We start from the raw sequence: 115,343 nt of genomic DNA, 5'->3' as shown, positions 1-115,343 counted from the left end.
AATAATGGATTGTTTGTAGATGGTAATGTTGGTATAGGAACTACGACACCTTCTCAAAAATTAGAAGTAAACGGAACAGTAAAAGCTAATGCGTTAACTGTTATTGCAACAGATTATAATACAAGAATAACTAGTAATCAAATACAGTTTTCTAGAGATGGATTTTCATATATAGATAATAAAAAAGAAAACGGATCAATTGCCATAAGAACTGGAGGTACTGACAATATTGATATGATCGTAAACTCTGCTGGCAATGTAGGTATTGGAACAACTACTCCGAGTCAAAAACTTCATGTAAATGGTGATGCTCAAATAGAAAGTGATGCTGGAGCAGAGTTAAATTTATTAAACACTTCTTCTGGAAATAACTGGCAAGTTGTGTCAGGTTACAACGGTGGCTTTGAAATTGGTTTAAAAAACTTTAATATGGTTGATGCAGCCGCTCCATTTTTTATTCACCCAACAGGTAGAACAGGTATTGGAACAACTAATATTCCGGCTGATTTTAAATTAGCAGTAGCTGGTAAAATGATTACTGAAGAAGTTACTGTTAAATTGCAATCTACTTGGCCAGATTATGTATTTACAAATGACTATAAATTACCGACTTTAAAAGAAGTTGAAAAACAAATTAAAGAAAATGGTCATCTAGCTAATATTCCTTCAGCAGAAGAAGTTTCTCAAAATGGAATTGAGTTAGGTGAAATGAATAAAAAGCTTTTAGAAAAAGTTGAAGAATTAACATTATATACAATTCAACAAGAAAAAGAATTAGAAAAGCAAGGTAAAGAAATAGAAGAGTTAAAGGCTTTAGTAAAAAAGTTAATTGACCCTAAAAAATAAGCACTTTTTTAAGTAGAGACAAAACTTATAAACGTCATTGCGAGGATAAAAATCTGAAGCAATCTCAAAACATAAAACGGAGATTCCTTCGTTGTACTCGGAATGACGTTTTTTTATAAAAAGAATAATTTGTTAAGAGTTATAGCTAATCTTTCTCTATTAGTATAATTTTTCTCAAACCACTTCTAACTTCTAACTTCTAACTTCTAACAAAACTATTTCTCTGCGTTGTAATACACTTTATAAAACTTCATTTTCTTGTCTTCGTCATAACCTCTCTCTAAATATTCAGAAGCTGCATCAGGAGCGTCGATATCAATTTTAATTTGAATATTCGTATCTAGCTTAATTTCAGTCTTTAGCTTTCCTTTTTCTTTCTTTAAAACAATATCAGAAACCTCGAAATTATTTCTAATTAACACGTCGTTTAACTTTTCGAAGTGTTTTTTATAATCCTCAAACATATCCTTGTGCTTATCTTCTTCAAACACCTCGTCTTTAAAAGAGTGGTAATCTACACTTTCATGCTCTTTAAAATAATCTACAGTGTTAGCCAAGAAATTTCCTTGTTCGTGTTTACCATATTCTGGTTTAATAATTTCCTCAGAAAAATCGCGACATAACTCTAAATAATGCTGAGTATGTAAGTTTCTATCGTCAGCATATTTTACATTCAAGAAATTTTTAATCCAATATTGTGCATCGTAATTATTATTATCTACAGATAACACTACCGTTCCTTCCGCATCAGAAGAATTTAAAATCAAACAACCTTTATCCAATCTCTTTGTTGAAATTCCTTTTTGAACCACCACATCAAAACTATCCTCATCTAAATAGGTTTGAAAGAAATCTACTTTACTTTCAATTTTAAAAATTCCAACCGCTTCAGTCAGCACATCTTTATATTCGATTCCTTCAAAAAGCACAACTAAAACATCTCCTGTTTTAATATTTGCTGAATTAGATTGCTCGTATAAATGATTTACAACATTCTTTGAGTTCTCGATAAACGTTTCTTCATCTTCAAAAATTTGAGAACTGTAATTGTTAATTTCATTTAAACGAACATCTGCATGATGATTAAAACGATAACTCTGCGTTACTCCTCCGAATGGTTTAAGCAAAAACGGAACTAATAAATCATAACTTTCTTCATCAAAACGAACCAAGCTTTCAGAAAACGCATTCTGTCCGCTATTGTACTTATTTGCTACTTTGTGAATTATACATTTTGTTATTTCAACACGAGTTCTTTTAATCATCTTTCTAAAAATTAGGCAACAAAAATACGTATTTTAGTATCGTAAAAAATAGTTGATTTATGAAATTATTAGGTATTGGATCTAGAATTAATCATCCTGAATATGGATTTGGAGTAGTTACAAATGTTGACAGCCGTCATTATTGGGTTACATTTCAAGAAAATGGTTTGGAAACTATTTCTCTTGATGATGAATTTGTAACCATTGAGGCTGTGGAAGATGAAGTTGATACGATTAGTTTTTATGAAGTAGAATCATCATTGAGAAAAATTTTAAAACAATGGAGTGATGTTTCTGAAATTGTTCCTATTGCAGATAAATTTAAAGGTGGGAAATTAATTATTGAACCAGCCGATAACAGCTTAGCTTCGAAAGAAATTCCAATTGACACATTCTTTCATAAAATAGTGATGGTGAGAGATCGTATTCGTGTAATGGAACAGAAAATAAATTCGAGTAAAACGTTAGATGATCAAGATAAAATAGACTTACAACAGTATATCACTAGAATTTATGGTAGTTTAACTACTTTCAATGTGTTGTTCAAGTTAAAATCAGATCATTTTGTTGGTGTGAAGTCTAAATAAAAAAATGCGGCAACTAATAACCAGTAAATTATTATGCTTGCCGCACATATTTATAATAGGGATTATTATAAAAGGTTCTCCGTCCGAGCGACAAATGTAATTAATCCGTTAAATATCAAATGTTAAAACATTGATTTTAACACAATTTAACTAAAATCTAGTGTTAATTGATCTGGTAAAAGTTTAAAAGATTTCCTGTGATATTTTGTAGCGCCATGAGTTTTTATTCCTGCTCTATGTTCTTTTGTTGGGTAACCTTTATTCTTTTTCCAATTATACATAGGAAACTCTTCATGGATTTTTGCCATAAATTCATCTCTGTACGTTTTAGCCAAAATTGATGCAGCTGCAATACTCATAAACTTGGCATCACCTTTTACAATTGTTTCATGAGGAATTTCTTTGTATGGTCTAAACTTGTTTCCATCAACAATAATAAATTCTGGAACCGTACTTAGCTCACTTATAGAACGATGCATACCTTCAATGGCTGCTTGTAAAACATTTAACTCATCAACTTCCTCATTATGAATAAATGATACTGAATAAGAAAGTGCATTTTGTTCAATAAAAGTTCGAAGTTCGTTTCTTTTCTTTTCAGACAACTGCTTGGAATCATTTAAAAATGGATGCTCAAAATCCTCAGGTAAAATTACAGCTGCAGCAACAACAGGTCCCGATAAACAGCCTCGACCGGCTTCATCTGTTCCCGCCTCAAAAGTGAATCCACTATAGTTTAATTCCAACATAATACAAATTAACAGTTTTCGTAGATAACATTCACATTTATTTTCGTTTTATTATTTTACATTTGCCCTTATGAAACAAATTTTCATACTTATCTTTTTTATAGGATGTATAACTATCGAAGCACAGTTTAGAACAGTAAACGGAGGCTTTGCTGGTGGTAGAAATAGAGCTACTGATTCTCTCGCTAATGATGAAATAAGCGTTAAATTATTAGGTAAAACTAAATATACGGATTATAAAGTAATCAATATAAAAAGAGACACAGTCTATATAGATACTACACTTACTATCCAAAAAGAATATCAACATAACTTCAGAAGAAAAGATAATTTTGAATTATTAGCTTTCCACAATCAAGGACAAACTTTTAATAGTTTAGGATATAGTTTTAGAGACATTTCTCAATTTCCAGATATTGGTTTTAACGCAAAACAGTTTAATTATTTAAACATTAACGATATTAATTATTACCGAGTTCCTACGCCAACCACACAAATAATGTATAAAACTGGACAGGAACAAGGACAGGTATTAGATGCTATATTTACTTTTAATTTATCTAAAAGATTAAATTTAAGTTTTGCTTATCGAGGATTAAGATCGTTAGGGCAATATCGCCGTTCACTATCTAGTTCAGGTAATTTTCGAGCAACAGCAACTTATAGCACTCCAAAAGACCAGTACAACCTTAAAACACATTTAACAACTCAAGATTTCACAAATGAGGAAAGTGGCGGTTTAACAAGTGAATCTGTTCAAAATTTTATTACTAACGATCCAAACTTTACTGATAGAGGAAGATTAGATGTGAATTTAAATGATGCTGAAAGTTTATTAGACGGAACACGTTTCTATCTTGATCATAATTTTAAGTTGTTTGATAGTAAAGACAGTACTAACACAAAAAACTTCAGCAACTTAAAAGTTGGGCATCAACTTCATTATGAGAGAAAGTTTTTCACCTTTGAACAAGGAGCTATAACGACAAGTATTTTTGGAGAAGCGAGTAAGTCGAATGGAGAATTAAGAGAGTCTAGCGATTATCGATTAATTAATAATCAAGGGTATTTAGAATTTAACTCTAAATATGTTTTAGGAACATTTAGAGTAAAAGCAAATTATACTACCGTGAATTATGGTTACGACACCATATACAATAGTAATATTTTATTAACGAAAAAACGTTTAGTCGGTGATGCGGTAGGTTTAGGAGCAGATTGGAACGGTAAAATTGGAAACTTCAAAGTAAATGCCAGTGCTATGGTTACTCCAGGAAGTGGTCATTTAGCAGGAAATCATTTTAATGGAGAAGCTATATACGAAAAGGATAGTGTATTTAAAGTAAAAACTACTCTATTACTTTCTTCAAAAGCACCAAGCTTCAATCAACAGTTTTTTCAAAGTGTTTATAACAAGTACAACTGGGAAAATGATTTTACCAATATAGATACCAGAAACATTGGATTTTCTTTTAACTCTAAATGGGGAAATGCTAGTGTAGATTTTACAAACATCGAAGATTACGTATACTTTGATACCGATAGTCTCCCTAAGCAATTTAACGGGTCAATCACGTACTTAAAAGTAAAAGCCAATAAAGAGTTCAAATTCTTTAAAAAATTCGCTCTTGATAATACTGTAATGTATCAAAATGTATCTAGCGGGAGTGATGTGTTTCGAGTTCCTGAATTTGTAACTAGAAATACTCTGTATTATTCAGATCATTGGTTTAAAGGAGATCCTTTACAAGTACAAATTGGTGCAACCTTTAAATACTTTACAAAATATAGAGCAAACGCACACAATCCGCTATTAGGAGAATTCATGTTACAAAATGATACAGAAATAGGATTTCCTAGTCTTGATGTTTTCTTCAATGCAAAAGTTAGACGCACAAGAATTTTCTTCAAGATTGATAATATTAGCTCTAATTTCTTAGAGAAAAATTACTTTTCTGCTCCTAATCATCCATACAGAGACATGTCTATACGTTTTGGAGTAGTTTGGAACTGGTTTATTTAATATGAAAAAATCTATAAAAAAATCTTGGCTAGTTTTTTTAATAGCAAGTCTTTCTTTAGGATTAGCTCCTTTTAAAGAACCTCATATTTTAGGTAAGATTCGATGGATTGCTGGAGGTAACGCTTTCAGTGGAGATGAAGCTATGAAAGCTATGGATTGGTTCGATACTTTTTTACACGGAATGCCGTGGATATTATTGCTAACATCAACGGCATTACATATTATTTCTAGATTTTCTAAGAATTAAAATTCTATTCTACTTATTAAATGGACGTTCATTTATCCAATTAAACCCTCTATTCATTAATAGAAAATCCTTTTTCGTAAGTCTATTAAATTTAATATTAATCGTATCTCCTCCTTTTACAGTATTCATGTAGTATAAACTATCCAATTTCTTATAATTAAGAATAAATTTCTGAGTCGAATCTTTACTTTTCACCAACTCTATACTCTTTTTAATTGTATCTGTTTTTGAATTATACCTAGTACTTTTTCCATCCATAGTTTTTATTACCAAACTATTTGGTCTTTCTATTCTAATACTTTTCCATCTTACAGTATCATTTTCCAAAGGTGGTAAAGTGTCTTTATTCATTGTGAAATCTTGAACCTTGTAATACCCATACATTGGTGGTTTTTTAGCTCTAGTTTTCGACCTTTGAATAACATTATAAAAAGCGAATATTGTCCAATATCCCACTAAGATTAACCATGTTACTCTTAAAGTTGGTCTCAACCATTTTTTTGAGAATTTTGCAGGTTCAATTTTTGTTAACTGCACAGATGCTCCTTTAAAGAAAAGTAAGAATAATTTCTTAGCATCTATTAACAACAAAAATAACGTCATCAGAAATAAATGCGTCGAAAGTAGTTTTACCGGAATATCGAAAAAATAATTTACCGCCATTACATTAGCAGTAGTTACTAATGTTAAAACCGCAGCAAATTTATAAGTTTTTCTAAAAATTAATAATATAGCTGCCATTTCAGCTAAACCGATAAACAAATTATAACCAACTGAAAAACCAAGAAAAGTCCATGCTAACCCCATTGGAGAAGACTCTCCATAAGTCTCTGTTAATCTATAAAAACTAGGTTCTGGAAATTGAGATTTAATAACTTTTATTAATCCATACATGTAAAGCATTATACCAACGTAATATCTAATCGCAGTGGTTAGCCAATAATATTGTACGGAATATGTTTTTCTTTTTCTATCTAATAGAGACCAAACTATAGTACCAAAAACGGATACTATAAACATAAAAAGTACTAAGAGATAATGGTAAGTTGTATCTCCACTTCCATTTGGCCCAGTAGTTATCGTATAATCGACACCTAGTAAATCATTTCCAAACCAAGGGATAAGGTTATATAAAATACCACTTTGAATTTTTAAAACATATGTCAAATATGTCAAATATGGATATGCTCCATTATTGTTTAAAGCGATATATAAAATGAAATAAATAAAAGAGAATCGTAATCCAATTTTGTTAAAATTAGACCAAGGCTTTTTTTCTAGAGACATAATTTATTTTCTTATTATTATTTTACAATAACAAGTTACTTTTTATCCTAAAATGTTACTATCTATATTCTAATAATTACTAAAATCTCATTATTTAGAAGCAAGCTGTCTAATTTTTATTCTGAAAGCAGCAAAAATCAACGTCATAAACGGACTTAACCAGTTAAACATAGCGTAAAAAGCATAATCTACAACTGGTACACCTAACACTCCAGAATGATAAGCTCCACAAGTATTCCAAGGAATTAATACAGAGGTAACCGTTCCAGAATCTTCTAAGGTTCTACTTAAGTTTTCTGGCGCTAATCCTTTATCTTTAAATGCTTTTGCATACATTTTACCAGGTACAACCAAAGCCAAATATTGATCAGAAGCAGTAACATTTAACCCGATACATGTACAAACCGTACTCGCAAATAAACCGAAAATACTATCAAAAAGATTCAACATAAAACTACTAATCTTTGCTAAGGCTCCAATAGCATCCATGATACCTCCAAAAACCATTGCGCATAAGATTAACCAAATTGTTCCTAACATTTTCTTCATTCCACCTGAAGTGAATAAATCTTTCAATGCCTCATTTTCAGTGGCTACAGATGTATCAACTGTTATCGCCTGCATTACTGCAATATATGAAGTGGTTAGAAAACCAGTAGACTTAGCATAAAAGTCAAAATTTCCAATTTTCTTACCATCCTTTAAAATTCCAATAGATTTAGCTATCTCAACCGATTCTTTTGAAACTGGTAAATTTACTTTTAATTCTTCAGACAACGAATAACCTTCCTTAGCCACAAGATTATAATCTCCTGGAGATTGATATGTATTATTTGATACAGAATTTCCATTCCACTCAATATATGAACCCAATTCTTCTGGAATCTGGCTAACCGAATATCTTGTTCCATTATCAACAATTACATCAGTTTGAAAAATAAGCGCAAAAATTCCACCTAAAATAGTTCCTGCCAAAAGTGCAATCAATGGTGGAGTTTTCTTAATAATTAAAACAACTACTACAACCGGAACTAAAAACAACCAAGGTGTAATATTAAATGCTTTATCAATATCAGCTAACATTTGTCCTGTATTGGCATCTCCACTAGCCGACTGAGTAAAACCTAAAATTAAAAAGAAGATAAACGTCACTACAAAAGTTGGAACTGTTGTGTACGCCATGTATTTGATATGTGTAAATAAATCCGTACCTGCCATCGCCGGAGCTAAATTTGTAGTATCAGACATTGGTGACATTTTATCTCCAAAATACGCTCCAGAAAGAACTGCTCCAGCCGTCATTCCTAAAGAAATATCTAAAGCACCACCAATTCCTATTAATGCAATACCAACTGTAGCTGCTGTTGTCCAAGAACTACCCGTTGCTACAGAAATAACAGCACAAATAATTAAACAAGCAACTAAGAATATTGTTGGATTTAAAACTTGTAATCCATAATAAATCATAGAAGGAATAATTCCACTGATTAACCATGTCCCTGCTAAAGCTCCAACCATTAATAAAATAAGAATTGCGCTTGCAGTTGACTTAATATTCTCAGCTACCTCATCCATCATCAACTGAAAACTTACTTTATTTTTAAAACCAACGACTGCAGCTACTACTCCACCAATTAATAAAACAAACTGATTACTTCCGCTTAAGGCATCGTCTCCGAAAACATACACATTGTATGCCAACATTCCGATTAACGCAATTACAGGAATTAAAGCTTCCCAAATTGACAAGTTTTTATTTTGCTGAATTTTTTGATCTTGTATTTTTATTTCTGAACCGTTGTTAGTTTCTTGCATTGGTCGATTTTTTTGGTTTGTAATGTTACGATTTTGTTAAGACTTACGCAAGTGAAAACCGTTTGCTACTTTTGTATTTATATGGATTCATTAACTCAAATTGTACTTGGAGCTGCTTGTGGAGAAATTGCTCTTGGAAAAAAGATTGGAAACAAAGCATTATTATTTGGAGCCATTGGCGGAACCATTCCTGATTTAGATGTTTTTCTTGGACGTTTTTTCTATTCAAATTCTATTGATCAGCTTATATTTCATCGAGGTTTCATGCATTCCATTCCTTTTGCTATTATTGGAGCATTTTTCTTTGGATATATTACCTATTGGCTCTACAATAATGGAAAAAGAAAAGATACTACAACACACAAAGATTGGATTTGGCTCTTTTTCCTATCTATTTTTACGCACCCAATTCTAGATTGTTTTACACCATATGGAACACAACTTTTCTTGCCTTTTTCCGACTATCGTGTGGCTTTTAATAACATTGCAGTTGCTGATCCATTATACACACTTCCCTTTTTAATTAGTTTGATTGTTCTTATGTTTTATCGAAGAGGAACATCAAAACGTAATTGGTGGTTAAAAGCAGGAATCTATGTGAGTTCAATATACATGGTACTTACTATTTTCAATAAGTTTTATGTTGACGACGTTTTTGAAAAATCATTTGAAAATGCTGGAATTACCTATAATCGCTTTACTGTTCAGCCATCAATTTTAAATAATATTCTTTGGTATGGAGTTGCTGAAACCGAAATAGATTATAAAGTAGGATATTATTCAATTTTTGATAAAAACTCTCTAGCTACAGATTTTATTTCAGTTCCTAAAAATCAAGAGATATTAGATATGTCTGATCTCGATTTGAAGAAATTAACTTGGTTTAGTAACGATTATTACAACTTAGCTTCATTACCAAATGGAGAATTTAGATATAATGATTTACGATATCCACTAATTAAAAATGATGCTAGTAGTAGTTCTGTTTTTGGTTTTAGACTGTATAAAAACGGGAAACGATGGGAATATAAAAATGACGTAGATCGCTTTAAAGACAGTTCTCCTTCGGACTTAATTAATTTTATTTGGGAAAGACTAAAAGGAAAATAAAAACCTCGTCGTAACGAGGTTTAAATTACGTATTTAGGATATCCAATAGAATAGGTTTCAATCCGCTAAAAAAGAACTCTACTGCAATTACCATAACGATTAATCCCATGAGTCGCATCATAACGTTAATTCCTGTTTCTCCTAAAATCTTAATAATCTTTGAAGAGCTATAAAGAATTATATAAGTAATTATAATGACTAATAAAGTAGCTAAAATCAATACTGTCTTTTTTTGAATAGAATTTGCATCTTCCATCATAACTATTGCATTTGTTAATGCTCCAGGACCACATATCATTGGTATAGCTAACGGAGTTACTGAAATGTCATTCACATAAGATTTAATTTCAGAATCTTTTAGTTTTACTTTACCCAATCTTGCTTGTAACATATCCATTCCCATTAAGAAGAAAATTACACCTCCAACTATTCTAAAACTATTAACTGATATCCCAAAGAAATTAAATAATAATTGCCCCGAAAAAGCAAAAACAATAATTGTAAAAAAACTAACTATTGATGCCTTTTGTGCTGTTTTTGTTCTGTGCGTCTGATCCAAATCAGCCGTCATCGTCATAAAAATAGGCATTGTACCAAGTGGATTTATCAAAGTAAAAAAAGACGTGAAAGATAAAATCCCGAATGTTAGTAATTCATTCATTTAAAGAAAATTTATAGAACCCCAACTTCTTTCATACAAGCTTTCATCATTTCATAAGTTCGTTCGATATCATTATCTAATCCTATTGAAAAACGAATTAAACCATCTGTTAATCCCATGTCCGCTTGTTCATCTTCTGGTATTTCAGAAGAAGTTGATGAACCTGGTGCAGAGAATAATGTCTTGTAAAAGCCTAAACTAACTGCTAAATATCCCAAGTTTTTATTTTGCATTAACTCCATTAACTCATTTGCTTTCTCTAAAGAACCAACATCAACGGTTAACATTCCACCGTATCCGTACTCTTCATTCATCATCGATTTGAACAACTCATGAGAAGGGTGAGAAGCTAAACCAGGATAAACAGTTTTCAATCCATCTTCTTCAAACTTTTCAGCTAAATACATTGCATTCTTGCTATGTTGTTTCATGCGAATATGCAATGTTCTCATGTTTTTCAAAATAGAAGCTGCTCTTAGACTATCCATCGTAGAACCAAGCAACATCGATGCTCCGTCATTTACATTTCTCAAATTATCAATTAATTCTTGAGTACCGCAAACAACACCTCCAACCGTATCTGAAGATCCATTGATAAATTTTGTTAAACTATGCACAACTACATCTGCTCCTATTTGTGCCGGCGCAATCGATAAAGGAGAAAATGTATTATCTACTACTAATTTTAAGTTATACTTTTTTGCTAAAGCCGCTAATCCACGAATATCTGCAACTTCTAACAACGGATTACTTACAGACTCACAATACAAAACTTTTGTATTCTCATTAATTGCGTTTTCAACAACATCCAATTTTGTAATATCAACAAAAGTTGTATTGATATTTAGTTTTGGTGTAAAATTTTTCAGGAATGCATAGGTTCCTCCATAAATAGTTCTACTAGAAACGATATGATCACCAGCTCCACATAATTGTAATAGTACAGGCGTTATTGCTCCCATTCCTGACCCAGCAACATTTGCGGTTTCTGTACCTTCCATCTCTGCTAAAGCTTCTCCTAAATACAAATTAGAAGGAGATGTGTGTCGAGAATATAAATAACACCCATCTGCGTTTCCTTCGAATGTATCGAACATGGTTTTCGCAGAAAGGAATGTATATGTTGATGAATCTGAAATTGAAGGGTTTACACCACCAAATTCCCCAAAGTATTGTAAATCTTGAATTTTATTAGCTGGTTTAAATTTCATTAGAAAATAGTTTTTGTTTACTCAAAACAAAACAAAAACCTAACTAAATTCAATATTATTAAATAAATATAGTTTTTAATTCTACAAATACAATAAAACGTAATTTAAAATTCATTATTTATTAAAATATACCTAGCTTTATAGAAATATTTTCAATATGAAACTTGATAACACTGATAAAAAACTGATAAACCTGCTTCAGGAGGATAGTAAACGTACAAACAAGCAACTATCTTTATTACTAAATTTATCTGTTACTGCTGTATTTGAAAGAATCAAAAAATTAGAAAGAGCGGAAATAATTACCCGATATATCGCTCAAGTTGATCCTAAAAAAGTAGATAAATCCTTCATTGTATTTTGTCAAGTGAAGTTGATTCAACATTCTCGTGAATACTTATCCGTTTTTGAAAGTGAAATTTTGAAGTTAGATGAAGTTTCGGAATGTTTTCATATTAGTGGAGACTATGATTATGTTTTAAAGATATACGTAAAAGACATGGAAGAATATCGAGAATTTATGGTAAATAAGCTTACTACGATTAAACATATTGGTAGTACGCAAAGTTCCTTTATGATTGGAGAAGTTAAGAACACAGCAAAAATTAGTATATAAAAAAAGCCATTGCTTTCACAATGGCTTTCAAATATTATAGGAATCTTATTCGTGTTTTTCAATCTCTTTTTTTACTTCTTCATCTGTTCCTTTTACTTCTTTAACTTCTGTTTTAGTCTCTCCATTCTCAGTAGTTTTAACAGTGATTTTAGCCTTTACTTGATCTCCACCAGCGTCTTTCATTTCAACTCTGATTTCTTTAGCTTTCTTGTGTGTATTTGCAGAATGTCCGCCTAAAATTGGAGCAATTACTAAACCTACTAAACATGTTAACTTGATTAAAATATTCATTGATGGACCAGAAGTATCTTTAAACGGATCACCAACTGTATCTCCAGTTACCGCAGCCTTATGAGCATCAGAACCTTTAAATGTCATTTCTCCATTGATTTCAACTCCTGCTTCGAATGATTTTTTGGCATTATCCCAAGCACCACCAGCGTTATTCTGGAAAATCGCCCACATCACACCACTAACACATACACCAGCCATATAACCTCCTAGTGGTTCAGCTCCAAATAATAACCCAATAATAATTGGAGTAATTATGGTAATTAAACCTGGTAAAATCATTTCTTTTAATGCTGCCTTTGTAGAAATATCAACACACTTTGCGTAATCTGGCGTACCTGTTCCTTCCATAATTCCAGGAATTTCCTTGAACTGACGACGAACTTCCTGTACCATTTCCATAGCAGCTTTTCCTACAGATTCCATGGCTAATGCAGAGAAAATTACTGGAATCATACCTCCGACGAATAACATTGCTAAAACATTTGCTTTAAAAATGTTAATCCCATCAATTCCTGTAAACGTAACATAAGCAGCAAATAAAGCTAATGCTGTTAATGCTGCAGAAGCAATTGCAAACCCTTTTCCAACAGCTGCAGTCGTATTTCCTACAGAATCTAAAATATCTGTTCTTTCACGAACATGATCTTCTAATTCACTCATTTCTGCAACTCCACCTGCGTTATCTGCAATCGGTCCGAAAGCATCAATTGCCAATTGCATTGCTGTAGTAGCCATCATCGCAGAAGCTGCTAATGCTACACCATAAAATCCAGCTAATGCATACGAACCATATATAGCCGCTGCGAATAAAATCACAGACAAGAAAGTAGATTTCATTCCTACAGCTAAACCAGCAATAATGTTTGTTGCCGCTCCTGTAGAACTATTTTTTACTATATCTAATACTGGTTTTTTACCAAGACTTGTATAGTAAGCCGTTACTGTTGAAATTAATGCTCCAACTGCTAAACCTATCATACAAGCGTAAAACACATGACGCGAAGGAACTGCTTTTAAACCTTCACCGAAATAATTCATTTGTAAAGTTTCTGGTAACATCCAACGGATTAAAAACCAACTCGCTACTAAAGTAATTACTATTGATGCCCAGTTACCTAAATCTAATGCTTTTTGAACCTCAGGTTCTTTAGCTGTATTATCTTTAATTTTCACTAAAAATGTTCCAATGATAGAAGCTACAATTCCAACTCCCGCAATTACTAATGGTAATAAAATTGGTCCCATTCCATTAAAAGCATCTGTAAACTGAGTTGTAGCAGACATATCTCTAATTAAATAGTTTCCTAAAACCATTGCAGCTAAAACAGTAGCTACATAACTTCCAAATAAATCCGCTCCCATTCCTGCAACATCACCAACATTATCACCAACATTATCAGCAATTGTAGCTGGGTTTCTTGGATCATCTTCAGGTATTCCTGCTTCAACTTTACCAACTAAATCAGCCCCAACATCAGCCGCTTTTGTATAAATACCTCCACCAACTCTAGCAAATAAAGCAATACTTTCAGCTCCTAATGAAAAACCAGCTAACGCCTCTAAAGCAACTGTCATTTCATTATAAAAACTTCCTTCTCCAGTTACGAACATTGAAACAAAAAGTAAAAAGAAAAGACTCAATCCTAAAACTGCCAAACCAGCTACTCCAAGCCCCATTACAGTTCCTCCACCAAAAGAAACCTGTAAAGCCTTAGGCAAACTTGTTTTAGCCGCTTCTGTAGTACGAGCATTTGCATCTGTTGCTATTCTCATACCAATATTACCAGCTAAAGCAGAAAAAATTGCTCCAATGATAAAAGCAATTACAATGATCCAGTGTGTTGTATCAACAATTTGAGATATAACGAATAGTGCTACCGAAGCTATTATTGAAAATATTAAAAGGAGCCTATATTCTGCATTTAAAAATGCTAAAGCTCCTTCTTTAATACTTTTTGAAATTGATTTCATTTTTTCATCTCCTGCATCTTGCTTTTTTACCCAAGACATTTTGATGAACATAAAAATCAATCCTAAAACAGCCAATATTATTGGCAAAAACACCATGTTTGATTCCATAATTTATAATTATTTGATTAGTTTGTTGCCCTAAATATAACAAAATCATCTTCTAAACAAAAAAAGCTCATTACTTATGTAATGAGCTTGAATATATTATAATTGGAATCTTAGATTTTAAAGCTTCCTTTTTCTTTGTGTTCACTTTCTTCGTAACGAGCGATACACTTATCTAAAATGTCGTAAGCTTCGTCTGCATCACCCCATCCACCAACATCAACTTTTTTCTTTTCTAAATCTTTATATACTTGGAAAAAGTGAGTAATTTCTTCTTTACGGTGTGGGTTTAAATCTGATAAATCGTTGTACTTGTTCCAAATTGGATCAGAAACTGGTACACATACAATTTTTTCATCTGGTCCTTTTTCGTCTGCCATATGGAAAACACCAATTGGTTTTACTTCCATAACACACATTGGAAAAGTAGGTTCTGCTCCTAATACTAATACATCTAAAGGATCTCCGTCTAATGCTAAAGTTTCAGGGATGAAACCATAATCTCCAGGATACATCATTGAAGAAAATAACATTCTATCAAAACGAATCTTCTTTAAATCAAAATCGTATTCGTATTTATTTCTACTTCCTTTAGGTATTTCTATTAATACATCAACAGTTTGCTTCTCTTTTGCTGTCATAATTTTTACTTCGTTTCAAAAATCGGATTGCAAAAATACTGATAAATTAGAGTTTACACACAAACTTTAAGAGTTATTTTTTGGTTAAATTAAGATTAAAGTCCTGGTTTAATACCAATTCGGATGGCAAACTTTGGAGTTGGGACAGCAATACTATTTGCTGGCGCATTGTAATCACTTCTCCAAATAGCATCAACTCTTAAAAAACGTAAGTTTCCATACCCAATATTTTCAAATCCGAAACCGTATTCATAATACACTTTATTTGGAGCGTTATATGGAATGTTTTGAATACCTGAACTATTAACGACACCGTCATTTAAAGCTCTATTTTCGTCAGAAACGGTTCCATAAGCAGCACGGAAAGTTAATAAACTCCTTAAGTTTAATTTTCTAACCAAAGGAATTCTATTTAAAATAAATCCATTAAAATGATGCTCTAAGTGAGTAGATACATAAGCGTCAGTTACAAAATCATAAAAGTTCAATAATGAAAAAGTATTTGGTACGAGCGAGAAAGATTGATTTGCTGGAATGACATTCATTAATGAAACCGGAACTTCTCCAAAGGTTTTCCCTCCTTCAACTGTAGTATCCAACAACCCAAATTTCCCTAGTAAAATAGGTTGGTTGTATTTTATTTGAATTCTATCGTAATCGTGAGTACCATTTAAAACTCCTTTATAACCATGACGATAATTAACAACAATCGTTGGAAACACATTTCTACCATAACGCTGTTCTACTCCCAAACCGTAAACAAACCTTCCAGGAGTGAATGATATATACATATCTGAGGCGACATCAGTAACAGAAGAAACAAAATTTGCATCTCCTGGATTTTGTCGATAACTTACCGAGAAGTTTTCTGGGCTTGCTGAGCTAATTCTGGAATGAGATAAATTAAACCCAATTCTAAAATTATTATTTATAGCGTAGTCAAAATTTGTTGCATACTTTTCTACATTAGATAAGAAGAAGTTGTTTCCTCTTGAGAATAACGCAGTAGAACCAAATGTATTTCCTAATAACTGAGTTGTATTGAAAAGTGAACTTCCTAATTGCTCAACATCCTTTTGATAAGCCGCACTAACAGCTATTCTAGGTTGATAAGACAATAAATACTTTGCCTCCAAACCGTATTTGAATTCTTTATCTTTAAAACCATACGCCAAATGACCCGCCAATCTAAAACGGTCGTCTTTGGTTTTGAAAGTTCTAAAACCTATTCTAGTTCTTAATCCCTCAACTTCGTTATTCGCAAGAGCAGTCCAAAAAGGCCCAAACTGAATATTTAAAGCATCTATATTAATGTAACCACTTGAAATGGTATTGATAAAACCAGTGATTTTTTTAATACGTTTCTTACTCTTAACTGAAGTAATAAGTTTATAAGTATCCTCGTTATCTTCTTTTTGTTCTTTTTCCCAATATTCTGCTGATTTGTAGTATTGATCTGGACGAATTTTTTGAGTTTCAAAATCATAAAATTCCTCAGACTTTGGTTTATCTAACAAATAATCTTCGTAATTGATTGTCTTTTTTATCGTTAAACCTTTATTAGCATCATTTTTATCTAAGAAAGTGAAATCCCCTTCATAGGCATTTCTTGTAGGAATATAAATACTATCATTTCGTACTTCAAACTCTTTTTCGAAAGTTAAACCTCTTACAAAATTTAGATTTGCCCCTTTGACGACTTCCATTCGAAGTTTCTTAATGGTAAAATCTTTATCCGCTACCCAAAAATTTCCTTTAAAAGCTAAATCTTGATCGCGAATTGGGAAGAAATAAATATTGTAGAGTTTCTTATCATTCTTTACAATACTATCATATAATACGTAATCATAGGTTGCAAATCCATCCGTAGATAACGGACTAACAAAAGATTTACGTAAAAGAGTAATATTATTTCTAAACACATCAATGTTTTGAAATGTCATGGACATTCGGTCGAAAACAAAACCTTGTGCACCTAACCCCTCAGCCTTTTCAGCAACGATATCTTCTCGAACTTTACTCGATTTATTATTCCCGTATACTTTAGATATTTGCTCACTTAAATAAATAGGGATGTAATAGTTAATTCCATCACTATCATATTTAATTTCACTTATCGCTTGTTTATATTGATCTTTGAATATACCTTTAATAAATGCGGTATCTAAGTTATTAAGACCAATCTCTATGGTTTTATGCTTTTTAAATTGATAATGATTTACCAAATCGACTCCATTCCTTCTTTTTCGTTTCCAAATTTCTTTTAAAATTCGATAAGCTGGATTTTCTTTTTTCTTAAGTCTTTTCTTTGGTTTAGTTACAACAATTACTTCCTCTAAAACATCGGTACCTTCTTTTAACACAATATTTAGATACTTTGTCTTTCTCGTAACCTTTATACTTTGTGTTTGAAAACCTACAAAAGAAATTTCTAAAACACCTCTGTTCTTTTTTGTTCTAAATGCAAATCTTCCTTCATCATCGGTAGTAGTTCCTTGTGTAGTTCCTTTAATAATAACGTTTACAAAAGGTAAGGGATTGTCATACTCATCAACTACCGTTCCCCTTAGTGTTAATTGCGCATTTAATAGTAAACTCGTAAAAAAGAGTAGCGCTGTTGTTTTTAATTTCATAGGTTTATTACTTCAAAAATCCTTTTAGTTAATGAACTAAAAGGATTTTCTACAATTATCATCTCTCTAATTATCAATATCTTACTTGATATACAACACCTCTTTTACTGCTTTCACTACATCTTTAGCGTTTGGCAACCATTTTTCTAATAAAACTGGTGAGTAAGGTGCTGGTGTATCAGCTGTTGTAATTCTTTTTATTGGTGCATCTAAATAATCAAATGCTTCATCTTGTACTCTAAACGTAATTTCTGAAGCAACACTTCCAAATGGCCATGCTTCTTCTAAAATTACCAATCTATTCGTCTTCTTAACTGACTCTAAAATTGTTTTATGATCCATTGGACGAACAGTTCTTAAATCAATAACCTCAATTGAGATTCCCTCTTTTGCTAATTCGTCTGCTGCTTTGTATGCCTCTTTAATAATCTTCCCAAAAGAAACAACTGTTACATCAGTTCCTTCTCTTTTAATATCTGCAACACCAATAGGTAAAACGTATTCCCCTTCCGGAATCTCCATCTTATCACCATACATTTGCTCAGACTCCATAAAAATAACCGGATCATCATCTCTAATAGCAGCTTTCAATAAACCTTTCGCATCATATGGATTAGATGGAACGATAACTTTTAAACCAGGACAGTTTGCATACCAACTTTCAAATGCTTGAGAGTGTGTAGCTGCTAATTGACCTGCAGACGCCGTTGGCCCTCTGAATACGATTGGACAATTAAACTGTCCCCCACTCATTTGGCGAATCTTAGCAGCGTTGTTTATAATTTGATCAATACCAACTAACGAGAAGTTAAATGTCATATATTCTACAATAGGTCTGTTTCCATTCATTGCAGATCCTACAGCAATTCCACCGAAACCAAGTTCTGCAATTGGTGTATCAATAACACGTTTAGCTCCAAATTCATCTAACATTCCTTTACTAGCTTTGTATGCTCCATTATACTCAGCTACCTCTTCTCCCATTAGATAAATACTTTCATCACGACGCATCTCTTCACTCATTGCTTCGCAAATAGCTTCTCTAAATTGTACTGTTTTCATATGTATTTTATTCTAGTAGTTGTTTATTTAATTTGCAAAAGTAAAAAAATTACTATTAACGAAATTAACAGAATGTTAAAATCATATGTTTTTCGCATATTTTTATTCATAAATTTATTATGCATGCATAATAAATCAAAAAAAATGCTTAAATTCGTGGCTCGAAATTAAGTGTTTTTAAAACAAACCTATATGAAAATATTAGTATGTATCAGTCATGTACCTGATACCACTTCAAAAATCAATTTTACTGAAAACGACACTAAGTTTGATACTAATGGTGTTCAATTTGTAATAAATCCGTACGATGAGTTTAGTTTAACTCGTGCGATGTGGTTTAAAGAAAAGCAAGGTGCCTCTGTAACAGTTGTTAATGTAGGAGGAGCAGAAACTGAGCCAACATTAAGAAAAGCCTTAGCAATTGGAGCTGATGATGCTATTCGTGTAAATGCGGAACCAACCGATGGTTTCTTAGTTGCTAAAGAATTAGCTGAAGTTGTAAAAACTGGCGGTTATGATTTAGTATTAGCAGGAAAAGAGTCTGCTGATTATAATGGCCAAATGGTTCCAGGAATGTTAGCTTCGTTATTAGAGTACAATTTTGTGAATGGTTGTGTTGGAATAGAAGTTGACGGAACAAATGCAACTTTGGAAAGAGAAATTGACGGTGGAGAAGAAAAAGTTTCATCTACTTTACCAATGGTTGTTGCTGGTCAGAAAGGTATTGTTGAAGAAAAAGACCTTAGAATTCCCAACATGAGAGGAATTATGATGGCTCGTAAAAAGCCTTTAAATGTAGTTGAAGCTTCTGGAGCTAATGCATCAACTAACACCAAAACATTTGAGAAACCAGCACCAAAAGGTGATGTAAAATTAGTAGATAATGTTGATGAGTTAATCAACTTATTACACAACGAAGCAAAAGCAATTTAAATTTAAAATCAAAACATTTTAGTGGGTGCGTTTAATCACCATCCACTAAAATTCTAAAAAAATTAAGAGTATGTCTGTATTAGTTTTTGCCGATTCATCGGAAGGAAAATTTAAAAAAACAGCTTTTGAAGTTGTTTCATACGGAAAAAAAGTAGCAGAGTCATTAGGAACTAATGTTGTTGCTTTAACTATAAATGGTGGAGATGCATCTGAATTATATACTTACGGTGCAGAAAAAGTAGTAGAAGTAAAGAATGATTTAAGTTCATTCAACGCAAAAGCTTATGCTGCTATCATCAAGCAAGCTAGTGAAGCTCAAGGAGCTGATACTGTAATCATTGATTCAAGTGTAGATGGATTAACTGTTGCTCCTTTAGTAGCTGTTGGTCTAGAGGCAGGTTATGCTTCAAACGTAGTAGCTTTACCAAGCAGTACTAGTCCGTTTGTTGTAAAACGTAAAGCTTTTTCTAACAAAGGATTTAATAACACTGAAATCTCTACAGCGAAAAGAGTAATCGGGGTAGCTAAAAACTCTTTCGGAGCTCATGAAAATGCTGTTTCAGGAACTGCTGAAAGCTTTGACGCTTCATTACCAGAATTAGGAGTTTCTTCAGTTTCTATCGATAAAGCTTCAGGAACAGTAACTATTGCTGATGCTGACGTAGTGGTTTCTGCTGGTCGTGGATTAAAAGGTCCTGAAAACTGGGGAATGGTAGAAGAGTTAGCTGATGTTTTAGGTGCTGCAACTGCTTGTTCTAAACCAGTATCTGATTTAGGATGGAGACCTCATAGTGAGCACGTTGGACAAACAGGAAAACCAGTTGCGTCTAATTTATATATCGCAATCGGAATTTCTGGAGCAATCCAGCATTTAGCAGGTGTAAATGCCTCTAAAGTAAAAGTGGTTATTAACAATGATCCAGAAGCACCTTTCTTTAAAGCTGCAGATTATGGTATCGTTGGTGACGCCTTTGAAGTTGTACCTCAACTAATCGAAAAATTAAAAGCTTTCAAACAAGCTTAGAAAGTTAAATATATTTAGAAACCTCAAAAGATTTTATTCTTTTGAGGTTTTTTATTCTAAAGACTTTCCATACCCATATTTTTTATTAAATTGTGGCACGCTAAAAGCAGTCCAAAAGAGGCCGCTTTTTTTGTAGGAAGATAGATACATGAGCTTAGTAAGATTAACTATTAAAGGAATTTCATATAGTCAAACACAGAGCGGTGCATATGCACTTGTTCTTAGTGAAATGGATGGAACTCGTACATTACCGATAATTATCGGTGCTTTTGAAGCACAATCTATAGCAATCGCCTTAGAAAAAGAAATTCGACCTCCTAGACCTTTGACACACGATTTATTCAAAACATTTGCTGAACAATTCCAAATTCAACTAAAACAAATAATTATTCATAAATTAGTTGATGGTGTTTTCTTTTCAAGTTTAATTTGTGAAAGAGATGGTATTGAAGAGTCAATAGATGCTAGAACCTCTGATGCAATTGCTTTAGCAGTTCGTTTTCAAACACCAATTTTTACATATGAAAACATCTTAGATAAGGCTGGTATCTACTTAAAAGCTGAAGAAAAATTCAGCGAAGAAGATGAGGAGTTAGAGAAAATTGAATTAATTCCTGACATGGATTCTTCTGAGGATGATGATTTTTCAATCTTTTCTACTAGTGAACTTGAAACAAAACTACACGAAGCTGTTAATAATGAAGACTATGAATTAGCAGCCAAAATTAGAGATGAAATAGACAAACGCTCTTAAATCTGCGTAAAAAACATGAAAAAATTCTTTTCGATACTACTTATAATTTTTTCAATAGTAGTAAATGCTCAATCTATTGAAAAAAACTGGAATTTCTCTTCTATTGAAAACATCAATAAAGAAAGTATATTACAAATAAATAAAGGTGACTATTTTAAACTAGAAAAAGGTAAGTTTTCATACTTTCTTGAAGGCAAGGACAGTTTATATGCCTATGGAAATTACATCTCTCAAAATAATTTACTGATATTTAATTATACGAAACCAAAAGACACAGTGCGTTACTACAATATTGTCAACCTGACTGATGATCAACTATCAATATCCGAAGGAGACACCACGTATAATTTTATTGACAATTCAACTTCAACTGCTTCTAGTAGCGAAGAAATAAAAGAAGAAACTGTTAAACCAAATGAGATTATCGAAAGTCAAGGTTTTACATTTCAAAGTTTCTACCGAGGAGTTCTTGGCATGATTGTGTTATTAATTATAGCATTTTTATTTAGTTCAAACCGAAAAGATATCGATTGGAAAACTGTAGGATTAGGATTATCTTTTCAACTAATAATTGCCATTGGTGTTTTAAAAGTACCATTTGTACAAAAGGTATTTGAATTTGTAGGTGCTATTTTCGTTAAGGTACTTGATTTCACCAGAGCTGGTAGTGAATTCTTATTTTCTGGCTTGGTTTCAGACATGAGTTCTTTTGGGTTTATCTTCGCCTTCCAAGTATTACCTACGATTATTTTCTTCTCAGCATTAACATCATTGCTGTTTTATCTTGGTGTAATTCAGTGGGTAGTGAAAGGATTGGCTTGGTTACTTTCTAAAGTTTTAAAAATATCAGGAGCAGAAAGTTTATCAGTAGCAGGTAATATTTTCTTAGGACAAACCGAAGCTCCATTGTTAATCAAAGCGTATTTAGAAAAAATGAATCGCTCTGAAATACTTCTGGTAATGATAGGTGGAATGGCAACCGTTGCTGGTGCTGTTTTAGCAGCTTATATTGGTTTCCTAGGAGGTGATGATGAAGCTTTACGTTTACTATATGCAAAACATTTATTAGCTGCTTCAGTAATGGCAGCTCCAGGAGCAATTATTATCTCAAAAATATTATACCCTCAAACAGAAGAAGTAAATACAGATGTTAAAGTTTCTTCTGAAAAAATAGGTTCCAATATTTTAGATGCCATTGCAAATGGAACAACAGAAGGATTACAATTGGCAATGAATGTTGCAGCAATGCTACTAGTATTCATTGCTTTCATCGCTATGTTAAATTATGGTTTGTTTCTTGTAGGTGGTATAACAGGATTAAACGAATGGATAGCCGGAAACACATCATACGAAAACTTTTCTCTTGAATTTATTTTAGGATATATCTTTGCTCCGTTAATGTGGTTAATAGGTGTCGCTAGTGAAGACACAGCATTAATGGGACAATTATTAGGAATTAAACTTGCTGCAAGTGAGTTTGTTGGATACATACAATTAGCGGAACTAAAAAATGTTGCTAGTGCTACACACTTAACATATAATAAATCCGTTATTATGGCTACCTACATGTTATGTGGGTTCGCAAATTTTGCCTCAATTGGTATTCAAATCGGAGGAATTGGTTCTTTAGCTCCTGGCCAAAGAAAAACCTTATCGGAATTCGGTATGAAAGCTTTAATTGGCGGTACAATTGCCTCTTTAATGTCAGCTACAATAGCTGGTATGATTATAGGATAGAATATATAGAAACACAAAACCCCCAATATTGTGGAATCACTGATCATTATAACTTTGATTGGATTTACTGTCATCTTCGTATATGACATACTAGGATCCTTATTGTCTAGATTTTTAGGATTTGAATATGTGTGGTGGGCATTCGGTTCTTTTATTATTTACGGCGTTTTTAGTTTATATATTTATAGAGAAAACAGTCTTCTCTCGGCATTGTCTTCTGTATTTTTATTAGGTGTATTCGATGCAACTATTGGACTATTAATTGCGGATAAACTAAAAGCCACCATTAGAGAAGAAGACAAAGAAGTTGTTAAAATAACTTTTTCATTGATCTTTCAAATGGGATTAATTGCCTTAGTTATGGGGTTGATTGCTATTCTTTTGTTCTAATAGAAAACTCCTTTATAAATCCTACTGTTATCTATATGTCTGTGATTAAATTTTAATCAGATACAATTTGTATTGGTTTTTTTGATATATTTATATCACCTCGAAAAACCAATAAAATGAAAAATCATAACCACTATCTGAACACTTTTCTGTGTTTTTGTTACTCTGAAAAAACAAAAAAAGAAAAAACCATTGGACTAAGTATTTCTCATGAATAGAACTGCTTTTTTCTAGGTACTTTCACACATTATACAACCATTGTAATTTATTTTATTAACCTGGATGAGATTGTCTTTTAATTTTCAATCTTATCATATACATCAACCCATTTATGAAAAATCTAAAAAACTTAAACGGATTTAAAATTCTTTCAAAAAAAGAAAAAAGTGAAATTAACGGAGCAATATCGAGACCTTATTGTAAAGGAAATAACCAATGTTGCGTTCGTGTAAGCCCAACTTTCGAATTCTGTGACTATGGATACTGCCAAGGATTCGGTCAGTGCATTTGGGCATAAAAAGAGAATTAATCAACCAAAATAAATCTTTAACATGAAAAATCTAAAAAACTTAAATGGATTTAAAGTTCTTTCTAAAAAAGAACAAAGTGAAATTAACGGATCTCAGGTTTACAGACCTTATTGCAAAGGAAATAATCAATGTTGTGTAAGAGTTAATGGCTTTGAGTTCTGTGACTACGGATATTGTCAAGGATTCGGTCAATGCATTTGGGCATAGTTTTCCGTTAATAACTTGCTGAAAACAATTTTAAAAGCATCAACATATTTTGTTGGTGCTTTTTTATTTTTACCCAAAATTAAGACGAAACATGAAGCAGTATTTAGATTTAGTGAAACACGTTTTAGAAAACGGAAATGAAAAAGGTGATAGAACAGGAACTGGAACAAAAAGTGTTTTTGGATATCAGATGCGTTTTGATTTAAACCAAGGTTTTCCAATGGTAACGACCAAAAAGCTGCACTTAAAATCGATAATTTATGAACTTTTGTGGTTTATAAAAGGAGATACAAACGTGAAATACCTACAAGAAAATGGTGTACGTATTTGGAATGAATGGGCGGATGAGAATGGAGATTTAGGACCTGTTTACGGTCACCAATGGAGAAACTGGAATAGTGACGAGATTGATCAGTTAAAAGATGTGATTGAAACACTAAAAAACAATCCAAATAGCAGAAGAATGTTAGTTTCCGCTTGGAATCCTAGCGTTTTACCAGATACATCACAATCGTTTTCAGATAATGTTGCAAATGGTAAAGCTGCTTTACCTCCATGTCATGCTTTCTTTCAATTTTATGTAGCGGATGGAAAACTTTCTTGCCAATTGTACCAAAGAAGTGCTGATATCTTTTTAGGTGTACCTTTTAACATTGCCAGCTATGCCTTATTTACAATGATGGTGGCTCAGGTTTGTGGATACGAGCCTGGAGAATTCATTCATACATTTGGAGATGCACACATCTACAATAATCATATGGAGCAATTGGAACTGCAACTATCTAGAGATCCTAGGCCATTACCAACCATGAAAATAAATCCAGATATTAAAAATATTGAAGACTTTACTTTTGATGATTTCGAATTATTAAACTACAATCCACATCCTCATATTAAAGGTGTGGTAGCAGTTTAATTTTTTAACGTTCTTTTATTAAATTTAGGTTCTCAAATTTTCAAATTCTAACTAAATTAGTACTCAAACAACTATATTTAAAATGCTAGCAGAGATAGACACAATTAAAGAAGAGATATACGATATCGTAGCTGAAATCGATGATGAAAATGTTTTACTAGCGATTAAAACAATCATTAAAAACATTCATTCAAATTCTATTGAAGACGTTACTGATAAAAGAGATTTAACAGGATACATTAAAGAATGGGTCAAAAACATGTAACCCTCCTCCTATTTATATGATTACAATTATTGCCGCTATCGGTAAAAACAACGAGCTAGGTAAAAACAATGATTTAATTTGGCATTTACCTGCAGATTTAAAACGATTTAAGAAAGTTACTTCTGGTCATCATATATTAATGGGTAGAAATACATTTGAAAGTATTGGAAAACCGTTACCTAACAGAACTACTATAATTATTACTCGCAACGACAACTATTTTAAAGATGGTTGTTTAATTGCAAGTAGTATTGAAGAAGCAATTGAACTTGCTAAAAATGATGATGAGATTTTTATCATCGGAGGTGCTCAAGTTTACAAACAAGCTATCGAAAATAACTCAGTTCAAAAACTGGATATAACTATAGTTCATGAAAACTTTGACGCTGATGTTTTTTTTCCAGAAATAGATAAAACTATCTGGAAAGAAGTAGCTCGTGAAGATTTTACAGCTGACGAAAAAAATAAATACGATTATAGTTTCGTTACTTACGAAAGGAGATAAATAGAGTTTAACTTAAAAAAGATTCCTATTTACTGAAACAAGTTCAGTATCAAAAACAGGAATGACAATACTAAATGTCTATTCAACTTACATCAATTACAAAAACGTACGGTAAGCAAAAGGCTGTAAACAACATTTCCTTCTCTGCTAAAAAAGGAGAAATTGTAGGGTTTTTAGGACCTAACGGCGCAGGTAAATCAACTACCATGAAAATCCTAACAGGTTATATTCAACCTACAGAAGGAGAAGTTTTCGTAAATGATATTGATGTAATTTCAAACAGCATCGAAACACGAAAAAGTATTGGTTATCTACCAGAGCATAACCCGTTGTATTTGGATATGTATGTGAAAGAATATTTGCTATTTCATGCCGATATTCATAAGGTAGATAATAAACAAATTGCAGAAGTAATTAGTAAAGTTGGTTTAGATAAAGAAGCTCATAAAAAAATCAATCAACTTTCAAAAGGATATCGTCAACGTGTTGGTTTAGCAGCTGCAATTCTGCACAATCCAGAGGTGTTAATTTTAGATGAACCCACAACAGGATTAGATCCGAATCAATTAGTTGAAATACGTTCGTTAATTAAAGAATTAGGAAAAGATAAAACCGTATTGCTTTCTACACATATTATGCAGGAAGTTGAAGCTATTTGTGATCGTGTAATCATTATTAACAATGGTGAAATTGTCATCGACAAGAAGCTTTCAGAATTAAAAGATAGCAATCAACAAGTAATTAAGGTTGGGTTTGATTATAAAATTGAAGAGCAATTCTTACAGCGTTTAGCTAACATCTCAACTATTAAAAACAACTACGATAATTCTTGGACTTTAACCTTCGAGACTGAAGAAGATATGCGTCCGAAACTATTCGACTTTGCACAAGAACACGGTTTAAAAATCTTAGAATTAAACTCAGAAAACAAAAATTTAGAGACCTTGTTTAGAGAGTTGACAGCTAATTAAGATTGTTATTAAATATTGCTTACTAAATTCTTATTCTAATAGCAATGAAAACAAACTACACTGAATGTCAGTTCGAGTGAAATTGATTAGAATGTAGTGGAAAACAATTTTGTATCGAGAACAGGTATTGAACTCACAAACACTTCTCGATACAAAGTTTAATCGCTACCGCTTTTAAACTTCACTCGAAGTGACATGTTGCTTGTAATGGAGAGATAGCATCACTTCATTCCATTTCTCCCGAAGTTTCGGGACGCAATGACGTATGCTTCCAGCTTTAGACTTTAGACTTTAGACTTTGTAAAGTAACTTAATTCAACTTATAATTAATATGCTGTTTGTCTAGTTCAGCTAAAAACTCGTTGGTGATTTTTATTTTAGTAGTTCTACTTGGAACGTCTAGTTCTAGTTTTTCTTCTACATCATAAATTACAAAACGTAAACCGTGCGAGCCGGAATTGGTAACAAATAAGTGTTGTAGATTTTTAATTGTATCTTCTTTTACATCACTCAATGGCATTTTAATGGTAATTTTCTTACACATTTTTTCCATGATGTCGTGTAGTAAATTGAATTCTGTAAAACCAACACGTGGATCTCCTTTTACTCCTTCTCTATTTACCCAACCAGGTTTTACAATGGTTTTGATGTATAAAAACGAATTAGGCACTAAGAAATGCTTGAACTTTAAATATTCCTCACCAAAAATTCGGAACTCAAAACTATCGTTATAATCCTCTATTGTAAATGCTGCCCAACCTTTTCCTGCTTTTGAAACTCTGTGTTGTACATCGGTTACAATTCCAGCAAAAGCCAATCCTAAGCCTTCATATTTTTGTAAATCTTTAAAATGACTTACAGATGCATTACAAAACTTTAATTCGTTTTTAAAATCGTCAAGAGGATGCGCAGAAATATACATTCCTACCATTTCCTTTTCTTTCGCTAACAACTCCATCGTTCCCCAAGTATCACATTCAGGAATTGTTGGTTCTGGTAGTTCTACATCACTGGCTTCACCAAATAAAGAAACCTGTGAAGAATTTAAGTTTTCTTGATACTTGTTCCCGAAACGAAGTGCACGCTCTAAAAAGGTTTGTCCTTTTTCATCTTGCACATAGTACTGTGCTCTGTGTGTATCTTTAAACGAATCAAATCCGCCTGCTAATACCAAACCTTCAAATGCTTTTTTATTCGCAACACGCAAATCCACGCGCTTTGCTACATCAAAAATCGACGTATAGTGACCATTTTCTTTACGTTCTTCAATAATTGCTTTTACAGCCGCACCTCCTACTCCTTTAATCGCAGCCATTCCAAAACGAACCGCTCCTTCTTTATTTACTGAAAATTTAGAGTACGATTCATTTACATCTGGACCTAATACTTCTAATCCCATTCGTTTACATTCCTCCATAAAGAATGACACCGATTTAATATCGTTCATGTTATTAGAAAGAACGGCAGCCATATATTCAGCAGGATAATGTGCTTTTAAATAAGCTGTTTGATAAGCAATCCAGGCATAACAAGTAGAGTGTGATTTGTTGAAGGCATAAGATGCGAATGCTTCCCAGTCTTTCCAAATTTTCTCTAAAGCTTTTTCATCATGTCCGTTTGCTTTTGCTTGCTCCACAAACTTCGGTTTCATTTTAGCAAGAACCGCAGCTTGCTTTTTACCCATTGCCTTACGAAGTACATCGGCCTCACCTTTGGTAAAATCTGCCAACTTTTGCGACAGCAACATTACTTGCTCCTGATATACCGTAATTCCGTAAGTTTCTGATAAGTATTCTTCCATCGCTGGAAGATCATATTGAATCTCCTCATCTCCATGTTTTCTTCGAATGAAGGAAGGAATGTATTCCAACGGTCCAGGACGATACAATGCATTCATTGCAATTAAATCGGCAAACACAGTTGGTTTTAGCTCGCGCATGTATTTTTGCATTCCAGGAGATTCGTATTGGAAAATACCCACAGTTTCTCCTCTTTGGAATAACGCATACGTTTCTTCGTCGTCGATTGGAAAATTCTCAGGATCTAAATCTACACCATGACGTGCTTTTACAATCTTCACCGTATCTTTAATAAGGGTTAATGTTTTTAACCCTAAGAAATCCATTTTTAGAAGTCCCGCACTTTCTACAACCGAGTTATCGAACTGAGTAACGTACATGTCGGAATCTTTAGCTACCGAAACAGGAACGAAATTGGTGATATCGTCTGGTGTAATAATAACACCACAAGCATGAATTCCGGTATTACGAACCGAACCTTCTAAAACAACTGCTTGATTAATCGTATTAGCCTCTAATCCTGCTCCTTCAGCAATCGAACGTAATTCGTTTACATTCTCTTTCTCTTCAGAACGTAAACCTGCAACTTTACCTTTACTTTTTTCATCTTCTCCGAAGATATTCTTCAGCTTAATCCCAGGAACCAGCTTTGCAATTCTATCGGCTTCAAATAAAGGTAAATCTAATACTCTGGCAGTATCACGTAATGACGATTTTGCCGCCATGGTACCGTAAGTAATAATTTGTGCTACCTGATTAGCTCCATACTTTTGGATTACATAATCCATCACTCTACCTCTACCCTCATCATCAAAGTCGATATCAATATCGGGCATCGATACACGCTCAGGATTTAAGAAACGCTCAAAAAGTAAATCGTACTTTATTGGATCGATATTGGTAATCCATAAACAATAAGCAACTACGGAACCTGCTGCTGAACCACGACCAGGACCAACCGAAACATCCATATTTCGAGCCTCACGAATAAAGTCTTCTACAATTAGGAAATATCCTGGATATCCAGTTTTTTCAATTACCTCAAGCTCAAAATCTAAACGTTCTCGAATACTATCGGTAATTTCACCATATCGCTTTTTAGCTCCTTCGTACGTTAAATGACGTAAGTAATTATTCTCTCCACGTTTTCCTCCATCTTCATCATCTTTTTTATCCTGGAATTCCTCAGGAATATCAAAAGCTGGTAATAATACGTCACGTGCTAGTGTAAAAGGTTCAACTTTATCAACAATCTCCTGAATATTACTAATCGCTTCTGGCAAATCAGCGAAAATCTTTTTCATCTCCTCAGAAGACTTGAAATAGTATTCATCGTTTGGTAAACCATAACGATATCCTCTACCTCTACCAATTGGTGTTGCTTGTTTTTCTCCGTCTTTTACACACAATAAAATATCGTGGGCATTGGCATCTTCTTTCTCTAGATAAAAAGTATTGTTGGTCGCAACAATTTTTATATCATGTTTCTTAGAAAATTCTAACAAAGTTTTATTCACTGCATCTTCATCTTCCTGACCATGACGCATGATTTCAATATATAAATCATCACCAAACTCTTCTTTCCACCATAGCAAAGCTTCTTCTGCCTGCTTTTCACCAACATTTAAAATCTTATTTGGAACTTCTCCGTATAAGTTTCCTGTTAAAACAATAATATCTTCCTTGTATTGCTTTACAACTTCTTTATCTATTCTTGGCACGTAATAGAATCCATCCACAAATGCTTTAGATGACATCTTAGCCAAGTTATGATAACCACGTTTATTTTTCGCTAATAAAACAACTTGATATCCGTTGTCTTTTTTAGTTTTATCAGTATGATCTTCACATATAAAAAATTCACAACCCACTATTGGTTTTAATGGATTCTCCCCTGATTTGTTATGATTTGCAACTGCTGAAGTAAAGTGAAAAGCAGCCATCATATTTCCAGTATCCGTTAAAGCAACTGCACTCATATTATCTTTTGCTGCGGCTTTAACCAAGGCGTTTATCTGAATGGTAGATTGTAATACCGAAAACTGAGAGTGATTATGAAGATGAGCAAACTGAACATCGGCTAACTTCGCTAAACCTTCAGCTGTAGATTGTGTAGTTGCTTCATCAGATTCGGCCGCTAAACGCTTTCTAATCTTATCACTTTCTGCTTTTAGGTTTAAGTGCTTTAGTCCGATTAACTGAATTGGCATCGGGTTATTCTCCGAATACTTAGCATAATAATCGTCTGCTACATCTAACTTTTCTAAAGGATAATGCTTTAAACGTAATAATTCTAAAAAACAACGAGTTGTTGCCTCCACATCGGCTGTTGCATTATGCGCTTCATTAAATCCTACACCAAATAAATGTTCGTGTAATTCTGTTAGGGTTGGTAACTTAAACTTTCCACCTCTACCACCTGGAATTTGACACATGGCAGCCGTTTCCTCGGTACAGGTATCTAAAACTGGTAAACTTTCTAAGTTATTTTCTACTCCTAATCGATAAAACTCACAGGCCATAATATTGACATCAAAGCCAACATTTTGACCGACTATAAACTTTGTTTTTGACAAAGCTTCATTGAATAATTCTAATCCTTCGCTAAGAGTAATTCCTTGTTCATTTGCTAAATCCGTAGAAATACCATGAATTCGTTCAGCATCAAAAGGAATATTAAAACCATCCGCCTGAATTAAGAAATCATTATGCTCAATTAAATTTCCCATTTCATCGTGTAACTGCCAAGCAATTTGTATTGCTCTTGGCCAGTTATCAGTATCTGTAATGGGTGCATTCCAGCTTTTTGGTAAACCCGTAGTTTCTGTATCAAATATTAAATACATTCAGCAAAAAAGTTGTTGTGATTTTTAAAGGAGTAAAGTTACGATTTATTCGCAACATGATAAATCATTTCATTTTTTACGATTCTTAATATTTTCTCTTATTTTTACTCAACCTAATTTTATATATAATGAAGAATGTAATGTATGTATTCTTAGCTATGTTAGTATTAACATCGTGTAAGAAAAATGATTTTGTAAGTTTCTCGGGGAAAATTGAGAACCCAAATGCTGATTCGATTGTAATTGCTAATGGTCAAAAAGGATATAAAAAAGTTATAAAGCTTGATGAAAATGGAACTTTTAAAGATACGTTGAAAGTTGACAATGGATTTTTCTCTTTGTTTGATGGAAAAAAATACGCTACTGTGTATTTTAGAAATGGAGATGAAATTATTATGAATACGGATGGAAAAGACTTTAATAAGTCTATGATTTTCTCGGGTAAAGGAGCTGCTGAAAGTAACTTTATGGTAAAAACAGCTTTAAATCAAATGGAGTTTAACAAAGGAGTTATGACCATGATTGAATTACCAAAAGCTGAGTTTGATGAAAAATTAAACGCCTATGTTTCTAGTTTTAGTAGTCGTTTAGAAAATAAGCTTTTAGATACTGCTTTTGTTTCTTTACAAAAAAACAATATCAAAGCATTAGAAAATCAAGTTAAAGCAATGCATGATGAGAAAATGTATATTAAAAACGAATTAGCAAAAGGAAAGGTTGCTCCTAAGTTTGTTGACTATGAAAAGCCAGATAGAGAAACTGTTTCTTTAGATGATTTAAAAGGAAAATATGTATACATTGATGTTTGGGCAACTTGGTGTAATCCTTGTTTAGCTGAAATTCCAGCATTACAAAAACTTGAAAAAGATTATCATGACAAAAACATTCAATTCGTAAGTATTTCTATTGATAAAAGAGATGATTATTTCACTTGGACTGATATGGTTGAAGAAAAAGATTTAGGCGGAATTCAATTGTATGCCAATGAAGATAAAAGTTTTTCTCAAGCATACAGAATTAGCTCTATTCCGCGTTTTATTTTAATTGATCCAGACGGAAACATTGTAAGCGCTGATGCTCCTAGACCATCGGATCCTAAACTTGTAGAATTATTTAATTCATTAGAAATATAAGTTTTCGGACTATTTTTAAAATATCACAAAAAACACTTCTTTCAAGAGGTGTTTTTTTTGTTTCAATGCTAAATTTTCAGAACTACTTTCTCTCCTGTTGTTTTCTGTGCTAAGCGATTAACTGCACTCGCGGTTAATTGCAGAACTCTAGGATAACCTCCTGTTACTTGGCAATCTCGCATTAGAATAATTAATTCACCAGAAGGCGTTAATTGTACTGTTCCTGGAAGCACACCTGATGATAATATAGAAGGTAATTCATTTTCGATTTTTTCTGATAACATATATCCCATTCTACTATTTTTAGGAGAAATGGTAAACTCTGAATTTAAAAGTTTTGTTTGCTCCTCATTAGTTAGTAAGTGAAATTCTGGTCCTTGAAAACACTCTATTTCCGAACTTTTGAAATGTTCTAAGTCTATTTTAAATCGTGAGTAATTATTCATTGAAGCTCTTTTATTTGAATTGAACACATCAATTATATCTCCTTTTTTCAGATTAGATTCAGTTGTGATTCCTTTATAAAAACTTCGGCTTCCAAATACCTTTTCAGAATTAATTCCACCTTGAATAGCGAGATATGTTCTTAATCCGTAAACTCTTTTCTCTAAAGAAAAAATTCCTCCTCTTTGAATATGAACTCTTTTATTCAATGAAATAGGTTTTCCGTTTACATGAGGTGAGAAATTAGCTCCTGAAACACAAATTTCACAAGCTTGTAAAAACTCAAACTTCACATTTCCATATGTTATTTCAATAGCAGCTGCATTCAATTCGTTATTTAGAATAGCATTTGCTAGATGTAAAGATTGTACATCCATAGCTCCTGAAGTTGGGATACCAAAATGTGCAAATCCAAATCTGCCTTCATCTTGAATTGAAGAAAAAATTCCTGGAGAAATAACTTTAATCATGAATTACGGTTTTTATTAATTCATATTGATTCAAAGACATTTCAATCTCTATTCTTTTAAACTCCTCAATTGAAATTGGTTTAAAACGTAATTGATCTCCAGATTTAGCGAAACATGGAACCTCCTCATCTCTATTAAAAAAGTTAATTGGAGTTCTTCCTATGATATGCCAACCACCAGCACTTTCTTGTGGATAAACTCCTGTTTGCTTCCCTCCTATTGCAACGGAACCTTTAGGAACATTCAAAAGTGGAGTTGCTTTTCGGTTTACTTCCAAAGAAGCATCTAAACCACCCAAATAAAGGAAACCTGGCAAAAAACCGATAAAATAAACTGTATAATCTACACTTGAATGTTTTTGAATAATCTCATCAACAGACAAGTTCAGTTGATTCGATAAATTCTCAATATCAAAACCTAAATTAATATCATAACAAACTGGTATTTCCCAACGGAATTTTGTGTTTTGTGATTTTACATTTCTCTCCTTGTAAAAACTTTTCAATTCTTCTATTTCTTGAGAGAAGTTAACATCATTATTATATTTTAAAAGTAGAGAGTTGTAACCAATAATGAAATCAACAATTTCTGATTTCTTTATTTCAAGAATATTACTCTTGAAGTTATTGATATCTTCAATAATTTTTGGAGATATTTTATTTTTCCAAGTCAGTAGAATTGCCTTTTCTCCAAAACGATCAAACTTGATTTCCTCAATCATTTTGTGAAAGTTTCATTCGAATAAACTTGAGTAACGTTAAAGCATTTTTATGATCTCCATGTATACAGAATGTATTTGCCTTTATCTTTACTTTTTCACCTTGTATAGAAATTAGCTTTTCATCTTCAATCATTGATTTTAATTGCTTCCAAGCCGATTCATTTTCTTCAATAATTGCATTTGGAAGTGTTCTCGACACCAAAGACAAATCATTGTTGTAATTTCTATCTATAAAAGCTTCATACATTACTTGAATTCCATTCTCTTTGGCTAATTCTGAGATTACAGAATTATAAGGTGCATACAAAAAAACAGGATATTCCAATCGAACTAATTCATCTATAATAATTTCAGCATAACTCTTCTCTTTAGCTGCGATATTATACAAGGCTCCATGTGGTTTTACATGATGAAGTTTTAAATTATTTTTCTCAGTTATGGTTTTTACTAAATCTATTTGATTTCGAATGCTAAGTTTTAAATCTGCCATCGGAATAGCCATCACTTTTCTTCCAAAATTTTCACGATCCGGAAACGATGGATGAGCTCCTATTTTAACTTTGTACTCTTTGGCTAAAACAACTACAGCTTCAATAACCTCCTTACTTCCTGCATGTGCAGCACAAGCAATATTGCAAGAGTCTAGATAAGGCATTAAATATTGTTCATTATTTAACCCTTCTCCAACATCACAATTAATATCTATTTGTTTAATAAACATTTAAAACTTTTAGAATACTTTTTAATCCAAGAAAAATCGTAAACACGAGTAAACACAATCCTATAAAGTTTTGCAATTTGGTATTCTTAAACTTTCCTAAAACAGACTCTTTATTCATTACCCAAAGTAAAATTCCAGCAATTAACGGCAATAATAAACCGTTAGCTACTTGAGCAACTTTAATTATTTGAATAGGTTTTATTCCTAATGAGGAAAATAAAATTCCGAGGATAAGAATGAAAATCCAAACTCTTCTAAACTTTGAAGATTGTAAACCGCCAGTCCAACCCAAACAACCTTTAGCGACGTAAGCAGCAGCTAAAGGAGCTGTAATTGCCGATGTAATTCCCGCTGCAAACAATCCGATTGCTAAAAAATACTTTGCCATGGCTCCGTAAAGTGGTTCTAAACCTTTGGCTAAATCCGCTACATTTGAAACCGCATCAGAATTTATACTAGCTGCTGAAATAATAATTGACATCGAAACAATTCCTCCTAAGGCAATAGAAACGATTGTATCTTTTTTTACACTAGAAATATCTTCCGGTTTACTCCACTTTTCTTTTACCAGAGAAGCGTGTAAAAATAAATTATATGGAACAACTGTAGTTCCGACAAGTGCAATTACAGTAAGAATTCCGTTTTCAGGAAGCGTTGGAATGAATAATCCTTTAAAAATTTCAAGAATGTTGGGTTTTGTAATAATACCTGTAATCAAAAATGACAAGCTCATTATGATAACTAGAGTTACAAGGATTTTCTCTAGAGCTTTATAAGTTCCAATATGTAATAAAAAAAAAGCTACAAGTCCAATAACAATGCTTAAAACATTCACATAAAACGGACCCATCATATAACTCTGATTTCCTATAATCGTCTCCAATCCTAAAACACCACCACTAATATTTCCAGCTTCGTACAATGAGTTTCCGATAACAATTGCAATTAATATGAGTACGATTAAAATATTTCTGAAGACAGGATTTTTAACTTCTTCTCGAATAACCTCAGACAAACCTTTTTGAGAAATAATTCCTAAACGAGCCGCCATTTCTTGTAGGAAGATAGTAGCTAATATGGAAATGAGCATTGCCCAAAGTAAGCCAAATCCAAAATTTACACCCGCCAATGTACAAACGGTAACCGTTCCTGGGCCAATAAATGCAGCAGCTACTAAAGTACCTGGACCAATGTTCTGAAAAAACTTTTTAATCATCTTTAGACGATTTTAATGCATAAATCGCAAAACTGCCTAACCAATGCCCGCCTTCATAACTGTCACCAACTAAATTTGGTAATGAATATTCTATATGTTGATTAGCAATCCTCTTTAAATGATTTAACTTTGGAGAACCTTCAATAATCTTATTCAATGCCCAAGCTCTCGAAAAATTCACACCATCTAAATGAACCAATTTTCCATCAGTTCTATCAGAAACTTCTCCCACTGGAAATTGAAAGTTTACATCTTTCAGTTGAGGAAGAAATTTATCGAACCATTCATTAAATAACTCTTTAGATAAAACGCGTTTCATTATCGCTGCTTCATGTAAACACGGTGAAAGAAAGTCAAATCCACTTGGTTCCCAAGATAATGGACAGTTCTGGTCTTTTAAATAAAAAGCTTTTGCTCTTGTTTCGATTAACAATTTCAATTCTCTATTATTTGTAGTATTTGCATAATCCCAAGCAAAAGTTAATCCGAATGCAGTATTTGTATGTTCTCCTACTCTAATCGGATACTTTAATTTCGGTAAAAACTGAAAATACTTCCCTACAATTAAATCTGTAAGAGGTTGTAAGTTATTCTCAAGGGTTCTGGCTGTTTTATCATCCCAAGTATGTAATTCTTCGGCTAATTTTAGTAACCAAGCCCAACCATACGTTCGTTCGTAACTCTTATTATATTTTCCATAAAAGTACTTGACCTCTTTTTCAATATTCTTTTTAGAAATATTTTGAAGTAACTGTGCTTTAATCGTTTCAGCATTATCAAGATTTGGAAACTGTTTTAATAGCGCTACCAAACTCCAATGTCCATGAACAGAAGAATGCCAATCAAAACAACCATAAAATGCGGGATGTAATTGTTTCGGTGATTTTAAATCATTACTACTCCCGATAGTCTGATTTAGTTTATTTGGATACTCCACATTGATACAGTGAATCGGTAAACTAGATAATTTATTCGCTTGTTCGAGAGTTAGTGACAAACTCTCTACTCCCACTATCTCAACTTTATCAACATTAATTGTTTTTGATTCTTTCGACTCTTTTGACTCTTTTACTTCAGTTTTTTCCGCTTGTCCACAAGAAATAAAGACTATTGAAACTAGGGATATAAAAAAAGATTTCATTTACATATAATTTGGTTGTTATAAATGTAGTGAAGTTAGAATAAATGAAATCATGAGTTTATAGATTTTTATCTTCTACTTAATAACTGATTAAAAGAAAATAATTTATTTCTTTATTTATAATCTATTGTGAAAATTAACATAATTATTCAAATGAAATCCATAGCTTTAAGCTTTTAACCAAAAACTAAAAATTAATGAAAAAGCTAATTTATTTTGTAGCTATAATTATTACTGCCTTATCCTGTAAAAGTGAACCAAATGATTTTGTAACATTATCTGGAAAAATTTCAAATAAAAACTCAGACTCTATTATTATTAGTGGGGCTAAAAATTATAAAAAAACCATTAAACTTAACAAGGATGGAAGTTTTAGTGACACTCTGAATGTAAAAACTGAGCTTTATTTTCTTTCTTCTAATGGAGCATATGTGCAAATATATCTAAGAAACGGAATGGATCTAAATATTACTTTAGATGCTAAAAACATTTATGAAACCATATCTTTTACCAAATCTCTTAATCATGAAAACATACATTTATCTAAAAGCACTTTAAAATTTAGAACCTTCTTAAAAAATGCTGATAAACTCTTAGCACTTCCTCAAGAAGATTATGATTCTAAAATGCGATCATTTACTGATAATATCATAAAAGAGTTAGATACTATTACTACAGACACAATATTTATCTCTTTGCAGAAAAAGAGGTTAGAAGAGGTAAAGAATCAAATTGAAAAGGTACGTCAAAATAGGATAGCTATTAATAAAAAACTAGCTAAAGGTTTGGTATCTCCAGTTTTTGAAAATTATGAAAATTTTAAAGGAGGAACTACTTCTCTTTCGGATTTAAAGGGAAAATATGTTTATATTGATTTGTGGGCTACCTGGTGTATTCCTTGTAAAAAAGAGATTCCTTTTCTAAAAGAAGTAGAGAAAAAATTCCACGATAAAAACATTGAGTTTGTAAGTATTTCTATTGATAAAAGTAAAGATCATGATGCTTGGAAAAAAATGGTTTCCGATGAAAGCTTAACAGGAATGCAGTTATTTGCTGATAATGATTGGAAGTCTAAATTTATAAAAGATTATATGGTAGCTACTATTCCGCGTTTTATATTAATAGATACTAAAGGAAATATAATTGATTCTAATGCTCCAAGACCTTCAGATCCCAAACTAATTGAATTATTTAATTCTTTAAATATTTAAAATTCTAACTTTATATAAACTAAAAAAGCTCGCTAATTGCGAGCTTTTTGGTTTATTTTTTACTTAACATTTCTTCAATCTTCGTAAGCCTATCTTGTAATTCTTGATTCTCCTTTTCCAGTTTTTGAAGTTTTGAGTCTTGCTTTTTTAAGGCTTTAATTTCTTTTTCTTGTTGAATTGTATAAAGCGTTAGTTCCTCTATTTTTTCCAATAATTTTTTGTTCATTTCTCCTAACTCAATTCCATTTTTCTCAACTTCCACAGCAGAAGGAATATTAGCTAAATGACCATTCTTAGTAATTTGCTCTTCAACCTCTTCTAAAGTTGATAATTGATAATCATTAGCAAAAACATAATCTGGCCAAGTTGACTGTAATTTTACCGTAACTTCTTCAGAAATCATTTTCCCTGCGACAGCTAGTTTAAAACCAGAAGGAATATCAGTCGTTCCGATACCAACATTCCCTCCCAATGGGTTTAAGGCTAATCTGTAAGCTGCATTGGGATAAGCACTAAGTGAATGCCTAGTTTGTATCCAACTAGCACCATTCATATCTGCACTTGCTCCCATTGCTAATTCAGTATTTCGACCCACTATTGCGATAGCTCCAGTTTTATTACCTGATAGACCCGCATTTGAACTATGTTTAACCACAAGTTTAGCTTCGGTAGGATCCGTAGTACCAATACCAACTCTACCTCCTGTTTTAATAACCATCCATTCTTTAGACAATCCATCAGTAGGAGTATGACCTCTAAATACAAAACCACCATCGGTATTACCATTAGTTCCATTGCTATCCTCCATTTGAAAAATAATTCCATCGTTATATTGCCCAAAGTAATTTGAATCTCCTAAAAGTTTAAACCCTTCTCCTATCTGAGAATATATACTTCCATTTACGTGTAATCTAGCCTTAGAAGTTGTTGTACCGATACTTAAGTTTCCGCTAGAAAAATAATGAATTCCATTACCTTCCATTTTCAACAACTTTGAAGACTTTACATCACTCATATTATCTAATAAAGTTCTCCAGTTATTATAATCTCCCTTTACACCATTTTCTGCTGTGTGCTGCGCATATCTACTTATCCTAAAGTACATCTTGTTAGTAACTGCACCGAAGTAAATATTATTCTCCCAATGACTTGCACGACCATTAATTGCAAGTAAAGTACCCCATGCATTATTATCCGGCGAAGATCCTCCAGGCCTATATGTATTATAATCATCAAATAATTTTATACTCATTGGAGATATTTGAGTTCTAGGCATTTTAGAGAAATCAAAAAGTTCCATTGGAAATTTATATTCTTTAGCTGTAACTTTTCCAGTAGTTGTATTATCTCCCGTATTTGTCCACTGGGCATGTGTAACCATTGCTAAACCAATAGCGATAGTCGTTAAAATTGACTTTTTCATTTAAAAGTTTTTACAAGTTTTTACAAGTTTAATATCAATTCATAGCTAAATGAAGTTCCCGTTTTTCAAATAGCGAATTTTCTGCAAATATATAAAAATCAATAATCAAAGACTCACTTTTGGTAAGAGTTTATGTTGAATTATTTAATCATTAAAAAACATCTAAAAACCAAAAAGACTACTTCAATTGTTTCACTACTTCGTTAGGACGTTTTCTAATTAGTATCGAAAATGCTATAGTTTGCATGAACTTTCAACAGTAAGTCCAATATCTTTACCTTAATCGTTGCTTAACTCAGCTAATTCAACCAACTTTATTTACTTAATTTGAATTTCTCGATTTTGGAAACATGATGCTAAATTATTACATTCGTGTAAAAATTAATTTGCTATTATGAGAATCGGAAAAGGAATTCCTAGAAGAAAATCTTTTGCTAAGATTTATTTCATTTTATTTTTCTCTTTATTTTTCAATAATACTTTTGCCCAAACACCTTTATTCTCAGGTACTCCTGTTAGTGATTCTGGTTTTTCAAACAATATAGGGAGCGCAAACACTAGTAGAAATGTAGCCATAGATATGAACGGAAATATATTTGTCGTATATGCCACCCCCTCAGAAATCAGGTTAAGTAAAAGCACGAATGGAGGTCAGAGCTTTTCGCCAAGTATACTTGTCAGTTTGGCGGATAATGCAGAGCCTGAACTAGCCGTAAATGATCAAGGTACTGTTTTTGTTGCCTGGATTGAAGATAGTCAAGTAAATCTATTTTCAAGTAATGATGGAGGAAATTCCTTTAATACTTCTCAAGTATTTGGAAATATTTTTAGCTCAAGTGTTCATATGTCTACAAGTCAGAATAATGTGTATATAACTGATCAATCTGGAACAACTCTTTATTATAATAATAACAATGGTATTGGTACATTCAATACTACTTCTACTGGAATCTCAATGGTTTATGCTGATGTATTAACAGACCAAAATGGTAACGTTTACTTACCTATGGACAATCCTAGCTTAGTTTTATTTGAAAGTGTTAATCAGGGGGCTTCATTAACCGGTATTAATTTAAACCCTCCTGGGCAGGTATTTTATTCTAGTTATGCTCTTAGTGATGGCCCATGTGGAACTTTTATTTTTGTAGGTGGCGGAAATATAAGCCCTTCAGAAACCTTAGGTTATAAAATTGATGTAGAAACTGGAAATACAACAGAAATTACTTTAGGTAATAACTCGATAACTTCAGAAGGAAGAACTTTATATGCCGATAATAAAGGAACTTTAATTGATGGTTACAGAAACGATAATGGAGGCTTAATGCTTAATGTTAGTACAGATCAAGGAGCTACTTTTAACACACCTATTTTAGTGGCTCCTGGTGGTAGTCATAACATAGCTAGAAGTCCTACTACAAATAATATTGTCGTTGTTTATGAACAAAGCGGACAGATTTTCTTAACCGTTTATGATGATTTATTAAAAAACATTGAATTAATAGAACCTAATCCGCAACTGGAATTGTGTGCGGGTGACTCTTTTGATGTTTCTTTTACTTTATCTGGAATATTCAATTCCAATACAACTTGGACTGCTGTTTTAAGTGACGAAAACGGAAGTTTTACTAATTCTATTAATCTCGGAACCATTACAACAAATAATGATGGAACTATAAATTGTACACTTCCTAACACACTAATCAACAGTTCGGAATATCGCCTTTTAATTGAATCTTTAGACAATTGTATTCAAAGCAACGCAATCAATATAACCGCAGGAGCTCCCCCAATTATTGGTCCTAGGACAACATGTATGAATCAAAACATTCAATTATCTAGCTCGGGCACTCCAAACGAAACAACTCCTTGGACCTCCTCAAACCCGTCAATTCTTAATATTGATAATACTGGAAATATCACTACAATTGCTCCTGGTACTGCAGAAATAACTTATATGACTAAAAACGGTTGTTCTTCCAATATCACTTTTGAGATTTTTGAAAATCCAGAAACAAATGAAATAGTTACACTGAGAAACTGTGATGCAAACGATAATGGTATTGGTACTTTTAATCTAACAGATGCAAATCAACATATAGTTGATAATTCAAGTATTTTTAATATCAGCTATTTCGAATCTATCGAAGAAGCAACAGAAAACCTTGATGAAATTCCAAATTTCACATCTTATGAAAATGAAATTCCAAATACAGATACAGTCTGGGCAAGAGTCGAAAATGATAATGGATGCGTCGCATATACCGAAATACATCTAATTGTAAGTAGTTCTATTAAATATAATACTGAAATTAAAGATAATTCTGAGAACAACTCTATTAATATTATCATAGAAAATTCTGATGTATACAATTTCGAATTTAGTTTGTTAGATTCAGAAAATAATGTTCTAGTATCTTTTCAAGATAACCCTCTATTTGAAAATCTAAATATTGGAATATATACTATATTAATAAGAGATAAATTTGGATGCAATCTCGAAACTCAAGAAGTTTCTTTATTAAGTATTCCTACTTTTTTCACTCCTAACAATGATGGGGTAAATGACGTATGGTCAATTGAAGGCTTAAGTCCTACATTTTATCCAAGTGGTAACATTTATATATATGATAGGTTTGGTAAAACTATAGCTATGCTCCTACCAGAAAAACCTACTTGGAACGGAATTTATAATGGAGATATTGCTCCCTCAAACGATTATTGGTTTTTAATAAATCTAGTAGATGTTTTTGGAAAAAAAAGAGAAGTTAAAGGCCATTTTAGTTTATTAAGAAAATAAAAAAGACCCGCAAAAAGCGAGTCTTAATTTATACTATAATAAAATATTAATCTTAGTATCTGTAGTGTTCTGGCTTATATGGGCCTTCAACAGTTACACCGATATACTCAGCTTGATCTTGACGTAACTCGGTTAACTCAACTCCAATTTTAGCTAAGTGTAATTTTGCTACTTTCTCATCTAAGTGCTTTGGTAACATGTATACATCATTCTTATACGCATCAGCATTATTCCATAATTCGATTTGTGCTAATGTTTGGTTCGTAAATGAATTAGACATTACAAAACTTGGGTGACCTGTTGCACATCCTAAGTTTACTAAACGTCCTTCCGCTAAAATGATAACGTCATTTCCGTTTACGTTATATTTATCAACCTGAGGTTTGATTTCAACTTTAGTATTTCCATACTTTTCGTTTAACCAAGCCATATCGATTTCATTATCGAAGTGTCCGATGTTACAAACAATCGCTTTATCTTTTAAAGCTTCGAAGTGCTCACCACGAACGATATCTTTATTTCCTGTAGTTGTAATAACGATATCTGCATTTCCAACAACAGTTTCTAATTTCTTCACTTCAAAACCGTCCATTGCAGCTTGTAAAGCACAAATTGGATCAATTTCAGTCACCGTAACAATCGATCCCGCTCCACGGAAAGAAGCAGCTGTTCCTTTTCCAACATCTCCATATCCACAAACAACAACTCTTTTTCCAGCTAACATAACATCAGTAGCACGACGAATTGCATCAACTGCAGATTCTTTACATCCGTATTTGTTATCAAACTTAGATTTCGTTACAGAATCATTTACGTTGATTGCTGGCATTGGTAAAGTACCATTCTTAACTCTTTCGTATAAACGGTGAACACCTGTAGTAGTTTCTTCAGATAAGCCGTTGATTCCTTCAGCTAACTCAGGATACTTATCCAATACCATGTTTGTTAAATCACCACCATCATCTAAAATCATGTTTAATGGCTTTCTATCTTCTCCGAAAAATAACGTTTGCTCGATACACCAGTCAAATTCTTCTTCGTTCATTCCTTTCCAAGCATATACTGGAGTACCAGCAGCAGCAATTGCAGCAGCAGCTTGATCTTGAGTAGAGAAAATATTACAAGAACTCCAAGTAACTTCAGCTCCTAAAGCTTGTAATGTTTCGATTAAAACCGCAGTTTGAATAGTCATGTGTAAACACCCTGCAATTCTTGCTCCTTTTAAAGGTTGTTCATCTTTGTACTCTTCACGTAAACTCATTAAACCTGGCATTTCAGCTTCTGCCAACTCAATTTCTTTTCTTCCCCAATCTGCTAAAGAAATATCTTTAACTTTGTAAGGAACATACGCAGCTGTTTTTGTGCTCATATTTTTGTATATTTATTATATTCTGTTTTGAGTTGCAAAATTACAAAATAACTTTCGAAATCATGCCTCTATATAAAACAATCAATATTAACAAGCATTCTAAAGTTTTGATTTGGAAGATTGAAGAGTCTTTCGACACACTTTCTGAAGGAATTGAGTTGACTCCGCAAAGCGCTGATCGTGTATCTCAAATGAAATCAGAAATACATCAAAGAGGTTTTTTAAGTATTCGTCATTTATTAAAAGAAGTTGGCTACACTGACAGTGATTTATTTTACGATGAGTATGGAAAACCACATTTAAAAGACGGAACTCAAATTTCCATTACACACTCCTTTATATTTTCGGCATTAATTGTTTCTAAGGAGAATAAAGTTGGAATTGATATTGAAAAAAGACGAGATAAAATTGTGAAAATTGCGCATAAATTCACTCCAATTGAAGAATACAAATCGATTGCTAATCATGATGCTCTAGTTAGTAAATTGACTATCGTTTGGGGCGCAAAAGAAAGTTTGTATAAAATCTACGGAAAGAAAAAATTACTTTTCTTAAATCACATGTATATAGAAGATTTCTCTTTTGATACGAGTTCGACTACGGGAAAAATATTATATGAAGGTGTTACTTCTGAATATGATATTCATTTTGAAGAAATAGAAGATTTTACTTGTGTTTATGCTTTTTAATTTCGAAGAAGGAAAAGAGGCTAAAGAAAAGAGAAAGAATTATAACTAAACGGATTTTGGTATAAGTTTTGATTTTGTTCTGCTCATAACTTAAAAACTAAATTACTATGAAATTACAATACCTAATATTTATTAGTCTAACAATTTTATTCTTCAATTGTAAAACAGACAAATTAGAACCATTTGTTTCAAAAAACCATTTAGAGAGTTTTCAAACTGAAAAACCACAGTTTTTCGATTTAGATACTTTAGAGTACAAAACGATTATAGGGAAACATGGTACAAAAATTATGTATTATCGAGAACTTTTTGATACTATTTATAAGGATCCTATTCAATTAGAATTAATTGAATTATATGATTTTAAAGAAATTCTTTATCGAAACATACCTACAATAACAACGAAAGATGAGTTATTAGAAACATCAGGGGTCTTAAAAATTAAATTTACTTCTAACGGAAAAGAACTTGAAATTAGAGAAGGTAAAAAACTATTGGTTTACCCACCTGATGGCAAGCTTAAAAACAATGATATTTTCTTATCGGAAAAAGATTCACTAGAGTCAATAAAATGGGAGATTACAAATCAAAATTTTGCATATTTTGAATTATACATAGGCGGCGGAATTAGTAAACAAATTATAATTCCTTCAGACTCCCTTGAAACTTTTACTAAACGAGAAAAAAAGCGGAGAGAGGAAATAGCGAGAAATGAAAAAATACGATATGAGTTAATTACTAAAAGTAATTCATTTATTCTGAAAAATATAAAAGACAGATGGATTAACATTGATAGATTAGTTAATCCCGAGAAACAAATTTCTTTTAGAATTAAAGAAAATATAAACTTTTCAGGTTTTAATATTTATGTCATTTACAAAAATCTAAATTCATTTATTAGTTATTCTGTATCAAATGATCTTTTATTCTTTCCAGAAGTCCCAATAATTGGAAAAGTTAAACTAATCGCCATTGGTGAAAATTTAGAAGGAACATTCTATGATGAAATAAGTTTAAATATGAAAAAAACTTCAAAACAAAATCTGAAAAAACTATTTGAATAATAGTCTTTATTTTTGCAGGAAATACTATTCAATGAAAATATCAGTAGAGTTAACGCTTACTCCGCTTCAAGATAATTTTGAAGAACCCATTATTAATTTCATCAAGAAACTTAGAGCTTCTGGTTTAACTATTCTTGAGAATCCTTTAAGTACTCAAGTGTATGGAGATTACGATAAAGTAATGCAACTATTAACTTCAGAAGTTAAAAAAGCTTTTGAAAACATCGATAATGGTTTATTGCAAATGAAAATTGTAAAAACTGATAGGAGCGATTATGAACCAAATTTTTGATTTTCTTTTTGGACAATATGCAGAATCTAGCGCATTAGATGTTACGCTAGAAATTATAGCCGTAATTTTTGGTTTTCTTTCTGTTTGGTATTCTAAGCAAAATAAAATTTGGGTTTTCCCAACTGGAATGATAAGCACTGCAATTTTCGTTTATCTTCTTTTGAAATGGGGATTGCTTGGTGACATGATGATTAACGGTTATTATTTCATCATGAGTGTTTATGGCTGGTATATTTGGACTCAGACTAAAAATGGACAAGTAGTACATCCAATTTCAAGAACTACTTCAAAAGAGAAGAAAATAAGCGTCGCCATTTTTATAGCTACCTTAATTTTTGTTTATTTTATTTATGTTTCTTTTGATAAATGGACAAGTTGGACAGCTTATGTAGATACCGTAACTACGGCTATTTTCTTTGTTGGAATGTGGTTAATGGCAAGAAGAAAAATTGAGAATTGGATTTACTGGATTATTGGTGATATTATTTCAGTTCCTTTATACTTTTATAAAGGGTTTACATTTACCAGTTTTCAATATTTAATATTTACCTTTATAGCAATAGCAGGATATTTAGCATGGAAGAAAAGCTTAGACAATCCGAAATTAACTTAGTAAAAGTAGTTTTATTTGGTCCAGAAAGCACTGGAAAAACTACACTTTCTCGACAACTTGCCAGACATTACAACACCGTTTGGGCACCTGAATATGCAAGAGAATATTTGCAAGACAAGTGGAATAACGAACGTAAAACTTGTGAAGAAAGTGATTTAATTCCGATTGCCGTTGGGCAAATACATTTAGAAAACTCTTTAGCAAAAAAGGCCGATAAGCTATTAATTTGCGACACAGACTTGCTAGAAACTAAAGTCTATTCAGAAGAATATTATGGAGGTTTGGTTGATCCGTTATTAGATGAATACGCTATTAAAAACACCTATGACATTTACTTTCTAACTTATATAGATACTCCTTGGGAAGAAGATGATTTAAGAGACAGACCTGAACAACGTGAAGAAATGTTTAATGCTTTTAAAAATACTTTAGAAAAGTATAATCGTCCATATGTACTATTAAAAGGAGATAAAGAAACACGATTAAAAAAAGCCACGGAAATTATTGACGATTTAATCTCAAAAAAAGAGAATTTATATTCTTACTCCGATTCTTTAATTGATTTAGATTTGCATTTTTTACATCAAAATATTGATCCAAATACATTAATGCACTAAGTCTTGGATAAAAGTATCATTCAAACCGAAATACAATTTAAAGCTACAAGAAGTTCTGGTCCGGGTGGTCAAAATGTAAACAAAGTTGCTTCAAAAGTTGAATTGTATTTTAATCTAGAAAATTCAGAGGGATTAAAAAATGAAGAAAAAGAACTCATCAGGAAAAAGCTTGAAAAACGAATTTCCAAAGATGGAATTCTGATACTTACTTCTCAAGAAAGTCGTTCACAACATAAAAACAAAGAAATTGTAACTCAACAGTTTTTTCAGCTATTAACTTCAAGTTTAGCGCGACCAAAAACGAGAAGAGCTACTAAACCTACCAGAAGTTCAATTGTAAAAAAAGCGGAAAATAAAAAAAGACAGGCTCAAAAAAAATCGTTACGTAAAAAACCTCGTTTAGATTAAGATTGCATTTTTTCTAAGTACTCTCCCATCTTTTTATGAACAATGTTTACTGCCTTTAGAGGACGAACCATAACCTTTATTTCTTGAAGCTTTCCGTCTTTATTAAACTTAATCATATCTACTCCATTAACAATAATCCCATCAATTTCGGTTTCAAACTCTAAAAAGGCATTTGTATCATCACTTATTTCTCGAATATATTTAAAATTATCATTCGCAATAATTTGTGAAGCAGCCATCAAATAAATAGAAACCATAAATTGCCCCTCTATTGGTTTAAATACTACAGGTGAATATAATTCGGCATCATCGGCAATAAAATCACTTAAACCATCTGTATTTCTTGTTTTTACGAAATTGCGCCATACATCTAAAGCTTTCATCATTTTGAGTTTGAAGTTTATAATAATAAAGCTACAAAAAAATAACAATGTTGTTTTTTATTCCAAATTTCCAATATAACTTTGCTCCGTTCTCATAAAGGGGTGCCAATTAAGGCTGAGATCATACCCATTGAACCTAGAACAGGTAATGCTGTTTAGGGAAATGAACGTTTGAAATTGAATTGAAATTAATTTTTCAAACGTAAAAGTGATAATATATTTCACAATAATTATTCAAACAACAAAAACGAATAATTACCTCTTTTTATTCACTTATTTTTAAAATGACGTTTTTAAACATTTGTAAAAGAGTGAAGATGCTAGTATCTCTTTTACTATTTTCAATTTCATTAACGGTTCAAGGCCAAACTAGTGTTATTTCAGGTAAAGTAGTTGATAGTAATTCAAATCCTTTAAATGGGGCAAGCGTAATTATTCGCGATATCAAAAAAGGATCTATCACTGACGCTGATGGTAACTTTACATTAAGAGTTCCGGAAGGTAAACATTTGGTAGAAGTATCTTTTGTTGGGTTTAGAACTATTAAAAAAGAAGTTGCTTCAGGAACGAAAGATATTGTAATCAAATTAATTTCGGAAGATGAAGTTTTAGATGAAGTTTTAGTTTCATCTATTCGTGTAAAAGCAGACGCTCCTGTAACTCACTCGAACTTATCTAAAAAAGAAATTGCTAAGCGTAATTTAGGACAAGACATTCCGGTGTTATTAAACTATTTACCTTCTGTGATATCTTCCTCTGACGCTGGAGCAGGTATTGGATATACGTACATGAGAGTTCGTGGTTCAGATGCCACAAGAATTAATGTTACTATTAACGGAATTCCTTATAACGACCCTGAAAGTCAAGGAACATTTTGGGTGAACTTAGGAGATTTTGCTTCATCCACTCAAAGTTTACAATTACAACGTGGGGTTGGAACTTCGACTAACGGATCTGGAGCTTTTGGTGCTAGTTTAAACATTTTAACTGATGCTATTTCTGAGGAAGCTGGTGGAGAAATTTCAAACGCTTTTGGATCTTTCGGAACTCGTAAGCACACTGTTAAATTCACTACAGGAAGAGTAAACGATCATTTCGAATTTTCTGGTCGTTTATCTAATATTTACTCTGATGGATATGTAGATCGTGCTTTTACTGATTTAAAATCATACTTTTTACAAGGAAGTTATTCTGATGACAACACTTTAATTAAAGCAGTTGTTTTTGGAGGATCAGAGCAAACTTACCAAGCTTGGTTTGGTTTAACTGCTCAAGAATTAGCAGAAAATCGTCGTCAAAATCCATACACATACGAGAATGAAACAGATAACTACTGGCAAGATCATTATCAATTACACTGGAATGAAAAGTTCAGTGACAAATTATCTACAAATATTGGTTTAAACTACACGCGTGGAAAAGGATACTTTGAGCAATATAAACCAGGTGAGTCTGCTGCTGACTTTAACAACTTAATTGTTGATGGTAGTGATGTCATTGTTCGTCGTTGGTTAGATAATCATTTCTATGTTTTTAATGCTTCTGCAACATATACTATTGATGGATTAGAAATAATAGCTGGTGGGTCTTATAGTAATTATACAAATGATCATTATGGTGAAGTAATTTGGGGAAGTGACTTAGCTCCGAATGTAAATATTAGAGATCGTTACTATTTTAGTGATGCTAAGAAGCATGATTTAAGTTCCTTCATTAAAACTAATATTAGACTTAATGACAAGTTAAATGCTTATGTTGATTTACAAGGAAGGTTTGTAAACTATAGAACTGGAGGATTAAACTCTGATAGAGTTCCTTTAGATATTGATAAAGATTTTAATTTCTTCAATCCAAAAGCTGGATTAACATATCAATTAAATGAAACTAACAGTTTCTATTTATCGTATGCAAGAGCAAATAGAGAGCCGAACAGAAACGACTTTGAAGGTGGAAATACACAACATGAAACGTTAGATGATTTTGAGTTAGGATGGCGTTTAGCTACTGATAATGTAAAAATAAACACGAACTTGTTTTACATGGATTACACGAACCAGTTAGTATTATCTGGAGCTATTAATAATGTTGGAGAGCCATTAAGAGAAACTAGTGGAAGTAGTTTCCGTTTTGGATTAGAAGTTGATGCCGATATTACTTTAACTGAGCAGGTTTCTATTAAACCAAATTTAGGATTAAGTACAAATCAGAATAGAGATTTTAATGCTCCAATTGATGGAGTTATCGAAAACTTAGGAAATACAAATATTTCCTTTTCTCCAAACGTTATTATTGGAAACTCTTTAGTTTATAAACCTACAAATAACTTTCAAATTGCATTTTTATCGAAATATGTTGGAGAGCAATTCATGGGGAATTTAGGAGGACGTATTTCTAATAATGAAAAACTAGAGGGATATTTTACAAGTGATTTGAATATCGTTTACGAATTAAAAACGAATAAAATATTTGATTCAATTGTATTTACTGGTTTGGTAAACAACATTTTCAATAAAGAATATGTAGACAGAGGATACTATTTCTTCTACGACGATACATGGTCAAATCCTGGCGTAACCACTACTATTGATGGCGCAGGATATTATCCGCAAGCAACGATTAACTTCTTAGCGGGAGTTACATTCAAGTTCTAATTATAGAATGTTTTTAACCAAAAAGGCCGAGTAAAAACTCGGCCTTTTTTATTATTAAAACAATGAAGTTAAAATTGTAAAAATTATAAATATTGGATATCCATAAACTGATATATAGTATTTATAATCCTTTTCCTCTTTATTGTTTACACTTAAAACTGTGAATACAATACCCACTGCAAACAATAAACTTGTTAAAAGTGCAAGTGGTAACTTCTTAAGATAAAACACATCTGGTTTATCTGCAAATGATTGATAAGCAGTTATTAAATAAGCTATTACCGTATTTAACAGTATCACGTAGATTAATAATCTAAACGACCAGTTTTTATAATTAGTTTGTTTCTTCAATGTTATGATTTTATTCGTCCAACTGCACAACTTACAAAAGACTTTGCCTTATGAAGCAAATTATTCTCATCTCCAACTTCTGGATACCCCAGTTTCGATAATTTGTCTTTTACTTTTTCTACTAAAGTATCTGGAGCGTGAAATAAAACTTTTGAATCCTCAACATTGACATTAATATTATCTACTCCTTTAATCTCTGACAATCCATTTTTTATTGTGTTAGCACAACCTCCACATTTTAGATTCTCTATATTAATTTCTCTTATCATTCTATTTTATTTTTCTTAATCCACTCCTTATATCCTCCTTTGACATTATATACATCAAATCCATTTTTAACCAAAACAGAAGCTGCTATTTTACTTCTGCCTCCAGAACGACAATAAACGTAAACTGGTTGCTTTTTATCTAAAACTTCGATAACTCTAGATTCAAAATTATTTGAAATTAAATTGACCTGAACAGCATCGAAAATAATTCCATTTTTAGCTTCAGAGGAAGTTCTAACATCTAATAATTGGATGTTTTTATCCTGTTGTAATATTACTTTTAAATCATCCACGGTTATATTTTTAACTCTTGAATCACTTTTGACACAAGATGTTATAACCGTAATTAACAATAGACTTAAAAGTAGCTTCTTCATAATTTCTTATGCTATTTTAAGAAGATAAACAAACCGGATTAGTTCTTTCAATATTAGTTTCACGAATCGCTGCAAACCCTCCAGCTACATCAATAACATTGTGAAATCCTTTAGCTTTAAGAATAGATGCTGCAATAACAGATCTATACCCTCCTGCACAATGAATAAAGAATTTTTTATCTTGAGGGAATACACTAATATAATCATTTAAATAATCAAGTGGTGTATTTTTCACACCTTTTATGTGCTCATTATCATATTCTCCAGGCTTTCTTACATCAAAAACAATAGCGCCATTTTGTATATTCTCTTCTAATTTTTTCGCCGAAATTGATGTTAATGTATCTATGGTTTCATTGGCTTTTTGCCAAGCTTGAAAACCTCCTTCTAAATAACCAATTACATTATCAAAACCAACTCTAGCTAATCTCGTGATCGTTTCTTCTTCTCTACCTTCTGGAGTAATTAAAATAATTGGTTGATGAATATCTTTTATTAACGCACCTACCCAAGGAGCGAAAGTTCCATTTAATCCAATAAACATAGAATTTGGCACAAAACCTTTTATAAAATCAGATTGATGACGGACATCTAATATTAATGCTTCGTACTTATCTTTCTTTTCAATAAACTGCTCAACTGTTAAAGATTTCGTCCCTTTTTCAAGAATAGTATCTATTGATTCATATCCTTCCTTATTTAATTTTACATTTAAAGGAAAATAGTCAGGTGGAGGCAATAAACCATCTGTTACTTCTTTTACAAACTCATCTCGACTCATGTTTGCTCGTAAAGCATAATTTGTCTTCTTTTGATTTCCTATGGTACTAACGGTTTCATTACTTAAATGTTTACCACATGCAGAACCAGCTCCGTGTGCTGGATATACGATAACATCGTCGTTTAAAACCATAATTTTATTTCGAAGACTATCATATAAATAGCCTGCAAGATCTTCCATTGTTAGATTTCCTTTTTGAGCTAAATCAGGTCTTCCGACATCACCAATAAACAATGTATCTCCACTAAAAATAGCATAATCTTTTCCTGATTCATCTTTCAATAAGTACACCGTACTTTCCATTGTATGACCTGGAGTGTGCAATGCCACAATTTCAAGATCTCCAACAAAAAATGATTCGTTATCTTTTGCTATGTAAGCATCAAAATTTGTTGAAGCCGTTGGACCGTATACTATTTTCGCACCTGTTTTTTCCGCTAAAGTAATATGACCACTAACGAAATCAGCATGAAAATGTGTTTCAAAAATGTATTTAATTTTAGCATCGTCTTTAATAGCTTTATCTATATACGGCTGCACTTCTCTTAATGGATCAATAATAGCCGCTTCACCTTTACTTTCAATATAGTAAGCTCCTTGTGATAAACATTTCGTATAAATTTGCTCTATCTTCATTTTCTTTATTTTTTATCTATACGCTTGATGTATGTATTGTGCGTATTTTTTCTGATTTTGATTATCTCCTGTTTTATAAAATAGTACAGCCCAATTAGCACGCATAAAAAAGTGATCGATACTAATTAAATCTAACATTCCTGCCTTAAATAAAGCATCTCTTACTGGGCCTTTAATTCCTGCGAAATAAAATAATATTCCTTTTCTCTGATAAAATATAATTTGCTGTTTCAGCATTTCAACTCCAGTACTATCCACTCTATTAATACTTTCTCCGTCCAAAACAATTAACTTTAACTGCTCTCCTTTTTGATTGACCATTGTCTCCAATTCTTCTCTAAAATAATTAGAGTTGGCATAAAACAATTGCGCATCAAAACGAAATACTAAAACATCATCTTCTATAATAACTTCTTTAAAGCGATTTTTATTTCGATAAAAGTCGGAATCTGGAACTTTACCCAATTCAACAACATTCGGTCGTGATGTTCTAAAGATTAACACAACTAAAGACACACCTACTCCAATTAAAATACCTAACTCTACTCCAAGAAATAAAGTAGCACAAAATGTAACTAACAACAACCAAAAATCTAAATTATTAGCTCTCCAAAGAAACCTAGCCTCTTTTATATTCACCAATCTAAAAACAGCTACTATAATTATTGCTGCTAGAACTGATTTAGGTAAAAAATAAAACACAGGTGTTAAATATAATAGAGTAAGTACAACTAGTGCCGCCGATACAAAAGCAGCTACTCCAGTTTTAGCCCCAGCATCAAAATTAATTGCTGATCTGGAGAAACTAGAAGTCGATGGATATGCTTTAAAAAAGGATCCAAAAATATTACTTAAACCCAAAGCAATTAGCTCCTGATTTGAATCTACTTTGTACTCATCTTGTTGAGACTCTAAATATTTACCAATCGATATAGTTTCTAAATAACCAACCATAACTAATGTAAATGCCATTGGTAATAACTCTCTTATCAATCCAAAGTTAAATTCAGGAATGACGAAACCAGGCAAACCAGAAGGAATCTCTTCAACTATTGCTACCTCCGAGAAAAAATCTCTAAACAAAAACATTGTTAGTATTCCTAAAACAACAACAATTAGAGAATTTGGTATTTTTTTATTAATCTTTCTAAGCGCAATAATTATAATGCTTGTTGTCAATCCAATAATCGTTGTTTTTGTATCAAACTCTAATATTCTAGATAACATGTCATCTAAAAGAATGTGTACTTGATCACTCTGTAAAAAATCAACCCCAAAAAAATTCTTAAATTGATTCAAACCAATTGTTATAGCCAAAGCTGAAGTGAATCCTGTAATTACCGGTTTCGATAAAAAATTGACAATAAAGCCTAATCGAAAAACCCCCATTAAAAACTGAATACTTCCGACTAAAAAAGCTAGAAAAATAGCTATTGCTATATAACTTTCTGATCCGATAAGCGCAATTGTTGATATACTTGAAGCAACAATTAATGAATCTGTTGCTACTGGACCTATGGCTACATGTCGAGATGATCCAAAAATAGCATAAACAACTTGTGGAATTAGAGCTGAGTACAAGCCATATATAGGAGGCAAACCAGCAATCAACGCATATGCAATACCCTGAGGAATTAAAACTGTTGCTACAGTTATTCCCGCAATAATATCACTGCTTAGTTGGTCCTTTTTATAATTTGGTAACCATTCAAATATAGGTATGATTTTGTTTAACTTCACCTAAAACAATTCTCCTTGACTACTTCCTTTTATTTTACCTAAATGTTTATAAGCTAAATCTGTAACTTCTCTTCCTCTTGGAGTTCGCATAATAAATCCTTCTTGAATTAAAAAAGGTTCATAAACTTCTTCAATGGTTTCTGCATTCTCTCCAACAGCTGTAGCTAAAGTTGTAATACCAACAGGTCCTCCTTTAAACTTGTCTATAATCGTAACCAGAATTTTATTATCCATCTCATCTAACCCGTGGGCATCAACATTAAGTGCTTTTAAAGCATATTGTGCTATTCCCAATGTGATATTACCATCACCTTTAATTTGAGCAAAATCACGAACTCTTCTAAGTAATGCGTTCGCTATTCGAGGGGTTCCCCTACTTCTTCCAGCTATTTCAATAGCTGCTTCCATTGAAATAGGAACTCCTAAAATCATTGCACTTCGTTGAATTATAGTAGTTAATAATTCTGTAGAATAATAGTGTAAGCGACTACTAATTCCGAAACGCGCTCTCATAGGAGCTGTAAGTAAACCTGATCTTGTAGTAGCACCAACAAGTGTAAACGGTTCAAGGTTAATCTGAACAGTTCTAGCGTTTGGGCCAGATTCTATCATTATATCAATTTTGTAGTCTTCCATGGCAGAATATAAATACTCCTCCACAACTGGACTTAAACGATGAATCTCATCAATGAACAAAACATCTCTCTCTTCCAGATTTGTAAGTAAGCCTGCTAAATCTCCAGGTTTATCTAAAACCGGACCAGAAGTAACTTTAATTCCAACTCCTAACTCATTAGCCAAAATATTAGCCAAAGTAGTTTTTCCTAAACCAGGTGGCCCATGAAACAATGCATGATCAAGAGCTTCATCGCGTTGATTTGCCGCTTCAACAAATATCTTCAAGTTCTCAATTGCCTGTTCCTGTCCGGTAAAATCATCAAAGGACAGTGGACGTAGCTTTTTTTCTACATCCATTTCCTCATTCGAATAATTTGTATTTTCAGGATTCAAATGCTCATTCATATATGCAAATATACTTTAAAACGGATTGTAAGTCTGTAATAAATGTTACTTTAAAAATATCCATTAAAATTAATTCATCCTTATTAATTAAGCTCAATCAGTTATATTTGCTCAATAAATTCCTCATAATAAAATGAACTCTATAATTAAAAGATTATTGTTATTAGCAAATCTTTGTCTACTTTCTACAATTTACGGACAAAATAAGATTTCTAATCAATCACAAAAGGCTGTTTGGAAGGGAACTCTAAATTACAAATTTGTTCCTAGTATTAACCAACAGATAAAAAACAAAACTTTCATCCCTGCGTCTATAAATAAAGATAATTTTTATGGAAAGGATAAGCGAACAAAAGGGAATAATGTAGTTCCCGGAAAAGGTTTACCTAAAGGCCTAGATCCATTATTAAGCACTCAAAAAAGCTCTATTGGCAAGCGAATTAAATCTACTAGTTTAACTTTCGAAACTACAAATAGTGCTGCTACACCTTCAGATCCAACCGGAGCTGTTGGACGAGATTATTATATAGCCTCTTGGAATACTGCCTTTCGTATCTTTAATAAAGATGGTACTCCGGCTACACCTGCAGCCAGTTTAACTACTTTATTTCCAGGAACACCAAATGGAGATCCAATTGTGCTGTATGATGCACAAGCAGACCGCTATATTGTAACTGAGTTTGAAAACAATCCTAACGGATTTCACGTTGCTATCTCTCAAACTAACGATCCTGTGAATGGAGGTTGGCACGTTTATAGTGCGAATGGGTTTCAAACGGGTACATTTCCTGATTATACTAAATTCTCGATTTGGTCGGACGGATATTATGTAACTGCAAATATTAGCGCATCTGACACAGATGGAAATACTAGAAATGGACAAGTTTGGGCTTTGGAAAGAGATAAAATGTTAGTAGGTGATATTTCAGCAAGCATTCAAGCTTTTTCTCTTACTGGTATAGAGACAAACGGTTTTTACAGTCCACAAGCGTTTAACGTGACTGACGGAAATTTACCTGCTAGAGGTAATGCTACTATTGTATATATGCAAGACGATGCATGGTCAAATGTCAATTCAGATCACTTAAAACTATGGACAATTAATGTCGATTGGAACAATTCTTTCAATTCAACTATCTCCGCTCCTACTCAAATTACTACCGCGCCTTTTACTGGTGTCTTTGATGGAGGTGGATTTGCAAACCTTCCACAACCAACAGGTCCAAATATTGACGCTATGCAAGCTACAATTATGAATCAAGCTCAATTCAGAAAATTTGCAACTCATAATTCGGTAGTATTTAATTTCGTTGTAAATACAGATGCTAATGGAAAATTAGCTGGAATAAGATGGTACGAATTAAGACAAACGGGCGATGGACAACCTTGGTCAATTTATCAAGAAGGAACTTATGTAGCTCCGGATGGAAGACATGCCTTTGGAGCAAGTATGGCTATGGATGGAGAAGGAAATATCGGAATGGGATACTCATCTGTCAGTGCTACTGAAAGTATTTCTTTGAGATATTCTGGGAGATTTAAAGACGATCCTTTAAATACAATGACAGCTTTAGAGGAATTAATCGTTCAAAGCAATACTGACAATACAAATACAAGATACGCTGATTATTCTCATTTAACAGTTGACCCTTCAAATGATGCTGATTTCTGGTTTGTAAGTGAGTATTTTAATAATGGTGCAAGAAGTAATATGGTTGGCGTATTTCAGTTAACTGACCCTCCAAATAATGATGTTGGCGTTGTTAGTATTGATAACCCAATTAATGGTGTTTTATCAAATTCTGAAGATATTACCGTAACTATAAAAAATTTCGGTAAAGATAATCAATCTAATTTCCCAGTAAGTTATACAATTGATGGTGGTACTGCAGTAACGGAAACCTATACTGGAACTTTGGGGCAAGGAGCAACTAATACATTTACTTTTTCTGTGAAAGCTAATCTTTCTACAACTAATCAAGTTTATACTATTGAAGCCTTTACAAATTTAACTAATGATGCTAATACATCTAATGATAACTTTTCTACGCAAGTTACTAATGCTTTCTCTATATGTACTCCTGAAGCACTGGGCTGTGGAGTTGACGGTATTAAAAGGTTTATTTTAGAGGATATTGATGCGGATGATGGTAATGATGGTTGTAATTCAACAGGAAGTGTTGTTGGTTATGTAGATAGAAGAGATTTATCAACTGATTTAGATAGATCGTTTTCTTCACCTTATATCTTGAGAGCTCAGCATAATTGGACTGATAACCCAACAGGTGAAAGTTTATCAGTTTGGATAGATTTTAATGATAACGGAGAATTTGAAAACACTGAGCAATTAGTCGTTGGCGAATCATTTTCAGTTGCTAATTCTCTTCAAAACTTTGATTTAAATATTCCACTAACTGCGCCTTTAGGCTCACATGTTCTAAGAGTTAAAGCAATAGATACAACTGCTAGTGGTGATATAAATAATCCATGCTCTGATTATGGTTTTGGAGAAGTTCATGATTATACAGTTAATATCGTAGATACTACATTAAGCACTAACGATATTATTTTGGAAAATTCAGAGATTAAGGTGCTTACGCTTCCTAATAAATTATTTGAAATTGAATTAACAACGAAGTATCAAGATATTTTAAGTTTCAGAGTTTACGATATTCTAGGTAAACAAATTATATATAATAATATTTCAAAAGAAGGTAATAAGTATAAATATTCGTTAGATATGTCTTATACGAACCCAGGAGTATATTTTGTTCGTATGGGAACAAAAAGAGCTTTTAAAACAGTAAAGTTAGTAGTTAAATAATGACTTATCTTTATAACTAACGTATATTCATAAAAAAAGAGATGTTTTTATTCATCTCTTTTTTTTATATCTATAACTTTTACTGGCCTAGCTTGTTCACACCTATTCATCATTCTTGTAGAACTAAACTTAAACCATATCTTCTGTTCATTTTGATAGTTATCAGGATTAATTTCAAGTGGATCTAAGAGCTCTTTTGAACCTTCAAGTTTAACTATTAAAGCACACCCAGAATTATTGCTATTATTGGTTATTATTGCTTTTACATAACCACTACTAGTAAAATACTCTGGAGTTTCATTTGTTTGTTTGCTGTCTGTAACCTTTTTACTTGAATTACAGCTAAAAAAACAAATGCTTAATGATAATGCCAGGGTAAGGTGTTTAAGTTGATTCATATATCTAAAATTAATCTAAACGGAATATAGGCAAAAAAAAACCTTTCATTTCGATGAAAGGTTTTTTATTTTATATAAACATTTTTAAGATGGTTCTTCTCCGTCTTTTAATGGTGTAGTTTGTAAAACAAAATCTTGTCCATGAATATAATTCCCATTATCATCTGTTTTACTATAGTCGTATGCCCAACGGTGAACTTCAGGAATTTTCCCTGGCCAGTTTCCGTGAATATGCTCAACTGGAGTTGTCCACTCTAATGTATTAGAATTCCATGGGTTTTGACTAGCTTTTGGTCCTCTATACATAGAGATAAAGAAGTTTGCTAAGAAAATTAACTGAGCCAATCCTCCAATAATCGCCATTACCGTCATGAATACATTAATGTCTGCTAAATCATCAAACATTGGGAAATACGTATTTGTATAGTAACGACGTGGTAAACCAGCTAATCCAATGAAGTGCATTGGGAAAAATACTCCGTATGCAGAAATAATAGTTAACCAGAAGTGCCAGTATCCCATTACCTTATTCATCATTCTTCCATACATTTTTGGATACCAGTGATAAATACCAGCAAACATACCAAACAATGCAGATACTCCCATTACTAAGTGGAAGTGAGCCACTACGAAATACGTATCGTGAATATTAATATCTAATGCAGAATCTCCTAATACTAATCCTGTTAAACCACCAGTTACGAATGTAGATACTAATCCGATAGAGAATAACATTGCAGGATTTAATTGTAAATTACCTTTCCATAATGTAGTAACATAGTTAAATGCTTTTACAGCTGATGGAATTGCAATTAAAACCGTAGTGAATGTAAATACAGATCCTAAGAATGGATTCATTCCTGAAACGAACATATGGTGACCCCATACAATTGTTGATAAGAATGCAATACCTAAAATAGAACCAATCATTGCGCGGTAACCGAAGATAGGCTTTCTTGAATTTGTTGATATTACTTCCGAAGAAATACCTAATGCAGGTAATAAAATAATATATACCTCAGGGTGACCTAAGAACCAGAATAAGTGTTCAAATAATACTGGTGATCCACCTTGATAATGTAATACCTCTCCAGAGATAAATATATCTGATAAATAGAACGACGTTCCAAAACTTCTATCGAAAATTAATAATAATGCTGCCGATAATAATACAGGGAAAGATATAACCCCAATAATAGCAGTTACAAAAAATGCCCACATTGTTAAAGGTAATCTTGTCATCTTCATACCTTTCGTACGCAGGTTTAAAACAGTAACAATATAATTTAATGATCCTATTAACGAAGACGCAATGAAAATTGCCATTGACACTAACCATAAAGTCATTCCCATACCTGAACCTGGAATTGCCTGTGGTAATGCTGATAATGGAGGGTAAATAGTCCATCCTGCAGAAGCTGGTCCTGCTTCAACAAATAATGAAACAACCATTACTACTGAAGACAAAAAGAATAACCAATATGAAATCATGTTTAAGAAACCTGACGCCATATCTCTTGCTCCAATTTGTAATGGAATTAATAAGTTAGAAAATGTACCACTTAAACCTGCAGTAAGTACAAAGAATACCATAATAGTACCGTGAATAGTAACTAATGCTAGGTACGTGTCTGGATTCATGATTCCATCAGTTTGCTGATGACTACCTAAAAAAGCTTCTATAATAGAAAATGATTTCTCAGGCCAAGCAATCTGCAAACGGAATAACATTGACATGAATACACCAATAATTCCCATGAACATTCCTGTAATCAAAAACTGCTTAGAAATCATTTTATGGTCAGTACTAAAAATGTACTTAGTTACAAATGTTTCTTTATGATGGTGATGTTCTGCTGACATAATTTAATTTATATATCTTATTAAAATTATTTAAAAATCTTACTTAATTACTTGAGCCAAAGTTTTTTGCTCTCCTAACCACTTTTTGTAGTCTTCTTCTTCTACAACAGTAATTTTCATTTGCATATTGTAGTGAGATGCTCCACAAATCTTATTACATAATAATAAGTAATCAAACACATAAGGGTCTTCACCTTTAGCTTGACGAATTTTATTTATTCCCTTTGCTTTAGCAATTACCTCAGGATTCTGACGCATTTCTTCAGTCGTAAACTTAGGTGTAAAAGAAAATTGAGTTACCATACCTGGAACACAGTTCATTTGAGCCCTGAAGTGAGGCATGTAAGCCGAGTGCAATACATCCTGAGAACGGAACTTAAACAACACTTTCTTTCCTTTTGGTAAATATAATTCAGTTACCTGCTTATCATCTTGAGACTTAGGATCTGACATATCAACACCCATTGTATTTTGTTTATTGATATTAATGAAGTTAACATTTCCTAAACCTAATTCATTATCAGCACCTGCATAACGAGCGTCCCATCTAAATTGCTGAGAATAAACCTCAATTACAATTGGGTTTTCGTCATCTCCAACATACATAATATTGTTCCACTGCCATAAACCGTATCCAATTAATAAAACGATTGTAATCGCAGGAATTACTGTCCATATTAATTCTAACTTATGACTGTCTGCAAAGAATAAAGCCTTCTTGTCTTTATTTCCTCTATACTTATAAGTAAAAAAGAAAATTAAAAACTGCATGATAAACTGAACAATACCAATCAAAACGAATGTAATATTGAAAAGAGTATCATCATGTTCTCCTTCAATAGAAGCACTTTCTGGTAACATGATAACATTCATTGCTAATAAGCAATAAATCATCATTGCATATAAGAAGACCATAAAACCTAAAGCAATTTTACCTTGCTTATTATTGTCATCATCTGTTGCAATTACGTTACGTAAATTCATTACGCGCGTTATCTGCCAAAAACTTACTCCTAGTGCTACTGCAATGAAAATATAAAATAGAGCTAGCATATCTATATACTTATTTTTTTATTCTTAATATTAATGATGAGCGTTGTTATCCTCTCCTCTGTGTTCAATGATATAATAATGGTGCGTTTCACTTTCATGTAAGAAAGGATTTCCTTTTGCCACAGGATCTGCTTTTGAAAAAGCAGTAAAAGTAGCGAAAATGAATAATCCTAAGAAAAACAAGAAAGCACTGATTTCACCGATTCCGAATCCCCATTGACCTCCAACAGTTCCAGGCATAATCATAACGAATAAATCTACATAGTGACCTACTAATATGAATAATCCACCAATTACTAAAATCCAAGGCACAGTTTTGAAATCACTGTTAATTAATAATAGGATTGGGAAAATGAAGTTTAAAGCTAACATTCCAATAAATGGAACGATGTATTCTTTAAAACGTAATGCATAATAAACCGTTTCTTCTGGCATATCTGCATACCAAATTAACATGAATTGTGCGAACCATAAATATGTCCAGAATACAGAAAATCCAAACATAAATTTAGCTAAATCATGAATATGGCTATCATTCACCATTGGTAAATGTCCTTTTGCTCTTAAGTATAATGTTACTAAACAAATTACTGTTAATGCAGAAACTAAGAAAGTAGCTAAAACATACCATCCGAATAATGTAGAGAACCAGTGAGGGTCGATTCCCATAATCCAGTCCCAAGACATCATACTTTCAGTAATCATAAATACAACTACGAAACCTACTGATAAGTTGTAAAGATTCTTGTGTAATTTTAAATCACCATTATCTTGTTCGATAGACTTCTTTCTAATGATAAAACGGAATCCATTCCAAACTAATAAGTAAAAAATACTTCTCATTACCCAACCTGGAACATTCATAAACCATTTTTTTCCATCAACGATTGGATCATAGTTTTCGTGACCTAAAGTAAATGTACCCTCTGCCATCCAAGGAAATAAATGATTATAGTGCATTACAGTTAGTATAATAAATAATAACATCGCTACACTCACATAATGTATGTTAGCAGTAATAGCTTCCATTACTCTAAATAACGCAATTGACCATCCAGCCTGCGCAACTCTTTGAGCTGCATAAAATGCAAAAACTAATAATGTAATTCCTAAGAAAAATAATAACGATACATATACGGCAGACCATGGTCTGTTTTGCATTTGGTGAAATGCATGCTCTGCATGATGATCACCGTGGTGTCCAGCATCAGCTCCATGATGCCCTTCTCCATGAGTAGGATTTGCATGAGCTTTTTCAGTAACATGACCATTTAAACTATCTGTTAAACGAGTATCTTCCGCGTAATCTGGAGATTCATGTTTATCATCATGATGTGCAACATTAGTTGAATCTTTGTGATTATCATCTTTTGCAACACTATCAGTCTTAACTGTTGTATCATGGTGTAATGAGTCTTTAGATGCTTCAGTAGAATGAGTATCTTCTTTATGCTCTTCTGAAGAAACATGAGCTTTATTAGACTCATCTTTGTGCTCATTAGCATGATTGTCTTCCTTTTTATGACCAGCATCTGCATGATGAGTATCACCTCCATGAGATGCTCCATGTCCACCATGATGAGACGCTTCCTGAGCTGCTAAAATCTCTTTTGCTTCTTCTAATGAACTAGGAGTGTTCATGAAACTAATTACAGTTCCTAACAAACCTACAGCCATTAAAACAATAGCAACCATTTTTAATTTTCCTGAAAACTGGTACATATCTTAACTATCTATTATAGACTTATTTTTTTAATTCGCTTCTTAATTTCTCTACATACTGAACAACTTGCCAACGCTCTTTGTACGTAAGTTGACCTGAGTGCGACCCCATCATATTCTTACCATACATTAAAACGTGGTAAATGCTTCCTTCAGTGATGTCTCTGTCTTTGTAATTAGGAATACCTAAAAACTTCTCTCTCTCCATTAAAATTCCGTTACCATCACCTTTTTTACCATGACAAACAGCACAGTAAATTCCATACATTTTCTTACCATTTTCTAAATTTTCTTCAGTTTTAGATAATGGATTTTTTAATTCAGCCTTGGCTTTTTCATATCCTGCATTTGTATCAGGAATATCATAAGCTACTATTCCATTTCTACTAACAGTTCCTGCAACAGGTAATCTATTTACAGGGACTTCTCCTGCCGAAGAAACTCCGTTAGCATCATATGGTACAGACACATACATGTCCGGCATATATTGTACTTGTGGTTTACGTTTATTATTACATGAAGCAAATACTGTAACAATAACTAAAGCAATAACTATTTTTATACTCTTCATATCTGTCTATTAGTGCTTATCTACTACTTTAATTTCTACTGCTCCTGTTGACTCTAATAAAGATGTTAAAGCTTCTTCATTATCATGAACTGGAATCTCCATTAAAAAATGATCATCAGTAGTTCTTGGATCTGGATTTTCTGCTTCTTTGAATGGCCATATTCTACTTCTCATGTAGAATGTAATTACCATTAAGTGAGCTGCAAAAAATACTGTTAATTCAAATAAAATTGGAACGAAAGCAGGCATATTTTCATACCATGTAAAACTAGGCTTTCCTCCGATATCTTGTGGCCAATCTGCAATCATTGTATACCATGTTAGCCAAATTGCAATTGACGTACCTGTAATTCCGTATAAGAATGCAGTAATTGCTAAACGAGTTGGAGCTAAACCTAAAGCTTTATCTAACCCGTGAACTGGGAAAGGAGTATATACTTCTTCAATATGATGATGTTCTCCTCTTACTTTCTTAACGGCATCCATTAAGATATCATCATCATTGTATAATGCGTGAATTACTTTATTAGTGCTCATTGTTCTCGTCTCTTTGTTTTTTATAATTCTCTCCTGAAGATTTTAAAATCGTCTTAATCTCTGCTGTTGGAATCACTGGGAATGTTCTAGCGTATAATAAGAATAATACGAAGAAGAAACCAATAGTTCCGATGAAGATACCTACATCAACAAATGTTGGCTCAAATCTCCACCAAGTAGAAGGTAATTGACCCTTACTTAATACGATTGCGATGATATCAAAACGCTCAAACCACATTCCGATGTTAATTGCAATAGAAACTAAGAAAGAAACAACGAAACTCCTTCTAAACTTCTTAATCCATAAGATTTGAGGAATGATAATATTGAATATCATTAATGACCAGAAAGCCCATCCATAAGCACCTGCCTCAGCACCAAATGATAAATACGTATAGTTTTCATAAGGAGAACCCGTATACCATGCGATGAAGAATTCAGTAGCATATGCAACAGCTACAATACCTCCTGTTAAAATAATTACGATATTCATATACTCGATGTGTAAACGAGTGATATAAGCTTCCATGTTAGTTACCTTACGCATGATACCTAATAAGGTTTGTACCATTGCGAATCCTGAGAAGATTGCTCCAGCAACGAAGTAAGGTGGGAAAATTGTCGAGTGCCATCCTGGGTTTACAGAAGTAGCGAAGTCAAACGATACAATTGTGTGAACTGAAAGTACTAATGGAGTTGCTAAACCAGCTAATACTAAAGAAACTTCTTCAAAACGTTGCCAATCTTTTGCTCTACCTGACCATCCGAAAGATAATAAAGCATATATCTTCTTTTGGAAAGGCTTCACAGCTCTATCACGAATTGTAGCAAAATCAGGCAATAAACCAGTCCACCAGAACACTAATGATACCGATAAATACGTAGAAATTGCGAATACATCCCATAATAATGGCGAGTTAAAGTTAACCCATAATGATCCGAATTGGTTTGGAATTGGTAATACCCAGTATCCGTTCCATGGACGTCCCATGTGAATAATTGGGAATAATCCCGCTTGGAATACGGCAAAGATTGTCATTGCCTCCGCAGAACGGTTAATTGCCATTCTCCATTTTTGACGGAATAATAATAACACGGCTGAGATTAATGTACCTGCGTGACCGATACCTACCCACCAAACGAAGTTGGTAATATCCCAAGCCCATCCAATGTTTTTACTTAATCCCCAAACACCAATACCTGTTCCTACTGTGTAGAAGATACATCCAAATCCCCATAACATCGCTGCTAAAGAAATGTAGAATGCAACATACCAGTGTTTGTTAGCTTTTCCTTCTATTGGTCTTGCTATATCTTCTGTAATATCATGGTAACTCTTATCACCAAGTATTAAAGGTTCTCTATAAGACGATTCGTAATGACCCGACATAATCTATATTCTTATAATTTAATTAAGCTTCGTTTGTATTTCTTACTTTCACTTGATACACTACGTTTGGTTTTGTACCAATGTAATCTAACACGTGGAAAGCTCTTTTATCTTCTTTTAACTTGGCAACAGTATCTTTCTCGTTATTAACGTCTCCGAATACCATAGCTCCAGTCGAACATGCTTGTGAACATGCAGTTTGGAATTCATCCGCTTTAACTGCTCTACCTTCTTTCTTAGCTTTTAAGATAGTAGCTTGCGTCATTTGGATACACATAGAACATTTTTCCATTACTCCACGAGAACGAACAACTACGTCTGGGTTTAATACCATCTTACCGTATTCGTTATTCATGTTGAAATCGAATTCTTTGTTATCCGCATAGTTAAACCAGTTGAAACGACGTACACGATATGGACAGTTGTTTGCACAATAACGAGTACCTACACAACGGTTATAAGCCATTTGGTTTTGACCTTGACGACCGTGAGAAGTTGCAGCAACTGGACAAACTGTTTCACATGGCGCGTGATTACAGTGTTGACACATCATTGGTTGGAAAGTAACCTCTGGGTTTTCTGCAGGGTTCTCTAAAGCATCAAATAAGTCTCCTTTACTTAATTCTAATACTTTCTCAGTATATCTTCTTTCTAAATCTTTGTTAGGAATATTTGGATTCTGAGCCTTAAACTCATCCATAGTCATAGCTACACCTTCCGCATATTGCTTATCTTCTACTGTTGAAGAGTAGTAACGATCAATACGTAACCAGTGCATATCTCTACCTACACGTACTTCATCTTTACCTACAACTGGAACATTGTTTTCAGCATGACACGCTACAACACAAGCTCCACAACCAGTACAAGAAGTTAAGTCAATAGATAAGTTAAAATGGTGACCTAAACTTCTATCGTGATCATCCCATAAATCTACTTTCTTATCCGTAGCTTCAGTCTCTTGGTGATCATAAGATACCATGAAAGGTTGATTCCAAGTATGCTTCGGATTTAAAGATTTATCATTTACTTCTTTTAAAGTAGCTTCTCTTAAAATATCATGACGACCAGCTAATGTGCTCTGAACCTGAATACAAGCGAATTTATGTGTTCCGCTTACTTTCTCAACAGAAACATTATACTGAACGTTTTTGTTATCTACGTATAAAGGATATGCATTTACTCCTACTTGCATTTCCTTTTTAAGTCCTTGTGTCCTACCATAACCTAAAGCTAAACCTAAAGAACCTTTAGCTTGTCCAGGTTGAACAATTACAGGAACGATTACTTCCACTCCATTCACAGTAACTTTAGCATAATCACCATCGATTGCTCCGTTATCTTTAACTGGGTTTGTAAATCCTAACTCCTTAGCATCTGCCATAGACATTGTTAAGTAGTTATCCCATGAAGCACGAGTAATTGGATCTGGTAATTCTTGTAACCAAGGGTTATTTGCTTGCTTACCATCTCCTAATGCTGTAGAAGTATATAATGTTAACTCAAATTGAGTTGATTTTACTTTTGATAATTCGTTAGCTGCAGTATTTACACCTAACGCTCCTGAAATAGCATCTTCATTTGAAGACTCCTCAGAAGTTTCAGTTGATGCAGCTACAGGAGTTCCTGTAAAGAAACCATCGTGTAATGCTTGACTCCAAGAAGCACCGTTTAACACATTAGTACTCCAGAATTCTTTTAATGTATCGTAATAGTTTTTAGTTGTTCCTGACCACTTTAATAACACATCTTGAAACTGACGAGTATTAAATAATGGTGCAATCGTAGGTTGTACTAAACTATACTTTCCAGCAGTTGCCATTACATCTCCCCAGCTCTCTAAATTATGTGGAGCTGGTAACGTTATTTTAGCAGCATTTGCTGTTGCGTCGTCTTGAGTTGAAATAGCTACCGATAAATCTAAATTCTTAATAGACTCACCGAATCCAGCTAAAGAATATACCGGATTTACGTTGTACGTTACTAAACCTTTAGCTTTACCAGACTTAACATCCGCAATTAATTCAGCAACTTTAGCATCGCTTCCTTGACGTGTTAAGTTTACCGCTTTAGTATCAATAACTTCACTATTTAATGCTTTATTGATAGCTAAGGCCACCATTTGAGCATTCTTGTCATTAATTCCAGTTACTACAACACCTTTACTACCCGCTTTCTTTAAATCGTTAGCTAACTTAGTAACTTGAGCGTCAATTGGAGTACTCTCTGTAGTAATATTCTGACCAGTAATCGCATTAAACAACTTAATTAATGCATTTACTTGTAATGAAGGTTTTGCAACAATACGTTTATCAGCATTTGCTCCTGATAAAGACATGTTACTTTCAATCTGAACATGGTAAGACATTTTACCAGTTTCAGGTCTTCGTCCTTCTGCGTATGACTTTTCGTAACCACCTTGCCAATCTCCTAAGAAATCTGCACCGATAGAAGCAATTACTTCCGCCTTACTAAAATCGTAATTAGGTAATGCACGAGTTCCATACATCGCCTCAAAAGCATCTGCAGTTCCACTTTCAGAAACCGCATCGTATGTAACATGCTTTACATTTGGATATTTAACTAAGAAATCTGCAACTACTTTTTCAGTAGAAGGACTAGCTAGAGTTCCAGTCATTAAGTATACTAAAGCATTAGCGTTCTTAAGGCTTTCTAATTTAGCAATGATTTCTTTATCTGCGTCCGCCCAAGTAATTTGAGCATCTCCTTTTCTTGGTTCTTTTACACGTAAGTCGCTATCGTATAATGACAACACAGAAGCTTGCGTACGAGCATTAGTTACTCCACCCGCCTCTTTGTTTGGCATTACTTGAATTGGACGACCTTCTCTAGTTTTTACTAAAACATTTGCAAAATCAAATCCGTCTGCAATTGTAGTTGCATACCAATCTGCTATACCTACCACTATATCGTTAGGTTGAACTACATAAGGGATCGATTTTCTAACAGGTCCTTCACATGCTGCTAATGAAGCCGCCGCTGTTGAAAAACCTACATACTTTAAGAAATCTCTACGTGAAGTAGATGAACCTTCAAGAGTTTCTTTATCTCCTAAAAACTCGTCTGTAGGTATTTCCTGTACAAACTCTTGACTACGTAGCGTTTCAACAACAGAACTATCGTTTAGTTCTTCAACACTTTGCCAGTATTTTTTGTTTGAAGCCATTTATATAACGTGTTTTTCTACTTTCTTAATTATTAATAGTGGCACTTACCACATTCTTTACCACCTAACTGAGCAATTGTCACCTGCTCTACTCCATACTTCTTAGCTAAGTCTGCATGAATCTTAGCATAGTACTCGTTCCCTTTCAAGTCAACATTTGTTTCCTTGTGACAATCAATACACCAACCCATAGTTAATGGAGAATATTGATACAATTCTTCCATTTCTTCAACTGGACCATGACATTTTTGACATTTTACTCCAGCAACGGTTACGTGTTGAGAGTGATTGAAGTATGCGAAATCTGGTAAATTATGAATTCTAACCCATTCAATAGGTTTAGTATTTCCTGTGTACTCTAACTTATCTTTATCCCAACCTACGTGCTCGTAGATTTTTGCGATTTCTTTGTCTAATTCAGATTTCCCAACTACACGTCCACCTTCTTCTAAAACAACTTGAGTTCCCTCAGCTACTTCAGAGATGTTTTTGTGACAGTTCATACAAACGTTTAAAGATGGAATACCCGAATGTTTAGAATGCTTAGCTGCTGAGTGACAATATTGACACTCAATCTTATTATCTCCTGCGTGAATTTTGTGTGAAAATAAAATTGGTTGTACTGGTTGATAACCTTGGTCTACACCAACTTTAAACAATGTCCCGAATAAAACATACGCTGTAATTAATGCACCGAAGATTACGAATAGCACATGTAAAAAAGTGTTTTTCTTAATACCTTCCCATAACTCTGCAGTTTGACCTAATAACCCTGGAGTTTTAGGAGCACCTTTTAACTCACTAACTGTTTTTAATAAGTTCCCAATGATTAAGAAAGCAACTACGATTGCGGCAGCTAAAATCCAGATTAACCATTTTGGAGCATCTCCACCAGCAGTTGTTGACTGCGTTTGATTAGTGGGGTCAATAACTGGAGCTGGATCACCGACAGTGGTATAGTACAAAATATCATCGATATTCTGATCTGTAAATTGAGGGAAAGCTGTCATGTTTGATTGATCCCACTCTTCATACAAAGCAATTGCATCAGCATCACCTGAAGCTCTTAACTCAGCGTTATTACGAATCCACTTTTTAAGCCACTCGTTTTCTCTTCTTTCTTCCACTCCCCCTAATGCTGGACCAGTAAAAGGTTTATCTAACTTGTGGCAAGACGCGCAGTTAGCGTTGAATAATTTCCTACCTGCTTTTTGACGTTCTACATCAACATCTTGGGCATTTACCGAAAAACTTATTAGAAATACGAATAAAAAAGTAAGACTACTAAGAAGGATTCGACTAAGTTTACTGTGATGATTCACACTTTTCATACTGTAAAAATATAATTTTTGTATCTAATCTGTATGTTGTTTTTACAATTGGATATCTTTTAAACCATTTGTATAAACTCGGACAAAATTACTACTTCTCTATAAAATAGGAAATGTTAAGAGAATCCTAATTTGTAATTTATATTAATTCTAAATAACAAGTCTTAGCAATCTATTAACTCACAAGTCGTTACTTTTGTAGAAAACATAGAATATGAATAAAAGTTGTATAAATTTAGTTTTTTTGGCTTTGTTTTTTATGGGCGTTTCAAACGTAACTTCCCAGTCTAAATATACAGATAATCAAAGCATTAATTCTTTATTAAAAAAGAAAAGAAATTACAATAAGAAAAATAAAACAATCTATAAAATTCAGTTGTATAACGGAACAGAAAGAAGAGCTCGCAACATCAAACAAAATTTCATGATGAAGTTTCCTGGGGTTCCGAAATTAGAATATGAAGCTCCTGAATGGAAAGTACAAGTTGGAGGTTACACAACAAAACTTGAAGCTGATAGGGCTTTAAATAAAATCAAAGAAAAATTTTCAGGTGCTATTGTAATTCCTTATTCAAAATAGTTATTGATAGTATTCTTCAAATATTAATTAAACTCTTTCAAATTTTTTGAGAGAGTTTTTTTCGTTTAAAAACTAATCCTATATTTGATAATAAGGAGTTTTAACAATTTCTAAAAGATTCCTTATGACATACAAACGGATTACCTCTCTTGTTATTTATTTCTTTTTTGTAGTTGGTATTGAAGCTGTTTTAGGCGTTGTAATATCTGAGTACAAATCAGGAAATGTTTGTCCTAAACTATCAGGAATCCCTATATGTTATGTTATCCTTGGACTCTTTATTACTGCTTTAATATCCCACATAACGAACAAATGGAAATTCCTTTACTTCACATTACTAGGAATTATCTTTTTGATAACTCTGGTTGCTTCTGTACTTCATTTAACAGGGAATTTTATATGCCCTCAAACCGTTTTAAAAAGGATTCCAAAATGTTATTACGCTTTAGGTTTAGTTAGCGGATTATTGTTGCTAAAATTTCTTCAATTTAAGGAAATAAAAAAAGACCTTGTATAAACAAGGCCTTTTGTATTATTAACTAAAATATGTTTTTTATTTAAGTTTCTTTTTAACAGCAACTTCAATATAAACTTCAATCACGTCATTTTCTTTGATATCATTGTAGTTCTTGATTTGTAAACCACAATCGTATCCTTTTGTAACTTCTTTTACATCGTCTTTAAAACGCTTTAACGAAGCTAACTCACCATCGTGAACAACGATTCCATCTCTAATAATTCTAACATTTGCATCTCTAGTAATCTTACCACTCATTACCATACAACCTGCAATATTTCCAATCTTAGAAATCTTATAAACCTCTCTGATTTCAACATTACCAATAACCTCTTCTTTCATCTCAGGAGATAACATTCCCTCCATTGCATCCTTAAGGTCATTAATAGCGTCGTAAATAATAGAATATGTTCTGATATCTACTTCTTCTCTATCAGCGATACTTCTCGCATTAGACTGAGGACGCACATTAAATCCGATAATAATTGCATCTGAAGCAGACGCTAATAAAACATCAGATTCTGTAATCGCTCCAACTCCTTTATGAAGTATGTTTACTTGAATTTCTTCAGTAGACAATTTCTGGAAAGAATCGGTTAATGCTTCCACAGAACCATCCACGTCTCCTTTTAAGATTAAGTTTAACTCTTTAAAGTCTCCAAGAGCAATACGACGACCAATTTCGTCTAATGTTAATGTCTTTTGAGTTCTTACAGACTGCTCACGTTGTAACTGAGAACGTTTCGCAGCAATTTGCTTCGCTTCACGCTCATCATCAAATACATTGAATTTATCTCCAGCTTGAGGAGCTCCATCTAACCCTAATATTGAAACAGGAGTTGATGGACCAGCTTCTTTTACTTTCTTACCACGTTCATCGAACATAGCTCTTACTTTACCACTATGCTTACCTGCTAATAAGTAATCACCAATTCTTAACGTTCCTGCTTGAACTAAAATTGTAGATACATAACCTCTACCTTTATCTAATTGTGCCTCTACAACTGTTCCGACAGCATTCTTCTCTGGATTAGCTTTTAACTCTAATACTTCTGCTTCAAGTAAAACTTTCTCTAATAACTCATCAACACCTTGTCCTGTTTTAGCAGAAATCTCTTGAGATTGTATACTACCTCCCCAATCTTCTACTAAAAGATTCATTGCCGAAAGTTGCGTTTTAATATTGTCTGGATTAGCGTTAGGCTTATCTACTTTATTAATGGCAAATACAATTGGTACATCAGCAGCTTGAGCGTGCGATATTGCCTCTTTTGTTTGTGGCATTACATCGTCATCAGCAGCAATTACAATAATCACCAAATCCGTAACCTGAGCACCACGAGCACGCATTGCAGTAAAGGCCTCGTGACCTGGTGTATCTAAGAATGCGATTTTTTGACCTCCTTCTAAAGTAACACTATAGGCACCAATATGCTGTGTAATTCCACCACTTTCTCCGGCAATTACATTTGCCTTACGAACATAATCAAGTAAAGATGTTTTACCGTGATCAACGTGACCCATAACCGTAATAATCGGAGCACGAGGAGATAAATCTTCTGGCTTATCTTCAACCTCTTCAATCGACTCTTCCACTTCAGCACCTACAAACTCAACTTTATAATTAAATTCCTCTGCAACTATTTGAAGTGTTTCAGCATCTAAACGTTGGTTCATAGTTACCATCATTCCTAACATCATACATGCTGAAATGATATCTGTTACAGGTTTATCCATCATCGTCGCTACCTCACTTACCGTAACAAACTCTGTAACCTTTAATACATTTTCTTGAGCAGCTTGCATTTCTGCTTCTGCCTGCTGTCTATGCTGATCTCTCTTCTCTCTTCTATATTTAGCTCCTTTACCCTTACTAGATTTACCTTGAAGTTTTTCAAGTGTTTCTCTAACTTGTTTTTGGATTTCAGCTTCTGTTAATTCTTCTTTTTTAACCTCTGGTCTTCTACCTCTTCTATTACCCTGGTTTCCTCTTCTGTTTCCTTGATTTCTGTTTCCTTGAGATTGACCTCCTCTATTTCCTTGTTGACCTTGATTACCTGTTCCAGGTTTAGTTATTCTCTTACGCTTCTTCTTATCAGCTGCGTCATTGCCTCCTTTATTAGCATCTGGCTTCTTTTTCTTTGGCCTTTCAAATTGCTTTAAATCAATTTTTTGACCGGTCATTTTAGGACCATCAAGCTTTTGATACTTTGTTTTAATTTTTTCAGCATTCTCAGGAGTAACTTCCTTTTTAGGCTCTGCCTCTTTCTTAGCCTCTGGCTTATTTTGTTTAGGCTTAGGAGTAAGAACTACTTTCTTTTCTTCCTTATTAACAACCTTTGGCGCCACTTTAGGTTGTTCTTGCTTTTTAGGTTCTTGAACCTCTTTTTTAACCTCTGGTTTCTTCTCTTCTACCTTTGGTTTTTCAACCTCCTTCACGTCTTCCTTAGGTTCTTCTTTTACTTCAGGAGTTTTACCAGCATTAATATCTATTTTACCTACAGTTTTTAACTTAGGTTTTTCAGCCTTAGCCTTAAGAACTTCTTGCTTCTTAGCTTCTTCTTCAACACGTTTAGCCTCTTGTTCAGCCTCGATTCTTTTGCGTATTTCTTCTTTCTCCTTACGCTTTTCTTCGCTTACTTCTTTAGACGCTACACGCTTAGACTTATCCGTTTGGAAACCGTCTAACAACACTTGGTATTCAGTATCAGAAATCTTTGTAGTTGGACGCGCCTCGATTTCGTGACCATTCTTTGCCAAATGTTCCACCGCTCTATCTAAAGAGATATTTAATTCTCTTAAAACTCTGTTTAGTCTTAATTTTTTAGCTTCAGCCATAAATAGTTTAATCCTTTTTATTTCATAAGCAAGTATTCAATTTACTTACTCATATTTTCGGTTATAAAGGTACCGAAAAACCTTATGTTATTAATCTTCGAATTCTTCTCTCAAAATTCTTTGAACATCAATAATAGTTTCTTCTTCTAAATCGGTTCTTTTTACTAACTCAGACACGTCTTTATCTAAAACACTTTTAGCCGTATCTAAACCAATTTTTCTAAACTCTTCTATTACCCATGCTTCTATTTCATCAGAGAATTCTGTTAATTCTACATCCTCCTCTTCTATACCTTCACGCTGTACATCAATATCGTACCCGGTTAATTGACTCGCCAGACGAATATTCACACCAGACCTACCAATTGCTTTAGAAACTTCCTCTGGTTTTAAAAGTACATTTACTCTACCTTTTTTACCATCTTTTTCCTCATCAAACTTCTCGATAGTTACAGAAGTTACTTTAGCAGGGCTTAACGCTCTTGCAATATACAACTGTTCGTTCTTAGTATAATTAATTACGTCAATATTTTCGTTTCCTAATTCACGAACGATTCCGTGAATACGAGATCCTTTAACTCCAACACAAGCTCCTACTGGATCAATTCTATCGTCATAAGAATCAACAGCAATCTTTGCTTTATCTCCAGGAATTCTTGCTACTCCTTCAATAGTAATTAAACCATCAAAAACTTCAGGAATTTCTTGTTCAAATAATTTCACTAAGAATGCAGGTGCTGTTCTAGATAAAATTATAGAAGGCTTATTTCCTCTTAATTCTACCTTTTTAATAACACCTCTTACCGAATCACCTTTTCTAAAGAAATCAGAACGTATTTGTTCTGTTTTTGGCAATACTATTTCATTTCCTTCATCATCAAGTAAAATAACAGCGTTGTGACGAATATGATGAACTTCAGCGCTATAAATCTCACCTTCTAAATCTTTGAATTGCTTAAATACATTCGTACTATCGTGCTCATGTATTTTTGAAATTAAGTTTTGACGTAACGCTAAAATAGCTCTTCTTCCTAAATCAATTAACTTAACTTCTTCTGATACATCTTCTCCAATTTCAAAATCAGGCTCAATTTTTCTTGCTTCTGATAATTCGATTTCCTCATTGTCATCTTCTGACATTCCATCAGCAACAACAACACGATTCCTCCAAATCTCTAAATCTCCTTTATCTGGATTGATAATAATATCAAAATTATCATCTGACCCGTACTTTCTTTTTAATGCAGAACGAAATACTTCTTCCAAGATAGACATTAACATTACTCTATCTATACTCTTATTGTCTTTAAAATCTGAAAACGACTCAATTAATGCAATATTTTCCATTTCTGTTCTATTAAAATATAATCTTCACTTTTGCTTCTTTTATACTATCAAACGGTATTTCTTCTTGTTTTTCTACCGTATGTTTTCCCTTACCAACTGGTTTCGGCTCTCTTGATTTCCAAGTTAGCACTATATTCTCCTCATTAATTTCAATCAACTTACCTTCAAACTCGGCATCGTTTGTTTTTACTTTTAATATTCTATTCAAATTCTTATTATACTGACGTCTTACCTTTAGAGAATCCGATATGTCTGGAGTTGTAACCTCTAGAGAAAAATCCTCTTCTTCTCTATCTAAGTTATGTTCAATATTTCTACTAATCCTAACACATTCACTAAGCGGTACGCCTGAATCTCCGTCAACTACTACTTTAATCTTACTGTTTGCAAGAAACTGTAAATCAATAAGAAACAATGAAGGATTTTCATCCAATGCTTCTTGTAACAATCCTTTTACTTTATCTTGATTCATTTTAGGTATAAAAAGAGGGGACTTTCGTCCCCTGCATACATCTTATTTGAGAAATTCGGTGCAAATATAACAACAAATTATGTATTAAACAAGTCTAAATCGCTTAGGAAAATGATATTCAAGTCAATAAAAACAGGAAAACAACGCTATTTAAATATGATTTATCCCTTTTATCCATTTTATTAAAGTTGTATTTTTAGTTTTCAACCAAATTATATAACATGATTGTACTACTCGATAATGGACATGGTGGCCTCATAAACGGAGAATATCAGACCAATGGAAAAAGAAAAGACTGGGGTGATGATGGAATTATTTACGAAGGCGAATTTAACAGAGCCATTGTAAATGGAATTATTGAAGAATTAACTAAACTAAATATTAGCTATGTGAATATCGCTCCCGAATACAGAGATGTAACACTAGAAACTAGAGTTAAGAGAGCCAATAAATACCCAAAAAATAATTGCTTTTATTTGAGTATTCATTCGAATGCTGGAGGTGGTCATGGAAGTGAAATTTTCACCTCTCCGGGTAACACAAAAAGTGATCAGATAGCCACTATTCTCGGAAATGAGTTTATCAGAGAGTTTCCTGACAGGAAGTTACGAACAGATTTTAGCGATGGTGACCTCGATAAAGAACAACATTTTTACGTGTTTACAAAAACTAAAATGCCTGCTATACTTACTGAAAGCTTTTTTATGGATAATTTCGAAGAATTCAACAACATACTAAACACTAAAGAAGGAAGACAACGAATAATAAATTACCATGTGGAAGCAATTATCAAAACGAAAAATGAACTTTTCTGAAAATTAAACTTATTTCACCTTATTACTTAAAAAAAGCAAACAACCTAGATATCAACACTTAAAAGAATTAGTTTATTGTTTTTTTGTTATATTTGTTAAAACAAAGTTAAGGTTTAATACAATCTTTGTTTTCAATTGGCTCTATTTTGTTCTTATCATAGATTAAACAATCAAGAAACCAATTAAAACTCCTCCCGCCATCTACAAGAACTAATGAAACTAGATAGTTTTTAACCCCAACCCCCAATTGGATATTTTAATGTCAACAAGACATATGTGTTATTAAAACTATAGAATGTAAATGTAAGTTTAAAGTAAATGATTTTCCATGAAAGTATTCAGATTAGCTATAATTTTTATAGCCATTTTATCAATCAACACCATTAACGCACAAAACACTAGTAAATCTATACAAGAATTAGAAACTGAGATAAAAAACGATCTCGATAAATTAATGAGCGGATTTGAAAAACTTCAAAGCGCTACGGACAAATTAAACGCCAGCAAAGAAAAGGATGAAATTTCAGCAGAAGAAATAGAAAAACAACAAAACGAAATCTTAAATCTTGAAAACAAGTTAATAGTTTTAGATAGAAATATAGCTTCAAAGAAAGAATCTTTAGAAGAAGCAAGAAAAACAGCGACCCTAAACAAAGAAACTCTAATCGCTGAAACTAAAGCAACACCTAAGAAAATCGAGACACCTAAAAAAACTATAACTACCGTTACGAAAATTGAATCCACAGACAAACTTCGAAGCCATAAAAAAAGAAAAAAGGAAGTTATTATTTTAAAAAATAAAATTAAACTAAACTCAAGAATCATTACGATAAGTAAAGAAGAATTAAAAAAGAAGAAAGAAGAAATGAAGAGTCTTGATTTCAATAAATCAGTTTCTGAAATATCAAAACTCTCTTCTGAGATTAAAAAAGCAGAAAACTGGCTAGTAAAAATTGAAGCAGAAAACAAAGAGTTAAAAGCTAAACTTAGTCGAATCAATTAAAGCAATTTGCGCGAAAAAACCACATAACAGTGAGCTTTTACAGCTCGCTGTTTTTTTTATGATCTAAACTAACCTAAACAAGAGGTGAACTTTAGAAAATTAAGAACCCTCCATCAAAACAAAAAATCATGAGTTCACATAAAAAAGGAGGGAAAAACCCTCCTTTTATAAACTCACATAACAATAAATACAATACTTAAAACTTCAATAAAAATATTATATCTCTTTATTTTTCCAATTAAACAACTCAGGTTTTACTACTAGCATTACCCAACCCCAATTTTGCATTCCCTGAGGATTTGCAACACCTTTTAAAACCTCCATTGTATCTGAAGCGAACATTTGAGAATAGCCGACCTTTAAAGTCGCAAAAGACATCACTTTATGCGTGTAAACCAAATCCAACTCCGTACCTAAGTAATTATCTCCGTTAATATCTTTATTCGACATGAAATAATGGATTTTAGTAAGTAAACTTGATTTGTCTCCTGTTTTAAAAACAACTTTACCATAAAGATCATTCAGACCAACCGAATTAGCATGATTGCCAACATAGAAATAATCCATATAACCATTAAATTTATGATTGGTACCAAAAATCGGAAAGAACGAATTGATCTCTCCATCGGAAGTTCCATTTTCATCTCCACTTAAAAGCTCCGCTCCCAATCCAAATAAAGTTTTATTAGGCTTATAAGAAAATTCCAACAATGCATTATATGCCGATAAATCAACACCTTCAAAGAACTCTCCCGTTTGCATATAAAAATTACCTGTAATATTAAATGAGCCCGAAGGTTTTGAAACCAAGTGAACACCAAAAGTTTGTCTATTCACAACACCTTCTTCTGGCGTTTGACCTGCTAAATTTTGATATGAGTTATTTGAAAACAAAAAGCTTCCCGAGAAAGAATCCCACTTTTTGTGAGCCCATAAAAACAACATTGCCTTGTAATCAAAAACCGCTCTCGCGTCACCAGCATTATTTGGATCAAACAATGTACCTTGGCGACTAACACCATTTTGATTAAACGCAAGACCGATATCTAACTTAAAACCATCCTTTTGATAATTAAACAATGCGGCATCATGAAATCGTCCTTGCATTGCCCAATCTAAACCACCAAAAACCCTTTGATCATCGTAAGACAACACCTGCCTTCCTATTTTCAATGCCCAACTATCGTTAAAGTTGAATTTCACCCATGCTTGTGCAAGAGAAAAACTATTATTACCATCGGATGCTGCAATTTGAGGATGATCTCCCCAAACACTAACATCTTGAACACTGAAATAGGCTATAAAATTCTCAATCTTATAATCAATATTTAACCTTGACCTTTGCTGAACAAACAATCCAGCATCAGTTCCTTCAGGAATGAGATTACCAAAACCATTTGAATATTCCAAACGAGGCCTAAAATCTAAACCTATTTTAAATTCTTGCGCCATCAATGACTCTGACAAGAACAAAACAAATATTAAAATCCATTTTTTCATAATAACGAGTAATAAATCATTAAATACTTATTAATAGAAAGTTTACAGTTTAACTTTCTCATATAAAATGGTAACCTTATTAAACGCTCTCGTTAAATCGTTACTTAAATTATACATTTCCCTTGCATTAAAACCTCCTTTAAAAAGTTTATCCTCATTATTTTTTACTTGTTCCCATTTCGTCATTGCTGCACCTAACGCTTGATCAATTCTAGCATTATTAAAATTAGATATTAACAAATCCGTAATAGCATCATCTAAACTTGTAAAAACACCTCTTAATCTCGCTTCATTATTCTTATCCTTAAGATTTCCACTATTAGCAAAATAATAGAGAGCTAACCTTTGACTAAGCATTCGCTGTTTTCCAGCTTTGTTTATGGTTTGTTTTAGTTCTGTATCTTCTTCAGACAAGCCATCATCGGAAGATAAATTATTTGATGCCGCATTTTTTGATTCTAAAATAATTGCCTCAACAACAGCATTAACATCTTTCAAAAGAATAGAGTTAGTATCTATAATTTCTTTTGCTTTTTTTATATTAGGCGATCCTTCCATTAAGGCATTAAACTTCTCCCATCCTTTATTAACTTTATTTATAAGATTCTTTGTTAATGTAGATTTCGAATTAGCCGTCAAAATCTTATTCTGTTTTTCAAAAATAATTTTCGTAGTCAACAAATCACGCTTTGCCTTTGCATCTGAGGGATTACTAAGCAAATACAAATATGTTTTCGCCATTTTCTGAGTTAACATTCTTTGTTTTCCGGAAATATTAACCGCTTTATTATAAGTTAATGCCCCGAATTTTGATTGAGCCTTAATTTCTCTTGGCTGTATAAATAACACTACAATAATAAATGTAGTAGTTACTTTGAATAATGTAATTTTATTCATAACTGTTAAATTAAATTAGTATAAATGATAGTTGTTTGAAATTTTAATACTCCTCGATACTGAAGACTGAAAGTTTGCCTTCTGAAGTAAGTTTTAGCACAATTAACATGGAAGCATTTTCGAAGTCCGTTAAATAACGATTGCTCGAATCTTCTTCTAAAATTAATTCGGAATCACCCATTGCTCCTTTATCGGCATGAGTATCTTTAAAAAGTTGAGAAAGCTTTTCTTTCGAGAGGCTAGACTTCAGATCAGAAGAAAACAAATTATAGACCTGATCTACATTTTTAGCATTAAATGCATCTTTAAGTGTATTCAACACAGAACTGTAGTCTTCCTTTGTTTGAGAATAACAAAAATGAACAAAGAACAACAGTGCAATTGAAAGAATAATTTTTTTCATATGACTAGGGATTAAAAATTAAAAAATTATTTTTTCGGGGGGATGCTGCTCAACAAAGATACTTATTTTTTAGATAATATTTATTTCTTATGTTAATTTTTTGACTTCTGCATCTATTTTAAGTTAAAAATATATAGTTAAAATAATTTGAAAATAAAAATTGATGATATAAAAAAAGCTTCTAACAGAAATGTTAGAAGCTTTGTTGGCCCACTAGGACTCGAACCTAGAATAACGGCACCAAAAACCGGTGTGTTACCATTACACCATGGGCCAAAATTGTAGCTACAAATATAAAACAAAGTTACTTATTACAAAAAACAAAATTTATTTTTAAACTAAAATTTCTGCTAAGGATCCATTCTGTTCTCCACCTACCTTTACCCCTCATATAACTTTTACTAAAAGTTAAATTTGTCTTTACCTGTTTTTGTTTAATATTTTTTCTAAAAAAACACAACTTATTGGCAATTTAACGAACAAATTGCTAATACTTAACACTTAGATAGCCGCACAAAAAAAGCTTCAGAAATTAAACTGAAGCTTTAAAGTTGGCCTACAAGGACTCGAACCTTGAATATCGGTACCAAAAACCGGTGTGTTACCATTACACCATAGGCCAATTGCAAATGCGGATGCAAATTTATAACTTTTTTACAAATACCAAAATATTTTTTACATTTTTATTTTTTAACAATAATTTAGTCTCCCTATTAGTTCATAAAAACAGATAACTATTAGTTTTGTCTACAACCTTAAAACACATTGCTTTAAATTTAAGAATAAAATATAGTACATTCGCATTGATTTTTTAACTCTATTATGAAAGATTTTAACTACAACAAATGGAACATTATTTTAGGATGGGTTTCATTTGGTATTGCTTTGATAACTTACACCTTAACCTTAGAGCCAACTGTTAGTTCTTGGGATTGTGGAGAATATATTTCTACCGCTGTAAATCTTGAAGTTGGACACCCACCAGGAGCTCCTTTATTTCAAATGCTCGGCGCATTCTTTGCTATGTTTACTAGCGACCCTAGTAACCTCGCTCTAATGGTAAACTTTATGTCTGGTCTAGCAAGTGCATTTACAATTCTTTTTATGTTTTGGACCGTAACCAACCTAGCGAAAAAAGTAGTAAGTAAGAATGGTGTTTTTTCTACAGGAGAGAAAATTGCTGTATTAGGAAGTGGATTGGTAGGTTCCTTAGCCTATACTTTTTCCGATAGCTTTTGGTTTAGCGCTGTGGAAGGAGAAGTTTACGCAATGTCTTCTTTTTTAATGGCAATTTTATTTTGGCTTGGACTTAAATGGGAAAGCGAAATGAACACTCCAAGAGGTCATAGATGGTTATTGCTTATCAGTTTTGTGGTTGGATTATCTTTCGGTGTTCATATTTTATCCCTTTTGGTAATTCCATCGATTGTTTTGATTTATTTCTTCAAAAACTACAAAGAAATTACAATTAAAACCACCGCAATAGCAACGTTAATTTCAATTTTTGTTTTAGCCTTTGTTTTTAAATTCTTATTCCCATTTACTCTAAAATTCTTTAGTGTTTCTGAATTATTTTTCATCAATACAATTGGCTTACCTTACAATTCGGGAACTATTATTGCAGGCATCATATTAATCGCATTATTTTATTTTGGGTTAAAACGTACTAGAGAGAAAAAGTTAGTTCTAGCAAATACAGTAATTCTGTCTCTATTGTTTATAATGATAGGGTTTTCAACATGGTTGATGCTTCCTATTAGAGCAAATGCCGATACTATTATCAACGAAAACAATCCGTCAAGTGCGAGAGAATTATTAGCTTATTATAACAGAGAACAATACGGAGATGCGAACGTTTTTTACGATAAATACTATTCTTTTGCGTATAAGAAAGAGCAAGAAAAAGTCAAAGATGAATATGGAAACATCGTAAATGTTTATAGAGATGACAAACCAAAATATGAAAAGATTAATGGGAAATATGAAATTGTAAATCAATATAAAAACGTATTACCTGAATGGTCTAGTAAACACAAAGGTTTTATACCTAGAATGGTTGATCCAGGTTCCGAGCAATATTATAAACAAATTGCTGGAATACCTCAAAGAAGTACTAGGCGTCCAACATTTTTTGAGAATATTAAATTTATGATTAACTTCCAGTTTGGCTATATGTATGGGCGTTATTTTATGTGGAATTTTGTTGGTAGACAAAATGATATACAAGGACATTTAGACAATAACGGTAATTGGTTAAGTGGAATAAAATTTATAGATGAAGTTCGACTAGGCTCACAGGAAAAATTACCGGATAACATTAAGAATAATAAAGGAAGAAACACATATTTCTTTTTACCTCTAATTCTTGGAATTATAGGTCTGCTTTATCATGTTAAAGAAGACAAGAACAACTGGTATAACTTAGCTATATTTTTTGCTTTTACCGGTTTTGCTATCATTTTTTACACCAATCCTAAACCTTTTGAGCCAAGAGAACGAGATTACGCCGTGGTAGGATCATTCTATGTTTTTGCTATTTGGATAGGCTTCGGCGTACTAGCACTTTATAATAGTTTAAAAACTATTATGGATAAAAAAATGGTAGCGCTTGGAATTTCTATTATTTCCTTACTTGCTGTTCCTGTCTTAATGGGATTCCAAAACTGGGATGATCACGACAGAGGTGATAGATACCTAGCGCAATTAAATGCTCAGACGTATTTAGAAAGCTGCGACCCTAACGCCATCTTATTTACGATTGGCGATAATGACACATTCCCTCTATGGTACATGCAACAAATTGAAGGTGTGCGTAGAGATATTAAAATCGTTAATACAAGTTTATTTGCTACTGATTGGTACATCGATCAGATGAAGAAAAAAACTTATAACGCAGATCCTATTCCTTCTACATTAAAACATCATCAGTATAAATATGGAACTCTAGATGTAGCATATCATATGCCACATCCACAGTTAAAAGATTCTGTAATTTCATTGAGTACTTTTATGAAGTGGATTGGAAGTAGTAACGACGCTACTTATTATGAAACTGAAAATGGATTAAAAGAAAAGATATTCCCAACAAATAAGATTCGAATTCCAGTTAACAAAGAAAACGCTCTGAAATATGGAATTGTTGAAGCAAAAGATGCCGACAAAATGGTAGATTATATCGACATTGAAATCGACGATGTAATTACAAAAAATAGAGTTTTAATGTTGGATATTCTTAATAATTTTGATTGGAAGCGTCCACTATACTTTACAGGCGGAGCAAATGCTGCAGAAGAATATATTTGGTTAAAAGATTATTTACAATTAGATGGAATGTCTTTTAAATTGGTTCCTATAAAAACTCCTATCGCGAATAAATCGATGTTCGATATGGGACGCATAGACCCTGAAAAGATGTATAATAACATTAAAAAGTGGGAATGGAAAACAATTAATAACGGGGAAATATATCTTGATGAACAAGCAAAAAGAAACGCTATTTCTCTTAGAAATAATTTAATGAGGCTATCTGAAGAGTTTTTAATTAAAGGGGATACAGCCACTGCAAAAGAAGTACTAGATTTATCTTTACACAAGATGCCTATTCCAGATTTTGATCACTACAGTATTTCATTAGGATATCCTGAATTGTATTATAAAATCGGGGATAAAGACAAAGCAAGACAAACTGCTGAAACTCTTATTAACTTGTTTCAACAAGAATTAGAGCACTTTAGTACTTATGATGATATCAACGAAATTTTTGATGATTTAGATACTAATCTTTATATGTATAGAAACATATTGAGTCAAATCAATAGATTTGATAAGGATAAAAAGTATATTGAGAGTCTTGAAAATGACTTTTTCGAAAAAGTAAAATTGTTTAAGGGCTTATTCCAAACTCCAGAGGAAGAAACCGATATTCCTCAACAAATACTTGACTCTATAAAACCGTAAATAAAAAGGCTACCATTTGGTAGCCTTTTTTAAATTATAATTATAAATTTTAAACGTATTGTTGTACTAAACCTATTAAGGTATTCGCGTCTTGTTCTCCTGTTTTCCTCCACATCATTTCTCCTTTCTTATAAATCATAAAGGTAGGATTACCTTTTACTCGTAAAGCGTCTGCTAAAATTTCATTTTTCTTGATATCTATCTTAATAACTTTAGCTTTATCGCCTAAGGCTGCAGCTACATCTCTTAATGTTTCTACACTGTTTTCAGCATCATCCCAATCAAAGTAAAAATCGATTAATACGGGGATATCGATGTTGATGATTTCGCCAAACTTTGTCATTTTTTTAATAATTTGTTTAAAAAACACGCCTAAAATTACTATTTTTTTATTAAGCATCAACGATTTACCTGAGAAAAAACGCTAAAATCATGCTTTTTTCAACTCTATAACAGTAATTTCTGGCCAAATTCCAACTCTACCGGGAAAAGCGTGGTATCCAAATCCTCGATTTACATTAATATATCTTCCAAATTCTTCATATAATCCCGCCCATTGTTTATATACATATTGAGAAGGACTCCATCTAAAAAAACCTGGTATTTCAATTCCGAATTGCAATCCATGTGTATGACCACTCAAAGTTAAATGATAATTAAAATCATCCTCTTTAACTTTTAAATCCCAATGTGTAGGATCATGAGTCATTAGTATTTTAAAATCTTCTTGATTAATCCCTGTGGATGCTTTCTTTAAATCACCTGACTTTTTAAAACCTCTTCCCCAGTTTTCAACCCCTACTAATGCTATTTTTTGCCCATCTTTCTCAAGGTAGCGATTTTCATTCAATAATAAATCGAAACCAATTTTGGGATGAAGTTCTTTTATAGCTTCAAAGTTAGCTTTCTTATCTTCTTCTGAATTCCATTGAGAATAATCACCATAATCATGATTCCCTAAAATAGAGTACTTTCCACTTGGCGCATCCAACTTACTGAACATTTCTAACCATGGATCCATTTCCTTCGCGAAATTATTGACGATATCTCCTGTAAATAAAATAACATCTGACTGCTGTTCATTAATTAAATCCACACCATATTGAATCTTTTCTTTATTGTCAAAACTTCCCGAATGGATATCTGTAATTTGAGTGATTGTAAATCCGTCAAAAGCCTCTGGTAAGTCTTTAAAAGCCAATTGGTACTTTAAAACTTTGTAGTTAAACTTTCCCTTGAAAATACCATACAACATACTCGCAAATGGAATTGCAGCGATACCTAATGCCAACTGAGATATAAATTTCCTTCTGCCAGCAACGGATTTTGTAGTTTCAGAAGAGAAATATGATATTGTCTTTTGAAAATACCTTACAACATCTTCACCGAACATCACAACCAAAATAAACAACTTTGGTAATAAGGCTAAAATCATAAATGCAGCAGCCCACTGGAACTGTCTTGTTTGACCAGAAGTTCGATCCGAGGAAAAAATAACATAGAAAAAGTTAACATAAGCCAACACTCCGAAAGCCAGCCAGACCAATTTAATTATTTTATTTTTTGTAAGTGTTTTAATTGCTTGAAACGCATACAACTCCAAAACTATGATGAGAGTTGAAATAATGATAACAGGGATTACCCAACGAGGCATATTTTTAATTTTAATTGAACCGAACAAAGATACGGCTATCCATCAATATTTTTTACATGATTAAAGATGAGAATATTATAAAAAAATGTTAATGAACTCTTCATTTTACATTCATTCTTTTCGGTATTCTTCTACTTCAAAACTTTCACTAATTGATTTACAATACCATCAACATTCATACTTGCTGAATTATCTAAAACTACAATAGCATTCTTTAATTTTATATTCCTTAAAAAACTAGTTCTAGCTCCTAACCAAGAACCATTGTGTGCATGTGCATTTTCATTAAAAATAGACCATCCAAAACCATACTTTACTTCAGTTCCATTATTTAACCTTGTCACTTTAAAGGCTTCTTGCATTGTTGACTCAGATAGCAGATTATTATCGTACCAAAACTGATTCCATTTTACGAAATCATCAATGCTACAAAATACTCCTCCATCTCCTGCAATTCCATCTAAAACACCTGGCCTCAACTCTTCTGTTTCTCCTAAAACGTTTTCAAATGACCAGGTTTTGTTAGGAAAAGTAGAGTCGGCAGACACTAAGTTCCATACTCTCGTATTTTTCATTTCTAATTTATCAAACAATTCGGCTTGCATAAATTCTTCGAAAGATTTTCCCGAAATACTTTCAATGATTGCAGCTAACAAAACATATCCTGTATTATTATATGAATAAACCTCATTAGGTTCTTTTACTAAAGGCAAGTTTTCTTTTGCCAATAACTCCACCATTTTAGTAATGGTTAAAGCATCACCAATTTCCTTTTCATATTTATTGGGAAACCCCATATAAGCATCCGGAATTCCTGAGGTATGATTTAATAGATTTCTAACAGTTACATTTTTATAAGGAAGAGATGGTAAAAACTTTGTGATAGAATCATCAAAATTTAATTTACCTTGTTCTTTTAATATCATGATTCCGACACCTGTAAACTGTTTGGAAACTGATGCTAAACGAAAAGAAGATTTGGTACTTAATTTTTCTTTTCTCGTGTAATCGGTAAATCCATATGTCTTTTTTAAAAGAACGCTATCATTTTTAATCAACAAAACCGCACCATTAAACTTATTATCCTTTTGAAGATTTGACAACCATTTATCTACTTTCTCTAATTTTTCTGTTGGAGTATCCTTACTATTAATTTCCAACTCATCAATATTCGCCATTTTATTAAATGCCCAAACACTAATAGCTCCAAACACAAGAATAGCAAGTACAACTCCCGCGATTAAAATTTTCCATATAAGTTTCATCAGTATAGTTTTATAAGCTTTATTATCTGTCGTAATTTACAGAAGATTGTTTCAATCTTGACTATTTTTTTTCGAACGGCAGTATTATTTTGTAGTTTTACATTCTTCAATTCAGACAAAAATATGACTACCAAAAAAAGACTTTTTTTATTAGATGCTTATGCGTTAATATTTAGAGGATATTATGCATTCATCAAAAACCCAAGAATTAACTCTAAAGGAATGGATACTTCGGCCATCCTTGGTTTCACTAATTCTTTGTTAGATGTTATAAAAAAAGAAAAACCTGATTATTTAGCTGTTTGTTTTGATAAAGGTGGTAGTGTAGATAGAGTTGATGTTTTTCCGGAATATAAGGCAAACAGACAAGAAACTCCTGAAGCTATTAAAATAGCTGTTCCTTATATCGAAAAGATTTTGGAAGCAATGAATATTCCTGCAATTGTTAAGGAAGGATATGAAGCTGATGATATTATTGGAACATTAGCAAAGAAAGCAGAAAAAGAAGGTTTAGAAACCTATATGGTAACACCTGATAAAGATTATGCGCAACTAGTTTCTGATAGCATATTCATGTATCGCCCTCCTAGAATGGGAAATGGATATGAAAAATGGGGAGTTGAAGAAGTTCAGAAAAAATTTGAAGTAGAACGTCCAGAGCAAGTAATTGACTTTCTAGGAATGATGGGAGATTCTGTAGACAACATTCCTGGTTTACCTGGAGTTGGAGAAAAAACTGCTAAAAAGTTTATTGCTGCTTACGGTTCTATGGAAGGTTTGTTTGAAAACATTCATGAACTAAAAGGTAAAATGAAAGAAAAAGTAGAAGCAAATCAAGAGTTAGGATTACTTTCGAAAAAACTTGCTACTATAATGTTAGATGTTCCTGTTGAATTAGAACAAGATAAACTCATTTTTGAACAACCTGATATTGAAAAAACAAAAGCTATTTTTTCTGAATTAGAGTTTAGAAGGTTAACCGATAACTTTGTAAAAACATTTTCATCAGAAGAACTAAGCGAAACAAAACAACAAAGTTCTAAACAAAAAGAAACTTCTGGTCAGTTTGATTTATTTAGTACACCAGGTTCTGGAAACAAAACCACTGAAAGTATAAACGGTTTTAAAACTATTCAAAATACAAATCATTTTTACCAGTTAGTAAACACACCTGTAGCAAGAAAGCTTCTTTTAGACAAGTTACTTTTGCAGAAATCTGTTTGTTTTGATACCGAAACTACGGGATTAAAAGCTTTAGAAGTAGAACTTATAGGAATTGCTTTTTCATGGGAAATTGGTAAAGGATATTATGTTGCTTTTCCAGAAGACCAAAATGAAACTAAACAGATATTAGAAACATTTAGACCTTTCTTTGAATCTCAGAATATTGAGAAAGTAGGACATAACATAAAGTACGATATTAAAGTATTATCTAACTATAATATGCCCGTTAAAGGAAAGTTATTTGATACGATGATTGCTCATTATTTGATTAATCCAGATATGCGTCATAATATGGATATTCTTTCTGAGACATACTTGAACTATCAACCCGTTCCAATTACTGAATTAATCGGTAAAAAAGGAAAGAACCAACTTTCTATGAGGACTGTTGATTTAGATAAGCAAACTGAATATGCTGTTGAAGATGCTGATGTTACGCTTCAATTAAAATATCATTTCGAAAAAGAGTTAGCTTCGAGTAATTTAACTGAGTTATTTGAAAAAGTAGAAACTCCATTAGTTTCTGTACTAACAGCTATGGAAATTGAGGGAATCAATTTAAACACAGTCTTCTTAGGTAAATTTTCTAAAGAATTATCCTCAGAAATCACATCATTAGAAAAAAAGATTTATGAACAAGCTGGTGAAGAATTCAATATTGCTTCTCCAAAACAATTGGGACCAATTTTATTTGAAAAACTTAAGCTTGTTGACAAACCTAAGAAAACTAAAACAGGACAATATTCTACTGCAGAAGATGTATTATCCTCGTTAAAAGAGCATCAAATTGTTGCTGATATTTTAGAATATCGCCAATGCAAAAAACTACTTAGTACTTATGTAGATGCTTTACCAAATGAATTAAATCCAAAAACGAATCGTATTCATACCGTTTATGCACAGGCTGTAGCTGCAACTGGACGTCTAAGTTCAAATAATCCAAACCTGCAAAATATTCCTATTAGGACTATTCGAGGACAGGAAGTTAGGAAAGCTTTCATTCCAAGAGATGAAAATTACACATTATTAGCAGCGGATTATTCACAAATTGAATTACGAATTATTGCTGCTTTAAGTGATGAAGAAACCATGATTAAAGCTTTTCAAGACGGGGAAGATATTCATGCTTCTACAGCAGCCAAGGTTTTCAATGTAGCTTTAGATGAAGTTACTCGCGAACAACGTAGTAATGCTAAAACCGTAAACTTCGGAATTATATATGGTGTATCTGCTTTTGGTTTAAGTAATCAAACTAACTTGAATAGATCAGAAGCTAAAGAATTAATTGACACGTATTACAAAACATATCCAAAACTAAAGAACTTTATCGCAAAACAAATTGATTTTGCTAGAGAGAACGGTTATGTTGAAACGATTTTAGGAAGAAAACGTTATTTAAAAGATATTAACTCAAGAAATGCAATTGTTAGAGGAGCTGCAGAACGAAATGCGGTAAATGCACCAATTCAAGGTAGTGCTGCTGACGTTATAAAACTAGCAATGATTAATATTCATAAACGATTTGAGAAAGAACAGTTCAAATCGAAAATGTTATTGCAAGTACATGATGAATTAGTTTTTGACGCTCATAACGATGAATTAGAAACTATTAAACCAATTATTAAAGAAGAAATGGAAAATGCATTTAAACTTTCTGTTCCTTTAGATGTAGAAATTGGTATGGGTACAAATTGGCTTGAAGCACATTAAACAGCTATAAATCAGGGTTTGCTATTTTCTCTGCAATCTCATGTTTATATTTTCTGCTAGAAATCAAAACATCTCCAGATGAGAGTTTCAGCATAAAGGTATTGTTATTTAAATACTTACAATCCTTAACATAATCTTTATTAATAATAAAAGAGCGATGAACTCTTATAAAGTTTGGAGGTAGTTGTTGTTCTAATAAATTCAAAGAAACTCTATAAAGTATTTTTGAATTATTAACATGCAATATTACATAAACTGAGCTGGCTTCGATATATACTATTTCTTGTGTTTTGACTTTTTTTACATATCCTTTTTCTTTTACTTCAAACTCAGTTAAGTGTGGAGTTAGTGTCTGGTTATATTCATTATACAAACTAGAAAACTTCTTAGCAAAATCGGCTTGTTTTCCTATTTCAATCGTATGTTTTGCACTAGATAACACATCATTAAACCGGTTTTCATCATAAGGTTTTAAAAGATAATCAAACGCTTTTAGTTCAAATGCTTTTAACGCATATTGATCATAAGCAGTGGAAAAGATAATTAAAGATGAAATATCATTTAATTTGGCAGCTACCTCTATTCCATTCATCGCTGGCATGTTAATATCTAAAAAAATAATATCTGGTTCAGTATGTTTTAATACCTCAACTACCTCTTTCCCGTTCTTACATTCGTGTATTAAACCTACTTGATCATCTTTCTTTAATAAGTCACGTAAATATCTCCTAGCATGTGGTTCGTCATCAACTATTAATACTGAAATAACCATTTACTTTATATTTTTTATTATTAACGTTACTATGTATTTACCTTTTTCACTAGAGGTTTTAAATTCAAAGTCATTACCAAAAAAAACACTCAACCTTTCTTCTAGGTTTTTTAATCCTATTTTATTGGAATATTCTACTTGGACAAACTCCTCTTCTGGTATTGTATTTTTTAAACAAATAAATAATTCCTCTCCTTTTAACTTCGCTTCTAAGTGAATTTCTGAATGACCATCAACTAATGACACACCGTGTTTAAATGCATTTTCTATTAATGGCTGAAGAAATAAAGTGGGAACTTTTATATCATAGGTATTTATGTCTATATCATATATAACCTTTAATCGATCATTAAATCTTTCTTCTTCAATTTCCAAGTAGTTTTTAAAATATTCTAATTCTTCTTTAAATGTAATATTTGGTGTATCGTTATTTTTTAAAATCTTCCGTAAAAGATGTGTTAGTTTTATAAGCATTGACCTTGCTTTATCATCATCATAACCTATAAGCGTGTTTAAAGTATGTAAAGAATTAAATAAAAAGTGAGGATTTAATTGAGATTGTAATGCCAGCAATTGCGTTTGATTTAAATCCTTTTCTAATGATAATACTCGAAGTTTTTGTGATTGAACAGCCTTATAAGTGTCTAAAAACCTTAATAGAGCGATTATAATTATGAATTCAAAAAACCTACTAAAAAAAGATTTTACAATGTACGGCCTAAAACTATTTAAAGCTTCTTGTATAGTTTGACCATTAACTAGAATTTTATACCCATAAAAAATTAAATTCGTACATATTAAATGAATGAATACTAATACAGATAGTTCGAGAAAGAAAGTCAGTAAACGCTTTTTAATATTTGTAAGACTTAATCTTTCATAAAAACCATTGATATATTCAATTAAAAAAGCCCAAACAAAGTAATTGGAAAAATAATAAACAGCATCTCCAAGAATTACCATAAACTTCCCTCCTTTATTTATACTTGCTTGAAGTAATATCAATAGACTGATTATAGCTGCTACTACATAGACATACTTCTTTTGAATTGGTAATTCTTTTCTCCTAATAATTTGCATAAGTTAAAAGTACAGAATAATTTAACTTCCATCCCAATTCTACATTGTCATTAAAAACATTATTTGTCAGTCACAACATCTTTCTTTTAACAGAACTTGTTTAGAGATAGTTTTGAAGTGAATTTTAAAATATCTGACAATGAAAAAAATATTCTATTTAACATGCCTAACTTTCTTCTGTGCAAAAATATTATATGCACAACCTCAATATGCTTCCTCAGAAACAAAAGAGGTAATTGAAAAAATGATAACCGCTCACGGCGGAATGAAAAAATGGAAAGACTTAAAAACTCTCACTTTTACTTCTGCAATGCATAGCAAATCTTTAGGTTTTTTAAGGTTTTGGATTAAGTCTCAAACCATAGATATGCAATCAAGAAGATCGTATCAAGATTGGCCTATAGTTGGTTCAAAATTATCTTATGATGGTCAAAAAGTATGGACTACAGATTGGCGAGTTGGAAATCCTCCAAACCATCAACATTCGGTGTATTATTACTACGTAAACTTACCTTGGTTAACTCAAGATAGTAATGTTAAACTTGGCGATGTAGAGAAAATTAAACATCAAGCGTTTAAAAATGAAGTGTATAAAATCAAAATGAGTTTCTCAAAAGCTCCGACTGTAGGAAAATCAGTTAAAGACAGCTATACATTATATATCGATAGTAAATCTTACTTACTAAATGGATATGAATACACTGTTGGATATGGACCACTTTTAGATATTTTGAAACTAGCGAAAAACAAAACCTTTTTTGGGCCTGTATTAAGAATTAATAATTATACAGGTGATGTGAAAGGATTAAAATTCCCTATGCTCATGACAACAAATAGTCTAGATTTAAAAGATCAATATGGAGATCATGTTATTTATGATTTTAAGATAGATGAAAAATTTGATGAAACTAGAATGATAAAATCTGATAAAGACATCATAGATACGTCAACCGACAACAGAAAATAAATTCCAACAACTTATAAAACAAGGTTTAAGTTAAAAAGCTTAAGCCTTTTTTATTTTTATTGTATTACATAACTTACTCTCTTTTGCAATTCTGGAATTACATGTTTTTCAAACCATGGATTTTTAGATAACCAAAATCTATTTCTTGGTAAAGGATGTGGTAATGTAAAATACTTCGGAAGATAATCTTCATAATGACCTACCGTTTCCGTAAGCGTTCGTTTAGCCTTTTCTTTCAAATAATATTTTTGCGCATATTGACCGATTAACAATATCAGTTCTACTTTTTCTAGTTCATCAAATAATAATTGGTGCCATTTAGGAGCACATTCTTTCCTTGGTGGCAAATCTCCTGATTTCCCTCTTCCTGGATAACAAAATCCCATTGGGATTATCCCGAATAAATCTATATTGTAAAATTGTTCGTCTGAAACAGCCAACCATTTTCTTAGTTGTCTTCCACTGGCGTCATCCCAAGGAATTCCAGAAGCATGAACTTTTGTTCCAGGTGCCTGACCGATAATTATAATTTTAGACGAGTTTGAAGCCTTAACAACAGGTCTCGGTTCAATAAATTGCTCGCACAACTTACAAGTATATATTTTAGAAAGTAATTCTTTCATTGTACTAAGAAACAAAAAAAACACCTACTATTTTACTAATAGTAGGTGTATTCTGTTTAATAGTTTTTTATTTCTTAGTGTCTAATCGCGTAGCTTGCTCCGCTTCCGAATTCAGCTAAAGTTGTAAATAAACTTCTAAAAAAACTATTAACCCTTTTAAGTAATAATTTCCCCATGATGTTAATAATTTAAAATAATCCCAATACAAATATACGACACAATTAGCTGATTTCCACAGGATTTTCCCCCTTTTTGTATCAAAAGCATAAAAAACTTCATAATTGGCTGCTAAATTCACATAGATTACATGGAAAAAGTTGCTAATTAGTTAATTTTAAGAAGTTTTCAAAAGCTATATAGTAGGGTTGATCCTTTAAAACTGGCAAATCTATACTTTCAGCATTTGCTAGTCCAACACCTGCAAACCAGACTTTTGCCCCTTGTTTTTGTGCATGTTCTTTAAACGTTTCCATCCAAACAGTATCGTATTGATTTGGATTTTGAAGGTTATTTGAAGCTTTTACCAAAACAAATATTGTTGGTTCTCCTTTTTTAAAAAGTACAAACTGCGGATGCTTTTTCAATTCACTATTAATGGCCACAAACTCATACCCCATTTCTTGCAACTTCTTACCAACAATATTCATAGCTAAATTGTGTAGCTCTTGCTCTGTAAGGATTCTCATTTTCTCTTTTTATTGCGTTTATTGTAATTTTTATCTCCTTTTGTTTTCGGTTTCTTGTATTTTTTTGCAATCTCTCTTCTGTAACTTCCTCCAAGGTTTACCTTTTTATTCTTTTCCTTCTTTTCATGAAAAGCAGGTCCTGGAACATACTCTTGCGAAGTTCTATTTTTTGATTGAGCTTGATCTTCTTTAGGACGTTCTTCTTCTGTTAATTGCTTCGAAATTTCAACAGGCTCAGGAATTTTAAGTAATGGGATTTCATAATTCATTAACTCTTCAATTCGCTTCTTAGCTTCTTGCTCTTTATCTGTTGCTAAAAGGATTGATTTTCCTTTGTGCTCTGCCCTACCTGTTCTACCAATACGGTGCATGTAGTTTTCAGGATAATGTGTAGGATTGAAATTAATAACATGTGAAATTTCCTGTAAATCTAATCCACGGGCAATAACGTCGGTAGCAATTAGTATTCTATGTTTCCCTTCGTTAAAATTCTCAATAGATTTTATACGGTAATTCTGAGTTTTATTAGAATGAATTACACAGTTTTGACCCGGAAATTCTTCTTCCAATAAATTAAAAATACGATCTGCATTTCTTTTGTTCGGAGCAAAAATCAATACTTTTTCAAACTCACTTTTATCAAACAATAAGAAATTTAAAAGATTCATTTTTGTGTAAAAATTGGGAACATTGTAACAGGTTTGTTCAATATTATACAATGGCGTTCCACTCACAGCAATAGCAATCTTTTTAGGAGCAATAAAGAAATCATCAATTAGCGCCTCTACATCTTCCGTCATTGTAGCAGAAAACATAATATTTTGTCTTCTATCTGGTAGTAAATCAAAAATATTTAAAAGCTGAAACCTGAAACCTAAATCCAACATCACATCAACTTCATCAATCACTAACTTTTGAATAGATTTCATTTTTAAAACTCTACTTAAAGCTAAATCATATAATCTACCTGGAGTTGCCACAATAACATCACATCCTTCGGCCACAGCTTGTTTATGACGATTTAAGTTTACACCTCCATATACTCCAAGTACACGTAAGGTCATGTATTTTGACAATTTTTCGATTTCATCTACAACCTGTAAAACCAATTCACGCGTTGGAACCAAAATAAGCACTCTCGGGTTAAGCTGTTTTGAAAATTTTAAATCACGTAAAATAGGCAACACGTATGCAAAAGTTTTACCTGTACCTGTTTGTGCTATACCAACAATATCTTTTCCTGATCTTACAATTGGAAAAGCTTGTTCTTGAATTGGTGTTGGATGTTCGAAACCTAAATCAAGAATTGCATTTCTTAATGGGTTCGATAAATCTAATTCTTCGAAAGTTGTCATTTAACTTAATTTCCGCAAAGGTACAACCATTATTTTGTATATTTAAAGTGATAAATGATGAAGATATGAAGACACCCAAACGTTTAGAACAAGCCCTGATTAAACTTTACAACGCTTTTCATAATAACCAACTAAATCCTGAATGTTGTTTCGCTTGTGCAGTTGGAAATATTTTGGACAATCATGATAGTTGGAAACATTTATCTGATGAGCATGGATCAACGGAATTGAGTTATGTTGGAAAAGTTCATCAAAGATTGGGAAGACGTTTTAATGGTTATACTCCTTTGGAATTACTTCAAATTGAAAAAACTTTTTTGGAAGCTTGCGGATTTGTAGTTCCGCTTTGTCATTATAATCCGAAACCTAAAAACAGTACAGATAAGGACATTCTTTTTAATGGTTTAAATGCTGTCGTAGGATATTTATGTGAGTTAGAAGGAATACATAATGTGATGGATTATTCTAAAATATTTGAATTTGAAAATGAAGATCCTGTTTATCGATTTGATATAATTTATGAATAGTACTTTATTACAACATAAAAAAAGCCGATGCAAATGCATCGGCTTTTTCAATATCAATTATTGTAAAGATTATTTATAAACTTCTTTGATAAAATCTTCGTAGCTTACTTCTTTACTCTTGAACTTCATGTTTTCTTTAAAAAAAGTCAATAATTTCTGAGAAATTAATTGAGATTGTAAACGTTGCGCCTCGTCTTGGTTAGATAAAACTCTACCAGCGATGTTGTTTAACTCCTCTTCCTCTGGATTCATGTTACCAAATTGAGCCATTTGAGCTTTAATAAATCCTTTTGTATAATCTAATAACTCAGCGTACTCTAATTTGATATCGTTATCCTTCATAATCTTTCCTTCGATTAATTGGTAACGTAATCCTTTCTCAGATTTAGTATACTCTTCTTTAGCTTCATCTTCAGATAATTCTTTTTCTCCAGCAGTTTGTAACCACTTTTGTAAGAATTCAGCTGGTAAGTCAAACTCAGTACTTTCAATGAAATGCTCAGTTACTGCGTTTAATAATTGTTGATCAGCTTGCTGTTGGAACTGTCCTTCTGCATCTTGCTTGATTTTTTCCTTTAACTCAGTTACAGTCGTAACGCTTCCGTCAGGGAAAATCTTTCCAAATAATTCTTGATCTAAATCAGCTGGTTCAGTTTTGCTAATTTCCTCAATTGTAAAAGTTACTTTTACATCTAACTCCTCAGCAACTTCTTTAGTAACACCTAAAGCTTGAGCTAATTTTGTTTCCTCTTCGAAAAGTTTCTTTGTATCTAATTCAATAACATCTCCAACTTTCGCTCCGATAAATTTCTTTTCGTTCTTCTTACCTTTCAAATCGTTTACTAAGAAAGTAGACTTTTTGTTAATCTCTTTTTCTTCGTTTACAAAAGTACCAGTTACATTTGCGTGCTCTTCACCTTCTTCTAAAGTGATTAACTTTCCGTAACGGTTTTGAATGTTTTCTACTTCTTTATCGATTAATTCGTCAGTAGCAACAATTTTGTATTCTGTAATCTTGTTCTTACCTTTTAAATCAACGTCAAATTCAGGAGCTAATCCCAATTCAAACTCAAAAGAAAACTTATCAGTATCCCAAGAAAAATCATCTTTTACAACTGGTAACGGATTTCCTAAGATATCTAATTTCTCCTCTACCAAGAACTTATTTAAATTCTCTTGTAAAAGCTTATTTACTTCATCAATCATTACTGCTTTACCATATTGCTTTCTTACCATTCCCATAGGAACATTTCCTTTTCTAAATCCAGGAATATTTGCTTTTTTACGGTAATCATTTAAAACCTCTGTTACTTTGTCTTTATAATCTTCAGCAACAATATCAACCTTCACAATGGCATTTAATGCGTCTACGTTTTCTTTTGTAATATTCATTTGACTATTATCTTCTTAAAAAATTGGGTGCAAAATTACTATTTTTAAATTAGTCTAACAAGCATTTTATACAATTGAAATAAAGATACTTATATAAAACTTACTGATTCTTTTTTTCTTCTTTGATCAATCCAAATAAAAACGACCTAAATATTGATAGCAAAATACTAAATACAAGTGCCGTGAGAAATCCATTTACGTAAAAACCAGACACTAAATTTCCTGCTATTAAAATAATGATTGCGTTAATAACAAATAGAAACAATCCTAAGGTTAAAATAGTAACTGGCAATGTTAGTATCACAAGAATTGGACGGACAAACATGTTCAACACAGCAATAACAAATGCGATAATAACAGCCGTAACATAATTCTCAACTACTATTCCGCTTAATAAATTCGACAATACCAATACTGCAAATGCAGTTAGTAATAATTTCACTATAAATTTCATCCTCTATTTTTTTATTCTCTAATGTACTATAACTGTACCAAACTAGTAAACAGGAAGTTTTGTCAGTTTTTCACTTTTTATTATGTTTACCAAAAATTGTTAAAATGAATACTCAAGCTTTAGACTTTTATCCAAAAAGTCCTGAAAACATTTCTAAAAATTTCACACAACTTCCTTCTTCGTATAAGTTAAGAGCATCATTAGCTGTTGTTGCGATACTCTTATTTTTTATTCTCTATGTTGGTTTAGTAGTTTCACTTGGTTATTTGGTAAAATATGCTTTCACGTACGACATGGGTTCTGTGAATAAAATTACTATTTTATTAAAAATTGGTGCCATTGGTGGTAGTATTATGTTATTTGTGTTTACACTCAAATTTATCTTTAAATTAAAAAATCATAAGCCTACTAACAGAATTAAATTAAACAAACAAGAACATAAAAATCTATGGGCTTTTGTAGATAAAATCTGTGAAGAAACTGGTGCTCCAAAACCTAAAAATATCTATGTGGACCCTGATGTTAATGCTTACGTTTCTTATAGTAATATGTGGTTAAGTTTGTTCTTACCCATAAAAAAAGAATTAACAATTGGTTTAGGATTAGTAGACAGTTTAAATCTTTCTGAATTTAAAGCTGTAATAACTCATGAATTCGGTCACTTTGCACAACGCGCAATGAAAATAGGTAGTTATATTAATTCTGCCAATACGATTATTCATAATATGATTTTTGAGCGCGATAAATGGGATGATGTTTTAGATCAGTGGAGAGCTTCTGATATTCGACTTTCGGCAGCTGCGTGGGTAATAACCCCAATCATTTGGATAATACGTCAAATATTATCTCTTTTCTATCAATTTCTTAACATTATGTATTCTTCTCTCTCGAGAGAAATGGAGTTTAATGCAGACAAAGTGGCGGTTAGTACCAGTGGAAGTCAAGCAATTGTTTCTGCTCTTTGGAAGTTAGATGATGGGTTTGAAACGTGGAATTCTACTGTGAATCATGCTTATTTAGCAGCGAAAAAGAAAGTGTATGCAGAAAACCTCTACACACATAATAAAATTGCGCACGATAAAAACACTAAACTTCAAACCAGCAAACTAGACCAATTGAATTCTGATAAAGATGGATACAAAATATATTTTTCTTCATCGGAAAATTCTAAAGTTGGAATGTATGCTAGTCATCCACCGAATAATTTAAGAGAGAATAATGCAAAGACTCCCTTTATATCTTGTAATGAAGATACTAGAACTCCATGGATTCTTTTCAACAGAAAAGATGAACTACAGCAGCAAATGAGTTCTCTCATTTATGAAACCTACTTACAAAAGAAACCTGAAGAGTTCTCGAACATTGAAGTGTTTGAAAATTTTATAAAACAAGAAACTCAAGGAAAAGAATTACTTGAAGAATATGATAACACTTTCTTAAATAGATTTTTATTTATTGATAAAGAAAATGAGTTATTGGCAGCTTCACAAGCTTTAACTAATATCAACAAAGCAACTATATCAAATCTAAAAGAATCTCTAAAAGAGTTAATGCTTCCTGTCAAGAACATAGAGGATTTAATGCATAAAGCTGTCGCTGTAGCTAATGGAGAAACAAAAGACCTTACATTTGAATTTAACGGTCAAAATTTTAAGAAAAAAAACATTCAACAAGGCTATCAACTATTATTTGATGAACGTGAAAAATTATTCAATGAAAGTTTTAAGGAATGGGACACACAATTTTGCGCAACTCATTTGGCCATAGCAAGAACGCAAGGAAAAGAAAATGAGTTGATTAAAATTTACAAACAACATAATACTATTATTGAAATATTTAAAACTATTTTAAACACAAAGAATTACATTTTAGAACAACTTCAAAAACTTCAAGAGGATAGTGAATTAGAACAAAGTCAGGTAATATCATTCAGCACTCGTGTTAAAGATTTGGTAGTAGATTTAAACACATCAATTAATAAAATAGATGAAATTGAATTTATTCCTATGTCTAACATCGATGATGCACAAGAATTTAAAGAAGCAATTATAGATAATGGAAAGTTTGAAAGAGGTGTTGGAAACATATTTGAAACTGGTGAATTTAACCAGATTATGAACAATTTAGAAATGGCAACTTCTCATTTACAAAGACTAGAACAAAAGAGTATTGGATTAATTTTAATGACACACAATGAGCTTCATGAAAATTTAACCTAAACCTTTGAATTAGTAAAGCTTTAGTATAATTCAGCTTTAATTAAATCAAATGGAAATAAGAATTAATTATTTGTTTTAGTCATAATTTTCAAACAAAATGTCTGAAATAAATTACTTTGATACTTTATTTTATTTCATCTAAATTTGCGCACAAAAAATTAAATATATTCACCAATGGTTGGAATCATTTTTACACTTTTAATGCTTGTGATGTTGCAGGCTGTACTAGGTTTTGATAACTTACTTTATATTTCTTTAGAATCTAAAAAAGCTCCTGCAGCAGAACAAAAACGTGTTCGTAAAACTGGGATTTTAATAGCAATCGCTTTACGTATTGTATTATTATTTGTTTTGGTTTCGATTATTGATTTCTTTCAAGAACCTTTTTCTTGGTTAACTGGAGGAGTTGATAACGTTGTCAAATTCGCTTTTAACGGACATAGTTTAATTGTGTTAGCTGGAGGTGGATTTATTATATACACTGCCATTAAAGAAATCTGGCATATGATTTCTATAAAAAATCTAGACCACGATGTCGAAGATGGTGGCAAAGGAAAAAAATCGGCAAATGCAGCAATTATAAGCATAGTAATAATGAACCTAGTATTTTCTTTTGACTCTATCTTAGCAGCGATTGGACTAACAAGTGAAATTGAAAGTTCTACAACAGCATTTATTGTTATGGCTATTGCAATTGTTATTAGTGGTTTACTAATGTTATTTCTGGCGGATAGAATTTCAGCTTTTTTAGCTAAAAACAGAATGTATGAAGTACTTGGTTTATTTATTTTACTAGTTGTAGGAATAATGTTGGTTACTGAAGGTGGTCATTTAGCACACATTAAGTTATTTGGAAACCCTATTGAGCCAATGAGTAAAACAACTTTCTATTTTGTTATTGCAGTTTTAGTTGTTACCGATATTGTTCAGGGTAGATATCAGAAAAAAATATTAGCAGAGTTAGAAGATCAAAAAAAAGATAATTAGATAATATAATTTTTCTTAAGATATATTTTAAAAACCAGCACAAAAGTGCTGGTTTTTCTTTTTCCTTTTAAACCTTTCTCGGGTTTTGATGTCTTAGATAAAAACAATGAGATTATGAAGATATTTAAAACACTTTTTATCGCTACCCTAACGTTGTCAATTAGCCCAATCCATGGACAAAACTTAGGTAATACCAAAGAAGCTTTCGACAATAACAAAGACATGTTTATTAATCATGAGCAATTAAACAGAGACATTGCTCAACTAAAAAGTTTTAATACGAAAATTAATGCTTTTGAAGAAGCGTTTATAGCACACGACACAAAACTTGTGAAAGTTTTAAAAGCTGATATTTTAGCTGACATGAAGCGTGAAATAAGGGAAAGTAAACGAAAAATCAGACAAGATCAAAAAGAACTTCAACGAAGTAAAAGAGAACTTGGAAGATCACGAAGAGAAGCAAGAAATCATTCTTCATTTGGTAATAGAAGAGCCCAAAGAGACGATAGAAGAGATAGAAGAGATGACAGAAGAGACAAAAAAGATGATGTTCGCGATTTAAAAAGACAAATCAAAAGAACAGATCGTCAAAAAGAAATTATGAAAGCCATAAAAGCGTATAACTTTTTAGCTAAAAAAGCTCCAGGAAAAAATAAACTTATGACAAACTCAAAGTTATTAAAGGAGTTTGCTCAAACAATGGAAGCAGATATTATAGAAACTAAGAGGGAAATTATAGAGGATAAAAAAGAAATTCGAGAAGATAGAAGAGAAAGAAGAGAAGATAGAAGAGGATAGATTCTCGGCATTCCCTGATTTTGAAAGCATCTTGTCTTAGTACAAGATGCTTTTTATTTTAGAAAACTCATTACTGAATTAAAAAAGTATTGTGGATTTTCAGCATGTAACCAATGACCTGCATTTGGGACAGTCTCTAAACTGTAATTAGGAAAATGTGAACTCAGCAAATAAGCATCTTCATCAAGTATGTACTGTGATTTCCCTCCTCTCAAAAACAAAGTATCTCCGTCATACGTTAATTCAGCAGACAAGCCTTTAACAACCTCACTGTAATTATCTGTAAGTGCTTCTAAATTAAAACGAAAACCTAACTGTCCTTTTTCTACCCAATAAGTATTTTTAAGTATAAACTGACGCACACCTACTTGAGGAATTAACTCAGACAATTTCTCATCAATTAATTTTCGAGTTTTATGTATTTTAAAATCAATTGAATTTAGAGCTCTAATTATATCTTGATGATGTGGAGGATATTCTTTTGGAGCGATATCAGCAACAATTAATTTATCTATTAATTCAGGATACTTTGTAGAGAACAACATGGCTGTTTTTCCTCCCATTGAATGCCCTAACAAATACACCTTTTTCAATTCATGATGCTTGATGTATCTGTAAAGGTCTTCCACCAATAACTCGTAAGAAAATGCTTCTGAATGAAAACTTCTCCCATGATTACGCTGATCAATAAGATGAACTTCTAATTGTTCTTCAGCAAACTTATTTGCTAAGCTTTTCCAATTATCACCCATTCCAAAAAAACCATGTAAAATTAAAAACGGCTTTCCCTCTCCTACTATTCTAGAATGTAAAATACTCTCCATAATTATTGAAGTCGATGTAAGTACATGTTAATTACATTTTCAATTCCTAAATAAATACTTTCAGAAATTAACGCATGACCGATAGACACTTCAGCCAGGTTAGGAATATTATTTTTAAAGAATTCGATATTCTCCAAATTTAAATCATGACCAGCATTAATACCTAAGCCTAATTTATGAGCTAAAATTGCAGCTTCCGTGTAAGGCTTTACAGCTTCCCTATTTCCTTTTTCATATTCTCTAGCAAAATCTTCTGTATACAGTTCAATTCTGTCAACTCCTGTCTTAGCTGCTGCTTCAATTAATTTTAAATCGGTTTCTATAAAAATAGAAGTTCTAATTCCGGCTTCCTTAAATTCGGAAACCACTTCTTTCAAATAAGATTGATGCTTTACAGTATCCCAACCTGCATTTGAAGTAAGCACTTCTTCTCCATCAGGAACCAACGTAACTTGCGTTGGTTTTATAGCTAAAACTAAATCCGTAAATTTTTGTATCGGATTACCTTCTATATTATACTCTGTAGTAACAACAGGTTTTAAATCGTATGCATCTTGATAACGTATATGGCGTTCATCTGGTCTCGGGTGGATTGTAATTCCATCAGCTCCAAAGCTTTGAATATCTTTTGCTACTTGCAATAAATTGGGCACATTTCCTCCTCTAGAATTTCTTAGCGTAGCTATTTTATTAATATTTACACTTAATTTTGTCATCATTATATTTTAAGATTACAAAAATAACCTATTAAAACTTTTTAAACTATATTCGTATCAATGAATATTTACGTTCGTATTTATGAATATTAACGACTACATTTTAAAGGAAATTAAAGCACTCACTCCGGAAAGTTCTGTGAGTAATGCACTTAATATCTGCGAACATTTTCCGATTACACATATTCCTATTGTTAAAGACAATAAATTGATTGGTTGTTTTGCTGAAGATGATATTCAAACCATAGAAAAAGAACATGCAGAATTAAACGAATACCTTCATTTAATTCAACATTTTCATGCAAACAAAAAATCTTCATTACTCGAATTAATTTCTCTTTTTGCTGAAAACGATTGTAATATCATTCCAGTTTTAGATGAAAAACAAAATTATGTTGGATATTATGATTTAAGAGACATTTTGGATTTATTCGCTGATAGTCCCTTTATGCATAATGATAATGCAACACTAATAGTTGCAAAATCGAAAGCTGATTTTTCTATGAGTCAAATCTCTCAAATTGTAGAGAGTAATAAAGCTAAACTATTAGGATTATATGTTTCTCGAGAAACAGTTGATGATATTGAAGTTACTCTAAAAATATCATCTGAAGAAATGAATGAAATTATTCAAACTTTTAGACGATACGATTACAATGTTATTTCTCAGCTAGAAGACGACATGTATTTAGAAGAATTAAAAGACAGAGCTAATTACTTCAAGAAATATCTTGACATGTAATATGTAAATTAAAAAACAGAAAACATTGAAAAAAGTAGCCATATACGCGCAATCTTATTCTGTATCAAGCCAAGAGGAAATAAAAACCTTAATTGAAATTTTAGAAGAACACAACACTGTTATATTTATTGAAAAAGACTTTTACAATCTTCTTTCAAATCATAATTTATTAAAGAAAAAATATCCTGTTTTTGGTAATTTTGATGATCTTTCAGATTCTTTTGATGTTTTATTTTCTGTAGGTGGAGACGGTACAATTTTAAGAGCTGTTACCTACATTAGAGATTTAAACATTCCTATCTTGGGAATTAATTCTGGTAGATTAGGATTTTTGGCTACCGTTCAAAAACAAGAGATAAAAGAAGCTATTGAACTTCTTGTAAAAGGTGAATACACAGTTCAAGAACGAACATTATTGCAATTAAAAACAAATCCTGAAACTAATGCTTTTTCGGATTTAAACTTTGCACTAAACGAAATCACAATTGCAAGAAGAAACACTACTTCTATGATTGGTGTTAAAACCTATTTAAACGAAGAGTATTTGACTAACTATTGGGCTGATGGATTAATTATCGCGACGCCGACTGGTTCAACAGGTTACTCTTTAAGTTGTAATGGTCCTGTAATTTTACCCAACTCAACTAGTTTAATTATAACTCCAATTGCTCCACATAATTTAAATGCAAGACCGATAGTAATTCCAGAGGAAACAACTATTCAACTTGAAATAAGCGCTCGAGAAAAAGATTTTCTAATATCATTAGACTCAAGAATAACCACAGTACCGCAAGAAACCAAGGTTTTTATAGAAAAAGCTCCTTTTACCATTAAGACAATTCTTCTAAAAGAACAATCGTATTTAAAAACATTGCGAGAAAAATTATTATGGGGAGAAGACATCCGAAATCAAGCTTCTTCTTAAAACCATAAATCGTTACAATAATTCTTTAAAAAGAAAGTTAATCAAAAAGACAGATTATTAACTTTTTAAAGCAAATTCAATTCCATATATTTGCACGCTATTTCTTACAATGAGGAGGTTTATATTAATATTATTTACAATTTTAACTACTAGTTCGTACTCTCAAATCCATGAGGTTGGTATTTTCTTAGGAGGATCTAACTTTATAGGAGATATTGGAAGAACTAATTATGTCTTCCCAAATAAAATAGCAGGAGGACTTGTTTATAAGTATAATTTAAACCCGAGAATAGCGATTAGAGGTAATTACACAGCTCTTCCTATAAGCGGAGACGATAATGATTCTGATAATCTTTTTCGCGAACAAAGAAATTTTAGTTTCAACAATACCATTAACGAGATTGCTGCAGGTTTAGAATTTAATTTCTTCGAATATAATGTTCGTTCATTAGGACATACTTTTACCCCTTATATTTTAGCGCAAATTGGAGCTTTCAATTACAACGTTCCAGAGTCTGTTGTTGGGGGTAACGTTCAATTTACAAGTGATTTTTCTCTTTCTATTCCTCTAGGTATTGGAATAAAAGGAAGAATTTCCGACCATCTAGCTTTTGCTTTTGAATCAGCTGTGCGTCTTACTTTCAAAGACAATCTTGATTACACAACGGATAAAATTACCTCACTTAATTTTGGAGGTAATGGGAATGATTTTTATACTTTTACCGGATTTTCAATAGTATACACTTTCGGAAGACCGGCCTGTTATGCTGATACTGAATGATTTATGAATGAAAAACTACAAAGTATAAACTTAAACAATGTTCCAAATCATATTGCTATTATCATGGATGGTAATGGTAGATGGGCCAAAAAGCAAGGAATGCAACGTGTTTTTGGACACAGGAATGCCTTAACTGCAGTAAGACAATCCGTTGAGGGTGCTGCTGATATCGGTGCTAAATTCATTACTCTTTATGCTTTTTCTACTGAAAATTGGAATAGACCCAAATTAGAAGTAGATGCTCTAATGAGCTTATTAATTAATTCATTGAAAAAAGAACTTCCAGATTTTCATAAAAATGGAATAAAAGTAAATAGCATTGGAGCTATAGAAAACCTACCTAAAAGAGCTCAAAAAGTCCTTCAAGAAGTTATTCATGAAACTCGCAACAACACTACCATAACACTAACATTTGCTTTAAGTTATGGAAGCAGAGAAGAAATTGTTAATGCTATCAAAAACATATCTAAAAAAGTTGTTAATAACGAAATTGACGTTAAAAAAATTGATGAAAAAATTATAAATAATCATTTATATACATTTAATTTGCCCGACGTTGATTTAATGATTCGAACAAGTGGGGAACAAAGAATCAGCAATTTTTTATTGTGGCAAATGGCCTATGCAGAACTGTATTTTACGGAGGTATTATGGCCAGACTTTAGAAAAGAAGATCTTTTTGACGCAGTAATAAACTATCAAAACAGAGAACGTAGATTTGGAAAGACAAGTGAACAGATTGATACAGATGTATAATAAGTTATTTTTAGTAGTAATATTTTTCGCAGTGACTGCGATTTCTAGAGCTCAAGAAACACCAAAAGACAGTATAAGTCCTAATACTAATGTAACGAGTAAAATAAATTACGAAAAAGGGAAAGAATATATTTTAGGAGGTTTTACGGTTACCGGTCTTCAAAAATTTACTGAATCTACAGTAAAAGTTTATACTGGATTAGTTGAAGGACAACCAATAAAACTCCCTGGGGATAAATTAACAAGTGCCATTAAAAAGCTATACGAAAGTAAGCAGTTTAGTGCCGTTGATGTTTATTTGTCGAAAATTGAAGGAACTACAGTGTACTTACAATTCGATGTTGTTGAACTTCCTAAATTAAACAACACTCAGATTACTGGAGTAAGTAAATCGAAATCTAAGGAGTTAATTAAAGAAACTGAATTAAAAAGAGGTGTTCAAGTAACAGATAACTTAATTGTTACTACTAGAAACTATATAACGAAAAAATACACCGACAAAGGATTCTTAAAAACGAAAGTTTCTCTAACAACGAAAAAAGATACCACCGATACGAATACCGTAAATATGTACATTCATATTGACAAAGGAGATCGTATTAAAATTAAAAATATTGATTTTGTTGGAAACAAGGCTTTATCTGAAGGTAAATTAAGAGGGTTAATGTCGAACACCAAGAGAAAATTTCTAGGTCGTTTTTGGAAGTCTTCTAAATATATTGAAGATGACTTTAAAGAAGATTTAGAAAGTATCCTTGAACGCTACAGTGAGTTAGGTTTTAGAGATGCAAGAATCTTAGATAATCAATTAACTTGGAACGAAGATAACACGATCAATATAGAAATCGAATTAGAAGAAGGTAGACAATACCGTTTTGGAGATATTCTATTTGTTGGAAACAAAAAGTACACGGACGACTTTTTAAATCAATTCTTAAGAATTGAAAAAGGTGATGTGTATAATGGAAAAGTTCTAAAAGAGCGTATCTCAGGTGATGGAACTCCTGATTCACAAGATATTCAGACGTTGTACCACAATAACGGTTACTTATTCTCATCTGTAAATGCAGTAGAAACCAAAGTAAAAAATGATTCTATTACTGTAGAAATTCGTATCCGTGAAGATGAGCCTGCAACTATTCGTAAAGTAACGGTAGTAGGAAACGATAAAACTAATGATCATGTAATTTACAGAGAATTAAGAGTAAAACCAGGTGATTTATTTAGTAGACAAAATATTATACGTTCGATTCGTGAAATTGGGCAATTAGGTTTCTTTGACACAAATGTTGTTCCTGATGTAAAACCTGATTATCAAAATAAAACTGCTGATATCGAGTTTTCTGTTGTAGAAAAAGGAGGAAGCCAAATCGAATTACAAGGAGGATTTGGGGGAGGTTCTTTCATAGGAACTCTTGGTTTATCATTCAACAATTTCTCTGTAAGAAATATTTTCAACAAAGACGCATACACTCCTCTTCCGATGGGAGACGGTCAAAGTTTATCTTTACGATTACAAGCAAGTAGAACAAATAATACCTATAGTTTATCTTTTACAGAGCCTTGGTTAGGTGGTAAAAAGCCGCAGTCTTTATCATTCTCTGTGTATTTCTCTAATCAATATCGTTTTGATTTTAGAACAAACACTGTAGATAGAAGTCAAAGCTTAGGAATCTTTGGAGCATCAGTAGGTTTAGCAAAAAGATTACAATGGCCAGATGATTTCTTTACACTTTCACAAAACATAAGTTATCAAAGAATTGGTCTAGAGAGTTTCCCTTACCGTGTTGGTAACTCCAACGCTATTTTAAATAATGGTGATTTAAATAACCTTTCTTACACAGTTGCTCTAACACGAAATTCAGCAGGACCTAGTTTAATTTTCCCAACTTATGGTTCAGAATTCTCTTTAAGAGCAAAAGCCACTTTCCCTTACTCTCTTGTAAACGGAAAAGATTTAACTGAGCCTGATAACTTAACAAATGACGAGCGACAAGCTTTCTTAGCGGACAGATATAAATGGTTAGAATATTATAAGTTATCTGCTAAGGGTAAATGGTATACAGCATTAGCAAACAAGTTAGTATTAATGTCTAATTTTGAATTAGGTTACTTAGGAACTTATAATAATGATCTTGGTTTAACTCCCGTTGAAAGATATTTTGTTGGTGGTGATGGAATTGCACAAGGACAATTAGATGGACGAGAGATTGTAGGTTTAAGAGGTTACGCCAATAATAGAATTTCATCTATTGAAGGAGGGTCTATTTACAATAAATTCCAATTAGAATTACGTTATTCAATCACAGATAAACCATCTGCATCCATATATACACTAGGATTTTTAGAAGCAGGTAATGCTTATGACAATTTTAGTACTTTTAATCCGTTTGAATTGAAGCGATCTGCTGGACTAGGTGTTCGTATATTTATGCCAGCATTCGGATTATTAGGTATTGATTTTGCCCACGGATTTGATCCTTTACCAGGATTCACAGAAAAATCAGGGTGGCAAACTCATTTTATTATTGGAAGACAGTTCTAAAAACTTACATTTGTGATGTGTATTGCTTTTTGGCACGGTTTTTTCTAAACACATTATAAAGATGAAAAAAAACATTTTAACATTCGTTCTTTTACTTATTGTATGCAGTACTACTGCGCAAAAAAATCAAAGGATAGCTTATATTGATATGGATTATATTTTACAAAATATTCCACAATACATAGAAGCTCAAAATGCTTTGAATGATAAAGTTGCGAAGTGGAGGGCAAATCTAGACAGAGAAGCTAGAGCTATTGAAGTATTAAAAACTGATTTAGCAAATGAAAAGGCTATACTAACTCCTGAGCTAATAGAAGAGCGTGAAGAAGATATTTCTGTGAAGCAAGAAGCTTTAAGAAGATTGGAATCTTTATACTTCGGTACAGACGGTGATATGTACATTCTCAGAAAAAAGTTAATTCAGCCTATTCAAGATCAAGTTTACAATGCTGTTCAAACGATTGCTGCCAGAAAAAAATACGATTTCGTTTTTGATAAATCAAGCGAATTAATAATGCTGTATTCTAATAAAAAACACGATATTAGCGCGACTGTTTTAAAGCTGATAAATATCGACCAGAAAAAACAGGATAAGCTTGATAAAATCGCTGAGAAAAAGAAGTTATTAAGCAATAACGAACTCTCTGAAGAGGCAAAGCAAAGAGAAGCTAAAAAAGCAGCATTAAAGCAAAAGAAATTATCAGAGAGAGAAGCTAAGTTAAAAGAAATTGAAGAGAAAAGACAAGCGCGTTTAAAAGCTCGAGAAGAAAAGAGAAGATTATTAAAAGAAAAAAAGGACGCTCTTAAAAAGGCTAAAGAAGAGGCTAAGAAAAAAGCTGAGGAAAAGAAAATAGAAGATAGTGACCAAAAAACAGGTAAATAACAAGAAAAAAGAACATAAAATTAAAATTATAACAAACATGAAACATTTAAAGACGTTATTATTAGTTGCGATTTTTACGATAGGATTAGGTGGTGTGGCAAATGCTCAAAAAATTGCACACATTAATACCGACAAATTATTAGCTGAAATGCCAGAAACTAAAGCATTGAAGGCTGAGCTTGAAAAATTAAGAACTACATATAGAAACGATATTGAAGGAATGTTTAAGAAACTTGAAGCGAAAGTAAAAAAGTACGAAGCTGAAGGTAAAACTCAAACACAAGAGGTAAATGTAAAAAGAGCTCAAGAAGTTCAATTAGACCGTCAAAAAATTGCTCAAGCTGAGCAAACTATGAACCAAGAAATGGCGAAAAGATACCAAGAAAAAACTTTACCTATTTTAAAGAAAGCTGAAGATGCTATTAAGGCTGTGGCTGCTGAGAAAGGTTTTGTTTATGTAATGGATGCTTCTCCAGGTAAAGGGTTAATCGTTTACGAAAAAGGAGATGATATTTTTGCTGCTGTAAAAGCTAAATTAGGTTTCTAAGAACATAGAAAATAATATTTTTAAAAATCCTGCTCTTAAAAGGCAGGATTTTTATTTTTGTAATAATAATGAATGCATCAGCAAAACAGCCTATAGGAATTTTTGATTCTGGTATTGGGGGAACTTCTATTTGGAAAGAAATTCATTCTCTCTTGCCAAATGAACAGACCATATATCTATCAGACAGCAAGAATGCTCCGTATGGACAAAAATCTCGACAGGAGATTCTAAACTTATCCATAAAGAATACCGAATTTCTAATTCAACATAATTGTAAACTGATAGTAGTAGCTTGTAATACAGCAACGACAAATGCAATACATTATTTAAGACAACATTATCCCATTCCTTTTATTGGTATAGAACCTGCCATAAAACCAGCTTCTATTTTAACAAAATCAAAAAAAATTGGTATTCTAGCTACCAAAGGAACTTTAAATAGTTCCTTGTTTGAAAAAACTTCATCTAAGATTAATCAGGAAGTTCAAATTATAGAACAAATCGGAGAAGGTTTGGTTGAACTAATTGAAAATAATCAAATTAACTCTAACGAGATGCATCAACTACTACTAAAATACTTAGAACCAATGTTGAAGGAAAATGTAGATTGTTTAGTTCTTGGATGTACTCATTACCCATATTTAATTCCAAAAATAAAGGAAATAGTTGGTGAAAATCTACAAATTATTGATTCTGGTGAAGCAGTTGCTCGACAAACAAAAAACGTTTTAACCAAGCAGAGTTTATTGAATACGTCTACTTATAAAAAAGAAAACATTTTCTATATCAATAAAGAAAAGCAAATTCTAGAGCAAATTTTACTTGATTATCCAGAGGTAATAATTAATGAAAAAGACTTTTAAAACAACTGTCCATTGATATTTGGACAAGCTGCTAATCTTTTCTTTCTACATAACACATTTAAACCTAAGGATATTTGGTGAAATCCTGCATCAGAGAATAATATATCTCCAAATTGTTTGGTGTAAGTATAAGAAACCATAAATCGGTTAAAATTAACACCGAAAATAGGTGAAATATATTGAGAGTTACCGAAGGTATTACCACCAAAAGAACTTCTAAAAGAAGCCGCTAACCATAGTTTCGTTTTCTTAAAGTTCTTGTAAACCTTTACATTAAGATCTAAGATTTTCTCTTGAGTTTGCTCTTTAAACTGGAACATAAAAGAAGGTTCATATTGAAGTCGCGTTTCATCCCCAAAAAAATATCCAGCTCCCAAAATATAGTTTCTTAAGTTTAAGGCATCAAACTCATTTCTTAAATTATCTTTTGCTGTTAAAAAGATGTTTTTAATTGTTAAATAACTTGATAACCCTTTATAGTGATAACCCAAGCCAAAATCTGCATTTACATAAAGTTCACTTTCAATTAACTGCCTTACTGTAGGATCACCAGCAAATGTGGTTTGATCTACTTGATTTTGCACTCCAGATAATGATAAACCAAACGATAATTGATTAAAAACATTACCTCTATCCATTTCTAGATGATAAGCATAGGTAGCTTGAAAGGCTTGCTGAGAATGAAAACCATTTTTATCATTAAAAAAAACAGCTCCGTATGCCGCTTTAGAATCAGCATTTAACTTAGCATGAAAACTTAGCGTTTGAAGTTCAGGAGCATTATCCACACCTAACCACTGCGTTCTTGCCGTTAAACGAATTTTTCCACAATCTCCAATTCCGGCAGCAGCAGGATGAATTAAGTAAACATTATCCGATAAATAATCTTGGTATATTGGTAAGGTTTCTTGCGCCTGTACCCCAATCGCAGCTAAAACCAAAAAGCTAATTTTAATTAAAAACTTCATTTAATAACGTTTACTTTAAGCCGACAAATATATTTCATTTAATTTCAACTTACTAATATTAAGTGTTAAAGAAGATAGTACGATTAGGTTAAACGTATGAAACAAATACTTAAAACTACATTAACTCGAATTTTGTTACATCAAAAAAACGGTCAATCTCGTTAACTCGCAAATTATTTACACTTTCACTCCTGATGTTAACTCCTTTAAAACCTTCATTTTAAATATTTAATCTCTCATTACTCAATGAAAAACCGTAAAATTTAACTCCCTCTATTCCCTTTTTAATATTTTCTTAACATTTGAAAATATTAACTTTAAGGGCATTCCCACGTTAATCCACTCGGGATTTTCACATAATTAAAGAGCTCTTCAATTCGATTGAAGGGCTTTCTTTTTAATTATAAAAAAATGATGATTAAGAAAATGAAACTATACATTATCCCCAATGTTATTTCAAACCTATAATTATCTTTACTCTTAGTCATTTGTTGCTTTTATGAAATAAACCTTACAATTATCACTACATTGATAACGGCAAGAGTTATTTTAAATAAATAATCCACAATAGATTTGAGAAAATTATCCTCTCCACCGCATAAAACAGTTATCCCTATCTTTTACCCTACTTTTTGAGTTAAAAAAAAGCCTTTCAAACTTATTTGAAAGGCCTTTACTTGATTTATAGCAAAGCTATTAGGTAAAAAATGAGTCCATACATAACTATTAAGGTCATTTCAAACCGGTAATTATCTTTACTCTTCTTCATTTATCTTTATTTTTTAATAAATCTACGAACACCTTTACCAGAAGTTGTTTCAATAATCATAAAATACAATCCTTTTGATAGACTAGATACATTTATAGATTCGTTTGACATTGTACTAGAAACTACTTCTTTACCAAGGACATTGTAAATTTTAATCTTTTCAACAATCTCTTTTGATTCAATATGAATAATATCTTCAACTGGATTTGGATATAATTTGAATGGCACTTTAAATTTCTCATCATTGATACCTAAAGTAACAGAAAATGACGCGGTAACTGTTTTATCTCCATCCATTGTTACTGTAATTTGAGTGGTATTTCCCGTAGCATCTCCACTCCAACTATCAAATTGGTAACCAGAATCTGGTACAGCGGTTAAAGTAACTACAGTTCCGTCATCATAAGTTCCATTAACTGGATTTGGACTTGCTGTTACTGACCCATTGGCTGCATTAACAGTTAACGTTCTTTGAATCGGGCTGAAGTTGGCAGTAACAGTTTTATCGGCGTCCATAGTAATATTTAACGGATTTGTTGTTCCACTAGCATCTCCACTCCATCCTG

The 115,343-nt window shown here is 32.3% G+C and carries 101 protein-coding genes and 2 tRNA genes (1 of these 103 running past the window's edge); 47 read left to right on the top strand and 56 right to left on the bottom strand.

Annotated elements, in window-relative coordinates:
• On the top strand, positions 1 to 846 hold the end of the coding sequence (locus ACOSP6_RS13025; RefSeq protein ID WP_422094345.1) for a hypothetical protein. Its footprint begins 1,308 nt before the window's first position; only the last 846 of its 2,154 coding nucleotides appear in the window; its start codon lies off the left edge, out of view; it ends in the stop codon at positions 844 to 846.
• A 215-nt stretch (positions 847 to 1,061) separates the two neighbouring features.
• On the opposite strand, the gene ACOSP6_RS13020 is transcribed toward ACOSP6_RS13025, so the two are convergent.
• Positions 1,062 to 2,111, bottom strand: a complete 1,050-nt coding sequence (locus ACOSP6_RS13020) for a nucleoid-associated protein (protein WP_422094344.1) — start codon at positions 2,109 to 2,111, stop codon at positions 1,062 to 1,064.
• A gap of 59 nt (positions 2,112 to 2,170) precedes the next feature.
• Here ACOSP6_RS13020 and ACOSP6_RS13015 point away from each other — a divergent pair, with 59 nt between their 5' ends.
• A complete protein-coding gene (locus tag ACOSP6_RS13015) occupies positions 2,171 to 2,698 on the top strand; it encodes a hypothetical protein (RefSeq protein ID WP_422094343.1) in 528 nt (175 codons plus the stop codon).
• Between the two features lie 146 nt (positions 2,699 to 2,844).
• Here the strand turns inward: ACOSP6_RS13015 and ACOSP6_RS13010 are convergent, their stop codons facing one another.
• Positions 2,845 to 3,447 (bottom strand): ribonuclease HII, encoded by a 603-nt coding sequence (locus ACOSP6_RS13010; RefSeq protein WP_422094342.1) that lies wholly within the window; start codon positions 3,445 to 3,447, stop codon positions 2,845 to 2,847.
• 70 nt (positions 3,448 to 3,517) lie between these two features.
• Between ACOSP6_RS13010 and ACOSP6_RS13005 the strand changes: the two genes are divergently transcribed.
• A complete protein-coding gene (locus ACOSP6_RS13005; RefSeq protein WP_422094341.1) occupies positions 3,518 to 5,470 on the top strand; it encodes a putative porin in 1,953 nt (650 codons plus the stop codon).
• 1 nt (position 5,471) lies between these two features.
• The gene (locus ACOSP6_RS13000; protein ID WP_422094340.1) at positions 5,472 to 5,717 is read left to right on the top strand and encodes a hypothetical protein; all 246 of its coding nucleotides are present in this window, start codon (positions 5,472 to 5,474) and stop codon (positions 5,715 to 5,717) included.
• Positions 5,718 to 5,726: 9 nt separating this feature from the next.
• On the opposite strand, the gene ACOSP6_RS12995 is transcribed toward ACOSP6_RS13000, so the two are convergent.
• Entirely contained in the window at positions 5,727 to 7,004 is a 1,278-nt protein-coding gene (locus tag ACOSP6_RS12995) for a hypothetical protein (RefSeq protein ID WP_422094339.1), read from the bottom strand.
• Between the two features lie 90 nt (positions 7,005 to 7,094).
• Entirely contained in the window at positions 7,095 to 8,819 is a 1,725-nt protein-coding gene (locus ACOSP6_RS12990) for a Na+/H+ antiporter NhaC family protein (protein ID WP_422094338.1), read from the bottom strand.
• Positions 8,820 to 8,900: 81 nt separating this feature from the next.
• On the opposite strand from ACOSP6_RS12990, the gene ACOSP6_RS12985 reads away from it, so the two are divergent.
• Positions 8,901 to 9,929 carry a metal-dependent hydrolase gene (locus ACOSP6_RS12985; RefSeq protein ID WP_422094337.1) on the top strand — a complete coding sequence of 343 codons (1,029 nt, stop codon included), beginning with the start codon at positions 8,901 to 8,903 and terminating at the stop codon, positions 9,927 to 9,929.
• A gap of 25 nt (positions 9,930 to 9,954) precedes the next feature.
• Here the strand turns inward: ACOSP6_RS12985 and ACOSP6_RS12980 are convergent, their stop codons facing one another.
• Both ACOSP6_RS12980 and ACOSP6_RS12975 read right to left on the bottom strand, forming a co-directional pair.
• Positions 9,955 to 10,590 carry a MarC family protein gene (locus tag ACOSP6_RS12980; RefSeq protein ID WP_422094336.1) on the bottom strand — a complete coding sequence of 212 codons (636 nt, stop codon included), beginning with the start codon at positions 10,588 to 10,590 and terminating at the stop codon, positions 9,955 to 9,957.
• Between the two features lie 11 nt (positions 10,591 to 10,601).
• A complete protein-coding gene (locus tag ACOSP6_RS12975) occupies positions 10,602 to 11,801 on the bottom strand; it encodes an aminotransferase class I/II-fold pyridoxal phosphate-dependent enzyme (protein ID WP_422094335.1) in 1,200 nt (399 codons plus the stop codon).
• 157 nt (positions 11,802 to 11,958) lie between these two features.
• Between ACOSP6_RS12975 and ACOSP6_RS12970 the strand changes: the two genes are divergently transcribed.
• Positions 11,959 to 12,417, top strand: a complete 459-nt coding sequence (locus ACOSP6_RS12970; RefSeq protein WP_422094334.1) for an Lrp/AsnC family transcriptional regulator — start codon at positions 11,959 to 11,961, stop codon at positions 12,415 to 12,417.
• Positions 12,418 to 12,462: 45 nt separating this feature from the next.
• On the opposite strand, the gene ACOSP6_RS12965 is transcribed toward ACOSP6_RS12970, so the two are convergent.
• The 4 genes from ACOSP6_RS12965 to ACOSP6_RS12950 form a co-directional block, all read right to left on the bottom strand.
• Entirely contained in the window at positions 12,463 to 14,790 is a 2,328-nt protein-coding gene (locus ACOSP6_RS12965; protein WP_422094333.1) for a sodium-translocating pyrophosphatase, read from the bottom strand.
• Between the two features lie 110 nt (positions 14,791 to 14,900).
• Positions 14,901 to 15,428: an inorganic diphosphatase gene (locus tag ACOSP6_RS12960; protein WP_422094332.1), complete on the bottom strand. Its 528-nt coding sequence runs from the start codon at positions 15,426 to 15,428 to the stop codon at positions 14,901 to 14,903.
• A 95-nt stretch (positions 15,429 to 15,523) separates the two neighbouring features.
• On the bottom strand, positions 15,524 to 18,061 hold the full coding sequence (locus ACOSP6_RS12955) for a DUF5686 family protein (RefSeq protein ID WP_422094331.1): 2,538 nt from the start codon (positions 18,059 to 18,061) through the stop codon (positions 15,524 to 15,526).
• A gap of 81 nt (positions 18,062 to 18,142) precedes the next feature.
• The gene (locus ACOSP6_RS12950) at positions 18,143 to 19,123 is read right to left on the bottom strand and encodes a pyruvate dehydrogenase complex E1 component subunit beta (protein WP_422094330.1); all 981 of its coding nucleotides are present in this window, start codon (positions 19,121 to 19,123) and stop codon (positions 18,143 to 18,145) included.
• A gap of 192 nt (positions 19,124 to 19,315) precedes the next feature.
• Here ACOSP6_RS12950 and ACOSP6_RS12945 point away from each other — a divergent pair, with 192 nt between their 5' ends.
• From ACOSP6_RS12945 to gldA, 11 genes are all read left to right on the top strand, one after another.
• Positions 19,316 to 20,056, top strand: a complete 741-nt coding sequence (locus tag ACOSP6_RS12945) for an electron transfer flavoprotein subunit beta/FixA family protein (protein ID WP_422094329.1) — start codon at positions 19,316 to 19,318, stop codon at positions 20,054 to 20,056.
• A 70-nt stretch (positions 20,057 to 20,126) separates the two neighbouring features.
• Complete coding sequence (locus ACOSP6_RS12940) at positions 20,127 to 21,080, top strand: electron transfer flavoprotein subunit alpha/FixB family protein (protein WP_422094328.1); 954 nt, start codon at positions 20,127 to 20,129, stop codon at positions 21,078 to 21,080.
• A gap of 148 nt (positions 21,081 to 21,228) precedes the next feature.
• Entirely contained in the window at positions 21,229 to 21,834 is a 606-nt protein-coding gene (locus tag ACOSP6_RS12935) for a bifunctional nuclease domain-containing protein (RefSeq protein ID WP_422094327.1), read from the top strand.
• A gap of 15 nt (positions 21,835 to 21,849) precedes the next feature.
• Positions 21,850 to 23,571: a NupC/NupG family nucleoside CNT transporter gene (locus ACOSP6_RS12930; RefSeq protein WP_422094326.1), complete on the top strand. Its 1,722-nt coding sequence runs from the start codon at positions 21,850 to 21,852 to the stop codon at positions 23,569 to 23,571.
• Positions 23,572 to 23,601: 30 nt separating this feature from the next.
• Positions 23,602 to 23,961, top strand: a complete 360-nt coding sequence (locus ACOSP6_RS12925; protein ID WP_422094325.1) for a hypothetical protein — start codon at positions 23,602 to 23,604, stop codon at positions 23,959 to 23,961.
• Positions 23,962 to 24,292: 331 nt separating this feature from the next.
• Positions 24,293 to 24,478: a hypothetical protein gene (locus ACOSP6_RS12920; RefSeq protein WP_422094324.1), complete on the top strand. Its 186-nt coding sequence runs from the start codon at positions 24,293 to 24,295 to the stop codon at positions 24,476 to 24,478.
• 34 nt (positions 24,479 to 24,512) lie between these two features.
• The gene (locus ACOSP6_RS12915; RefSeq protein ID WP_422094323.1) at positions 24,513 to 24,698 is read left to right on the top strand and encodes a hypothetical protein; all 186 of its coding nucleotides are present in this window, start codon (positions 24,513 to 24,515) and stop codon (positions 24,696 to 24,698) included.
• Positions 24,699 to 24,789: 91 nt separating this feature from the next.
• Positions 24,790 to 25,614 (top strand): thymidylate synthase, encoded by an 825-nt coding sequence (locus ACOSP6_RS12910; protein WP_422094322.1) that lies wholly within the window; start codon positions 24,790 to 24,792, stop codon positions 25,612 to 25,614.
• Positions 25,615 to 25,696: 82 nt separating this feature from the next.
• On the top strand, positions 25,697 to 25,879 hold the full coding sequence (locus ACOSP6_RS12905) for a hypothetical protein (RefSeq protein WP_422094321.1): 183 nt from the start codon (positions 25,697 to 25,699) through the stop codon (positions 25,877 to 25,879).
• A gap of 16 nt (positions 25,880 to 25,895) precedes the next feature.
• A complete protein-coding gene (locus ACOSP6_RS12900; protein WP_422094320.1) occupies positions 25,896 to 26,384 on the top strand; it encodes a dihydrofolate reductase in 489 nt (162 codons plus the stop codon).
• A 74-nt stretch (positions 26,385 to 26,458) separates the two neighbouring features.
• Positions 26,459 to 27,355 (top strand): gliding motility-associated ABC transporter ATP-binding subunit GldA, encoded by an 897-nt coding sequence (gene gldA / locus ACOSP6_RS12895; RefSeq protein WP_422094319.1) that lies wholly within the window; start codon positions 26,459 to 26,461, stop codon positions 27,353 to 27,355.
• Positions 27,356 to 27,665: 310 nt separating this feature from the next.
• Here the strand turns inward: gldA and dnaE are convergent, their stop codons facing one another.
• A complete protein-coding gene (gene dnaE / locus ACOSP6_RS12890; RefSeq protein ID WP_422094318.1) occupies positions 27,666 to 32,000 on the bottom strand; it encodes a DNA polymerase III subunit alpha in 4,335 nt (1,444 codons plus the stop codon).
• Between the two features lie 128 nt (positions 32,001 to 32,128).
• Between dnaE and ACOSP6_RS12885 the strand changes: the two genes are divergently transcribed.
• Positions 32,129 to 33,133, top strand: coding sequence for a TlpA family protein disulfide reductase (locus tag ACOSP6_RS12885; protein WP_422094317.1), 1,005 nt, complete (start codon positions 32,129 to 32,131; stop codon positions 33,131 to 33,133).
• 68 nt (positions 33,134 to 33,201) lie between these two features.
• Here the strand turns inward: ACOSP6_RS12885 and ACOSP6_RS12880 are convergent, their stop codons facing one another.
• Genes ACOSP6_RS12880 through ACOSP6_RS12860 form a run of 5 tightly spaced genes read right to left on the bottom strand, consistent with a single transcriptional unit; the run spans position 33,202 to position 37,846 of the window.
• Positions 33,202 to 34,047 (bottom strand): biotin-dependent carboxyltransferase family protein, encoded by an 846-nt coding sequence (locus ACOSP6_RS12880; protein ID WP_422094316.1) that lies wholly within the window; start codon positions 34,045 to 34,047, stop codon positions 33,202 to 33,204.
• Positions 34,040 to 34,768, bottom strand: coding sequence for a 5-oxoprolinase subunit PxpB (gene pxpB, locus ACOSP6_RS12875; protein WP_422094315.1), 729 nt, complete (start codon positions 34,766 to 34,768; stop codon positions 34,040 to 34,042). The genes ACOSP6_RS12880 and pxpB overlap by 8 nt, the downstream gene beginning before the upstream one ends.
• Entirely contained in the window at positions 34,761 to 35,489 is a 729-nt protein-coding gene (pxpA, locus tag ACOSP6_RS12870; RefSeq protein ID WP_422094314.1) for a 5-oxoprolinase subunit PxpA, read from the bottom strand. Before pxpA ends, pxpB begins: the two co-directional genes overlap by 8 nt.
• Positions 35,479 to 36,705, bottom strand: a complete 1,227-nt coding sequence (locus ACOSP6_RS12865) for an Nramp family divalent metal transporter (RefSeq protein WP_422094313.1) — start codon at positions 36,703 to 36,705, stop codon at positions 35,479 to 35,481. Before ACOSP6_RS12865 ends, pxpA begins: the two co-directional genes overlap by 11 nt.
• The gene (locus tag ACOSP6_RS12860) at positions 36,698 to 37,846 is read right to left on the bottom strand and encodes a DUF2891 domain-containing protein (protein WP_422094312.1); all 1,149 of its coding nucleotides are present in this window, start codon (positions 37,844 to 37,846) and stop codon (positions 36,698 to 36,700) included. The genes ACOSP6_RS12865 and ACOSP6_RS12860 overlap by 8 nt, the downstream gene beginning before the upstream one ends.
• 197 nt (positions 37,847 to 38,043) lie before the next feature.
• Between ACOSP6_RS12860 and ACOSP6_RS12855 the strand changes: the two genes are divergently transcribed.
• Positions 38,044 to 39,057 (top strand): TlpA family protein disulfide reductase, encoded by a 1,014-nt coding sequence (locus ACOSP6_RS12855; protein WP_422094311.1) that lies wholly within the window; start codon positions 38,044 to 38,046, stop codon positions 39,055 to 39,057.
• A 52-nt stretch (positions 39,058 to 39,109) separates the two neighbouring features.
• On the opposite strand, the gene ACOSP6_RS12850 is transcribed toward ACOSP6_RS12855, so the two are convergent.
• Positions 39,110 to 40,480: a hypothetical protein gene (locus ACOSP6_RS12850; RefSeq protein WP_422094310.1), complete on the bottom strand. Its 1,371-nt coding sequence runs from the start codon at positions 40,478 to 40,480 to the stop codon at positions 39,110 to 39,112.
• 394 nt (positions 40,481 to 40,874) lie between these two features.
• Between ACOSP6_RS12850 and ACOSP6_RS12845 the strand changes: the two genes are divergently transcribed.
• Positions 40,875 to 43,277, top strand: a complete 2,403-nt coding sequence (locus ACOSP6_RS12845) for a T9SS type B sorting domain-containing protein (RefSeq protein ID WP_422094309.1) — start codon at positions 40,875 to 40,877, stop codon at positions 43,275 to 43,277.
• Positions 43,278 to 43,329: 52 nt separating this feature from the next.
• Here the strand turns inward: ACOSP6_RS12845 and ahcY are convergent, their stop codons facing one another.
• A complete protein-coding gene (gene ahcY / locus ACOSP6_RS12840; RefSeq protein WP_422094308.1) occupies positions 43,330 to 44,646 on the bottom strand; it encodes an adenosylhomocysteinase in 1,317 nt (438 codons plus the stop codon).
• A gap of 62 nt (positions 44,647 to 44,708) precedes the next feature.
• Here ahcY and ACOSP6_RS12835 point away from each other — a divergent pair, with 62 nt between their 5' ends.
• From ACOSP6_RS12835 to arfB, 6 genes are all read left to right on the top strand, one after another.
• The gene (locus tag ACOSP6_RS12835) at positions 44,709 to 45,335 is read left to right on the top strand and encodes a 4'-phosphopantetheinyl transferase family protein (protein ID WP_422094307.1); all 627 of its coding nucleotides are present in this window, start codon (positions 44,709 to 44,711) and stop codon (positions 45,333 to 45,335) included.
• Positions 45,336 to 45,442: 107 nt separating this feature from the next.
• Entirely contained in the window at positions 45,443 to 46,399 is a 957-nt protein-coding gene (locus ACOSP6_RS12830) for a hypothetical protein (RefSeq protein ID WP_422094306.1), read from the top strand.
• A gap of 31 nt (positions 46,400 to 46,430) precedes the next feature.
• On the top strand, positions 46,431 to 46,691 hold the full coding sequence (locus tag ACOSP6_RS12825; RefSeq protein WP_422094305.1) for a thiamine-binding protein: 261 nt from the start codon (positions 46,431 to 46,433) through the stop codon (positions 46,689 to 46,691).
• Complete coding sequence (gene pnuC / locus ACOSP6_RS12820; protein ID WP_422094304.1) at positions 46,675 to 47,304, top strand: nicotinamide riboside transporter PnuC; 630 nt, start codon at positions 46,675 to 46,677, stop codon at positions 47,302 to 47,304. The genes ACOSP6_RS12825 and pnuC overlap by 17 nt, the downstream gene beginning before the upstream one ends.
• Positions 47,268 to 47,921 (top strand): AAA family ATPase, encoded by a 654-nt coding sequence (locus ACOSP6_RS12815; RefSeq protein ID WP_422094303.1) that lies wholly within the window; start codon positions 47,268 to 47,270, stop codon positions 47,919 to 47,921. Before pnuC ends, ACOSP6_RS12815 begins: the two co-directional genes overlap by 37 nt.
• A gap of 3 nt (positions 47,922 to 47,924) precedes the next feature.
• A complete protein-coding gene (gene arfB / locus ACOSP6_RS12810) occupies positions 47,925 to 48,329 on the top strand; it encodes an alternative ribosome rescue aminoacyl-tRNA hydrolase ArfB (protein WP_422094302.1) in 405 nt (134 codons plus the stop codon).
• Here the strand turns inward: arfB and ACOSP6_RS12805 are convergent.
• A complete protein-coding gene (locus ACOSP6_RS12805; RefSeq protein ID WP_422094301.1) occupies positions 48,326 to 48,715 on the bottom strand; it encodes a hypothetical protein in 390 nt (129 codons plus the stop codon). The two genes, arfB and ACOSP6_RS12805, sit on opposite strands and share 4 nt — an antisense overlap.
• A gap of 314 nt (positions 48,716 to 49,029) precedes the next feature.
• On the opposite strand from ACOSP6_RS12805, the gene ACOSP6_RS12800 reads away from it, so the two are divergent.
• Complete coding sequence (locus ACOSP6_RS12800) at positions 49,030 to 51,363, top strand: TonB-dependent receptor (RefSeq protein ID WP_422094300.1); 2,334 nt, start codon at positions 49,030 to 49,032, stop codon at positions 51,361 to 51,363.
• A 54-nt stretch (positions 51,364 to 51,417) separates the two neighbouring features.
• Here ACOSP6_RS12800 and ACOSP6_RS12795 read toward each other — a convergent pair whose 3' ends face one another.
• The 6 genes from ACOSP6_RS12795 to ruvB are packed head-to-tail and all read right to left on the bottom strand — an operon-like array spanning position 51,418 to position 56,540.
• Positions 51,418 to 51,714: a hypothetical protein gene (locus ACOSP6_RS12795; protein ID WP_422094299.1), complete on the bottom strand. Its 297-nt coding sequence runs from the start codon at positions 51,712 to 51,714 to the stop codon at positions 51,418 to 51,420.
• Between the two features lie 2 nt (positions 51,715 to 51,716).
• The gene (locus ACOSP6_RS12790) at positions 51,717 to 51,983 is read right to left on the bottom strand and encodes a heavy-metal-associated domain-containing protein (protein ID WP_422094298.1); all 267 of its coding nucleotides are present in this window, start codon (positions 51,981 to 51,983) and stop codon (positions 51,717 to 51,719) included.
• A complete protein-coding gene (locus tag ACOSP6_RS12785) occupies positions 51,980 to 52,360 on the bottom strand; it encodes a rhodanese-like domain-containing protein (protein ID WP_422094297.1) in 381 nt (126 codons plus the stop codon). The genes ACOSP6_RS12790 and ACOSP6_RS12785 overlap by 4 nt, the downstream gene beginning before the upstream one ends.
• A gap of 16 nt (positions 52,361 to 52,376) precedes the next feature.
• Positions 52,377 to 53,777 (bottom strand): MBL fold metallo-hydrolase, encoded by a 1,401-nt coding sequence (locus ACOSP6_RS12780; RefSeq protein WP_422094296.1) that lies wholly within the window; start codon positions 53,775 to 53,777, stop codon positions 52,377 to 52,379.
• A 12-nt stretch (positions 53,778 to 53,789) separates the two neighbouring features.
• Positions 53,790 to 55,517: a SulP family inorganic anion transporter gene (locus ACOSP6_RS12775; RefSeq protein WP_422094295.1), complete on the bottom strand. Its 1,728-nt coding sequence runs from the start codon at positions 55,515 to 55,517 to the stop codon at positions 53,790 to 53,792.
• Complete coding sequence (ruvB, locus tag ACOSP6_RS12770) at positions 55,518 to 56,540, bottom strand: Holliday junction branch migration DNA helicase RuvB (RefSeq protein ID WP_422094294.1); 1,023 nt, start codon at positions 56,538 to 56,540, stop codon at positions 55,518 to 55,520.
• Between the two features lie 133 nt (positions 56,541 to 56,673).
• Here ruvB and ACOSP6_RS12765 point away from each other — a divergent pair, with 133 nt between their 5' ends.
• Positions 56,674 to 59,364 (top strand): GEVED domain-containing protein, encoded by a 2,691-nt coding sequence (locus ACOSP6_RS12765; protein WP_422094293.1) that lies wholly within the window; start codon positions 56,674 to 56,676, stop codon positions 59,362 to 59,364.
• A gap of 47 nt (positions 59,365 to 59,411) precedes the next feature.
• Here the strand turns inward: ACOSP6_RS12765 and ACOSP6_RS12760 are convergent, their stop codons facing one another.
• The 9 genes from ACOSP6_RS12760 to ACOSP6_RS12720 all read right to left on the bottom strand — a co-directional run bounded on the left by ACOSP6_RS12760 (position 59,412) and on the right by ACOSP6_RS12720 (position 71,416).
• Positions 59,412 to 59,762, bottom strand: coding sequence for a hypothetical protein (locus ACOSP6_RS12760; RefSeq protein ID WP_422094292.1), 351 nt, complete (start codon positions 59,760 to 59,762; stop codon positions 59,412 to 59,414).
• Between the two features lie 84 nt (positions 59,763 to 59,846).
• On the bottom strand, positions 59,847 to 61,625 hold the full coding sequence (locus ACOSP6_RS12755) for a cytochrome c oxidase subunit I (protein WP_422094291.1): 1,779 nt from the start codon (positions 61,623 to 61,625) through the stop codon (positions 59,847 to 59,849).
• Positions 61,626 to 61,664: 39 nt separating this feature from the next.
• On the bottom strand, positions 61,665 to 62,678 hold the full coding sequence (locus ACOSP6_RS12750) for a cytochrome c oxidase subunit II (RefSeq protein WP_422094290.1): 1,014 nt from the start codon (positions 62,676 to 62,678) through the stop codon (positions 61,665 to 61,667).
• Positions 62,679 to 62,708: 30 nt separating this feature from the next.
• Entirely contained in the window at positions 62,709 to 64,400 is a 1,692-nt protein-coding gene (locus tag ACOSP6_RS12745) for a quinol:cytochrome C oxidoreductase (RefSeq protein ID WP_422094289.1), read from the bottom strand.
• A 22-nt stretch (positions 64,401 to 64,422) separates the two neighbouring features.
• Positions 64,423 to 64,971: a c-type cytochrome gene (locus ACOSP6_RS12740; RefSeq protein WP_422094288.1), complete on the bottom strand. Its 549-nt coding sequence runs from the start codon at positions 64,969 to 64,971 to the stop codon at positions 64,423 to 64,425.
• A 9-nt stretch (positions 64,972 to 64,980) separates the two neighbouring features.
• Entirely contained in the window at positions 64,981 to 65,508 is a 528-nt protein-coding gene (locus ACOSP6_RS12735) for a DUF3341 domain-containing protein (protein WP_422094287.1), read from the bottom strand.
• Positions 65,498 to 66,898: an NrfD/PsrC family molybdoenzyme membrane anchor subunit gene (nrfD, locus tag ACOSP6_RS12730; protein WP_100923660.1), complete on the bottom strand. Its 1,401-nt coding sequence runs from the start codon at positions 66,896 to 66,898 to the stop codon at positions 65,498 to 65,500. Before nrfD ends, ACOSP6_RS12735 begins: the two co-directional genes overlap by 11 nt.
• Positions 66,899 to 66,920: 22 nt before the next feature.
• Positions 66,921 to 70,085 carry a TAT-variant-translocated molybdopterin oxidoreductase gene (locus ACOSP6_RS12725; protein WP_422094286.1) on the bottom strand — a complete coding sequence of 1,055 codons (3,165 nt, stop codon included), beginning with the start codon at positions 70,083 to 70,085 and terminating at the stop codon, positions 66,921 to 66,923.
• A gap of 32 nt (positions 70,086 to 70,117) precedes the next feature.
• A complete protein-coding gene (locus ACOSP6_RS12720; protein WP_422094285.1) occupies positions 70,118 to 71,416 on the bottom strand; it encodes a cytochrome c3 family protein in 1,299 nt (432 codons plus the stop codon).
• 214 nt (positions 71,417 to 71,630) lie between these two features.
• Between ACOSP6_RS12720 and ACOSP6_RS12715 the strand changes: the two genes are divergently transcribed.
• On the top strand, positions 71,631 to 71,996 hold the full coding sequence (locus tag ACOSP6_RS12715; protein ID WP_422094284.1) for an SPOR domain-containing protein: 366 nt from the start codon (positions 71,631 to 71,633) through the stop codon (positions 71,994 to 71,996).
• Positions 71,997 to 72,120: 124 nt separating this feature from the next.
• Complete coding sequence (locus ACOSP6_RS12710; protein ID WP_422094283.1) at positions 72,121 to 72,513, top strand: hypothetical protein; 393 nt, start codon at positions 72,121 to 72,123, stop codon at positions 72,511 to 72,513.
• Positions 72,514 to 72,549: 36 nt separating this feature from the next.
• Here the strand turns inward: ACOSP6_RS12710 and infB are convergent, their stop codons facing one another.
• From infB to rimP, 3 genes are all read right to left on the bottom strand, one after another.
• Positions 72,550 to 75,351 carry a translation initiation factor IF-2 gene (gene infB, locus ACOSP6_RS12705; RefSeq protein ID WP_422094282.1) on the bottom strand — a complete coding sequence of 934 codons (2,802 nt, stop codon included), beginning with the start codon at positions 75,349 to 75,351 and terminating at the stop codon, positions 72,550 to 72,552.
• Positions 75,352 to 75,441: 90 nt separating this feature from the next.
• Positions 75,442 to 76,698 carry a transcription termination factor NusA gene (gene nusA, locus ACOSP6_RS12700; protein ID WP_422094281.1) on the bottom strand — a complete coding sequence of 419 codons (1,257 nt, stop codon included), beginning with the start codon at positions 76,696 to 76,698 and terminating at the stop codon, positions 75,442 to 75,444.
• Between the two features lie 10 nt (positions 76,699 to 76,708).
• On the bottom strand, positions 76,709 to 77,170 hold the full coding sequence (gene rimP, locus ACOSP6_RS12695; RefSeq protein ID WP_422094280.1) for a ribosome assembly cofactor RimP: 462 nt from the start codon (positions 77,168 to 77,170) through the stop codon (positions 76,709 to 76,711).
• Positions 77,171 to 77,391: 221 nt separating this feature from the next.
• On the opposite strand from rimP, the gene ACOSP6_RS12690 reads away from it, so the two are divergent.
• Positions 77,392 to 77,985, top strand: coding sequence for an N-acetylmuramoyl-L-alanine amidase (locus tag ACOSP6_RS12690; protein WP_422094279.1), 594 nt, complete (start codon positions 77,392 to 77,394; stop codon positions 77,983 to 77,985).
• A 328-nt stretch (positions 77,986 to 78,313) separates the two neighbouring features.
• Positions 78,314 to 78,988: a hypothetical protein gene (locus ACOSP6_RS12685; protein ID WP_422094278.1), complete on the top strand. Its 675-nt coding sequence runs from the start codon at positions 78,314 to 78,316 to the stop codon at positions 78,986 to 78,988.
• Between the two features lie 216 nt (positions 78,989 to 79,204).
• Here ACOSP6_RS12685 and ACOSP6_RS12680 read toward each other — a convergent pair whose 3' ends face one another.
• The 5 genes from ACOSP6_RS12680 to ACOSP6_RS12660 form a co-directional block, all read right to left on the bottom strand.
• Positions 79,205 to 80,488 carry an alginate export family protein gene (locus ACOSP6_RS12680; protein ID WP_422094277.1) on the bottom strand — a complete coding sequence of 428 codons (1,284 nt, stop codon included), beginning with the start codon at positions 80,486 to 80,488 and terminating at the stop codon, positions 79,205 to 79,207.
• Positions 80,489 to 80,530: 42 nt separating this feature from the next.
• The gene (locus ACOSP6_RS12675) at positions 80,531 to 81,385 is read right to left on the bottom strand and encodes a type IV pili methyl-accepting chemotaxis transducer N-terminal domain-containing protein (protein ID WP_422094276.1); all 855 of its coding nucleotides are present in this window, start codon (positions 81,383 to 81,385) and stop codon (positions 80,531 to 80,533) included.
• 43 nt (positions 81,386 to 81,428) lie between these two features.
• On the bottom strand, positions 81,429 to 81,788 hold the full coding sequence (locus ACOSP6_RS12670; protein ID WP_422094275.1) for a DUF3887 domain-containing protein: 360 nt from the start codon (positions 81,786 to 81,788) through the stop codon (positions 81,429 to 81,431).
• Between the two features lie 205 nt (positions 81,789 to 81,993).
• Positions 81,994 to 82,064: transfer RNA gene (locus ACOSP6_RS12665), tRNA-Gln, on the bottom strand.
• A gap of 275 nt (positions 82,065 to 82,339) precedes the next feature.
• Positions 82,340 to 82,410, bottom strand: a tRNA-Gln gene (locus tag ACOSP6_RS12660).
• Positions 82,411 to 82,610: 200 nt separating this feature from the next.
• On the opposite strand from ACOSP6_RS12660, the gene ACOSP6_RS12655 reads away from it, so the two are divergent.
• Complete coding sequence (locus ACOSP6_RS12655; protein ID WP_422094274.1) at positions 82,611 to 85,745, top strand: protein O-mannosyl-transferase family; 3,135 nt, start codon at positions 82,611 to 82,613, stop codon at positions 85,743 to 85,745.
• 49 nt (positions 85,746 to 85,794) lie between these two features.
• Here ACOSP6_RS12655 and ACOSP6_RS12650 read toward each other — a convergent pair whose 3' ends face one another.
• The 3 genes from ACOSP6_RS12650 to ACOSP6_RS12640 all read right to left on the bottom strand — a co-directional run bounded on the left by ACOSP6_RS12650 (position 85,795) and on the right by ACOSP6_RS12640 (position 88,664).
• Positions 85,795 to 86,088, bottom strand: a complete 294-nt coding sequence (locus ACOSP6_RS12650; protein ID WP_100923649.1) for a thioredoxin family protein — start codon at positions 86,086 to 86,088, stop codon at positions 85,795 to 85,797.
• 87 nt (positions 86,089 to 86,175) lie between these two features.
• A complete protein-coding gene (locus tag ACOSP6_RS12645; RefSeq protein WP_422094273.1) occupies positions 86,176 to 87,399 on the bottom strand; it encodes a metallophosphoesterase in 1,224 nt (407 codons plus the stop codon).
• Between the two features lie 131 nt (positions 87,400 to 87,530).
• Positions 87,531 to 88,664 carry a serine hydrolase domain-containing protein gene (locus ACOSP6_RS12640; RefSeq protein WP_422094272.1) on the bottom strand — a complete coding sequence of 378 codons (1,134 nt, stop codon included), beginning with the start codon at positions 88,662 to 88,664 and terminating at the stop codon, positions 87,531 to 87,533.
• Positions 88,665 to 88,787: 123 nt separating this feature from the next.
• Between ACOSP6_RS12640 and polA the strand changes: the two genes are divergently transcribed.
• Complete coding sequence (gene polA, locus ACOSP6_RS12635; protein WP_422094271.1) at positions 88,788 to 91,598, top strand: DNA polymerase I; 2,811 nt, start codon at positions 88,788 to 88,790, stop codon at positions 91,596 to 91,598.
• Between the two features lie 4 nt (positions 91,599 to 91,602).
• Here polA and ACOSP6_RS12630 read toward each other — a convergent pair whose 3' ends face one another.
• Both ACOSP6_RS12630 and ACOSP6_RS12625 read right to left on the bottom strand, forming a co-directional pair.
• Positions 91,603 to 92,370 carry a LytR/AlgR family response regulator transcription factor gene (locus tag ACOSP6_RS12630; RefSeq protein WP_422094270.1) on the bottom strand — a complete coding sequence of 256 codons (768 nt, stop codon included), beginning with the start codon at positions 92,368 to 92,370 and terminating at the stop codon, positions 91,603 to 91,605.
• On the bottom strand, positions 92,371 to 93,450 hold the full coding sequence (locus ACOSP6_RS12625) for a sensor histidine kinase (protein WP_422094269.1): 1,080 nt from the start codon (positions 93,448 to 93,450) through the stop codon (positions 92,371 to 92,373).
• A gap of 139 nt (positions 93,451 to 93,589) precedes the next feature.
• Between ACOSP6_RS12625 and ACOSP6_RS12620 the strand changes: the two genes are divergently transcribed.
• Positions 93,590 to 94,417 carry a DUF6503 family protein gene (locus tag ACOSP6_RS12620; RefSeq protein ID WP_422094268.1) on the top strand — a complete coding sequence of 276 codons (828 nt, stop codon included), beginning with the start codon at positions 93,590 to 93,592 and terminating at the stop codon, positions 94,415 to 94,417.
• Between the two features lie 56 nt (positions 94,418 to 94,473).
• Here the strand turns inward: ACOSP6_RS12620 and ACOSP6_RS12615 are convergent, their stop codons facing one another.
• The 3 genes from ACOSP6_RS12615 to ACOSP6_RS12605 all read right to left on the bottom strand — a co-directional run bounded on the left by ACOSP6_RS12615 (position 94,474) and on the right by ACOSP6_RS12605 (position 97,081).
• Positions 94,474 to 95,040: a uracil-DNA glycosylase family protein gene (locus tag ACOSP6_RS12615; protein ID WP_422094267.1), complete on the bottom strand. Its 567-nt coding sequence runs from the start codon at positions 95,038 to 95,040 to the stop codon at positions 94,474 to 94,476.
• Between the two features lie 320 nt (positions 95,041 to 95,360).
• Positions 95,361 to 95,726 carry a Na(+)-translocating NADH-quinone reductase subunit F gene (locus ACOSP6_RS12610; RefSeq protein WP_422094266.1) on the bottom strand — a complete coding sequence of 122 codons (366 nt, stop codon included), beginning with the start codon at positions 95,724 to 95,726 and terminating at the stop codon, positions 95,361 to 95,363.
• The gene (locus tag ACOSP6_RS12605; protein ID WP_422094265.1) at positions 95,723 to 97,081 is read right to left on the bottom strand and encodes a DEAD/DEAH box helicase; all 1,359 of its coding nucleotides are present in this window, start codon (positions 97,079 to 97,081) and stop codon (positions 95,723 to 95,725) included. The genes ACOSP6_RS12610 and ACOSP6_RS12605 overlap by 4 nt, the downstream gene beginning before the upstream one ends.
• A gap of 65 nt (positions 97,082 to 97,146) precedes the next feature.
• Between ACOSP6_RS12605 and ACOSP6_RS12600 the strand changes: the two genes are divergently transcribed.
• Positions 97,147 to 97,608: a Na(+)-translocating NADH-quinone reductase subunit F gene (locus tag ACOSP6_RS12600; protein ID WP_422094264.1), complete on the top strand. Its 462-nt coding sequence runs from the start codon at positions 97,147 to 97,149 to the stop codon at positions 97,606 to 97,608.
• Positions 97,609 to 97,677: 69 nt separating this feature from the next.
• On the opposite strand, the gene tig is transcribed toward ACOSP6_RS12600, so the two are convergent.
• Together tig and ACOSP6_RS12590 are read right to left on the bottom strand one after the other, a co-directional pair.
• Positions 97,678 to 99,000, bottom strand: coding sequence for a trigger factor (gene tig / locus ACOSP6_RS12595; protein ID WP_422094263.1), 1,323 nt, complete (start codon positions 98,998 to 99,000; stop codon positions 97,678 to 97,680).
• Positions 99,001 to 99,100: 100 nt separating this feature from the next.
• Positions 99,101 to 99,454, bottom strand: coding sequence for a phage holin family protein (locus ACOSP6_RS12590; protein ID WP_422094262.1), 354 nt, complete (start codon positions 99,452 to 99,454; stop codon positions 99,101 to 99,103).
• Between the two features lie 104 nt (positions 99,455 to 99,558).
• Here ACOSP6_RS12590 and ACOSP6_RS12585 point away from each other — a divergent pair, with 104 nt between their 5' ends.
• From ACOSP6_RS12585 to ACOSP6_RS12575, 3 genes are all read left to right on the top strand, one after another.
• The gene (locus tag ACOSP6_RS12585) at positions 99,559 to 101,673 is read left to right on the top strand and encodes a M48 family metallopeptidase (protein WP_422094261.1); all 2,115 of its coding nucleotides are present in this window, start codon (positions 99,559 to 99,561) and stop codon (positions 101,671 to 101,673) included.
• Between the two features lie 174 nt (positions 101,674 to 101,847).
• Positions 101,848 to 102,660 carry a TerC family protein gene (locus ACOSP6_RS12580; RefSeq protein ID WP_422094260.1) on the top strand — a complete coding sequence of 271 codons (813 nt, stop codon included), beginning with the start codon at positions 101,848 to 101,850 and terminating at the stop codon, positions 102,658 to 102,660.
• 114 nt (positions 102,661 to 102,774) lie between these two features.
• Positions 102,775 to 103,458 (top strand): hypothetical protein, encoded by a 684-nt coding sequence (locus ACOSP6_RS12575; protein ID WP_422094259.1) that lies wholly within the window; start codon positions 102,775 to 102,777, stop codon positions 103,456 to 103,458.
• A gap of 53 nt (positions 103,459 to 103,511) precedes the next feature.
• Here ACOSP6_RS12575 and ACOSP6_RS12570 read toward each other — a convergent pair whose 3' ends face one another.
• Entirely contained in the window at positions 103,512 to 104,282 is a 771-nt protein-coding gene (locus tag ACOSP6_RS12570) for an alpha/beta fold hydrolase (RefSeq protein ID WP_422094258.1), read from the bottom strand.
• A 2-nt stretch (positions 104,283 to 104,284) separates the two neighbouring features.
• The gene (locus ACOSP6_RS12565; protein ID WP_422094489.1) at positions 104,285 to 104,998 is read right to left on the bottom strand and encodes a pyridoxine 5'-phosphate synthase; all 714 of its coding nucleotides are present in this window, start codon (positions 104,996 to 104,998) and stop codon (positions 104,285 to 104,287) included.
• An 82-nt stretch (positions 104,999 to 105,080) separates the two neighbouring features.
• On the opposite strand from ACOSP6_RS12565, the gene ACOSP6_RS12560 reads away from it, so the two are divergent.
• The 8 genes from ACOSP6_RS12560 to murI all read left to right on the top strand — a co-directional run bounded on the left by ACOSP6_RS12560 (position 105,081) and on the right by murI (position 113,040).
• Entirely contained in the window at positions 105,081 to 105,740 is a 660-nt protein-coding gene (locus tag ACOSP6_RS12560; protein ID WP_422094257.1) for a CBS domain-containing protein, read from the top strand.
• Between the two features lie 25 nt (positions 105,741 to 105,765).
• Positions 105,766 to 106,665, top strand: a complete 900-nt coding sequence (locus tag ACOSP6_RS12555) for an NAD kinase (RefSeq protein WP_422094256.1) — start codon at positions 105,766 to 105,768, stop codon at positions 106,663 to 106,665.
• 109 nt (positions 106,666 to 106,774) lie between these two features.
• A complete protein-coding gene (locus ACOSP6_RS12550; RefSeq protein WP_422094255.1) occupies positions 106,775 to 107,446 on the top strand; it encodes a DUF6089 family protein in 672 nt (223 codons plus the stop codon).
• 3 nt (positions 107,447 to 107,449) lie between these two features.
• Positions 107,450 to 108,202: an isoprenyl transferase gene (locus ACOSP6_RS12545; RefSeq protein ID WP_422094254.1), complete on the top strand. Its 753-nt coding sequence runs from the start codon at positions 107,450 to 107,452 to the stop codon at positions 108,200 to 108,202.
• The gene (bamA, locus tag ACOSP6_RS12540) at positions 108,195 to 110,747 is read left to right on the top strand and encodes an outer membrane protein assembly factor BamA (RefSeq protein WP_422094253.1); all 2,553 of its coding nucleotides are present in this window, start codon (positions 108,195 to 108,197) and stop codon (positions 110,745 to 110,747) included. Before ACOSP6_RS12545 ends, bamA begins: the two co-directional genes overlap by 8 nt.
• Positions 110,748 to 110,808: 61 nt before the next feature.
• Entirely contained in the window at positions 110,809 to 111,630 is an 822-nt protein-coding gene (locus ACOSP6_RS12535; RefSeq protein WP_422094252.1) for an OmpH family outer membrane protein, read from the top strand.
• Positions 111,631 to 111,667: 37 nt separating this feature from the next.
• Positions 111,668 to 112,177 carry an OmpH family outer membrane protein gene (locus ACOSP6_RS12530; protein ID WP_422094251.1) on the top strand — a complete coding sequence of 170 codons (510 nt, stop codon included), beginning with the start codon at positions 111,668 to 111,670 and terminating at the stop codon, positions 112,175 to 112,177.
• Between the two features lie 68 nt (positions 112,178 to 112,245).
• Complete coding sequence (gene murI, locus ACOSP6_RS12525; RefSeq protein WP_422094250.1) at positions 112,246 to 113,040, top strand: glutamate racemase; 795 nt, start codon at positions 112,246 to 112,248, stop codon at positions 113,038 to 113,040.
• Here the strand turns inward: murI and ACOSP6_RS12520 are convergent.
• Both ACOSP6_RS12520 and ACOSP6_RS12515 read right to left on the bottom strand, forming a co-directional pair.
• A complete protein-coding gene (locus ACOSP6_RS12520; RefSeq protein WP_422094249.1) occupies positions 113,037 to 114,008 on the bottom strand; it encodes a type IX secretion system membrane protein PorP/SprF in 972 nt (323 codons plus the stop codon). The two genes, murI and ACOSP6_RS12520, sit on opposite strands and share 4 nt — an antisense overlap.
• Positions 114,009 to 114,783: 775 nt before the next feature.
• Positions 114,784 to 115,343 (bottom strand): InlB B-repeat-containing protein (locus tag ACOSP6_RS12515; protein ID WP_422095728.1); only part of this gene is annotated, 560 nt, incomplete at its 5' end.

This window comes from Tenacibaculum sp. MEBiC06402, from assembly GCF_049239625.1.
Classification (GTDB): Bacteria; Bacteroidota; Bacteroidia; order Flavobacteriales; family Flavobacteriaceae; genus Polaribacter.
The sequence above is the reverse complement of the archived record's forward strand: the minus strand, read 5'-3'. Positions and strand labels throughout refer to the sequence as shown.

Excerpts from the sequence above, each read along its gene's own strand:
- polA (WP_422094271.1), top strand. The coding sequence starts at position 88,788 with ATGACTACCAAAAAAAGACTTTTTTTATTAGATGCTTATGCGTTAATA.
- ACOSP6_RS12630 (WP_422094270.1), bottom strand. The coding sequence starts at position 92,370 with ATGGTTATTTCAGTATTAATAGTTGATGACGAACCACATGCTAGGAGA.
- ACOSP6_RS12900 (WP_422094320.1), top strand. The coding sequence starts at position 25,896 with ATGATTACAATTATTGCCGCTATCGGTAAAAACAACGAGCTAGGTAAA.
- ACOSP6_RS12835 (WP_422094307.1), top strand. The coding sequence starts at position 44,709 with ATGCCTCTATATAAAACAATCAATATTAACAAGCATTCTAAAGTTTTG.
- murI (WP_422094250.1), top strand. The coding sequence starts at position 112,246 with ATGAATGCATCAGCAAAACAGCCTATAGGAATTTTTGATTCTGGTATT.
- ACOSP6_RS12940 (WP_422094328.1), top strand. The coding sequence starts at position 20,127 with ATGTCTGTATTAGTTTTTGCCGATTCATCGGAAGGAAAATTTAAAAAA.
- ACOSP6_RS12650 (WP_100923649.1), bottom strand. The coding sequence starts at position 86,088 with ATGACAAAGTTTGGCGAAATCATCAACATCGATATCCCCGTATTAATC.
- ACOSP6_RS12995 (WP_422094339.1), bottom strand. The coding sequence starts at position 7,004 with ATGTCTCTAGAAAAAAAGCCTTGGTCTAATTTTAACAAAATTGGATTA.
- infB (WP_422094282.1), bottom strand. The coding sequence starts at position 75,351 with ATGGCTGAAGCTAAAAAATTAAGACTAAACAGAGTTTTAAGAGAATTA.
- ACOSP6_RS12750 (WP_422094290.1), bottom strand. The coding sequence starts at position 62,678 with ATGCTAGCTCTATTTTATATTTTCATTGCAGTAGCACTAGGAGTAAGT.
- ACOSP6_RS13010 (WP_422094342.1), bottom strand. The coding sequence starts at position 3,447 with ATGTTGGAATTAAACTATAGTGGATTCACTTTTGAGGCGGGAACAGAT.
- ACOSP6_RS12920 (WP_422094324.1), top strand. The coding sequence starts at position 24,293 with ATGAAAAATCTAAAAAACTTAAACGGATTTAAAATTCTTTCAAAAAAA.
- ACOSP6_RS12550 (WP_422094255.1), top strand. The coding sequence starts at position 106,775 with ATGAGGAGGTTTATATTAATATTATTTACAATTTTAACTACTAGTTCG.
- ACOSP6_RS12710 (WP_422094283.1), top strand. The coding sequence starts at position 72,121 with ATGACATACAAACGGATTACCTCTCTTGTTATTTATTTCTTTTTTGTA.
- ACOSP6_RS12530 (WP_422094251.1), top strand. The coding sequence starts at position 111,668 with ATGAAACATTTAAAGACGTTATTATTAGTTGCGATTTTTACGATAGGA.
- ACOSP6_RS12935 (WP_422094327.1), top strand. The coding sequence starts at position 21,229 with ATGAGCTTAGTAAGATTAACTATTAAAGGAATTTCATATAGTCAAACA.
- ACOSP6_RS12745 (WP_422094289.1), bottom strand. The coding sequence starts at position 64,400 with ATGTACCAGTTTTCAGGAAAATTAAAAATGGTTGCTATTGTTTTAATG.
- ACOSP6_RS12765 (WP_422094293.1), top strand. The coding sequence starts at position 56,674 with ATGAACTCTATAATTAAAAGATTATTGTTATTAGCAAATCTTTGTCTA.
- ACOSP6_RS12625 (WP_422094269.1), bottom strand. The coding sequence starts at position 93,450 with ATGCAAATTATTAGGAGAAAAGAATTACCAATTCAAAAGAAGTATGTC.
- ACOSP6_RS12850 (WP_422094310.1), bottom strand. The coding sequence starts at position 40,480 with ATGAAAAAGTCAATTTTAACGACTATCGCTATTGGTTTAGCAATGGTT.
- ACOSP6_RS12680 (WP_422094277.1), bottom strand. The coding sequence starts at position 80,488 with ATGAAAAAATGGATTTTAATATTTGTTTTGTTCTTGTCAGAGTCATTG.
- bamA (WP_422094253.1), top strand. The coding sequence starts at position 108,195 with ATGTATAATAAGTTATTTTTAGTAGTAATATTTTTCGCAGTGACTGCG.
- ACOSP6_RS12985 (WP_422094337.1), top strand. The coding sequence starts at position 8,901 with ATGGATTCATTAACTCAAATTGTACTTGGAGCTGCTTGTGGAGAAATT.
- ACOSP6_RS12790 (WP_422094298.1), bottom strand. The coding sequence starts at position 51,983 with ATGATAAGAGAAATTAATATAGAGAATCTAAAATGTGGAGGTTGTGCT.
- ACOSP6_RS12605 (WP_422094265.1), bottom strand. The coding sequence starts at position 97,081 with ATGACAACTTTCGAAGAATTAGATTTATCGAACCCATTAAGAAATGCA.
- dnaE (WP_422094318.1), bottom strand. The coding sequence starts at position 32,000 with ATGTATTTAATATTTGATACAGAAACTACGGGTTTACCAAAAAGCTGG.
- ACOSP6_RS12980 (WP_422094336.1), bottom strand. The coding sequence starts at position 10,590 with ATGAATGAATTACTAACATTCGGGATTTTATCTTTCACGTCTTTTTTT.
- ACOSP6_RS13000 (WP_422094340.1), top strand. The coding sequence starts at position 5,472 with ATGAAAAAATCTATAAAAAAATCTTGGCTAGTTTTTTTAATAGCAAGT.
- ACOSP6_RS12670 (WP_422094275.1), bottom strand. The coding sequence starts at position 81,788 with ATGAAAAAAATTATTCTTTCAATTGCACTGTTGTTCTTTGTTCATTTT.
- ACOSP6_RS12805 (WP_422094301.1), bottom strand. The coding sequence starts at position 48,715 with ATGATGAAAGCTTTAGATGTATGGCGCAATTTCGTAAAAACAAGAAAT.
- ACOSP6_RS12655 (WP_422094274.1), top strand. The coding sequence starts at position 82,611 with ATGAAAGATTTTAACTACAACAAATGGAACATTATTTTAGGATGGGTT.
- ACOSP6_RS12880 (WP_422094316.1), bottom strand. The coding sequence starts at position 34,047 with ATGATTAAAGTTATTTCTCCAGGAATTTTTTCTTCAATTCAAGATGAA.
- ACOSP6_RS12615 (WP_422094267.1), bottom strand. The coding sequence starts at position 95,040 with ATGAAAGAATTACTTTCTAAAATATATACTTGTAAGTTGTGCGAGCAA.
- ahcY (WP_422094308.1), bottom strand. The coding sequence starts at position 44,646 with ATGAGCACAAAAACAGCTGCGTATGTTCCTTACAAAGTTAAAGATATT.
- ACOSP6_RS12610 (WP_422094266.1), bottom strand. The coding sequence starts at position 95,726 with ATGAGAATCCTTACAGAGCAAGAGCTACACAATTTAGCTATGAATATT.
- ACOSP6_RS12915 (WP_422094323.1), top strand. The coding sequence starts at position 24,513 with ATGAAAAATCTAAAAAACTTAAATGGATTTAAAGTTCTTTCTAAAAAA.
- ACOSP6_RS12570 (WP_422094258.1), bottom strand. The coding sequence starts at position 104,282 with ATGGAGAGTATTTTACATTCTAGAATAGTAGGAGAGGGAAAGCCGTTT.
- ACOSP6_RS12545 (WP_422094254.1), top strand. The coding sequence starts at position 107,450 with ATGAATGAAAAACTACAAAGTATAAACTTAAACAATGTTCCAAATCAT.
- ACOSP6_RS12575 (WP_422094259.1), top strand. The coding sequence starts at position 102,775 with ATGAAGATATTTAAAACACTTTTTATCGCTACCCTAACGTTGTCAATT.
- ACOSP6_RS12535 (WP_422094252.1), top strand. The coding sequence starts at position 110,809 with ATGAAAAAAAACATTTTAACATTCGTTCTTTTACTTATTGTATGCAGT.
- ACOSP6_RS12800 (WP_422094300.1), top strand. The coding sequence starts at position 49,030 with ATGCTAGTATCTCTTTTACTATTTTCAATTTCATTAACGGTTCAAGGC.
- ACOSP6_RS12590 (WP_422094262.1), bottom strand. The coding sequence starts at position 99,454 with ATGAAATTTATAGTGAAATTATTACTAACTGCATTTGCAGTATTGGTA.
- ACOSP6_RS12640 (WP_422094272.1), bottom strand. The coding sequence starts at position 88,664 with ATGAAACTTATATGGAAAATTTTAATCGCGGGAGTTGTACTTGCTATT.
- ACOSP6_RS12565 (WP_422094489.1), bottom strand. The coding sequence starts at position 104,998 with ATGACAAAATTAAGTGTAAATATTAATAAAATAGCTACGCTAAGAAAT.
- ACOSP6_RS12815 (WP_422094303.1), top strand. The coding sequence starts at position 47,268 with ATGGAAGAAAAGCTTAGACAATCCGAAATTAACTTAGTAAAAGTAGTT.
- ACOSP6_RS12845 (WP_422094309.1), top strand. The coding sequence starts at position 40,875 with ATGAGAATCGGAAAAGGAATTCCTAGAAGAAAATCTTTTGCTAAGATT.
- ACOSP6_RS12970 (WP_422094334.1), top strand. The coding sequence starts at position 11,959 with ATGAAACTTGATAACACTGATAAAAAACTGATAAACCTGCTTCAGGAG.
- ACOSP6_RS12620 (WP_422094268.1), top strand. The coding sequence starts at position 93,590 with ATGAAAAAAATATTCTATTTAACATGCCTAACTTTCTTCTGTGCAAAA.
- ACOSP6_RS12520 (WP_422094249.1), bottom strand. The coding sequence starts at position 114,008 with ATGAAGTTTTTAATTAAAATTAGCTTTTTGGTTTTAGCTGCGATTGGG.
- ACOSP6_RS12905 (WP_422094321.1), top strand. The coding sequence starts at position 25,697 with ATGCTAGCAGAGATAGACACAATTAAAGAAGAGATATACGATATCGTA.
- pxpA (WP_422094314.1), bottom strand. The coding sequence starts at position 35,489 with ATGTTTATTAAACAAATAGATATTAATTGTGATGTTGGAGAAGGGTTA.
- ACOSP6_RS12735 (WP_422094287.1), bottom strand. The coding sequence starts at position 65,508 with ATGAGCACTAATAAAGTAATTCACGCATTATACAATGATGATGATATC.
- ACOSP6_RS12950 (WP_422094330.1), bottom strand. The coding sequence starts at position 19,123 with ATGAAAACAGTACAATTTAGAGAAGCTATTTGCGAAGCAATGAGTGAA.
- ACOSP6_RS12860 (WP_422094312.1), bottom strand. The coding sequence starts at position 37,846 with ATGAAATCTTTTTTTATATCCCTAGTTTCAATAGTCTTTATTTCTTGT.
- ACOSP6_RS12580 (WP_422094260.1), top strand. The coding sequence starts at position 101,848 with ATGGTTGGAATCATTTTTACACTTTTAATGCTTGTGATGTTGCAGGCT.
- ACOSP6_RS12715 (WP_422094284.1), top strand. The coding sequence starts at position 71,631 with ATGAATAAAAGTTGTATAAATTTAGTTTTTTTGGCTTTGTTTTTTATG.
- ACOSP6_RS12785 (WP_422094297.1), bottom strand. The coding sequence starts at position 52,360 with ATGAAGAAGCTACTTTTAAGTCTATTGTTAATTACGGTTATAACATCT.
- ACOSP6_RS12960 (WP_422094332.1), bottom strand. The coding sequence starts at position 15,428 with ATGACAGCAAAAGAGAAGCAAACTGTTGATGTATTAATAGAAATACCT.
- pnuC (WP_422094304.1), top strand. The coding sequence starts at position 46,675 with ATGAACCAAATTTTTGATTTTCTTTTTGGACAATATGCAGAATCTAGC.
- ACOSP6_RS12975 (WP_422094335.1), bottom strand. The coding sequence starts at position 11,801 with ATGAAATTTAAACCAGCTAATAAAATTCAAGATTTACAATACTTTGGG.
- ACOSP6_RS13005 (WP_422094341.1), top strand. The coding sequence starts at position 3,518 with ATGAAACAAATTTTCATACTTATCTTTTTTATAGGATGTATAACTATC.
- ACOSP6_RS12685 (WP_422094278.1), top strand. The coding sequence starts at position 78,314 with ATGAAAGTATTCAGATTAGCTATAATTTTTATAGCCATTTTATCAATC.
- ACOSP6_RS13020 (WP_422094344.1), bottom strand. The coding sequence starts at position 2,111 with ATGATTAAAAGAACTCGTGTTGAAATAACAAAATGTATAATTCACAAA.
- ACOSP6_RS12825 (WP_422094305.1), top strand. The coding sequence starts at position 46,431 with ATGAAAATATCAGTAGAGTTAACGCTTACTCCGCTTCAAGATAATTTT.
- ACOSP6_RS13015 (WP_422094343.1), top strand. The coding sequence starts at position 2,171 with ATGAAATTATTAGGTATTGGATCTAGAATTAATCATCCTGAATATGGA.
- ACOSP6_RS12910 (WP_422094322.1), top strand. The coding sequence starts at position 24,790 with ATGAAGCAGTATTTAGATTTAGTGAAACACGTTTTAGAAAACGGAAAT.
- tig (WP_422094263.1), bottom strand. The coding sequence starts at position 99,000 with ATGAATATTACAAAAGAAAACGTAGACGCATTAAATGCCATTGTGAAG.
- ACOSP6_RS12755 (WP_422094291.1), bottom strand. The coding sequence starts at position 61,625 with ATGTCAGCAGAACATCACCATCATAAAGAAACATTTGTAACTAAGTAC.
- ACOSP6_RS12830 (WP_422094306.1), top strand. The coding sequence starts at position 45,443 with ATGAAATTACAATACCTAATATTTATTAGTCTAACAATTTTATTCTTC.
- ACOSP6_RS12675 (WP_422094276.1), bottom strand. The coding sequence starts at position 81,385 with ATGAATAAAATTACATTATTCAAAGTAACTACTACATTTATTATTGTA.
- ACOSP6_RS12600 (WP_422094264.1), top strand. The coding sequence starts at position 97,147 with ATGAAGACACCCAAACGTTTAGAACAAGCCCTGATTAAACTTTACAAC.
- ACOSP6_RS12990 (WP_422094338.1), bottom strand. The coding sequence starts at position 8,819 with ATGCAAGAAACTAACAACGGTTCAGAAATAAAAATACAAGATCAAAAA.
- ACOSP6_RS12780 (WP_422094296.1), bottom strand. The coding sequence starts at position 53,777 with ATGAAGATAGAGCAAATTTATACGAAATGTTTATCACAAGGAGCTTAC.
- ACOSP6_RS12945 (WP_422094329.1), top strand. The coding sequence starts at position 19,316 with ATGAAAATATTAGTATGTATCAGTCATGTACCTGATACCACTTCAAAA.
- nrfD (WP_100923660.1), bottom strand. The coding sequence starts at position 66,898 with ATGTCGGGTCATTACGAATCGTCTTATAGAGAACCTTTAATACTTGGT.
- ACOSP6_RS12645 (WP_422094273.1), bottom strand. The coding sequence starts at position 87,399 with ATGCCTCGTTGGGTAATCCCTGTTATCATTATTTCAACTCTCATCATA.
- ACOSP6_RS12725 (WP_422094286.1), bottom strand. The coding sequence starts at position 70,085 with ATGGCTTCAAACAAAAAATACTGGCAAAGTGTTGAAGAACTAAACGAT.
- ACOSP6_RS12965 (WP_422094333.1), bottom strand. The coding sequence starts at position 14,790 with ATGGAATCAAACATGGTGTTTTTGCCAATAATATTGGCTGTTTTAGGA.
- gldA (WP_422094319.1), top strand. The coding sequence starts at position 26,459 with ATGTCTATTCAACTTACATCAATTACAAAAACGTACGGTAAGCAAAAG.
- ACOSP6_RS12690 (WP_422094279.1), top strand. The coding sequence starts at position 77,392 with ATGATTGTACTACTCGATAATGGACATGGTGGCCTCATAAACGGAGAA.
- ACOSP6_RS12585 (WP_422094261.1), top strand. The coding sequence starts at position 99,559 with ATGAATACTCAAGCTTTAGACTTTTATCCAAAAAGTCCTGAAAACATT.
- ACOSP6_RS12865 (WP_422094313.1), bottom strand. The coding sequence starts at position 36,705 with ATGATTAAAAAGTTTTTTCAGAACATTGGTCCAGGTACTTTAGTAGCT.
- ACOSP6_RS12720 (WP_422094285.1), bottom strand. The coding sequence starts at position 71,416 with ATGAAAAGTGTGAATCATCACAGTAAACTTAGTCGAATCCTTCTTAGT.
- ruvB (WP_422094294.1), bottom strand. The coding sequence starts at position 56,540 with ATGAATGAGCATTTGAATCCTGAAAATACAAATTATTCGAATGAGGAA.
- pxpB (WP_422094315.1), bottom strand. The coding sequence starts at position 34,768 with ATGATTGAGGAAATCAAGTTTGATCGTTTTGGAGAAAAGGCAATTCTA.
- ACOSP6_RS12885 (WP_422094317.1), top strand. The coding sequence starts at position 32,129 with ATGAAGAATGTAATGTATGTATTCTTAGCTATGTTAGTATTAACATCG.
- ACOSP6_RS12955 (WP_422094331.1), bottom strand. The coding sequence starts at position 18,061 with ATGAAATTAAAAACAACAGCGCTACTCTTTTTTACGAGTTTACTATTA.
- ACOSP6_RS12740 (WP_422094288.1), bottom strand. The coding sequence starts at position 64,971 with ATGAAGAGTATAAAAATAGTTATTGCTTTAGTTATTGTTACAGTATTT.
- nusA (WP_422094281.1), bottom strand. The coding sequence starts at position 76,698 with ATGGAAAATATTGCATTAATTGAGTCGTTTTCAGATTTTAAAGACAAT.
- rimP (WP_422094280.1), bottom strand. The coding sequence starts at position 77,170 with ATGAATCAAGATAAAGTAAAAGGATTGTTACAAGAAGCATTGGATGAA.
- ACOSP6_RS12930 (WP_422094326.1), top strand. The coding sequence starts at position 21,850 with ATGAAAAAATTCTTTTCGATACTACTTATAATTTTTTCAATAGTAGTA.
- ACOSP6_RS12560 (WP_422094257.1), top strand. The coding sequence starts at position 105,081 with ATGAATATTAACGACTACATTTTAAAGGAAATTAAAGCACTCACTCCG.
- ACOSP6_RS12855 (WP_422094311.1), top strand. The coding sequence starts at position 38,044 with ATGAAAAAGCTAATTTATTTTGTAGCTATAATTATTACTGCCTTATCC.
- ACOSP6_RS12760 (WP_422094292.1), bottom strand. The coding sequence starts at position 59,762 with ATGAATCAACTTAAACACCTTACCCTGGCATTATCATTAAGCATTTGT.